Below are 111,931 nucleotides of genomic sequence, written 5' to 3'. Positions count from 1 at the left end.
GCAGAGGGCGAGGACACCGGGCGTGCCCTCGATACGGAGTTCGGCGTCGAGGCGCCCGTCGACACAGAGCCGGTCGGCCAACGCGGCCCGTCGCGATGCCGGATCGGTACCGCGCTTGGCGCGCTGTACCGGCAGCACCTTCTCCCCCAGCTCACCACCGAGCCGTAGACACACCTGCCGGACCAGCCGTTCCCAGCTCTCTACGACCTCCACCGCGCGCGGGTCGCCCTGGCACAGGGTCTCCGCGTCGATCGCGTTGCGCACCGGGACCCAGGAGCGGCCCATGTTCTGGAAGCCGTGGCAGCCGGAGTTCTCGTGCTGGAGGTAGTGGAGGAGTTCCTGGAGCAGCCAGGCGTGCGCCGCGTTGCCGACGCCCTCGTGGCGGATCAACAGCTGTGCCTGGTGGGCGACTTCGGCCCAGGACAGATGCCAGAGCGCCACCTTGTGCTTGCGCCGCCCGTCGAGCTTGACCTCCACCAGCGGGCTGCCCTCCAGCTCCACGTCGTTGGAGAGGGTGATGACGGCCTCGTATCCGCGCCGGGCCGCTATGTCGGCGTAGGCCTGCACCTGGTCCGGCTTGAGCGGGTTGCCGTTCGTCTTGGTCTCGACGAGCGCGGTCCACAGCTTGCCCGCGCGCTCGACCCGGATCACCCCGTCGGGCCGCCTAGGCGACTCGCCGTTGGGCAGCGTGACCTCGGTGAACGTCTCCATCCGCCCGACCGGCGCACCGAACGCGGCCGTCAACCGCCGCCCGAACTCCGGCACTTGGGCCATCACCGACAGCAGCACGGAGGTCGCCCGGGTCTCCCGCTCGTGGTCGCTCTTGAGCGCGGACGCCGGGAAGAGCCGGGCACCCCGCCAGGAGTCGTTCTCCGCGAGGGACTTCTTGGCCACCTTCGGCAGGGTGACCTTCTTCTTCGCCGTACGAGGACGGGCGGGACGCGGCGCGGCCTCAACCCCGGCCCCGGGTACCGACTCGACCGCCGGGCTCGACGGCTGCGCGGGAATCACGGAGACGGCTTCGGACGTACGGACCGGGGATTCCGACTCCGGCCCGGCGTCGGCATCGGAAGCGCCCTCTACTTCGTCTACGTCTTCGTCCACGTCCGTGCCCGCGTCGTCGTCGATGTCGACGCCGAAGTCCGTTGCCACGCCCGCCAGTCCGGACTCGTAGCCCTGTCCGATCGCCCGGAACTTCCAGTCGCCGCCCCGCCGGTAGAACTCGCCGAAGAGCAGCGCGCTGACCTCGCCGGGATCGTCGATCGCGAAGCGCAGCAGGCTTTCGCCGGAGCCGTCGGCCAACGTCAGCCGCAGGTCCTGGAGTTCGGAGAAACGGGCGCTCTCATAGCGGCTCGCCGCCACCACGATCTGGTCAACTCCCGCCGGAATAGCGGTCAGATCGAACGTGATCCGGTCCTCGCTGCCGTCCGCCGTCGGTGCCTTGCCGAGCAGTTGGACGCTTCCGTCGGCGGCGACGGGGTTGTTGTAGAAGTAGAAGTCCCCGTCGCTGCGCACTTTTCCGTCCGCGGTGAGCAGCAGGACGGAGACGTCCGCGTCGCCCTCTCCCGTCGGACTGCCCCAGCTCAGGCTCATCATCACCGAGCCGACGTCCTCGCTCAGCGACGCCAGACCGACGTTCCCACCCTTGACCATCTCGTGCATGAGGCCCCCCAGATGCACGGCCGCACAGCAGTCCCGGCGGCCCTGTTTCGTAGCGATGTGTGACGCGCTCCACACCCAGCGCATCAGAGGCACCATAACGCCCTTACTGCGCGGGAATCACCGGAAGCATCAGAACAAGTCACCGCTTGTCGTACGGATCCGCCGGTTCCTTGACCTGCTCGACCTGAGCCGCCTTGAGTACCGGCGGCCACGCCCCGTCCGTACCGAGCCTGCCCTTGGGGACCCACGTGCCGGTGACCGTGACCCAACTGTCCGTCTGGGGAGCGCCGTCGGCTTCGTCGCCCCGGATCTCGACCTTGCTGATCGTCGCGTCGGCCGCGCAGCAGGTGACCAGGAGGCGGGTGACGTACCAGGTGCCGTCGGAGCCGTGGGTCACGAAGCCGGTCATGCGGAGGGTGCGGCCCTTGAGGGAGTGGCCGGTGTCGTAGATCGCCCGCGAGCTGTACTGGGCCACCGAGATGTCCAGCACCTTCCCGGCGGGGAGGGCGGAGAAGGTGCCCACGCCTTGCGCCGCCCGCTGCGCCTCCTCGCGCGACGCGCTGTACGAGCCGAGTGCCGGGGGCGGGAAGAGGAGCAGGGCGAGGGCGGGAAGGGTCAACAGCCAGGCGATGCGGGGGCCGCCGTGGGAGTGGGAGTGCCCATGGTCGTGCTCCGCTTCCTCCCCCTCTTCCTCTTCCCCGTGCTCCCCGTGCTCCTCGTGGTCGTCGTGCTCCTCGTGGTCCCGCTGCCGCATGCCCCTGACCGCCGCCACCAGGCCCAGCAGGATCAACAGCGAACCCGATATCACCAGATACGGCCGCAACGCCGCCTGCACGTACCGCAGATACAGCTCGCTGAAGAGCGAGATCCGCAGCACCGCCCCGCCCACCAACAACAGCAGGACCGCCGAGCCGTAGCGCCTCACAACAACCACCAACCCACCAGCGTGCTGCTGACCACCGCCACCAGCCATGTCGCCGAAGAGAAGCGGAACGCGAAGGCGCGGCCGAACGTGCCCGCCTGCAAGGCGATCAGCTTCAGGTCGACCATCGGGCCCACCACCATGAACGCCAGCTTCGCCGCCGGCGAGAAGCCGCTCAGCGAAGCCGCGACGAACGCGTCCGCCTCGCTGCACACGCACAGCACCACCGCCAGGAAGGCCAGCAGCAGGAGCGACAGCCAGGACGAACCCGTGAAGATGTCCAGGATCGAGCGCGGTACGGCGATGTTGAAGGTCGCCGCCGCTGCCGCGCCCAGCACCAGGAAGCCGCCCGCGTGCAGGAAGTCGTGCTGCAACCCGGCGACGAAGGCCTTCACGCCCGTGGGCGAGGACGCGGCGGTGTGTGTGCGCTTCGGGAGGCGTAGCCACTCCTCGCGGCCGAATCTCGCCCAGAGCCAGCCCATCACCACGGCCGTCGCGAGGGACGCGATCAGGCGGCCCAGCACCATCTTCGGCTGACCCGGGAACGCGATCGAAGTCGCCACCAGGACAACCGGGTTGATCGCCGGGGCCGACAGGAGGAAGGCGAGGGCCGCCGCCGGAGCGACCCCCCGCCGCATCAGGCTGCTGGCCACCGGTACCGACGCGCATTCACAGCCGGGGAGGACCACTCCCGCCGCGCCCGCGATGGGGACCGCGAGGGCCTGGTTGCGAGGGAGGAGCTTGGTGAACACCCGCTCGGGGACGAACGCGCCGATCGCCGCCGACACCACCGTGCCCAACAGCAGGAACGGCACGCCCTGCACCGCCACCGCCGTGAAGACGGTCCACCAGGCGGCCACGGCCGGGGTGTAGAGGTCGAGCGCGAGCATCGGGCCGAGGACGGAGACGACCGTGGCGATGGCCAGGAGCGCCGCGCCGCCAACGACCGCGTAGACCATGGCGCGTACGGCCAGGCGCAGGCCGTCGACCACGGTCCGTTCGTTCTGCACGCGCACGCGCCTGTCTCATCCCGTTTCGCACTACTACGCCTCGGCTCTTCCGTCGCACGGTAACCGTCGGCGCTGTGCGGTATCCCCGATTTGTCAAAGAGGAGGCTGTGCGGGGGCCGGGCCCAGGGTCGTCGTGCCGGGGGCGGTGCGGTGGCCGAGGCCGGTGCGGTAGGCGTCCAGGGCCGCTTCCACCCGGCCGGTGCGGCGGAGCAGGTCGCCGAGCATGCGGCACAGGTCGGCCAGGTCGCCGGCCGCGCCCGCGCGTTCCAGCAGGCTGAGGGCGCGGACGTAGTGCTCCTCGGCCGCGTCGGTGTCGCGGGCGTCCTCGGCGATGATGCCGAGGAGGCGGTGCGCGGCGGCGGAGTGCAGGGCGCCGCGTTCGGAGCTGAGGTCGCTGAGGACGTCGTGGAGGAGGGCGGCGGCCTCGTCGGACTTGCCGCGTTTGTGCAGTACGTCGGCGAGTTCGACGGCGACCTGGCTGCTGTAGAGGGCCGCGCGCTTCGCCGTCAGCATGGCCAGCGCCTGTCTCAACTCGACCTCGGCGCGCTCCAGTTCGCCGTCCTGGGCGTAGACGTAGCCGCGCATCCAGTGGCAGTTGGCGAGTTCGGTGCGGAACTGGAGCTGCCGGTACAGATCGGCGGCCTTCACGAGCGAGGCGTCCGCCTCCGCGACCTTGCCCTCGGCGATCAGCGTACGCGCCACCGAGCGGTGCATCCGCGCGAGCAGCGCCGGGTCCGCGACCTGCGGCGCGAGGGCCAGCGCCAACTCGGCTGCCTGGGCCGCCCTCGCGTGCGCGCCCATGTCCATGTACGGCCCTATCGCGCTCGCGTAGAGGAGGAGCAGGGCGTCGGGGTCGTGCAGGCCGCCGCGGTTCAGTTCGTCGAGGGTGGACTCCAACAGGTAGACGGCATAACGGAGTTCACCGGTGAGGTAGTGGGCGACCGCACGGCCCCGGATGGCGGGCACGCGGGAGGGGAGCGGCTCGTCGGCCAGGCGTTGCTCGGCGCGCTCGAAGTGCAGGCGGGCGGCGGTGAGGTCACCGGTGTCGAGGCCGCACTCGCCGAGCCCGAGCAGTGCCACGGCCTCCTCGTCGGCCAGCCCGAGCGACTCCGCTTCCGCAAGGAGATCGGCGTACTGCTCGGCGGCCTCCTCCGACTCCCCTGTGGCCAGGGTGCGTTGGGCCTCGGTCAGGCGCAGCCGCAGTTCGGTGGCGAGATGGGCGGGGCGGCCGGTCGCCAACTCGTCGTAGGCGACGCCGAGTCGGTCGGCGAGGTGCCGCAGCGCGTCGTCGGAGGGGCGGACCCGGCCGGCCTCCAGCGTGGAGATGTACGCGGGTGTGTAGGCGGGCTCGGCCAACTGCCGCTGGGTTAGCCCGCGTTCGTGCCGCAACTGCTGGACCCTGCGCCCGATGACTTCCGGGTCGTCCCGTCTCACCATGCGATTAATCATGCCAGTAAGCCGAGTTACGGACTGGCCGGTAACTCAGTTACACGGGAAGTGAGTTGATGAAGGTCCGCGATCAGGTCGTACGACTCCTCCACCGGGAGGGCGTCGGCCTGCAGGCGGGCGTATTTGACCGAACGCTCCCTGATGACCTCGGGGTCGGCGGTCATGTGCGCCCGGTCGTAGCTCTCGGAGTAGTAGATGTCGGGGTCGGCGTCGAAGCGTAAGAGGTTGAAGGAGCCGACCATCCCGGTGTGGACGCCCGCGGTGAACGGCAGCACCTGGATGTTCACCCAGGGGTGGTCCCGGTAGGTCAGCAGCCGGGCGAGCTGGCCGCGCATGACCTCACGGCCGCCGACCTCGCGGAGCAGCACGGCCTCGTCGAGGATCACCCACACCGCGGGCGGCCGGGTCCGCTCCAGGATGCGCTGGCGCTCCATGCGCGCCGCGACCAGTTCCTCGACCTTGTCCGGGTGGTCGACGGCCACCAGCGCCGCCGCGTACTCCGGGGTCTGGAGCAGGCCGTAGACCACCTGGCACTGGTATGTGGAGATGAAGGCGGCCTTCGCCTCCATCTCGGCGTAGGGCTGGAACCAGTTCGGCAGCTGGCTGCGCAGCACCAGGCCGAGCAGGCGGCTGAAGAAGCCGTCCGTCATGAACGCCGCGTCGAGGGCCTCGGCGAAGACCCGGCTCGGGACCTTCGAGGCCGTCTCGACCTGTCCGATCAGCGAGCCCGTGCAATAGATCACCTTGCCGAGCTGCTCCAGCGTCATCCCCGCCGCCTCGCGCAGGCGGCGCGCCTCGAAGCCGAAGTAGTCCAACGGGGACGCGCTCGGGTCGAGTTGGCGAACGTGGACCATGCGACAGCCACCTCCGAGTAGTTACGGCCTGTCGCCGAGCGTAATCACTCCGTGGTATTCCGGTGACTGGAATCACGTAACCCACCCGCACCCGCCTGCCGTACGGTGAAGAAATGTCCCCTTTGGCCAAGATCAGCAGCGCGTACGGGCCCCGCTTCGCGGAGTTCGCCTTCGAGCCTGCCTTCACGGCCGCGGTGGACCAGCACGTGGCTGAACTGCGCGAACGCCTGTCGGCGGCCGGCCCCGACCTCGTACCGCCGCCCCCGGACCACGCCGACCTCACGGACTACGCGCTCGGCTTCCTGGACGCGCTCGCAGAGCTGGACTGGCGGGAGCCGGTCGGGCACGACTACGCGGTGTGCAGACTGACCGCCATCAGCTGGCTGATCCACCGGCACGGCCTGCTGCCGGAGCAGCGCCGGGGTGACTGAAAAAGGGTTTCCGATGGCTCAACTCCCCTTGAAACCCTTCCCGTTGCCCACTCCCACCCTCTAAGTTAGGCACGCATTAAGCGTGCTTAACTCGTTGCTGTCACCGTTGCTCTCACTGTCGCTGTCACTGTCGTTGCGAGGTTGGTATGTCCGCGCGTTACGTCAGAGGATTCTGCGCCGCCGTCATCGCTGTCGCCGCCCTGATCGGAGCGGCCGCCGCGAGCCCGGCCAAAGCGGCCGAGACCCGTCCGGCCCACCAGGCCACGCGGGTGCTGCATCTCCACGTGGCCCGGTAGAGCTACCCGCTCCGGTCACATGCCCGACGACCCCGGCATGTCCCGTCGTCCGTCGGTCCCCATGTCCGTGCCCATGTCCGTCCGCTCGCGCACCGGCTGGTTGGCCATCGCGTCGTCGCGGCCCGCCTGGTAGGCCGTGAGGCTGCCCTTGGCGTTGGTGGTCTCGCGTTCCGCCGCCGTCAGCATGCGTTCCATGCGCTGGCGCATCGGGCCGATCATGCCGCCGCCGACGCCGACGATCAGGATGCCGGCCGCGGTCGCGAGGGCCGCGTAGAGCACCGGCTGGGTGACCGAGGTCGCGATGCCCGCCTGGCCGAGGGCCGCGATCACACCGAGCGCCACGATGCAGGCCCAGACGAGGGTCGCGAGCATCCTGCCGTACGCCATCGAGGAGAGGGCGCTGCCGACGATCCCGCGGACCGCGTTGGCGATGGCCATCGCGACGACGACCAGGACGACCGCGACGATGCCGCGCGGGAGCCAGGCGACGATGCCGTTGATCATCGTGCTGACCGGGTTGGCGCCGAAGACGCCGAGCGCGAGCTGCAAGGTGATCAGCATCAGCGCGTAGTACACGATCTTGCAGACGATGCCGGTCATGTCGTACTTGGAGTCCCGCAACATCCGTGCCGTACCGGCCCGTTCGGAGAGTTTCTCCGAGCCGACCTTGCGCAGCACCCGGTCCAGGACGCGGGCGATCATCTTCGACACGAACCAGCCGATGGCCAGGACGACCAGGAAACCGACGAGTTTGGGCACGAACTGCGCGACCTTCGACCAGGCGTCGTTCAGTCCCTGGGTGAAGTTGATGGCCAGGTTGGATGCAGGGACAGCCATGAGCGGCACTTCCTTCGGTGGGTCCTAGTGGGTCTACCGGCCCCCTTTGTTGTTCATCAGTGGATCAGCGGCGTGGCGGAGCGGCCGCGTGGACTGGGCCGTACGGGTGAGAAGCATCCTGAGGAGAGGCATCCGGCTCGGCAGACGCGGCGGTACGGCGCGTCCGGCGCGTCCGGCACGTACGTCCGCTGGAGCGGGACATGGGCGCTGCCCGCGTACACCGTGCTGCCGCCCGGGCTGAAGGCCAGCGAGGTGATCGCCTTGCCCGGGGTCGTCAACGGGGCGCTGCTGAGCGGCTGTTGGGTGGCCACGGCCCAGAGCTGCAGGCTGTCGCCCGCACCGCCGACCGCGAGGGTGGAGCCGTCGGCGCCGAAGGCGAGCGCGCCGATCTGGCCGCCCTGCACCAGGTCGTGCCCGGTGGACCGGCCCGAGGGCAGCGCGGCCACCCGCCCCTCGCCGACCAGCAGCCCCCGTCCGGGCGGACGGCGAGGTGGCTGCCGGTGACGCCGTTGACGCCGGTGAGGACCGCGGTCCGGTGCCCGCGCGCGAAGTCCCAGGTCTCGTCGGCGAGTTCGCCGAGGGCGGTGGTGCGGACGGCGTGGAGGGCGTGTCCGCCGTCCGGCCCGAGCGTGACCGCGACGACCGCTCAGCCGGGCAGGTCGAGCGCAGCCAGGGCCCGCCGGTGCGTCACGTCCCACACCCCGAACGGCTGCGCCACCACGCTGCGGCCCGGCGCCGAGACGCCGTACGGGAACCGGGTGCCGGCCGGGCCGAACGCCATCAGGGGCAGGGTGTCGGCGGGGACGGTCGGTCGGGCGAGGTCGGCGGTGAAGTGGATGTCACCGGGGTCGTGCGGGGTGGAGCCGGCGGTCCAGCGCCGGGTGGCCGTGTTCCACAGCCGCAGCGCGCCGTCGTCCTCGGTGACTTCGAGGACGTGCGCGGAGGGGTCGGCGTCGGTGACCGTGCCACCGGGTGCCCGGGTGCCCGGGTGCCCGTGCCACCGGGCACCCGGCCCGAGCCGATGGCGCGGTGGGTGGTCACGTCCCAGGTACGCCAGGTACGGCCGGACGCGCCGAGCAGCGTGCGGCCGCCGTCGGCGAGCACCCGCCGGGGGTTGCCCCGAGATGAAGGATGGGTGACGCCGAACGGCTCCCCCGCCCCATTCGGGATCGATCGCCCTGGTCAGAAGGGTGTACCGAGCAGTACTCCGGTCTCACGTCCCGGTCGTGGCATCTCCCACACCGGACGACTGGAACCCGATCGTGAGCGGTCCCGTCCCCGCACCACGCCCCCGGCCGCCCGGGCTCCTTCACACCCGCCCCGCATACGCTGCCCCCGTGACCTCATCCCCCGCCGCGCGCACCGCACTTGACCTCACCGCCGACCTCCCGGTCCCCGACCTGGAGGACTTCTACCGGGACCTGCACCGCCACCCCGAGCTGTCCGGTGGCGAACACCGCACCGCCGCGAAGCTCGCCGAGCGCCTCGCCAAGGCGGGCTACGACACCGTCGAGGGCATCGGCGGCACCGGCGTCGCCGGAGTGCTGCGCAACGGCGACGGCCCGACCGTGCTGCTGCGCGCCGACATGGACGCGCTGCCGGTGCGGGAGGAGACCGGGCTGTCGTACTCCTCCTCGGTCCCCGGTGTGATGCACGCCTGCGGGCACGACCTGCACGTGACCTGGCTGACCGGTGCCGCGCAGGCGCTGGCCGCCGGGCGGGACACCTGGTCGGGGACGCTGGTGCTGGTGGGCCAGCCCGCGGAGGAGACGGGTTCGGGCGCGGCGGCGATGGTGGCCGACGGCCTGTACGAGCGCGTCCCGCGCCCGGACGTGCTGCTCGCCCAGCACGCGGCGCCGGGTCCCGCCGGGTTCTACCCGCACGTGCCCGGCCTGATCATGTCGGCCTCGACGGACATCGACATCGTCGTCCACGGCCTCGGCGGCCACGGTTCCCGCCCCGAGGCGACGGTCGACCCGGTCGTCACCGCCGCGTACCTGGTCACCCGCCTTCAGACGGTCGTCTCCCGGGAGATCGCCGCCCGTGACTCCGCGGTCCTGACCGTGGGCCGTATCGAGGCGGGCACCCGGCACAACATCATCCCGACCGAGGCCCGGATCTCCCTCAACCTGCGCACCCAGTCCGACGACGTGCGGGAGCGGATGATCGCCGCGATCCGCCGTATCGCGTCCGGCGAGTGCCTCGCCGCGGGCTGCCCGCGCGAGCCCGAGGTGACCATCGGCACCAGCCTGCCCACGATGGTCAACGACGCGGACACCGACCGCCGGATCGGCGCCGTGCACACCGAGGTCCTCGGCGCGGGCACGGTCTTCGACCCCGGCCCGGCGACGGGCAGCGAGGACTTCCCCCGCCTCGTCCCGGACGGGGTGCCGTACTCCTACTGGTTCGTGACGAGCACCCCGGCGGAGGTGTGGGACGCGGCGCCCGGCACGGACCTGATGGAGAAGTTCCACGCGGTCCCCAGCAACCACAGCCCCAACTTCGCACCCGACCTGGTGACGGTCGTACCGGGGGTACGGACCCTGGTGTCGGGCGCGTTGGAGATCCTGACGGTGAACTAGCCGGAGTGGTGAACCAGCCAGAGTCCAGAGTCCGCCGGGGTGGCTCCGCGTCAGGCGATGACCGCGTAGCCGTCGACCTCTATGAGCCATTCCGGCAGGCCGAGCGCCTCGACGCCGAGGTACGTGCTGGCCGGGAGCGGCCACTCGCCGTCGAAGGCCTTGCTGCCGGCCGTGAAGACCGTGTCGATCATCTCGGGGCGGTGGCCCACGACATGGATCGTCATCTTGATCAGGTCCGCCGGGGTGGCGCCGGCCGCTTCGAGGGCGGCCCTGAGGTTGCGGAAGACCTGTTCGGCCTGGGCCGCGAAGTCGCCGGGGCCGACGAGCTGCCCCTCGGTGTCGATGGCGACCTGCCCGGCGATGGCCACGAACCGGGTGCCGGTCGCGGCGACGACCTGCGTGTAGAGGTTCATCACGGGCGGGGCGAGCGTCGGGGGGTTGATCATTTCCGCGGACATGTGTACTCCCAAGGGCGTTGAGGAGAGGGCGAGTTGAGCCGGTGCGGTCGGGACCGTCGGTGGTCGCGACCGCTGGTGGTCGGGACCATTAGCAGTCGGCGCCGGTGAGCGCGGCCCGGTCGAGGGCCCCGCGGGTGACGGCCGCGAGCTTTCCGGGGTCGTCCTCCTCGGTCGCCCAGGCCACATGCCCGTCGGGGCGGATGAGCGCGGCGCTGACGTGCGCCCATGGGGCGTGGTCCCCGGTGAGCGTGCCGGTGCGGGTGACGAAGGGACCGGCCAAGGAGCCGACCAAGGTGCCGTCCTCGGCGGTGGCCAGGGACGTTCCCCGGTCGTCGCGGTCGTCGCGGAGGCCGCGCAGGTCGAGCAGGACGTAGCGACCGGTCCGCAGCAGGGCGAACACGGTGTCGCCGCCGTCGGTGAAGGTGAGGTTCGGCGCCCGTCGGCCGGTGAGCGGGTGGGCGTCGGCGGTGGGGGCGTCGTAGGCGACGTGCAGCCCGGACAGGCGCTCGCCCAGGGTCCGACTCAGCTCCGGCTGCTCGGCGACGAGTTTGCTGAGCAGTGAACGCAGTCGCTGGCCGTCGGGGGTGAACGCGGAGAGCAGGGCCGTCTGGGCGGCGGTGTGTTCCAGCAGGTCGGCGCCGACCGGGTGGCGCTCGTCGTGGTACGTGTCGAGCAGGCCGGCCGGCGCCCGGCCCTGGATGGTGGCCGCGAGTTTCCAGCCGAGGTTGGTGGCGTCCTGGACGCCGACGTTGAGCCCCACCCCGCCCGCGGGCATGTGCTGGTGGGCGGCGTCACCGGCGAGCACCACCCGGCCCTTGACGTAACTCTCCGCCTGGCGGCTGGTGTTGCTGTAGCGGGACAGCCAGGTAGGCGAGTGCAGACCGAAGTCGGTACCGGTGACCTGCCGGACGTTCGCCCGCAGTTCCTCCAGGGTGAGGTCGCCGGGCCAGTCGGTGCGGACGTCGGAGGGCACGGTGCCCACGATGCGGTGCAGGCCGCCCGGCAGCGCGACGATCATCAGGAGGCCGTCGATGCCGGTCCTGCTGAACGCCACACCGGGCGGGGGCTCGTCCAGGACGACGTCACCGAGGAAGCCCAGCACGGTGAAGTCATCGCCCGGGTACGGGATTTGGGCGCTCGTGCGGACCGTGCTGCGGGTGCCGTCGCAGCCGGCGACGTAGAGCGCTTCCTCGTCGTACGGGCCGTCGGGGCCCTCGATGTGCACGGTGACCGAGTCGGGGGTCTCGGTCAGACCGGTGACGCGGTGGCCGCGGCGGATGTCCGCGCCGGCCGCCCGGGCCTGGATCTCGAACAGTTCCTCGGTACGGCTCTGGAGCAGCGCCAGGGTGAACGGGAAGTCGGTCTCCAGCAGGCCGAAGTCGAGCCGGCTGTCGAGGACCGCGAAGTGCCCGCTGGGGATGTGCAGGCCCTCTTCGAGGAAGGGCTGCTCCAGGCCGCGGGAGGCGAGCAGCTCGATGGTGCGGGGGTGGACGGTGAGCGCCTTGGAGTTCGGATCGCGCTCCGGGCGCGGCTCCAGGACGGTGACCGTGATGCCGGCGAGCCGCAGCTCCGCGGCCAGCCAGAGCCCGACGGGCCCTGCTCCCGCGATGACGACCTGCTGATTCATCGTCATCGTGACGCTCCGATCCCGTGGGCGAACGCGGAAGTCCAGGCCGCTACGGCCCGGCGGCTGGCGCGGATGCCCGGGGCCAGGACGTCGAACATGTGCGGTACGCCGGGTACGAGGTGGAGTTCGACGGAGTTGCCGGCCGCGCTCAGCCGGGCGGCGAACTCCAGCGCCTCGTCCCGTGCCGGATCGACCCCGTCGACCAGGATGTAGCTGGCCGGCAGATCCCTCAGGTCCTTCGCCCGGCCCGGCACGGCGTAACCGGCCTCCGGATCGCTCCCCTGGAGGTAGAACTCCCAACCGGCCGCCGCCCCTTGCCGGTTGAAGAGTTTCGGATCGGTGACGGCCCGGGCCGATTCGGTCTCCAGACGGTCGTCGAGAACCGGATATCCGAGGTGGAGGTACCTGATGCGCGGCCCCTGCCGATCACGGGCGGCAAGCGCCACAGCCGCCACCAGGGCGGCACCGGCGGAGTGCCCGCCCAATGCCAGCCTCGCTACGTCGACTCCCAGGGCGTCCGCTTCGTCGACGACCCAGCGCAGCGCGGCGTAGCAGTCGTCGAACGCGGCGGGGTAGGGATGCTCCGGGGCGAGCCGGTAGTCCGGGGCGACGATGGCGATACCCAGCTCCGCGACCAGCCGCCGACAGGTGGCGTCCTCCGCGTTGGGCCCGCCGAGGACGAACCCGCCCCCGTGGATCCAGACCGCGACGGGCAGCGGGGCGTCGCTCCTGGAAACGGGGGTGTAGACCCGCAGGCCCAGCGTGTGCCCCTCCGCGCCCTCCGCGCCCTCCACGCCCTCCACGACGACCTCACGGTCCTCGACGTTCACCTCGCCGTCCGACTTGCCATCACCGCTGGCCGCGAGCAGCGCCACGCGGGCCCCCGGCACATCGGCGAAAACGTCCATCTCCGGCAGGGACTCATAAACAGGAAGAAACTCAGGATCCAGGAACACAGCCCACTCCTCACCTCTCGGGCACTGAACGGTATCGCCCACTTGTCCAGTGGACAAGAGCGTTCGCCGATATTGTTGGCCACCGGACAAGAGCAGTCACGGAGGATGGAGGAAGGCACCATGGGCATCAGCCGTGCGGAGGTCGTCGATGCGGCAGTCGACGTGCTCGACGAGCAGGGCCTGGACAAGGTGACCATGCGGGCCGTCGCGGACCGGCTGGGCGTGCAGCACAACACCGTCCGATGGCACGTGGAGAACAAGCAGCGACTGCTCGTCCTCATGTCGGACGCCATCCTCGCGGGACTGGACGTCACCGACCTCCCCACGCAGTGGGACGACCGCTTCCGCGCCCTCGCCCACTGGAGCCGGCGAGCCCTCCTGGCCCACCGCGACGGAGCACGCCTGCTCTCAGGAATCGCGACCACGGAGATCAACACGTACCGCCTGGGCGACACGATGATCCAGACCCTGCTGGACGCGGGTTTCCCACCCCGGACAGCGGCCTGGGCGAACTGGACCGTGTTCTACCTGATCCTGGGCATCACCCAGGAACAGCAGGCCCAGTCCGCCGACGCCCCCGACCCCGTACTGGCCTTCGACGACGACGCGTTCCCGGCCCTGCGCAAGGCCTCCGCCTACGTCATCGCCGGCACCTTCGACGAACGCTTCGAGTTCGCACTGGACATGCAAATGACGGCCCTGCGGGTGGAGTTGGCCCGAACGGACACCGAGTGAGCGCTGCCAGGCGGTAGATGGGCCCAGCCCTACGACTGAAGTTCGAGCAGCTGCTTCCGCACATGATCCAGCGCACCCGCCCGCGCGAGTCCCCGGTGAGCGTTGGCCAGGCGGTAGATGGGCCCAGCCCTACGACTGAAGTTCGAGCAGCTGCTTCCGTACATGATCCAGCGCACCCGCACGGCGACCTGGCACCCGGCTCCTCAACTCGGCGAGTGTGAGGCCGAGTTCACGGGCGGGAGCGGGGTCGTGGATCTGCCCCCACTGATGATGAGCCCGGTCCACAGCCGCCTCGACGGCCGCCGTACCCGGCGCCTGCCCCACCGCCAGCCGCGCGACCGCCACCGCGAGCCAGGCCCGGCAACTGCGCACCGGATCCCCGGCCAACATCGCCAGATCGGCCCGCACTTCGATCCAGTGCAGCGCTTCTTCGGAACCCCGCCCGTGCGCCCGTACGGCGGCCTGCTCGTGCTCGGCGGCAAGGGCATCGGCATCGAGATGACGCCCGGCTTGCGCGGCGGAGGCGACGGCGATGTGCGGGTCGTTGTCGGGGTTTGGCGGGGCGCTGTCGGGGTTTGGCGGGGCGCTGTCGGGGTTTGGCGCGGCATTGTCGTGGCTTGTGGGGGCGTTGTGGGGTTTTGACGGGGCGCCATATTGGCTTGTCGGGGCGTTGTCGGCGCTCGGCGGGGCGCCATATTGGCTTCGCCGCGCACCTACCTGGGTTGGTGGCGCACCTTCCTGGCTTGGCGCTGCGTCCTCCTGGCCTGGCGCCGCGCTGTTCCGGCTTCGCCCTGCACCCTCCGGGGCTTGCGGCACGCCGTCTTGGCTTCGCCGTGCATCCTCCGGGCCCCGCGGCGCACTGCCCTGGCTCCGCAGCTCACTGACCTCGCCCTGAGCGGCACTTTTCCCACTCAGGCCCGCACCCTCCTGCCCTCGCGGCACGCTCTTTCCACTCACGCCGGCAAAATCCAGCCCGTCCGGCGTTTGAGGACGAGGCCCCTTCAGGGCCGATGGGGGTCTGGGGGCGGAGCCCCCAGGGACGCCCGCACCAACACCCGGCGCGGCAAAAGCCGGTACGGCAACACCCGACGCACCAACGCCCGACGCACCCACACCCGGTACGGCAACACCCAGCGCACCAACACCCGGCACACCGACACCCTGTACGGCAACAACTGGCGCGGCACCCCCCGGCGCGGACAACAGCACATCCGCGTACCCCTCCGCCCCCAGCCGCCCCAACGCCTGCTGATGCAACTCCTCAACCGGCGGACGCCACCCGCTGCGCAGAATCGTCGCGACCGCCTTCATGTACGACGGCACAGCCACCCCCCGCCGAGCAGGCGGCGGTGCGATGCGACCGTAAACCGCGTTCGTGCGGCCCGAGTCGAGTGGATGGACGCGCAGCCACTGCCAGGTCTCCGCGTCGGCATGGAGGTCGAGCAGCAACGTCGTCGTCCCCGGTGCCCGCAACCGCAACTCCTCCCGGACCCAGGCCCACGGAAACCCGGTGTACCGGACGGTCGCCGGAGTCGTACGCGCCAGCGCCAGGTGCGGAAGGTGCTGTTTCCGGTCGAGTTGGAGTTGCCCGGTGATGAACACGGTCAACGGACCCGGCGCTGTCGCGGCGGCCCGCAGCCGGGTCAGGACAGCCTGCGGCTCCAACGGGTCGGCGAGTTCGACAACGTTGGCGGTCTCCGTGCCGGACAGCACACCGGGGGCGACGGCCGCGAGGACGGGCAGCACGGACGCCGCGTCCACCAGGCGCCCCCTGCCCACCGGCGAGGCCGCGAGCAGCAGCACCGTTCCAGGCATACGCCCTCCCCCGAACCGTCGAACACAGCGAACACAACAACCACGTCATTCACTTCATACCTGAGCACCGTAACCTCTGCTCAACCTCTGCTGCTGCAAAGGGTGATGTCACATCCGCCGTACCGCGAAGATCGTGGTGTCGTCGGCGAGATGTCCGCCGCTGTGGCGCAGCGTGCCGTCGCGGACGTAGGCGACGAGGCGGGACGGTTCGGCGAGCCGCGGATCGGCCGAAACGCCTTCCGTCACGCGGGACTTGAGCGGGTAGAAGACGCCCGCCCCGTCCCGCGCCTCCGTCACGCCGTCCGTGACGACGAGGAGGGTCTCACCGGGCGCGAGCGTGATCCGGAGTGTCGGCGGCGGCCCGTCCATGTGGGCCAACTCGCCCAGCCCGAGCGGAAGTCCGTGCCCGGGCGGCAGCGACCGTACGCCGAACGGACCGACCACCAACGGGGGTTCGTGACCGAAGTTGACGACCTCGACGGTGTCCGGTTCGGCGGTGGGGAAGCTCAACAGGACGGCGGTCGCGAACCGGTCGATACGGTCGTCGTCCTCGGGGTCGAGGGCCGCGAGATGCAGCCCGTGCCGGTGGATCCGGGTCTCCAGCCGCGCGGCGACCGTCGCGAGCTCCCGCTCGTGGTACCCCGCCTCACGGAACGTACCGAGCAGCGCGGCCGCCGCCTCCACCGCGCCGAGCCCCTTGCCCTGGACGTCACCGACGAGGGCGCGGGTGCCGTGCGGGCCGGGCTGGATGTCGTAGAAGTCGCCGCCGACACGGGCCACGGCGTCCGCGGCAAGGTAGACGGCCGCGTGGTCGAGGCCGCCCCAGCCCGGCGGCAGCGGGCGCAGCAGCGTGCGCCGGGTGGTCTCGGCGACATCCCGCATGTGCAGCATGCGACGCTCGCCGCGCACCCGGACCGCGCAGGCCAGCACGGCGAGCGCGCCGCCGACCCCGACGAGGATGAAGTCGGGCAGCCCGGTCTGGTACTGGCGCGGCCAGGCGTGGTCGGCGAGGACGTAGGTCGCCAGTCCCAGCACCGCGAACACGGCTGTGCCGCGCACCCCGCAGATCGCCGCGGCGATCCCGGGCACGAGCACGATCCACGAGACGGTCCGGAACTCACCGCCGGTGTACCAGTCGACGAGCAGGATGCTGACGAGCACCAGCAGCGGCGGCACCCAGGCGACGCTGCGCCCGCGCACCCGCAGGAGGTGCTGACGGCGGATCGCGTCGGAGTCCCCGGCGCGCGGCAGCCCGGCGCCGAGCGGGGAGCGCCCGAGGTCGCCATGGCGCACCGGTCTGTGTCCGCGGCCGCTCACAGCCGTCAGTCTGCGCCGGACATCAGTACGCGACCGACATCCGGGCGCGCGGGTGGGCGTCCTGCTCCAGTTCGTCGACGAACGCGACCGCGTAGTCCTCGGCGCTGATGAGGCTGCGGCCCTGGTCATCGGTCATGAACTGGTCCCCGCCCACGCGGAAGCGGCCGGTACGGGTGCCCGGGGCGATCTCGGCGGCGGGGGAGACGTAGGTCCAGTCGAGGAGGTCGAGGGTGCGGTAGTAGGCGAGGACGTCGCGGTGCGCGTGGGCTTCCGGGAGGTAGGCCTCGGGGAAACCGGGCTGGTCGCTGAGGGCCTGCCCTGGGGCGACCTCCAGACCGCCGGCGCCGCCCACGACCAGCAGCCGCCCGACACCGGCCGCACGGACACCCGCCACGAGCGCCTCGTTCAGGGCGAGGAACGGTCCGCGCGGATCGCTGCCGTCGCGCGGCGGTACGCACGCCGAGGCCACCGCGTCGGCGCCGCGCGCCAGCTGGGCCACCTTCTCCGGGTCCGTCGCGTCGGCCGCCGTGGCGGTGACCCCGGGGACCGGCGACTGGCCGGAGCGGCTGACCGCCAGGACCTGGTGGCCGCGGGCCGACGCCTCCGTCGCGATCCGGCTGCCGACCATGCCGGTGGCGCCGAAGAGTACGAGCTTCATGCGCCCCAGCGAAACACGGGGCAACCCGGGCCGCACGCCGACTTGCCACCGCCTCCGCCGGGGTGTGCATTGGTAGTACGGGGAGAGAGAGGAGTGCTCTCATGGCTCATGCGGCACCCACGCCCGGCGGAATGACCGGCCCGGGCAACACCACCGGCCGGGGCGGATTCACCAGCAATCTGCCCGACATCTTCGACGCCCGCGTCCACCGCGTGGCGAAGGTCGGCATCCCGGTCGTCCTGGGACTCGTCTACGGCTACTGGGCGGCGGCCAACCGTCGCGGCGGCGGCCCCATCACCGGCTGGAACCTCCTGTTCGGCTTCGTCACGGCGCTCGCGTTCATCGTGCTGTGCCTGGCGGTGGCGCGGTTCGCCCCGCTGCTGAAGCGCGAACTGCACTCGCTGGTCAAGTCCGGCTTCGCGGGCGCGGCACTCGGCTTCCTCTACAGCCAGACCGGCGAGAGCGTGCTGCGCTCCGCGGCCCTCGGTCTCGCGACCACGGCGGCCGTCTTCCTCGTCTTCTTCTACCGCTACTACACACGCGAGGACGGAGAGGGCAACCGCATCCGCTGACCAGACACGGACAGCAACACGTGGGCCCCGGCACCGAGTTGGTGCCGGGGCCCACGCCGTTCCCCACGATCCCTTCGCTACGACCGCTCTACGGCGCCCAGTTCCAGATGCCGCCGCCGCTCGACGAACCGGAGGAGCTCCAGCTCCACGAGCCCGAGGCGCTCCACGACCCGGAGGCCGAGGTGCTCCACGAGGAGTTGTTGTCGTTCCAGTTCGGGTCGTTGTTCCAGTTGGAGTTGCCCGAGTTGTTGCCGCCGCCGTCGCGCCACCCCGGACACGGGTCCGAGCAGGACGGCACGCCCTGGCCGCCGGTGTCGACGAACGCGGCGCTGGCCCAGGCCTGCGCGCCGACGAGCCAGTACCAGTCGGGATTTCCGTTGACGCTCTGTCCCCTGACCACGCATTGGACGCGGTCCTGACTGCCCGGTGAGAGCGAGTCGACGACAGGGGAACGGGTGGTGGGCGACTCCCGCACGTTCAGATCCGTGCGGGACACGATGGTGCCCCAGATCGGACTGCCGCCACCGCCGCCACCGCCATGTCCTTCGGCGTACGTAGACGGTGCGGCCGGTGCTGACGGTGCTGCCACCGCCGTGGTGCCCGCCGCCGCGACGGCGAGGGTGCCACCGGTGAACAGGGCCGCGGCCAGAGTCCGCAGGGCCGGAGTGGTGCGCATGTTCGGCCTCCTTCTCCCCAGCTCCAGGAAACACCCGTTCGGGTGAAGCCTCCACCGGAGAGCGGACTCCCCGGTTCCGCCAAGGGTTCCGGGACCACCCCCACCCATCAGGTTTGACATTTGACCCATATGCAGTCAAAAAACCTCGACCCGCTCGCATACGACGCCCCCCGGCCGTGTCCTGAGGAGGTGCCCCCACGTCTCCGGAGCGCCCTGTCGGCCGTACTCGTCGCCCTCTCCTGCTTCCTCACGCCCTTCGGCGCGCTGGCGGCCTGGGCGGCGTACGGCCTGACCGACTCCGGCCGCTACGTCACGACGATGGCGCCCCTCGCCGCGAACCCGGACGTACGGAACGTGATCGCGGACACCGTCGGCGCGGGCATCCTGCGCGAGATCCAGGTGGGCGGGGTCCAGATCGGCGGGGCCAGGGTCGGCGGGGTCCGGATGAGCGCGACCCAGGGCGTGATGGCGCCGTTCGTACACGACGCGGTCCGCTCGTTCACCAAGACCGAGGCCTTCCGCGTGGCCTGGGACGAGGGCAACCGGGTCACCCACGAAGCCGTCCTGCACGCCCTCCAGGACGAGGGACAGCCCGGCACGGTCACCGTCGACCTCGCCCCCGTCACCGCCAGCGTCAAACACCAACTCGCCCACGAGAACGTCTCGTTGGCGAACAACATCCCCGTCCAGCACACCCGGGTCGAGCTTCTCCCGGCCGGTGAACTGGGCCCGCTCCGGAGGGAGTTCCACGTGCTCGAGGTCGCCGGTTTCTGGCTTCCCGTGGCCGCCGCCGTCTTCGCCGTCACCGGTATCGCCGTCGCCGTGCGCCGCCGCCGCGCGATCACCGCGACCGCGCTCGGCACGGCCCTCGGCGGCGCGCTGCTCGGCCTCGCGCTCGCGATCGGCCGCCACTTCACCGTCGCCGACCTGCCGGCCGAGCTCTCCGGCGCGGCGGGCGGCGCGATCTACGACGCCCTGACCGCGACCCTGCGCAAGGTCGCCTGGCTCCTGCTGGGCGTGGGCCTCACCGTGGCCGCGCTGGCCTGGCTCACCCGATACGCCCGCCCCGTACGGGAGTTCCTGCTCCTACGCCTCCTGCGAGAGAGGCGAGCGTCCGCAACGCCCGCCGCAGATCGGGCACAGCAGCCGACGCGAGCCCAAGTCTGACCGCGTCCGGGGTCACCTTCGGATCGACGCTGAAGGCGGTTCCCGGCGTGACGGCGATCCCGTGCGCCGCCGCGGCGGCCGTGAAGGTGTCGGCCCGCCAGGGCGCGGGCAACTCCCACCAGGCGTAGTAGGTGAGCGGATCGGCCCGTACGGAGAAACCGCCCAACTCCTCACCCACCAGCCGCTGTCGGGCCGCCGCGTCCGCCCGCTTGGCGGCGACCAGCCGCCCCACGGTCCCGTCCCCCATCCACCGCACCCCCGCCTCCAACGCGAACCGCCCCGCACTCCACCCACCCGACCGGACGGCAGCCCCCACGGCCTCGACCCGCCCCTCCGGCACGACGAGAAACCCGACGGTGAGCCCCGGCGCGACCCGCTTCGACAGCCCGTCGACGACATGCACGAGACCGGGCGCATAGGCGGCGAGCGGCGCGGGGGAGTCCGGATGAAGGAAGGACCAGATCCGGTCCTCGACGACGGGCAGCCCCAACTCCCGCACCACATCGGCGATTTCCCGCTTCCGCGCCTCACTCGTCGTCACGGAGGTCGGATTGTGGAGCGTCGGCTGGAGATAGAGCGCGGAGAGGGGAGCGGTGCGATGCGCGGCCCGCACCGACTCCGGACGCAGCCCGCCCCCGTCCGCCGCCAACGCGACCAGCGTCACCCCGAGCCGCCCCGCGATCTCCCTGACCAGCGGATACGTCAACGGCTCGACCCCGACCCGCCCGCCCGGCCGGACGAGGGAGGCGAGGGTCGCGGCGATGGCCTGCCGGGCATTGCCGCTGAAGAGGATGCGCTCGGGGTGGGGACGCCAGGCGGGCGTGGCCAGCAGCTCGGCCACCGCTTCCCGAGCGACCGCCGTACCCGTCGCCGGGGCCGGCCGCAGCGCCTCGGCCAGCACATCGGGACGGAGCAGCGGCGCGAGAGCCGGGGCCAGCAACTCCGACTGACCCGGCGCGGAAGGGTAGTTGAGCTCCAGGTTCACCGGCGCCGAGGTCGCCGCCTCGACGATCGCCTGCCCGTACGGCCCCGCCGCCGCGGCCCGCACGAAGGTCCCGCGCCCGACCTCCCCCACCACCAGCCCCCGGCGCACGAGTTCGGCGTAGACCCGCCCGGCGGTCGACCCGGCGATCCCGCGCTGCCGGGCGAACACCCGCTGCGGGGGCAGCTGTTGACCAGGCCGGAGCCGTCCCGAGGCGATATCACCCGCGACACGGTCGGCGATGCGCCGATAGTCGCCCACTCACCCTCCCCCTCTCCACATTGCACCGAGGGCAAAGATCTTATTGCACCGAGGAGTTGAGCGGATCTAGGGTCGATCACATGCCACCCCATACGCCCTCCAATACACCCCTTGCCCCTCTTGTTCTGATCCACGGCCACCCCTTCGACCACACGATGTGGGCCCCGCAGATCGAGGCGTTCTCCCCCGCCCGCCGGGTCCTCGCCCCCGACCTGCGCGGCTACGGCGGCTCCCCCTCGACCCCCGGTGTCACCGGCTTCTCGGACTTCGCCACCGACATCGAGGCCCTGCTGGACAAGGAGCGGGTGGAGACGTTCGTGCTGGCCGGCCTGTCGATGGGCGGCCAGATCGCGATGGACTGCTACGCCCGGTTCCCCGACCGCGTCCGGGGTCTGGTCCTCGCCGACACCTTCCCGGCGGCGGACACTCCGGAGGCCGCCCGCACCCGGAACACGACGGCCGACCGCCTCCTGCGGGAGGGCATGCGCGGCTACGCCGACGAGGTCCTGGAGCGGATGGTGGCGCCGTACGCGGACCCTCGGGTCAAGGCGCATGTCCACCGCATGATGACGGACACGCGCCCCGAGGGCGCGGCGGCGGCCCTGCGCGCCCGTGCCCAACGCCCCGACCACCGTGACCTGTTGACCCGGGTGACGGTCCCGGCCCTGGTGGTCGTGGGCGCCGACGACACCTACACCCCGGTCTCCGACGCGGAGGCGATGCACGCGGCGCTCCCCGACTCCACGCTCCGTGTGATCGAGGGCGCGGCCCATCTGCCGAACCTCGAACGCCCCGAGGAGTTCAACGAGATCCTGGGGGAGTTCCTGGCACACGTGGGATGATTCGGGCATCTGCGTCCACCGGCGGAAGGTAACCCCTTGGGCACCGCGACCACCGAGTGGACCGCCGCCGACTTCGTACCCGAGCGCCACCGCGCGCGCCGTTTCTGGCGATGGTGCGCGGGGCTCCTCTTCACCGCGGTGAGCGTGGTCGTAGGCTGCCGCACGGCGGACACGGACGCCATCACTCCCGTCCCCCAACTCCTCGCGTTCTTCCCCTGGTTGCTGGCCCCGACCGGCATCGGACTGCTCCTCTCCCTCGCCACCCGCTGGCGGCTGGGCCTGGTGTGGGGCGTCGCGCTGCTGGGCCTGCTGGCGTGGTTCATCGAGCCGTACGGGAAGAGCGGGGACCCGAGCGGCCCGGTGATCGCCGAGTTCCGCGTGCTGACCTCGAACGTGGAGTTCGGGCGGGGGACGGGCTCCCTGGTGCCGGTGATCCGGCGGGAGCGGCCGGACGTGGTGTTCGTGGAGGAGTGCGAGTACACCTGCCAGGCCACGCTGCGACGGGACTTCGGCACCGAGTTCCCGTACCGGCAGGCGGTGGCGGCGGCCGGTTCGCACGGGTCGGTCATCCTGAGCCGCTTCCCGCTCAAGGGCACGAAGGGCGTCACGGGCACGATGGGCATGCCGGGCGCGGTGGCCGACGTGGACGGCCACGCCGTACGGCTCCAACTGGCGCACCCCATGCCCCCGTTGCCGAACCAGGTCGGTCTCTGGCGCCGCGAACTGGGCAGGCTCCGAACCTTCGCCGCCGCGGATTCGACCACCCCCACGATCCTGGCCGGAGACTTCAACTCCTCCCAGGACCACGCGGCCTTCCGCCACATCCTGGACACCGGCGTGCGCGACGCGGCCCGCATGGCCGGTCACCCTCGCACTCCCAGCTGGCCCGAGCGGTTCGCCCCCACCTTCGGCACCCAGATCGACCACGTCCTCCTCTCCCCGGACTTCACCGCGAACAGCGCCCGCTTCCTCGACCTGGCCGACACCGACCACCGCGCGCTACTGGTCGACGTCACGCTCCACCAGCACGAATAACCCGGGGGCTGCCCATAATGGGCGCATGTCCCGCGAGTTCCCCATCGGCCTCACACCCCCCGACTGGCTGGTGAGGAACCTCCAACCCCAGCAGGCCCCCCTCAACCGCCCGGCCATCGCCCGCGCCGCCGTGGCGATGGCCCTCCCCCTCGCCATCGGCCTGGCCACCGGGCACACGGCCTACGGCGCCCTCGCCTCCATGGGCGCCCTCTCCGGCGTCATCGGCGACACCGCCGACGCCTACCGCATGCGGATCCTGAACATCGCGATCCCCCAGTTCTTCGGCGCCGTCGGTGTCACGCTCGGCGCGGCGGTCTACGGCCACGGCTGGTACGCCGTCGCCACGCTCACCGGCATCGCGCTGGTCTCCGGGATGATCTCGACGATCGGCGCGGTGGCCTCCGTATCGGGCCTGCTGCTGCTCCTCAACTCGGTGATCGGCGCGGGACTCCCACTCCCCGGCGCATGGTGGCTGGCCCCCCTGCTGATGTCGGGCGGCGGCCTCCTGGTCCTCCTCCTCGCCCTCCTCGCCTGGCCGTTGCGCTCCGGAATCCCGGAACGATCGGCGGTCGCGAAGACCTACCGCACCGTCGCCGACCTCCTCGCGACCTGCGGCGACGACCCGACTGCGGCCTACGACGCGGCCCGCCAGGCAGTCACCCAGTCCCTGAACCAGTCGTACGACCTGGTCCTGGCCCGCCGAGCCCGCCACCACGGCCGCAGCCCCGAACTCACCCGCCTGCTGGCCCAGTTGAACGCGATCACCCCGGTGGTGGAGGCAGCCCCGGCCGTCCACCAGTCCGGCCAACCGCTACCGCCCCAGATCCGCGAGACGGTCCGCCACCTCGCCCAGGCCGTGGAAACCGGCTACACCGGCCCGATAGGCCTCGCCCTCCCCGCCCCCACCGGCGAGACGACCCGCGCGATCGACCACGCCCTGCGCCACGCGGCGGAGGTGGTCACGGCCCCGGACCTGGACCCGAGGGGCATCGACGACCGCCTGGGCCGCCCGGCGGCACTCCGCATCAGGGCGGCGAGAGCGGCGCGCAACGTCCTCCTCTCCTCCGGTTCCTGGCGCTACGGCCTACGCCTGGCGGTCTGCATCGGCCTGGCGCAGATCCTGGTCTCGACGGTCCCCGTAGCGCGCTCGTACTGGGTCGCGCTGACGATCACCTTCGTCCTGAAGCCCGACTTCGGCTCGGTCTTCTCCCGGGCACTGCTGCGCGCGCTGGGCACGGTGGCGGGGCTGGTGATCGCGGCGGCGGTGCTGTCGGCGGTCCCGAGGGGCTGGTGGGACGTCCTGGTCCTGCTCCTCCTGGCCCCCCTGATCCCGGCCCTCACCCCCCGCGGCTACGGCTACCAGACCATGGCGATCACCCCGGTGATCCTGCTCCTCTCCGACGTCCTGAACCACCAGGGCACGGCACTGCTGCTCCCCCGCCTGGTGGACTCGCTGATCGGCTGCGGGATCGCGCTGGTGGCCGGTTATCTCCTCTGGCCGGAGAGCTGGCACACGAGGGTGGGGGACCGGTTGGCGGAGGCGGTGGCGGACACGGCGACGTATGTGGAGTCGGCGTTCGGTAGGTCGGACGCTGGCACTGTCGCTGTCGGTGCTGGTGCTGGTGCTGGTGCGGAGGTGGACCCGGCGGCCCGTGCCCGCATGCGCCGCCGCCTCTACCGCGACCTGTCCGTCATCCGTACGGAGTTCCAGCGCGCCCTCACCGAACCCCCGCCCACCGGCCGCCTCGCCGCCGGCTGGCTCCCGCTCGTCGTGGCCGTGGAACGCATCGTCGACGCGACGACGGCGGCGAGGGTACGCGTGAAACACGGAGCACCCTCACCATCACCGGCCGAGGTGACCCAAGTGGCACTCCAACTGCGGGAGTTGTCGAAGGGCGTACGCGAGTCGGAGGTGCTGGTCGAGGTCCGTACGGATCTCACGGGCCCGGCGGAGAGTGTGCTGGAGCCGCTGCGGCAGGAGGTGGCGGCGGCCCGGGCGATCGCGTCACCGCACTGAGATCACATCGTGGCGTCCACCACGAACGGGCAGGTGAACGGGTGAGCGAAGTGGTGGCTGAAACAGGGGGTGTTGACGAGACGCGTCTCATGCGCCTTGCCCATGCCTAAGATCGCCGTCCGAGGCCGCTAACCTTACGTGTCCGTCCTGGCCAGGGATTGACGGCTTCAACTCACGCGAAGGGTTGCGCACATGGGCATTCTCACTCTCCTGCGGAATGCGTTCGGCAGGTCACGCAAGGAGCGTGCCGCCGAGACAGAGAGTGCGGAACGCACTCCTTCGCAAGAGCAGCCGACCACGGCAGTGACGGTGGAACCGGACGCGAAGGTCCCGTCCCCCTCCACAGAACCCGACCTCACCTCGACCCCGAAGCCGTCACCCTCGGCAACGGCCACGGTCCCGGAGCCCCGCCCGTCCTCCACCCTGGAGGACGACGAGCACGATCTCGTGGCGTTGGCCTTCGACAACGTGACGGTCCCGAAGCCGGCGACGTCGGTGGAGGGGGCGGAGGGCACGGGGGCTGCGGCCGAGCGGGAGCCGGCGCCGGTGGCTGCCGCCGAGGTGACTGCCGAGGCGGTTGCCGAGCCGACGACTGAGGCTGTTGCTGAGCCGGTTGTTGAGGCGAAGACGGAGGCAGAGCCTGAGCCTGCGGCCGAGGTGACGCCGGAGGCCGAGGCGGAGCCGGTCGCGGAAGCCGAGCCTGTTGCCGAGGCAGAGGCGGAAGTCGCGCCTACGGCTGACGTAACGCCGGAGGCTGACGCCAAGCCGGTCGCTGAGCCTGAGGCAGAAGCCGAGCCTGCCGCTGAGGTGACGCCGGAAGCGGAAGCTGAGCCCGTCGCGGAGATCGAGCCCGAGGTGGAGCCGGTCACGGAAGCGGCCCCGGAGGAAGAGCCGGCCGCCGAGGCAACGCCGGAGACCGAGCCGGAAGCGGTCGTCGAGCCCGTCGCGGAAGCTGAGCCTGAGGCCGAGGTGACGCCGGAGGCGGAGGCTGAGCCCGTCGCGGAGATCGAGCCCGAGGTGGAGCCGGTCGCCGAGGTCACCCCCGAGCCGCAGCCAGTGACTGCCGAGGCAGCGGAGCCGTCGGCTCCCGAGGCGGCTGAGCCGGTGGCCGAAGAAGCCACCGCCCCCGAGCCCACTCCCGAACCTGTCCTCGCAGCCGCAGCGGCAGCCACCACAGGCTCAGCCGCAGGCACAGCCACAACCGTGGCCGCAGCCGCCGACGGCGAGGACGCCCCACAGGGGCCACCCGCACCCGACGACGAAAGCATCGCGGGCGGTGCGGGTGGGGAAACCATCGGGGCCGAGGGCGTAGCCGAGGCCGTAGGGACCGGTTCCGCCGCGCTCGCCCTCGCCAAGGCCAACCTCACCGGTACCCGAGCGAAGCTCTACCTCGTCCTCGACCGCTCCGCGAGCATGCGCCCGTACTACAAGGACGGCTCCGCTCAAGCCCTCGCCGACCAGGCCCTCGCCCTCGCGACCCACCTGGACCCCGAACCCACCCCCACCGTCCACGTCGTCTTCTTCTCCACGGAGGTCGACGGCACCACCGACCTCACCAACACCTCCCCCGAGAACGCCGTCGACGAGGCCCACGCCGGCCTCGGCCGCATGGGCCGCACCAGCTACCACGCCGCCGTAGAAGCCGTACTCACGCACTACGACAAGAACGCCACCCCCGGCACCCCCGCCCTCGTCGTCTTCCAGACGGACGGCGCCCCGGACGCGAAGACCCCGGCCACCCAGTCCCTCACGGACGCCGCGAAGTCCCACGCCTCCGTGTTCTTCTCGTTCGTCGCGTTCGGCGACCACGAGAACAAGGCCTTCGACTACCTCCGCAAGCTGAAGACCGACAACACGGCCTTCTTCCACGCAGGCCCGACCCCCTTGGAGCTCACGGACGCGGAGCTCTACGACGGCGTACTGATCGACTGGCGCCCGTAACCACAGAGCAGTAGCCACGGAGCAGTACCCGCAGGACCATGTGCCGCCCGCTTCCACCCCGTAAAACGGGAGGCGGGCGGCACACCCGTGTCGGCTACGATTTCAAGGTTCGCAAGACGCGTTCGCAAGACCCGGAACGCACCAGCCAGACCGACCTGGGAGCAGCCCCCCGATGGCTCGACACCTCATCACCAGCGCCCTTCCGTACATCAACGGAATCAAGCACCTGGGCAACATGGTGGGGTCCATGCTCCCGGCGGACGTGTACTCCCGCTACCTCCGCCAGCGCGGCCACGACGTCCTCTACATCTGCGCGACGGACGAACACGGCACCCCGGCCGAGCTGGCCGCGAAGGAGCAGGGCCTCCCCGTAGCGGAGTTCTGCGCCCAGGCGCACGACGCGCAGAAGGCGGTCTACGACGGCTTCGCGCTCGCCTTCGACTACTTCGGCCGCAGCTCCTCCCCCCAGAACAGGGAGATCACCCAGCACTTCGCCCGCCGCCTGAACGAGAACGGCTTCATCGAAGAGCGCGCCATCCGCCAGGTGTACTCGCCCACCGACGGCCGCTTCCTCCCGGACCGCTACGTCGAGGGCACCTGCCCCCACTGCGGCTACGACAAGGCCCGCGGCGACCAGTGCGAGAACTGCACCCGAGTCCTGGACCCCACGGACCTCATCAACCCCAGGTCCGCGATCTCGGGATCCACGGACCTGGAGGTCAGGGAGACCAAGCACCTCTTCCTCCTCCAGTCGAAGCTCCAGCACGAGGTCGAGGAGTGGGTCGCCGCCCACGAGGAGGAGTGGCCGCAGCTCGCCTCCTCCATCGCCCGCAAGTGGCTGACCGAGGGCCTGCACGACCGCGCGATCACCCGCGACCTGGACTGGGGCATCCCGGTCCCCGCCGACACCTGGCCGGAGCTGGCCGCGGAGGGCAAGGTCTTCTACGTCTGGTTCGACGCCCCGATCGAGTACATCGGCGCGACAAAGGAATGGTCGGACGCGGACCCGGAGAACAGGAACTGGAAGTCCTGGTGGTACGAGTCGGACCTCGGCGAAAACCCCGTCCGCTACACGGAGTTCATGGCGAAGGACAACGTCCCGTTCCACACGGTGATGTTCCCGGCCACACAACTCGGCATCCGCGAGCCCTGGAAGAAGGTCGACTACGTCAAGGCCTTCAACTGGCTGACGTACTACGGCGGTAAGTTCTCCACGTCCCAGAAGCGCGGCGTCTTCACCGACCAGGCCCTGGACATCCTCCCGGCGGACTACTGGCGCTACTTCCTGATCGCCAACGCCCCCGAGTCGGACGACTCGTCCTTCACCTGGGAGCACTTCACCGCCACGGTGAACAAGGACCTGGCCGACACCCTGGGCAACTTCGTCAACCGCGTCCTCTCCTTCTCGAAGAAGCGCTTCGGCGACGAGGTCCCGGCAGGCAAGGCGGCGGGCGCCCCGGAGACGAAGCTGGGCGAGGAGATCGCGGGACTCCTCGCCGAGTACGAGACCCAGATGGAGTCCCTCCAGTTCCGCAAGGCCGCGGCGGCGCTGCGCGCCCTGTGGTCGGCGGGCAACTCCTACCTGGAGGAGAAGGCCCCCTGGCTGGAGATCAAGACCGACCCGGAGGCCGCGGCCCTCACCCTGCGCACCGCGATGAACCTGATCCACCTCTACGCGGTGGTCTCGGAACCCTTCATCCCGTCGTCGGCCGCGGCCATGCGCGCCGCCTTCTCTCTTACGTCCGACACGGCGACCTGGGTCTCCGCCGACGAGGCCCGCGCCCTGACCGCCGTCCCCGCCGGCACCCCCTTCACCGTCCCCCCGGTCCTCTTCGCGAAGCTCACGGACGAGGACCTGGAGACGTACAAGGAGCGCTTCGGCGGAGACCAGGCCTGACCCGATGGCAAAAGGGGCGCCGCCGCGCAGACCGGAGATGACCCGATGACGTACTACTACGTCACCACCCCCATCTACTACGTCAACGACGCCCCCCACCTGGGCCACGCCTACACCACCGTCGCCGCCGACGTCCTCGCCCGCTGGCACCGCCGGCGCGGTGAGGAGGTCTGGTTCCTCACCGGCACGGACGAGCACGGCCAGAAGATCCTGCGCACGGCGGAGGCGAACGGCGTGCCCCCGCAGGAGTGGGCGGACCGCCTGGTCGAGGAGTCCTGGAAACCCCTCTGGGCCCATCTCGCCATCTCCCACGACGACTTCATCCGCACCACCGAGCGCCGCCACACCGACCGCGTCCAGGAGTTCGTGCAGGACCTGTACGACAAGGGCGAGATCTACAAGGGCGGTTACGAGGGCCCGTACTGCGTGTACTGCGAGGAGTACAAACTCCCGGGCGAGCTGATCGAGGCGGAGGACGGCAGCGGGACCCCGCTGTGCGCCATCCACCGACGCCCGGTGGAACTCCTCAAGGAGGAGAACTACTTCTTCAAGCTGAGCGAGTACGGCGACCGTCTCCTCGCCCACTACGACGCCCACCCCGACTTCATCCAGCCCGCCTCGGCCCGCAACGAGGTCGTGAACTTCGTCCGCCAGGGCCTCCAGGACCTGTCGATCTCCCGCTCGACCTTCGACTGGGGCGTCAAGGTCCCCTGGGACACCTCGCATGTCATCTACGTCTGGGTCGACGCGCTTCTCAACTACGCGACCGCCGTGGGCTACAACGAGAACCCCGAGAAGTTCGAGGCGACCTTCCCCGCCGACGTCCACCTGGTCGGCAAGGACATTCTCCGCTTCCATGCCGTCATCTGGCCGGCGATGCTCATGGCCAACGGCCTGCCGCTGCCGGGCCGGATCGCCGCCAACGGCTGGCTGTTGGTCGGCGGCGAGAAGATGTCCAAGTCGAACCTGACCGGCATCAGCCCCGAGACCCTCACCGCGCACTTCGGCGTCGACGCCTACCGCTGGTACTTCCTGCGCGCGATCGCCTTCGGCCAGGACGGTTCCTTCTCCTGGGAGGACTTCACCGCCCGCTACACCAGCGAACTCGCCAACGGCTACGGCAACTTGGCCTCCCGGGTGACCGCGATGACGGCCAGGTACTTCGAGGGCTGCCTGCCCGCGCCGGGGGAGGAGACCGAGGCCGAGCGCTCACTCAAGTCAGCCCTTCTCAGGGCGGCTTCGGAGGCGGACCACCGTATCGGCGACCAACTCGACTTCCAGGGCGGCATCCTGGCCGTCTTCGACTTCGTCCGGCAGGTCAACGGCTATCTGACCGACCAGGAACCCTGGAAGGTCGCCAAGTCGGACTCCCCCGAGGCCCGCACCCGCCTGGCGACGATCCTCTACACGGCCGCGGACTCCCTCCGCGCGATCGCGATCCTCCTGGAACCGGTCATGCCGGAGACGTCGCACCGTCTGTGGGACTCCCTCGGCGCCTCGACGTCCCTGGGCCCGCTGCGGGACCAGCGGGTCCGGGACGCCTCCGCGTGGGGTGCGCTTCCGCCCGGCTCCCCGGTGACGAAGGGCGCGGTGCTCTTCCCGCGCCTCGACGACCGTACGGACTCCTAACCGACTCCTGGCCGACTCCTAGCCGAGCACGCTGAACGTGTCCTCCGCCCGGTCCCGCCGTGCCACCAACTCCCAGGCGCCGTCGGCGATTTCGTCCGGGTCGAGGGTCCGGTCGCCGACGTTCCCGAACTGCCCGGGGTTCGACGTGATCAGCTGGTGGATGTCACCCCGCTCGATGAGTCCGCCGATGACCAGGTTGCCGGCGTAGACCCCGGTGTCTGCCAGCGCGGCGTTGAGGGTCAGGGCGTAGTTGCGCAGGGCGGCCGACGAGACGGCGAGCGCGCCGAGCGTGGGCATCGGCACCACGGCACTGAGCCCGCCCGCGAACACGAACGCGCCGCCACCGCGCTCGACCATGCCGGGCAGCACCCTGCCCACCACGTCGACGGCGGGATACATCCAGCTCATCGCCTCCTGGACGCCGGCGGAGTCGGTCTCGGTGATCGACTTGGGGCGGCTCTCGTCGAGGTCGAGGGCGCCCGGGCCGTAGTAGACGAGGTCGATACGGCCGTACCGCTCGGCGACGGTGTCGAGTACCGAGCCGAGCTGCTTGGTGTCGCGCACATCGGCGACGTAGGACACGGCCTCGACGCCCGCCGCGGCGAGTGACGCGACGTAGTCGGTGTGCCGGGTGTCGCTGCGGGACACCACGGCCACCGTGTATCCCTCGCGGCCGAAGCGGTGGGCGACGGACATGCCGAGGCCGGGGCCTACCCCGAGGACGACGGCGATCTTGGGCTGCTGCGCTGCGGGCATGACGGAGCCTTCCGGGGCGGTTTCACGGACACGGCTGACCTGAGGCATTGACCTGAGGCGTTAAATTGAGGCATGCCTCAACTTACTTCTCCGACCGTAGCACGGAACCTGAGGCCCATCTCAAGTTCCGTATGATGACGTCATGCACCAGCCCGATCCCCCGCCCGCTCCCAAACCCCTGCGGGCCGACGCCGCGCGCAACCGCGCCAAACTGCTCGCCGCCGCAACGGAGTTGTTCGGTGAGCGCGGTCTGGACGCGCCGCTGGAGGAGATCGCCCGGCGGGCCGGGGTCAGCATCGGCACGCTGTACAACCACTTCCCGAGCCGGGAGGCGTTCTGGGAGGCGATCTTCCCGGCGCGGCTGGCGGCGTTGGAGCAGCTCACCGAGACGGCGCTGGCGGCCCCGGACGCCTGGGACGGTTTCGTCGCGTACCTGGAGGGGCTGTTCGCGCTCCAGGCCGAGGACCAGGGTCTCAACGACGCGGTGGCGCAACGGTTCCGGGCGGCGGGTGAGGTCGAACAGGCCTGCAACCGGGGTTTCCGGCACGCGGAGCTGCTCATCCAACGGGCCCGGGACAGCGGGCAGTTGCGCCCCGATTTCGAGGCGGCGGACCTCGTCACCCTGAGCTGGGCGATGTCCCAGGTGATCCGGGAGTCGATGGAGACCGCGCCCGACGCCTGGCGCCGCTGCCTGGCGTTCTTCCTCGACGGACTGCGGACCGGCGCCGCCCACCCGATCGAGGTGCCACCCTTGCCTCAGGGGCAACCCGGCGAGGTCACGCGGTCTCGCTGACCGACCCCGTCGTAGACGTGTTCGCGCCAACCCGTAAGGTTCCGCCATGGCAGTCCCCGAGGTCATTCCGATCGCCTACGAGCCGAATCAACGCAGCGGCGCCGTCGGCCGCTACGCGGACGGCCAGTTCCTGGCGTCGGTCACCTACGCGTTCCCCCAAGGCTTCCGTCCCGACGACGGCTGGGAAGAGCAGAAACGTCTCTACACGGTGCTGCACACCTTCGATGCCGCGGGCCGCTACCGCGACTCGGAGATCTGGTGCGCCGGCACCTGGGCCGAGCAGCAACGCGCCCCGCACGGCGACGGTTCGGTCCTCTCGCAGGCCCGCATCCACCTGGCGAAACTGCTCCGCGCCCTCCCCCGCCGCAGCTACACCGACATCGCGATCCGCCCCTTCCAACGCACCGTCGACGGCGTCCTGTTCGGCCTGCTGATCGAGCAGGACGAGGACGGCAGCTGGGCGGAGCTGTACCCGGACCGGCACGCTTTCGGCCCGCCGTGGGACGGCACGTACGACAGCTGAGCACCTGCTCCTGAGTACCTACCGTTGAGTGTCCAACTCCCGCACAGCCAGGGCCTTTACACTGCGCGTCAGTTGTCGGCGCACAGGGGATGCGCCCGGGGTGGGAGGGGACTCGCATGCTCAAGTCACGGACGTCCAGGGGCAGATGGAGAGCCGTCGCGACGGTGGCCGCGGTGCTGGCCGGCGGCTCGCTGCTGCCCGCGGCGCCCGCGTTCGCGGTCCACGGAGCGGTGCCTGGCGACTTCAACGGCGACGGGTACCGCGACGCCGTCCTGCCCGCGCCCGGCGCGAACGTGGCCGGCAAGGAAGGGGCGGGCGCGGTCGTCGTCCTGTACGGCTCGAAGTCGGGGATCTCGGCCGCCCACCGCAAGACGATCACCCAGAACACCGCCGGAGTACCGGGCACCGCCGAGGCGGGTGACGGGTTCGGCTCCGCCACCGCGACGGCCGACCTCAACCGGGACGGCTACGCGGACCTCGTGGTCTCCGCACCGTACGAGGACACGACCCGCGGCACGGACGCGGGCCTGGTCACCGTGTTGTGGGGCGGCAGGAGCGGGCTGACGACGGGCACCGACCTGCCGGCGCCGTCGGACTACCTGGAGCGGTACGGCACCGACCTGGCCGCTCTGAGCATCGGCGCGGGCAGCAGGACGCAGGTCGCGGTCGCCGGATCGGACTCCCTGGTCTTCAAGGGACCGTTCAGCCGCACCGGCACCTACGGTTCGGCCGTACCCGACCAGAACACCGCCTCTCCGGCGAGCGTCGCGCTCGGCGACTTCGACGGCGACACCGTGCTCGACCTGGCCGTCGCCACCCAGGGCCTCAGCGACCTGAGCGGTGGCGAGGTCTACGTCGACCCGGCCACCACCGTCATGAAGCCGAAGCGGGGCAACGGTCTCATCGCCGCCTCGGGCGACGTCAACGGCGACGGGTACGCCGACCTCGTCGTCGGCGACCCCTGGGAGCCCGATGTCGCAGGTGTGGACGGCGCGTTGGGCGGACGCGTCCTGGTCTACTACGGCACGGCGAAGGGCATCGCGGCGAGCACCGAGCCCGTACAAGTCACCCAGGACACCGCCGGGGTGCCCGGCGCGAGCGAGAAGGAGGACGAGTTCGGCGGTGCCCTGGCCGTGGCGGACCTCAACCGGGACGGGCTCGCCGACATCGTCGTAGGCGCCCCCTCCGAAAGTCTCGCCGGCAAGAGCCGGGCCGGAAACGTGACGGTGATCCCGGGCCGTCGCACGGGCGCCCTCGGCAGCGGCTCGTACTCCTTCTCCCAGGACACGGCCGGCGTCCCCGGCGCCTCCGAGACCGACGACTTCTTCGGTACGACGGTCTCGGTCGGGGACGTCGACAAGGACGGAAAGCCCGAGCTGTTCGTGAGCGCGGCCTACGAGAACAACGCCACCGGCGCCGTCTGGGTCTTCCCCGGCGGCACCTCCCGTCCGACGGCCACGGGCACCAAGCTGTTCACCGGACCTGCGGTCGGCCTCACCCAGAAGAGCGACACGGCCCTGGGCGGGGACGGGCTGCTCTGGCTGATCTGAGGCAACTTCCGTTCGCCTCGGGCTAGTTGAGCACCCCGCCCCCGGTCGTGGTGGCGAGTTCCGTCGGCAGGTTCTTGGCGGAGGTCTCCAGACCGGCCGTGAGGGTCGGGGTCCAGTTCACGGTGGTCTTCAGCTTCTTGGAGTTGGCGGCGTTGTAGGCGGCGACGAGGTCGGTGGCGGTGCCGTTGACGAGGTTGCCGCCGCCGGCGATGGACCCGGTCCCGTCACCGCTGAACAGCTTGCCGAGCTTCTGGCTCGCGGACACCTTCCAGTAGTTGTTCTGGACGACGACCTGGGCCTTGGCACGGGAGTTGACGCTGTAGAGGAGCGTGTAACCGTTGAGGGCGGTCGTGTCGTAGTAGTTGTTGTAGATGTGAATCTGCCCGATCCGGGCCAGCGGAGCCCGCTGCACGATGCCCTTCCACACGTTGTGGTGGATGGAGACGCGCAGCTTGCCGACGCTGTCGGTGTCGCTGCTGCCGATGAGCATCGTCTTGTCGTGGTTGGTGAACTGGTTGCGCTCGACGGTCACCAGGTCCGAGCCCCTGGTGATGTCTAGGTCGCCGTCGTGGATCTGGTACTGGCGCCCGTAGTAGGTCGGGTCGGAGGTGTCGAGGCCGGGCGCGTCGGTGAACGTGTTGTGGTCCGCCCAGACATGCGTGGCACCGCGCAGGGTCACGGCGTCGTACTGCGAGTTCCAGTTGCCGCTGTCCCCGTCCGTCGGGTCCCACTGCGGGAAGCAGTCCTGGGTGGCGGCGAAGGTCAGGTTCCGCACGATGACGTTGTCCACGCCCTGCACCTGGAGCATGCCGCCGGTGATCCCGGCCTTGGTGCCGGGCACGCCCACGACGGTCGTGTTGGCCGGCACCTTGAACACGATGTTCTTCGCCTGCTTGACCTGCGCGGCGGCCCGCGCCTTCTCCTGTGTACCGGAGGGCAGCTTGGAGCGGCCGTAGGTGGAGGGGCCGAAGGCCTTGAGGTACGCGGCCAGCGAATACCCGGTCCCCGCCGAGTAGTCGGCGCAGGTCAGCTTCTTCCCCGAGTCATCGGTGTTGGCGTCGATCGTGCCCTTGATCTTGACGATCCGCGGGGTGGTGTCACTGGCGGACCCGAGCGCCTTCACGAGCTGGGCGCGGGTGCTGACGGTGAAGGTGTGCGCGGCATCGGCCTTCGCGCCGCCGGTGGTACCGGTCCCGGAGGACGCCCAACCGTCCTTGGCGGCAAGCGCCTGGTGGTACAGGTCGACGGTCGCGGTGGTACTGGCGGCGTTCGCGTTCAGCACGAGAAAGCCCGCACCGACGCCCGCGGCGGCTACGGCGGCCGTGACGACGATCGTGCGGCGCTTGCGGAGGGAGCGGCGGTGGGAGGGGACGGGGGCAGGTGAAGCGGTGGCGGCCACGGGGGAGTCCTTCGGTGCGATGAGGGGGTTACGACTCCTCAGTGGCCGTCAGGATCAAGAAGGTTGCCGCGAGCCGCCAACTTTCTTGATCCTGCGCACAGTTACTGCCTACGGCCGATCGCTCACGAGGACGCGGATGCCGACGCCGACGCGCTCGGCTGGGTGTCCGTGCTGTCGTTGGTCTCGTCCGGGGCGACGCCCATCGTCAGGTGGGCGCGAACCCCCTTGGCGATGCGCTTCTTGTCGTACTCGATGTAGAGCAGGCCGCCTTCGTGGCCGTTCTGCGGGTAGATCGTGTCCTCGGTGAGGGTGGTGCGGGTGGTGGTGTTGGTGGAGTACGGCTCGACCGTCGCCGACGCGAGCACGGACTTCTCGTCGAAGAAGAGCTGGCCCGTGTGGCAGGTATGGCCGCCCTCGTAACCCGCGTCCGTCCACTCTCCGTCCACGTGCACCTTGACGTGGATGTGGACGCAACGGCCCTGGTACCACCCCGGGAACACCGTCTTGAAGGTGACGTAGCCGCGCTTGTCGGTCTTCCAGGTGCCGCGCAGATACCGCTCGTCGTCGGTCGGTTCGGAGTGACCACCACCGGTTCCGCCGGAGGGGGCGCCGGACGGAGGTTCGCCGGTGGGGGTGCCGGACGGTGTGTCGGTCGGCGTGCCCGAGGGCGCGTCGGTGGGAGCGCCGCCGCCTCCGGCCCCGCCGCTGCCCATCGCCTCGTAGCCGGAGTAGATGCCGAGCGCGCTGCAGTGCCAGATGTCGACGGCCGCGTTCCTGAGCGGCTTGCAGGTCTCCGCGTCGATCACCTTGAGGGTGAGGGTCATGGGAATGCCCTCCTCGTCCTCGGTGATGTCCTGCCGGATCTTGTCGGCGTCGATGTAGTACGGCCCCTCGGTGGTCTCCGAGGTGAGCGTGTAACACGCCTCGCCGGCACTCGCCGTGCTCTTCCCGGCCACGGTGGGGGTCGCCCCGTCCGCGAACGCACTCGCGGCGAGCCCTCCGCCCACACCCACCGCGGCGACGGCGGCTCCACCCGCGACGACGACCTTGCGCCGGGTCAAGTCCCGTTTGTGCGCGGGGGATTGGCTACGCGGTTGTTCCGGCGACTCGTTGGTTGTTTCGTTTCCCGTCATGCCCGGACGGTAGGTAAGAGGCCTGTAAGAAGCATGGGTGTGGACTGTGGGTTCCCATGAATTCTGAAGTCGCCGTCCGTCTGGGCGGTCGCCGGTCAGAGGGTGCGCTGCTCGCGTATGCGGTGGAGTAGGGCGGCGAGGGTGGTGGGGGTGAGGGGGAGTGTTCGGGTGGGGGCCTCGCTTTCCCGGAGGAGCAACTCGGTTCGCGTGCAGGCGAGTTCGATGCAGTTGGCTCCGTCGTTCCCGTTGGAGAAGCCGGATTTCTGCCACTGGACCACGGCGCAAAGCTCCTTCCGCTACCGCGGGTTGGCTCCGAGATGACGCAGAAGTCCGGCAAGCCCGATGGAGGTCACGGGGAGTATCCGGGCAGGGTCGTCACTCTCCCTGAGAAGCAACTCACCTTCACTGTGGGCAAGTTCCACACACTCGTTGCCCGCCGCGCCACCGGAATATGTGGACTTCTGCCACTGGATCACGTCTACAGCTCCTTCGACAGACGGTGGATGAAGTCCCGCGATCTGATGGGGTCAAGGGACGCTTCTTCAACCTTACGGAAGAGCGTTCGCATGTCGTGGAGCTGGGCGGCGGCATCCAGGAAGGCGGAGCCATACGGGGTGTCCCGCTGCACAGTGTCCAACATCGGCACCCGGCCACCCGCATACACCAACGACGAGCTTGCCCCGGCGAAGCCGTCTACATCAAAGGGAATCACCCTCACCGAGACACTGGGACGCTCCGACTGACGTACCAACTCGTCGAGTTGGGCGCGAGCCACCCGCCGGTCCGCGACACGAGTACGCAGTACGGACTCATGTAGCACCGCCTCGTACGGAACCGCGCTGTCTCGCGAGAGGAGCTGTTGGCGACGCATGCGATACGCGACCCAAAGCTCCAGCTCGCTGTCCGGGAGCGGCGGAACCCAGTACCCGAACACAGCTCGTGCGTACTCTTCGGTCTGCAGCAGCCCCGGCACATGGGCGGTCGCGATCACCTGGATGAAACGCGCGTGGTTCTCCAGCTCCGCCAGATCGAGGAACTCGGGCGGGAGTACGTCCCGGTACTCCTCCCACCAGCCACGCGTACGATCCGTCGCCATCTCCACCAGCGCTTCGATCAGCGCCTCGTCTCCACATCCGTAGATTGCCGCGAGCCTGCGTAGACGCTCTTCGCTGACTCCCGACAGGCCGGCCTCCACCTGGCTCATCTGCGCCGAGGTCGACGACAGGATCCCCACCACCTCGCGGGCCGACATCCCTGCGGAGACCCGCAACTTGCGCAGCTCAGTCCCCAGTCGCACCTGTCGAGCGGTGGGCTGACTTCTCGGCGCCATCCTGCTCATCCCCTCAACCGCACTGCTCACAGGCCCTGTTGGAGCCCTCGTTCGGGTGCCAGGTTACGCGAACAGCTTGCGTGAGGAGAAAACTCTCCTCTACCGTCAGTGACGCGACGCACACCCTGCGGAACACCGGGACCCCGGAAGCGCACCGCCCCGCCCTGCCATGCCGGCCGCGACAAGCCACCGCCCGCCAACCCGCAGCACACGCCAACTCCCCCTCCCTGACCAGGAGTCACGCATGCCCGAAACCGAAAAACAGCCGCCCCGGCCACCCCCTGGGAATACACCCTCACCATCCCCCACGACCTCCGCGCCGTCACTGTCTGCCGCCGCACCCTCCGCCTGATCCTGACGATGCACGGACTGATCGGCCTCGTCGACACCGCCGAACTCCTCGCAACGGAGCTGGTGGGCAACGCCGTACGCCACACGAAAGGCCCCGTGATCCTGCGGGTCTCCTGGAAACCCGGCACCCTCCGCATCGGAGCCTGGGACGCGAACCCCGAACCCCCGGAACCCCCAAGGGAGTTGGCCAAGCACCTGGACCTGGAGGAGGGCCGAGGTCTGGGCCTGGTCAGGGCCTGCGCGGATCTGTGGGGCTGGCAGCCGCTGTCCAGAAACGGCAGCAAGGGCAAGTACGTCTGGTGCGAACTGACCACGGCCGCCTGAATGTTCACACGCCGAACGTCCCCGAACCAGCCGGAAATCCGGAGTGGAATCATGGAGAAGGCCTACCTCGAAGGCCACGCCGAGGGCAGAATCGAGAATCGCGCCGCGTTCACCCTGCGTGTGCTGGAGAAGCGCGGCATCGACGTCCCCGACGACATCCGGGAACGCGTCACCTCCTGCACCGACCTCGACACCCTCACCCTCTGGTTCGACCGTTCCCTGACCGCCTCCACGGCGGAAGACCTGTTCGTCGAGAGCCCCGAGGCACCCCAGCCCCAGTCCGGCACCGACCAGGCCTGACGCCTCAAGGCCGACCGGGCGGGCCGTACGTAAGACACCGCTGGTGGCAGCGCCGTAGCAACTCGCTGGACTCTTACGCCGCTACGGCGGCCACGCCCAGCGCCGCCCGCGCCGTAGCGATATGGGCGAGGCCCTCCTTGGCCACCCGGGTCGCCTCGGCGTACTCGTCCGCCGTGTGGGCCGCGGCGAGCTGAGCGCCGGCCGCGCGGTGGCACTCGGCGGCATCCGTCAGCGCTCGGGTCGCCGTTTCGCCGGCCCCCGCCCAGATCCTCGCCTCGGGGACCGACAGGCTCGCGCCGAGTCGCAGTACCCAGCCGCTGGCCTCGACCTCCGCGTCCAGGTCGGACAGGTCGGACTGGCCCCGCGCCCCCTGCGAGCGCCGCAGGAGGGCGACGGCGAACGCCGCCCCGACGATCAACAGCAGTGCGAGCACGATGTATCCCATCGCTTCCTCCCGGCGTTCCCATGGTCCACGGGGCCGGGCGGTCCGACCTCGTACGTCCATGACACGCCCTGCCTCTGTGCAGGCACATCGATATTCCTGTGTGTCCGCTGCGAGGTTTCCATGGCGGGGGGCCGGTGGGACGTACGAGGTCGGCGCGAGTCGGTGTCAGTCAGTGTCAATCCGAGCGCGTCGGTGCGTCCGTCAGCTTGCCGTCGCCGACGGCGAAGCCGAAGCCGACGGGCCCGGACCGCCCCCGCCCTCCCCGTCGTTCGTCTCGTCCGGCGCCACCCCCAGCGTCAGATGCCCGTGCACGCCCCGCCCGATGTGCCGCCGGTCGTACTTGAGGTAGAGCAGGCCGCCCTCGTGGCCGTTCTGGGGGTAGATACCGTCCTCGGTGAGCGTCGTGCGGGTCGCCGTGTTGGAGACGTACGGCTCCAGGACCGCCGACGCCAGGACCGACTTCTCGTCGAAGAACAGCTGGCCCGTGAAGCAGGTGTGGCCGCCCTCGTAGCCCGCGTCCGTCCACTCGCCGTCGACGTGGACCTTGACGTGGATGTGGACACAACGGCCCTGGTACCAGCCGGGGAAGACCGTCTTGAAGGTGACGTGGCCGCGTCGGTCGGTGTGCCAGGTGCCGCGCAGGAAGCGGTCGTCGTCGGTCGGTCCCTGGTGGCCTCCGCCGCCTCCGGGCGGGCCGTCCGTCGGGGTGCCGGTCGGGGTGCCTGACGGCGGCGGGCCCGTGGGGGCCGGGCCGCCACCGCCTCCGCCGCTCGACTCGTAGCCCGAGTAGATACCCGCCGCGTTGCAGTGCCAGATGTCCACGGCCGCGTTGCGCAGCGGTCTGCAGGTGTCCGCGTCGATCACCTTGAGGTCGAGGGTGAGCGGGATGCCCTCCTGGTCCTCGGTCACATCGCGGCGGATCTTGTCGGCGTCGATGTAGTACGGGCCCTCGGTCAGCTCCGAGGTGAGCGTGTAGCACGCCTCCCCCGAGGCGGTCGGTTTCGGCGGGTGCGGACGCGGAGCGTTCTCCTGCGCCGAGGCGCTCGCCGACAGCGCTCCGGCGACGCCCACCGCCGTCACGGCGACACCGCCGGCCACCAGGACCGTACGGCGTGCCAACTGTCCCTTGTCCTCGGGGACTTCGGAGTCCGTGGGGGGCTGAGAATCCATGGGGGGCTGAGAATCCATGGGGGGTACTCGGGAATCCGTCATGCCCGGGACGCTAGGGGCGCTCAACGTGACATGAACATGAGAATGCGCTGTGAATCCTGTGCGCGTACGAAAGGGGCTCGAAACCGTCGTCGGTTTCGAGCCCCTTCCACAGGAAAACCTGCGGCCGGAACAGAACGAACTACTTCGGCTGCGGCTTCCGCACCGACAGGTGCAGCTCGCGCAGCCGCGTCTCGTCCAGCTCCGTCGGCGCGCCCATCATCAGGTCCTGCGCGTTGCCGTTGAGCGGGAACGCGATCGTCTCGCGGATGTTCGGCTCCTCCGCGAGCAGCATGACGATGCGGTCGACGCCGGGGGCGATCCCCCCGTGCGGCGGGGCGCCGAAGCGGAACGCGCGCAGCATGCCCGCGAACTGCTCCTCGACGGTGTCACGGTCGTAGCCCGCGATCTCGAAGGCCTTGAGCATGATCTCGGGCTCGTGGTTCCGGATCGCGCCGGAGGACAGCTCGACGCCGTTGCAGACGATGTCGTACTGCCAGCCCAGGATGTCCAGCGGGTCCTGGGTCTCCAGGGCCTCCAGACCGCCCTGCGGCATCGAGAACGGGTTGTGCGAGAAGTCGATCTTCCCGGTCTCCTCGTCCTTCTCGTACATCGGGAAGTCGACGATCCAGCAGAAGCGGAAGACGCCCTCTTCGAAGTGGCCTGCGCGCTTCGCGGCTTCCACCCGCACCGCGCCCATGATCTTCGAGACCTCTTCGAACTCGCCCGCGCCGAAGAACACCGCGTGACCGGGCGCCAGCGACAGGCGCTTGGTCAGCTCCGCGATGTTCTCCTCGGTGAGGAACTTCGCGATCGGGCCCGTCAGCGAGCCGTCCTCGGTCACGCGGACCCAGGCCAGGCCCTTCGCGCCGAGGGTGACCGCGAAGTCGCCGAGCTGGTCGAAGAACTTGCGGGACTGCCCCGCCACGTCCGGCACCGGCAGCGCGCGCACGTGCTGGCCGGCGAACGCCTTGAACTCCGAGCCCTCGAACACGTCGGTGATGTCGGTGAGTTCGAGCTTGGCGCGCAGGTCCGGCTTGTCGGAGCCGTACTTCACCATCGACTCGCGGAACGGGATGCGGGGGAACGGGGAGGTGACCGGCTGGCCGCCGCCGAACTCCTCGAACAGCTCCGTCATCAGCTTCTCGATCGGCTGGAAGACGTCTTCCTGCTCCACGAAGCTCATCTCGACGTCGAGCTGGTAGAACTCGCCCGGCGAGCGGTCCGCGCGGGCGTCCTCGTCGCGGAAGCAGGGCGCGATCTGGAAGTAGCGGTCGAAGCCGGAGATCATCAGCAGCTGCTTGAACTGCTGCGGCGCCTGCGGCAGGGCGTAGAACTTGCCCGGGTTCAGGCGGGACGGCACCACGAAGTCGCGCGCGCCCTCGGGGGAGGTCGCGGAGAGGATCGGGGTGGCCATCTCGTTGAAGCCGAGGGCGACCATCTTCGAGCGGATCGAGGCGATCACCGAGGACCGCAGCATGATGTTGCGGTGCATGCGCTCGCGGCGCAGGTCCAGGAAGCGGTACTCCAGGCGCCGCTCCTCGTTGACCCCGTCCTCGGTGTTGATCGTGAAGGGCAGCGGGGCGGCGGCACCGAGCAGCTCGACCTCGCCGACCTCGACCTCGACCTCGCCGGTCGGCAGATCCGGGTTCACGTTGTCCGTGCCGCGGGAGACGACCTTGCCGTCGACACGGACCGTCGACTCCTTGGTCACCTTGTCGAGGGCCTCGTACGCGGGCGTGCCGGGGCGGGCGACGAGCTGCGTGATGCCGTAGTGATCGCGCAGATCGATGAAGAGGATGCCGCCCAGGTCTCGGCGATTGTGCAGCCAGCCGCTCAGCCGGACGTCGGTGCCGACGTCAGAGGCGCGGAGCTCGCCGCAGGTGTGGGACCTGTACCGATGCATCGTCGTTCATCCAGCCTTCGCGGATCGGGGAGTGTTTCACGTGAAACGTCCGGGGCCGGAGCCCGGACGTCCCAAGGGTACCGGCCACCCATAGATCGCCTCCCCACCATTAACTCCGGGCTCCCTCGGTGGCAGGTTTCGATCTCCTCTTCTTAGAGTGGGTCAATGCGCACTGGTGAGCCCCTGCCCGCCGTGGGGGAGGTACTCGCCGCCCTCGCGACCGGTCTGTGGCACTGGGACACCGCCTCGGGACTGGTCACAGTGGACGCCGAGGCCGCACGGCTGCTCGGGCTGCCCCCCGAACAGACCACCATCACGGAGGCCCAGACCCGGGCCCGGCTCCACCCCGTGGACTGGAACGAGATCACGGGGGTCATCGGGCTGGCCGTCGCCGAGGGCACCCTCGCCGAGGTCCGCATCCGGATCATGGACGAGCGCGGCCGGGTGATCCGCGTCGTCCGCAGCCGCTCCAAGCCGTCCTACGACGCCGAGAAGCGGTCGTTCGAGCTGATCGGCACCCTCCAGGAGGTCGCCGAACCCACGCCGGGCACACCGGCCGGGCGAACGGCGGTCACCGGTGACTGGCGGCGCTCCCGCGAGGCGTTCCTGCTGGACGCGGGCCGGGCGCTCGCGGAGGCGCGGTCCACGGCGGAGGTGCTGCGGGTCGCGGCGGGCCTGTCGATGCCGGGCTTCTCACCGGACGGCCTCGCCGTGTTCGGCGTATCGGGCGACCGTCTGACGATCGTCGGCCACCACGGGCACCAGCCGGGCGACGAGGACCCGTTCTCGCACATGTCGATGGTGACCGACTATCCGGCGGCCGAGGTCGTACGGACGGGCCGTGCCGTCTATCTGTCCACGCCCGAGCAGTACAAGGAGCGCTACCCGGTCACCTGGCCGCTGGCCCAGCACTTCCACCGGCAGTCGTGGGCGTTCCTGCCGCTGACGGTCGCCGGGCGGACGATGGGCGCCTGGATGGCCGCCTTCACCTACCCGGTCGCCTTCACACCGGACGAGCGGTCCGTCCTCACCACAGTCGCCCGGATGCTCGCGCAGGCCCTGTCCCGCGCCGGTGTCGCCGAGTCCGAGCGTGAGCTGACCGACGGGCTCCAGCGCTCCATGCTGCCCACGCTGGGCCCGGAGATCCCGGGCATGAGCGTCGCCGCCCGCTACATCCCGACCGGCGGCGGGCTCCAGGTCGGCGGCGACTGGTACGACATGATCCCGCTGCCTGGGGGCACCCCCTCGGGGGGAGGCCGTATCGCCCTCGTCATCGGTGACGTACAGGGCCATGACGTGCGCGCCGCCGGGCTGATGGGCCAGCTCCGCATCGCCCTGCGCGCCTACGCCTCCGAGGGCCACCGGCCGGACGCCGTCCTCTCCCGCGCCTCCCGTTTCCTGCACGGCATCACCAACGGCGATGCGGAGAAGGCCGACCCGCGCTTCGCGACCTGCCTGTACGTCGAGGCCGACCCGGCGACCGGCGTCCTGGAGATCGCCCGGGCCGGCCATCCCGACCCGGCGATACGCATGGCGGACGGGACGGTGCTGATGCGGCCCACGGCGGGCGGACTGCCGCTCGGCATCGACCCGGACGCCGACTACCCGACGACCACCCTCGCCCTGGAGCCCGGCGAGACCATGCTGATGTGCACCGACGGGCTGATCGAGACCGGCGGCCACGACCTGGAGACGGGCTGGCAGCGGATCCGGACGATCCTGGAGGCACACAAGGGCGACCTGGAGGAACTCGCCGACGCGCTCGTCCAGGCCGTCCACGGCCCTTCCTCGCACCACACCACCGGCCCGCTCGCGGACCGCCGTGAGGACGACATAGCCGTACTCCTGCTGTCCCGCGAGGGCGAGGCCTGCGGCTGCGGCGACACGACGACCGTCCCGCCGAAGATCCGCCGTACGGTGCTCACGGTCGCGCAGGCCGAACCCGAGCGGATCGCGGTGGCCCGGCAGCAGCTGCGCGAACTCCTCCACGACTGGACCGGCGCCGACCAGGTCGACTCGGCGGTGCTGCTCGTCTCCGAGATGCTCACCAACGTCCTCGTCCACACCGACGCCGACGCCCTGCTGACCGCCGAGGTGACCGGCGACGCGGGTGAGCGGCGGATGCGGGTCGAGGTGACGGACGCCGGCGACGACCTCCCGCACAAACGGCACCCCGGTGAACTGGCGTCCTCCGGGCGGGGGTTGCTCCTCATCGAACTCCTCGCCGAGACCTGGGGCGTGGACCCGAGGGGCGAGGGCAAGAGCATCTGGTTCGAGCTCTACGAGTCCGACGGCGCCGGGGACACGGCCGGTGACGACCCGGGCGGCGTCACGGAGTTCGGGTCCTGGGACGCGTAACGCTCCCGCAGTTCGTGGACGACCCCGAAGGCGGCGGCGGTCAACGGCACCGCGAGCAGCATGCCGAGGATCCCGGCCACGGAGGCTCCCGCGGTGATCGCGATCATCACCACCGCTGGGTGCATCTGCACGGTCCGGCTCTGGATCATCGGCTGGAGGACGTGTCCCTCCAACACCTGCACGGCGAGTACGACCCCGAGGGCCCACAGCCCGATGACGACACCCCGGTCGGCGAGCGCGACCAGCACGGCGACGGCACCGGAGAGGAAGGCGCCGAGGTAGGGGATGTAGGCGCCGACGAAGACGAGCGCGGCCAGCCCGAACGCCCCCGGCACGTCCAGCACGAGCAGCCCGATGCCGATGCAGAGGGCGTCGATGAGCGCGATGACGGTGGTCCCCCGCATGAAGCCCTCGACGCCCTCGAAGGCACGGCGGGCCATGGCCTCGACGAGATCGGCGTTGCCGTGCGGGGAGAGCGAGCGCAGCAGTCCCGTGGCCAGGTGGGAGTCGCGCAGGAAGAAGAAGACGAGCAGCAGCGCCAGTACGGCCATGGCGATGGACTCGCCGACGACACTGACCCCGCTGATGACGTTGGACGCGGCCGTCCCGCCGAACTTGGTGAGCAGTTCCTTGGCGTTGGAGGCGAGGTCGTCCAGCGAGGTGCCGGCGGCCCCGAAGTGGTCGGAGAGGGAGTTCGCCGCGTCCTTGAGCGAGGACACGATCTGGTCCCCGGTGTCGATCAGCGCGGCCACGACGATGTACACCGCCCCGCCGACCACGGCGACGACCGCGACACAGGTGATCCCGGCGGCCACCGACCGGTTCACGTGCGCCTTCACCAGCCGCCGGTACAACGGCCCGAGCAGCGCGGTGCCGAGCAGCGCGAGCAGCACGGGCGTCACGGCGGTCCGCAACTCGGAGCAGAGTCGGATCCCGACGTAGCCGACCCCTGACACGAGCAGCAGGACGGCACACCAGGCGGCGAGCCGCCGTACCGGAACGGGGAGTAGCTGCACGGTCCCAGCCGATCACGCATCGGGCGGGCCGTCCTGTGGGGACGGCCCGCCCGAGTGACGGAAGGTCAGTACGTCAGCAGGTGGGGCCCACCGCGTCGATCCTCTTGCCGAAGTTGGTGTCGTAGGCCTTGGCGTAGTCGCCGGAGACGACCGGCCGCTTCTCCTGCGGGCTCCAGTCGATGAAGCAGGCGTTGGCGTTGGCCTTGAAGGAGTACACGTGGTCGTGCAGGTTCGACGGCATGTCGCGGTACCCGGAGGCGGGGCTCCACCGCCAGGGGGTGCCCAAGTAGTTCCGGTCGTGCCAGAAGCAGATCTCCCCCGCCCCGCAGTTCTCGTCCGCGCGCTGCAGCGCTGTGCTCGCGGCCTGTTCGGTGGAGGTGGAGGTGGAGGTCGAGGTGCCGGGGGTACGGGCCTGGGAGGGGCTGGCCGCGCCGGTCAGGGCGAGACAGGTGGCTGCCATGGCGACGGCCAGACTCATGCGGATACGCACGGGTGACTTCCTTGCGGTCGGTGTCCACTTTCAGCCGGTCTCTTTCCGTGCGCGGGGCCTTCATGCCCCGGCCGGTCCCAGGTCACCCGGACGAAGGACCCACTATGTCCGCTGCCGCGGTCCGTCCATGCCCGCGCGGTAGGTGCCGGGAGTGATGCCCGCCGTCTGGGCGAAGGTCTGGACGAAGGCGCTGGTCGTCGCCCAGCCGCAGGCGTGGGCGGTGTCGGTGACGGTGGCGCCCTCGGCGAGCATGGCCATCGCGGTGAAGATCCGGACCCGGGTGCGCCACTGCGGGAAGGTCAGGCCGAACTCGTCGCGGTAGAGGCGGGAGAGGGTGCGCTCGCTGGTGTGCACGCGGGCGGCGAGCTGGGCGAGGGTGCACGGCTGGTGCAGATCCCCTTCTACGAGGCGGCAGGCGTCGGCCAGTCGTCGGTCGCGGGCGGCGGGCAGGGCGACGGGCTCGGCCGTCACGCGGCGCAGCCGGTCGCGCAGCACCGCCTCGATGTGCCGGGTCTCGGTCCCCGTGAGGGCGGTGCCGGTGCGGGTGGTGCCGGTGAGCGCGATGAGCAGTTCGCGCACCAGAGGGTCCACGGCGACGACCGTGGGACGTTCGGCGTCGAGCAGGGGCGTCCTGCCGGAGGCGGGGAAGCCGACGGTGTGGAAGTGACTCCGGCCGTAGAAGCGGTGCTCGTGCCAGGTGTGCGCCGGGATCCACACGGCGCGGTCGTTCGAGGCGATCCAGGAGCCGTGTTCCGTGGTGATGGCGAGCACGCCCGAGCTGACGTAGATCAGCTGGTGGTCGTCGTGGCGGTGCCGGTCGATGGTCTCGCCGCCGCCGAGGAACCGGGTGGTGGTCGGCGCGACGGACTCATGGCGGATCTGCGACATGGATAGGCAGAATACGGGAAGCGCGCCCGGGTTGTTCCCGCCCATCGTGGAGTGCGTGACAACCATCCAGGAACAGGAAACAGACACGCCCCGTGAGGCGGGTGGTCCGCCCGGACCCTGGCGTCGGATGCGGATCTGGGCGAGCGCCCACGCCGTCGACGACTTCTACCAGGGCCTCGTACCCGCCGCGGTCCCCTACTTCGTGCTCCAGCGCGACTTCAGTTACGTGCAGGCTTCGGGGCTGGCCCTGGCGGCGACGCTCGGCAGCGCGCTGCCGCAGGTGCCGATCGGACTGCTCGCCGACCGGTTCCGGCTGCACTGGATGTCGCCGCTCGGGGTCAGCCTGGCGGGTCTCGGGGCGGGCCTGTCCGGACTGACGCCCTCCTACCCACTCGTCTTCGCCCTCCTGCTGATGGCGGGCGTCGGTGTCGCGATGTTCCACCCGCCCGCCGGCCGCGACGCGCGCCGTGCGGCCGGGGGCAGCGCCACCGCGATGAGCTACTTCGCCGCGGGCGGCAGCGTCGGCTTCTTCATCGCCCCGGCACTGGTCACCCCGGCCCTGGACACCCTCGGGATGAGCGCCACGGCCCTCTTCATCCCACCCGCCGTCCTCATGGGCTTCGTCCTGCTGCGCCACCACAACCGCACATCCGATACGGCGGTCACGAGGGTCCGGCGCCAGGGCAGGGACCGGCCGGGCCGGTTCGCGGCCCTGACCGCGGTCGAGATCGTCCGGTCCACCATCTCGACCGGACTGAACACCTTCATCGCGCTGTACTGGATCCGCCACCTGGACGCGAGCAGCAGCCTCGGCGGGCTCGCCCTGACCCTCGAACTCGGCGGCGGTGTGGCCGGCACGCTGCTCGGCGGACGGCTGGCGGACCGCATCGGCATGGTGCGCACCGTCCAGATCGGCAACGCGGCGATGCTGCCCGCCCTGTGGCTCATGCTGATCTGCGACGACAAATACGCCGCGCTGCCCCTCGCGCTGCTGGTCGGCCTGATCTCGAACATCCCGTTCGCCGTCCTCATCAAACTCGGCCAGGACTACCTGCCCAGCCGCCCCGGCACCGCCGCCGGCGTCACCCTCGGCCTCGCGATGAGCGCGGGCGGACTGTTCATGCCGCTGCTGGGCCTCATCGCGACGCACTACGGTCCCCGAGGCGCCCTCGCGGTACTGGCCACGGTGCCGGTGCTCGCGATCCTGCTCTCCACGTTCCTGCGCGAACCGGTCCAGGAGGAAGTGGCGCCCGCGGAGGACACGTCCCTCGCCACTTGACGTTCCGATCAGACGCGTGAGCCTCACCCCAGTTGCTCGGCCAGGCCGACGATGATGCCCTCCGGGCCGCGGACGTAGCAGAGCAGATAGCTGTCCTCGAACCGGGCGATCCCGCCGAGGAGTTCGGCGCCGTGCGGGCGCAGGCGGGCGACTGTGTCCTCGATGTCGTCGACGGCGAACATGACGCGGTGGGTGCCCAGGATGTTGTGCGGCCGGTCGCGCGGCCCGGCGCCGGTCGCCTCGGGGCTGCGGTACTTCGCCAGTTCCAGGCGGCTGTGGCCGTCCGGCGTCCGGACCATCGCGATGTCGCACCGGACGCCGTCGAGTCCGGTGCACCGGTCGGCGACGAGGCCCTCGACCTGCGCCCTGCCCTCCAGTTCCATACCGAGCTCCACGAAGAACGCGACGGCGGCGTCCAGGTCGTCGACGACGATGCCCACGTTGTCCATCCGCTGAATCGCCATGGTGATCTCTCCTTCTTCCCCGTACGGCTTCCCGTACGGCCGGTGGTGGCCGCCGATGCCCCTGGGACGGAGCCGGTGGGACGTTCTCGACAACCGGCGACCTGCGCCTGAGGCAAGTCCCTGGCTGGCAGCCCCCGTTGGCGACGCGAGACCACTCCGTGCGCGAACGCCCCCTGCCCGCACCGGCGAACCGAGTTGGGACACCGCCGAGGAACACCTGGCGTTCTACACCGAGGGCCCGCCGTCCAGTGGCAGAAGGCGTCCGCCGGCGAGCGGGCCGCCTACGCCGCCGACGTCAACCGCCGGACGTCTGCGGAGCGAGCTTGATCTAGCGCAGGGCGATGAGCCCTGCGTCCGTCGGTCTGAAGCCGCACGCTCCAAAGTAGAAGGGACGCAGATGCTCTTCAAAGTCAACGTGGAGCCATTCACAGTCCGCTGCCCGGGCGCCTTGCGCCGCGGTCGTCACGAGTTCGCTCCCGACACCGGTCTTGCGCATGTCCTGAGCGACCATCGTGTCGAGAACGAAGGCATGGACGCCACCGTCCCAGGCGACGTTGACAAACCCTACGAGCCTGCCGTCTTCTCGGGCACAGACCCAGCCGAGGCTGTGACGGTGCACTTGTGTCTGCCAATCGATGGGCAGCTGGGCGTGACCGAACGCCTCCGCGTGGAGCGCGTTGACGACGGCGTTGTCGAAGTCGCCGCGCCACTCATACGTGATGGTCATGGGCCGCATCGTAGGTCGGGAGACGTCCGGCTCAGCCCTCTTTTTCCGGGGCCCATGCCCTTTTCGGCCAGGGGCATTCCGGGAGTTGAGAGCCGACCCACCACGCACGAAGCCCCGTCCACACAAGGACGGGGCTTCGGACTTACCGCTCTACTGCTCTACAGGGCGCTACGGCTTACAGCCCGCCCTCACCCATCCCGTGCACCGCCGGAATCGTCCCCAGCCGCCCCTTCTGGAAGTCCTCGAACGCCTGCTGCAGCTCCTCGCGGGTGTTCATGACGAACGGGCCGTAGTGCGCCATCGGCTCGCGGATCGGCTGGCCGCCGAGGATCGCGACCTCCAGGTCCGGGGTGTTCCCGTCCTGCTGCTCGTCCGCGCGGACCGTCAGGGACGAACCCGCGCCGAAGACCGCGGTCTGGCCCATGTGGATCGCGCGCCGCTCCGCACCGACGGAGCCCTTGCCCGCCAGGACGTACGCGACACCGTTGAAGTCCTCACGCCAGGGCAGCGTGACCTCCGCACCCGGCGCCACCGTCGCGTGGATCATCGTGATCGGCGTGTGCGTGATACCGGGACCCTGGTGACCGTCCAGCTCACCGGCGATGACCCGCAGGAGCGCGCCGCCGTCGGGGGTGGTGAGCAGCTGGACCTGGCCACCGCGGATGTCCTGGTAGCGCGGGGGCATCATCTTGTCCTTGGCCGGGAGGTTCACCCACAGCTGGAGGCCGTGGAAGAGCCCGCCGGACACGACCAGCGACTCCGGCGGCGCCTCGATGTGCAGCAGGCCCGCGCCCGCCGTCATCCACTGGGTGTCGCCGTTGGTGATGGTGCCGCCACCGCCGTTGGAGTCCTGGTGGTCGAAGACGCCGTCGATGATGTAGGTGACGGTCTCGAAGCCGCGGTGCGGGTGCCAGGGGGTGCCCTTGGGCTCTCCCGGCGCGTACTCCACCTCGCCCATCTGGTCCATCATGATGAACGGGTCGAGGTGGCGGTAGTTGATCCCGGCGAACGCGCGGCGCACCGGGAAGCCCTCACCCTCGAAACCGCTCGGCGCGGTCGAGACGGCGAGCACGGGACGTGCCACGGCGTCGGCCGGCGCGGCCACGCGGGGCAGGGTCAGCGGGTTCTCTACGGTCACTGCAGGCATGTCGGGACCTCCTTGTGCGTCGAGTTTAGTTGAGCGTTGAACTTTCTGCTACCCCACAACAGAAGAAGCCCGGAGGGCATTCCCTCCGGGCGTTCCGTGACACAGGGTGATGGACGTCAGCCGTACATAGTGAGTGCTCGGCCGTACACAGTGAGTGCTCAGCCGTACATCGCGAGTGTTCAGCCGTACATCCTCCGCATCGCGAACTCCACCATCTGCTCGACCGCCTTCGCGTCGAACACCATCCGGTGCTCGCCCTCCATGTCGACGACGAAGCCGTAGCCCGTCGGCAGCAGGTCGATGACCTCGGCGCCGGTGATCACGAAGTACTTGGACTCCTTGCCGGCGTAACGGCGCAGTTCCTTGAGCGAGGTGAACATCGGGATCACCGGCTGCTGGGTGTTGTGGAGCGCGAGAAAGCCCGGGTTGTCGCCGCGCGGGCAGTACACCTTGGAGGTCGCGAAGACCTGCTGGAAGTCCTCGGCCGCCATCTGCCCGGTGGTGAACGCGCGCACCGCGTCCGCGAGCGAGGGCGGGGACGGCTCGGGGTAGAGCGGTGGCTGCTGGCCGTAGCCGCCCACGCCACCGGCTGCCTGCTGCTGGGGCGGGACGTACCCCTGCTGAGCGCCCACGTTCTGGTCGTAGCCGTACATGCCCGCAAGAGTAACGAGTCACAGATGGACGGCTTGGGGTTGCGTCTTATTACCGGCGGGTAGCATCATCGTAGCTACTGCTTAGTACACGTCTCGTCGTAACAAGTCTCGTCCAAGTCTCGTCGTACATATCTCTCTACGGATCTTTCTACGGAGTCGTCGCCATGGGGCACTACAAGTCGAATCTCCGCGACATCGAGTTCAACCTCTTCGAGGTCCTCGGGCGCGACAAGCTGTACGGAACGGGTCCGTTCGCGGAGATGGACACGGACACCGCGAAGAGCGTCCTGGAGGAGCTGACCCGGCTCGCGGAGAACGAGCTGGCGGAGTCCTTCGCCGACGCCGACCGCAACCCGCCGGTCTTCGACCCGGAGACGAACACCGCGCCCGTGCCGGCGTCCTTCAAGAAGAGCTACAAGGCCTTCATGGACTCCGAGTACTGGCGGCTGGGGGTTCCCGAGGCCATCGGCGGTACGACGGCTCCCCCGTCGCTGATCTGGTCGTGCGCGGAGATGGTCCTCGGCGCCAACCCGGCCGTGTGGATGTACTGCTCCGGTCCGGCCTTCGCCGGGATCCTCTACGAAGAGGGCAACGACGCACAGAAGAAGATCGCGCAGCTCGCGGTGGACCGGACCTGGGGGTCCACCATGGTGCTGACCGAGCCCGACGCGGGTTCCGATGTCGGCGCGGGCCGTACCAAGGCGATCCAGCAGGACGACGGCTCCTGGCACATCGAGGGCGTCAAGCGCTTCATCACCTCCGGTGAGCACGACATGGAGGAGAACATCCTTCACTACGTGCTCGCGCGGCCGGAGGGCCACGGGCCGGGCACCAAGGGGCTCTCCCTCTTCCTCGTGCCGAAGTTCCTCTTCGACGTCGAGACCGGCGAGCTGGGCGAGCGCAACGGCGTCTACGCCACGAACGTCGAGCACAAGATGGGCCTCAAGGCGTCCAACACCTGCGAGATGACCTTCGGCGACCGGCACCCGGCCAAGGGCTGGCTGATCGGTGACAAGCACGACGGCATCCGGCAGATGTTCCGGATCATCGAGTTCGCTCGCATGATGGTCGGCACGAAGGCCATCTCGACGCTGTCGACGGGCTACCTCAACGCCCTCGAGTATGCCAAGGAGCGCGTCCAGGGTTCCGACCTCGCGGCCTTCGGCGACAAGGCCGCGCCCAAGGTCACCATCACGCACCACCCGGACGTGCGCCGCTCGCTGATGACGCAGAAGGCGTATGCCGAGGGCATGCGCGCCCTGGTGCTGTACACCGCGTCGATCCAGGACGCGATCGCCGTCAAGGAGGCCGAGGGCGAGGACACGGCCACCGAGCACGCGCTCAACGACCTGCTCCTGCCGATCGTCAAGGGCTACGGCTCCGAGAAGGGCTACGAGCAGCTCGCGCAGTCGCTGCAGACCTTCGGCGGCTCCGGGTTCCTCCAGGAGTACCCGATCGAGCAGTACATCCGGGACGCCAAGATCGACACCCTGTACGAGGGCACCACGGCGATCCAGGGCCAGGACTTCTTCTTCCGGAAGATCGTCCGCAACCAGGGCGCGGCCCTCAACTCCCTCGCCGAGGACATCAAGAAGTTCCTCGCGCTGGGCACCGGCGGCGAGGACCTGGCGGGCGCCCGCGAGCACCTCGCCAAGGCGGCCGTCGAGCTGGAGGCCATCGTCGGTCTGATGCTCACCGACCTCGCGGCGACCGAGCAGGACGTCAAGAACATCTACAAGGTGGGCCTCAACACCACCCGCCTGCTGCTCGCCTCCGGTGACGTGGTCGTCGGCTACCTGCTCCTCAAGGGCGCCGCGATCGCCACCGAGAAGCTGGAGACCGCTTCGGCGAAGGACAAGGCCTTCTACACGGGCAAGATCGCGGCGGCGAAGTTCTTCGCGGCCAACGTTCTGCCGGGCCTCACCCTGGCCCGCAAGGTCGCCGAGGGCGTAGAACTGGACCTGATGGAGCTGGACGAGGCAGCCTTCTAGCCGACCGCGGAACGCCTTCCGGCCGACCGCGGACGCCTGCGGGGCAGCCGCGGAACACGTTCCAGGACAACACCGGTACAGCTTCGCGAAACCCCACATCGCCCTTGTGAGGGCCCGTTCCCGACGTCGGGAACGGGCCCTCGTACGTCGTTAAGGTGAACCCCATGAGCGAACCCTCCCGCTTCGACCGCGGCCACACCGACGACCTGTTGTCCTTCCTGGCGGCGAGTCCCACGCCGTACCACGCCGTGGCGAACACCGCCGAGCGGCTGGAGAAGGCAGGCTTCAGGCAGGTCGCCGAGACGGACGCCTGGGACGGGACGAGTGGCGGCAAGTACGTGCTGCGCGGTGGCGCGATCGTGGCCTGGTTCGTCCCCGAAGGTGCGGACCCCCACACGCCCTTCCGCATCGTCGGCGCGCACACCGACTCCCCGAACCTGCGGGTCAAGCCGCGCCCCGACACCGGCGGGCACGGCTTCCGCCAGGTCGCCGTCGAGATCTACGGCGGGCCGCTGCTCAACTCCTGGCTGGACCGCGATCTCGGTCTCGCCGGCCGGCTGACCCTGCGGGACGGTTCGACCCGCCTGGTGAACGTGGACCGGCCGCTGCTGAGGGTGCCCCAACTCGCCATCCACCTGGACCGTTCCGTGTCGGCGGACGGACTCAAGCTCGACAAGCAGCGCCACCTCCAGCCGATCTGGGGCCTCGGCGACGACGTCCGCGACGGCGACCTGATCGCCTTCCTGGAGGAGGAGTCGGGGCTCGCCCCGGGCGGGGTCACCGGCTGGGACCTGATGACCCACTCCGTGGAGGCGCCCTCCTACCTGGGCCGTGACCAGGAGCTGGTCGCCGGTCCGCGCATGGACAACCTGCTGTCGGTGCACGCCGGCCTCGCGGCCCTCACCCTGGCCGCCGCCCGCGAGAACCTGCCGTACATCCCCGTGCTCGCCGGTTTCGACCACGAGGAGAACGGCTCGCAGTCCGACACGGGCGCGGACGGGCCGCTGCTCGGCGGGGTCCTGGAGCGCTCGGTGTTCGCGCGCGGCGGGTCGTACGAGGACCGGGCGCGGGCCTTCGCCGGGACCGTCTGCCTGTCCTCCGACACGGGCCACGCGGTGCACCCGAACTACGCGGAGCGGCACGACCCGACGCACCACCCGCGGGTCAACGGAGGGCCGATCCTCAAGGTCAACGTCAACAACCGCTACGCCACGGACGGTTCGGGCCGCGCGGTGTTCGCCGCCTCCTGCGAGAAGGCCGGCGTGCCCTTCCAGACCTTCGTCTCCAACAACTCCATGCCCTGCGGCACGACCATCGGCCCGATCACCGCGGCCCGGCACGGCATCAAGACCGTCGACATCGGCGTGGCCATCCTCTCGATGCACAGCGCCCGCGAACTCTGCGGCGACCGCGACCCGTACCTGCTGGCCAACGCGCTGGCGGCGTTCCTGGAAGGCTAGTCAACCCGCCTGTGGCGCATGGGTGTTGCCGTCCCGGGTACCCGGAGGCGGACCGGGCCGACCGGACCGGACAGGGAGGCGACACTCATGGGCCTGGGCGGATGCATCATCCTGATAGCCGTCGGCGCGATCCTCACGTTCGCGACCGACTGGCACATGCAGGGGGTCAATCTCGACCTGGTCGGCGTCATTCTCATGGCCGTCGGACTGATCGGGGTCGTGACGTTCAGCAGCATCGCGCGGCGTCGACGGGTCCTGCTACCGGGTCAGTCGACGGTCGTCGAGGACGACGAGACGCGCGGCTACCGCGGTGGCTACGGCGCCTGAGCCGAGGCAGATTCAGGGCGTAGTCCACACTCGGGCCGAATCGCCCGCACAGGACATACACAGCCAACCGTGAGCAATCCGTGACGCGGTGCGCATTGTGCGATTGTGTGAACCTCGTGAAGACTCTGTGCAGTTGAGGGCCCGGGGAGAGGCAGCCCCGGGCCCGTCTCACGATCTTCACGGGGGAGGCCGCTGCCGTGCTCGAACCACGGCTGGTGGTCCTGATCCCGGCCCACAACGAAGCGGACCGCATCGGCGCCGCGATCGAGGGCCTGTGGCGCCAGACCCGCAAGCCCGACCTGATCGTCGTCGTCACGGACAACTGCACCGACGACACCGCCGCCGTAGCCGCATCGCACGGAGCGGAAGTCTTCGCCACGCAGGGCAACCTGCACAAAAAGGCCGGCGCCCTCAACCAGGCCATCGACTGGGTCCTGCCCCACCTCGACGAACGCGACCTCCTCCTCGTCCAGGACGCGGACACCGTCCTCAACCCCTGGTTCAGCGAGACCGCGACGGCCACCTTCAACCGCAAGGTCGGCGCCGTCGGCGGAGTCTTCTACGGCGAACAGGGCGGCGGACTCCTCGGCCTGCTCCAGCGCATGGAGTTCCAGCGCTACGCCTGGGAGCTGGACCGCACCGGCGGCAAGGCCCAGGTCCTCACCGGCACCGGCACGATGTTCCGCGCCCGCGTCCTGCGCGAGGTGCGGCAGGCCCGCCACGACGGTCTCATCGGCGGCGGCGACGGCTACTACAGCCTCGCCTCCCTCACCGAGGACGACGAGATGACCAAGGCGGTCAAGACCCTCGGCTACCGCGCCATGTCCCCGGCGGGCTGCGCGGTCACCACCGAGGTCATGACCAGCCTCCCCAAACTCTGGCACCAACGCCTCCGCTGGCAACGCGGCGCCCTGGAGAACCTCCGCGACTACGGCTGGACCAAGGTCACCGCCCGCTACTTCCTCCAGCAGTTCCTGATGGGCTTCGGCGCCCTGTCCTTCCTGGTCTACCTGACCTTCATGGCCACCTACACGACGATCTACGGCTTCCCGGGCATCTCCCCGTTCTGGACCGCGATCGGCCTGATCTTCGTGGTCGAGAAAACCGTCTCCGTCCGCCGCGCAGGCCCCCTCGCCGTCCTGGTCGCCGCGCTGATGATCCCCGAGATGCTCTACGACCTCTTCCAGCACGCCGTCTACTTCACCTCCCTGTGGGGCCTGGCCCGCCGCAGCGAGGAGAAGTGGGTGGCGACCTAGCCCACCCCCCGCACACCGGAACGCTTCACCGGAGCCCTTCGGCTCTGTCGGAACCCTTTAGGAGAAACGTTTATGTACGGAAGAGTTGTCGGCGCCGGCACGACCGGCGCCGGTGGGGCCACGCTGGCCGCGACGGGCCTGTGGCTGAACAGCATGGCGATGATGGTGGCGGCGACGACGCTGGTGGCGGCGGGGATGGCGCTCTACAAGCTGGCACCGCGAGCGCGTCGGCGATAGGTCGTTGCCGGTGGTCCCCCGTTTCAGGCGTCCTGGTCGTCTCGGCCGTCTCGGTCGTCCATGCCGGCCAGGACGAGGGGGAGACGGTCCGCCCCGCCGCTGGTGAGGCGGACCGGGACACCCCAGTCCTGCTGGTGGACATGGCAGGCCGGGTATTCGTTGGCCGGGTCGTCGTCACAGGAGGCCGCCATGGCCGACACGTGCAACACGCCTTCCGCCACGGCCGAGTTGAGGGTCAGGGCGCGGTTCAGGTCCGTGCCCGCGCCCTCGCCGCCGACGAGCAGCTCGGGTGGGGTGGCGGAGACGAGCAGTCGGGTCGAGGGGCCGTAGCGCGTGTCGAGCTTCTGCCCGGCCGGGGCCTGGAAGATGACGTCCAACTTCAGCTCGCCGGGGGCGACTTCGGTGGCCGCGCGCTGGGTGCGATGGGCGACGGACTCGACCCGCACGGCCTCTTCCGGCAGGCGCAGCCGGGTCAGCCGGTGCCGCGCCGACTCGACGACCAGGATCTCGTCACCGACCAGCACGGCGTCGCTCGGCTCCCTCAAGTCCGTGGCCAGCGTGGTGACTTGACCGGTCGCGGGGTCGTAACGGCGCAGGGCGTGGTTGTACGTGTCGCTGATCGCGACCGAGCCGTCCGGGAGCGCGGTGACACCCAACGGGTGCTGGAGCAACGCCTGTTCGGCCGCTCCGTCACGGTGCCCGAAGTCGAAGAGTCCGGTGCCTACGGCGGTGTGGACGGCCCCGTCGAGGTCCACCCAGCGCAGGGCGGACGTCTCGGAGTCGGCCACCCAGAGCCGGTCGGCGGTCGCGGCGAGCCCGGAGGGCTGGGCGAACCAGGCCTCGGGACCGGGTCCGTCGACGAGGCCCTCGTTGGTGGTGCCGGCGGTGACGGCGACGGTGTTGTCGTTCGGGTCGTAGGCCCAGAGCTGGTGCACGCCGGCCATGGCGATCCAGAGCTTGCCGTTCCACCAGGCCACGTCCCAGGGGGACGAGAGGCTGACCTCGCGGGCGGTGCCCGAGGTGGGTTCGCCCTGCATCCACTGGTGTCCGGTGCCGGCGAGGGTCGTGAACCGGCCCGTCTCCGGGTCGAAGCGCCGGATCATGTGGTTCACGGTGTCGGCGACGGCCACGGAGCCGTCCGGCAGCAGCGCCAGGCCCTGCGGCTCGTTGAACCGCGAGCGGACCCAGGTGCTGTCGGTGTGCCCGCGATCGCCCTGACCGATCCGCCGTACGACCGTCTCCCCGTCCGCCGCCAGCTCGACCAGTTGGTGCCGGGTGGTGTCGCTGACCAGGAAGTTCCCGGATGGCAGGGCGATCGCCCTGCCGGGGAACCGCAGGACAGTCGGCTCCGGCTCCGGTGCCACATACGGACCGTCCCCGCGCCGAAGCGTCCCCTTCGCGGCATGCTCGGTCTCCAGCTCCTCCACCAGCCGCTCGATGGCGTGCGCGTGCCCCTCGCCCGCGTGCTGCGCGACGACGTACCCCTCCGGGTCGATGACGACGAGCGTCGGCCACGCGCGCACGGCGTACTGCTTCCAGGTCGCCAACTCCGGGTCGTCGAGCACCGGATGCTCCACGCCGTACCGCTCGACCGCGTCCGCGACCGCCTGGTGCTCGGCCTCGTGCACGAACTTCGGCGAGTGCACGCCGATGATCACCACCGTGTCCCGGTGCTTCCGCTCCAACTCCCGCAGCTCGTCCAGAACATGCAGGCAGTTGATGCAGCAGAAGGTCCAGAAATCCAGGATGACGATGCGTCCCCGCAGGTCGGCGAGGGTGTACTGCTTGTCACCCGTGTTCAGCCAGCCGCCCTTGCCGGTGAGCTGGGGGGCGCGGACGCGGGCGCGTCGGGAGGTGCGGGGCGAGGATGCGTCGGTCATGGATCAAGAGTGCCACCGGCCACTGACAGTCACGCCAGCGCGTGCCCCGTCGTAGCGTCCACATGGTCCGGTACGGCCTCGTGGTGGTCGCCGACCGTGAGGGTGCCGGTCGGTTCGAGGACGAGGATCTCCGTGGGGACGGGGGCGTACGGCTTGTGTTCCGTGCCGCGCGGGACCGTGAAGACGGAGCCCTTGGGGAGAACGACCGTGCGCTCCCCCGAACCCGAGCCCGCCGACTCCCGTAGGGCGATGTGCAGTTCGCCGTCCAGGACCAGGAAGAACTCGTCGGTGTGGTCGTGGGTGTGCCAGAGATGTTCGCCCTCGACCTTCGCGACGCGTACGTCGTAGTCGTTGACGGTGGTGACGATGCGGGGGCTCCAGCGGTCGGTGAAGGAGGCGAGGGCGGCGGGGAGGGAGATGGGTTCGGTGGTGGTCATGCCAGTCATCGTCGGGGGTGGTCGGGCCGCCGTACGAGTGCTAGGAATCGCACATGCCGCAAGGATCCTCGCAGCGCCCTCCGTCGCAGCCCCACCGTGTCGCCGTCATCGTCGACGAGGGCACCAACCCCTTCGAGGTCGGCGTCGCCACCGAACTGTTCGGGCTGCCCCGGCCCGAACTCGGGCTGTCCGGGCCGCTGTACGAGGTGCTGGTGTGCGCGCCCGCGCCTGAGGTGCGGATGAACCACGGGTTCTTCACCCTCACCGGGGCGCACGGTCTCGACGCGGTGGACTCGGCGGACACCCTCGTCGTGCCGGGGCGGCCCGACAACGTCGTACCGCGCGGTGGTGACGTCCTCGACGCCATCCGGCGCACCCACGCGCGCGGGGCCCGTGTCATGAGCCTGTGCACCGGGAGCTTCGCGCTCGCCGAGGCCGGACTGCTGGACGGCCGCCGGGCGACCACGCACTGGATGTGGGCCGACCGTTTCCGCGCCCTGCACCCGCGCGTGCGGCTCGAACCGGACGTTCTCTTCGTGGACGACGGGGACATCCTCACCGCCTCCGGCAGCGCCGCCGCGCTCGACCTCGGGCTGCATGTCGTACGGCGGGACCATGGCGCCGAGATCGCCAACGCGGTGTCCAGGAGGCTGGTCTTCGCGGCCCATCGGGACGGCGGGCAACGGCAGTTCGTGGAGCGGCCGTTGCCCGATGTGCCCGACGAGTCGCTCGCGCCGCTGCTCGCGTGGGCGCAGGAGCGGCTGGGGGAGCCGTTGACGGTGGCCGAACTTGCCGCCCGCGCGGCCGTCTCCCCCGCGACCCTGCACCGGCGCTTCCGGGCGCAGCTCGGGACGACGCCGTTGGCATGGCTGACCGGGGAGCGGGTGGCGCTGGCGTGCCGGCTGATCGAACGCGGGGAGGAACGGCTCGACGTGGTCGCCGCGCGGTGTGGTCTCGGGACCGGGGCGAACCTCCGAGTACGGCTGCGGAAGGAGACCGGATTGAGCCCGTCGGCCTATCGGCGGCGTTTCGGACCGGCTGCCGGGGAAGCCGTAATGTCATGAGATTCCTCGTACGCGATCGGATCCTCGGCTTCGGTGAGGATTACTGGATCGAGGACCAGAACGGCAACAAGGTGTTCCTGGTCGACGGCAAGGCCATGCGCATCAGGGACACGTTCGAGCTGAAGGACACGCACGGGCGCGTGCTCATCGACATCCACAAGAAGATGCTCGCCCTGCGCGACACGATGGTCATCGAACGGGACGGTGAGCCCCTGGCGACCATCAGGCGGAAGCGCTTCTCCCTGCTGCGCAACCACTACAAGGTGTCCCTGGTCGACGGCACCGAACTCGACGTCAGCGGCAAGATCCTGGACCGCGAGTTCGGCGTCGACTACGACGGCGAGCTGCTCGCGCAGATCTCCCGGCGCTGGCTGCACATCCGGGAGACGTACGGCGTCGACATCGTCCGGGAGGACGCGGACGCGGCACTGCTGATCGCGGTGGCGGTGTGCGTGATCCACCTGGCGGAGAAGGAGCGGGAGGACTAACGCACTTCCTGGTCGGCGGCCGTACGGGCACGAGCGCGTGCCCGGCGGCGCTCCTTCAGGCGGTCCCCGAGGTAGCCGCCTACGACGAACAGCGCGCCGAAAACCGCGCTGGCCGTCCAGCTGGGAGGGTCGTCGGCCATCCTGCCCACGAGCCAGACGAACACCGTCACGGGGCCCCACTCGACGAGCATGGTGGCCAGTACGGTGCGGGGGCGGGCGGCCGACCAGGAATCGCGTGGCGCGGTGTCGTAGCGGTCCGGGGCCTGGAAGGCGCGTCCGAGTGCGGCCAGAGGCCGCCCGGCTCTGCCGCTCAACTCGCGCCCCGCGGACGCTCCAGCCCCAGCACCCGGTCCTTCAGCGCCGGGAACTGTTCCCTCGTCACCGCCACCTTCGCCGGGTCGAACTCCACCGTGAGGATCTCCTCGCCCGCGCCCGCCTCCGCGAGGACCTCGCCCCAGGGATCGACCACGATCGAGTGACCCGCCTGGGGAACTCCGGCGTGCGTACCGGCCGTTCCACAGGCGAGGACGAAGGACTGGTTCTCGACGGCGCGGGCCTGGGCCAGCAGGGTCCAGTGGGAGCGGCGGCGCTCGGGCCAGCCCGCGGGGAGGACGAGGGTCTCGGCGCCGGCGTCGACGAGGCCGCGGAAGAGTTCGGGGAAACGGAGGTCGTAGCAGGTGGCAAGACCGAGGGTCGTCTCGGGCAGCCGGACCGTCACCAGCTCGCTGCCCGCGCCCATCAGCACGGCCTCGCCCTTGTCGAAGCCGAAGCGGTGGATCTTGCGGTAGGCGGCGGCCAGTTCACCGGAGGGGGAGAAGACGAGAGACGTGTTGTAGAGGGGGCCGTCTGGGTCCCGTTCAGGGATCGAGCCCGCGTGCAGCCACACGCCCGCGTCGCTCGCCGCCTTGGCCATCGCCTCGTAGGTCGGGCCTTCCAACGGCTCCGCCTCCTCGGCGAACCGCTCGTAGGCGAACGCACCCGTCGTCCACAACTCCGGCAGGACGACGAGGTCGGTACCGGCCTGCTCGCGGACGAGGGACGCCACTCGAACCCGGCGAGATTCGACCGATTCGCCCTCGTCTACGGCGATTTGGAGGAGAGAGGCGCGCACACTACCACCGTCCTGGCATTCGAGCCGTTCACACGGGCCTACGATCGTCACACGAAAGCACTGCCGGGGTGCCTCACAGCAGCGTAACTTAGCGTTTCAAGACACCCGCCGACAGCCACCTCCCGCTGGCAACGCCGCCCGCCACCCGACCTGTACCGACCGCCGAGGGGTCCCGTTCCGTGAGTCTGCATCCCACTCTCCAGCCCTACGCCGACGCCTGGACCCACTCCATCGACGCGATATCCGAGCTGGTGACCCCGCTCGCGGAGGGAGAGTGGAACCGGCGAACGCCGTGCCCGGGCTGGTCGGTGCGTGACGTGGTCTCGCACGTCATCGGGCTGGACAACGAGATGCTCGGCGACCCGCGCCCCATCCACACCCTCCCGCGCGACCTCTACCACGTCACCAACGAGCACCAGCGGTACATGGAGATGCAGGTCGACGTACGCCGCCACCACACGGCGCCGGAGATGACGTCGGAGCTGGAGTACACGATCATCCGCCGCAACAGGCAGCTGCGGAACGAGTCGCGGGATCCCGGCACGAAGGTGCGCGGCCACGTCAGCACCGAGGTCACGCTCGAACAGTCCATGCGGAACCACGCGTTCAACGTGTGGGTGCACGAGCAGGACCTGCGCGCCGCCCTCGGCCGCCCCGGCAACCTCGACTCACCCGGGGCGCACATCGCCCGTGACGTGCTGCTCGACGCACTCCCGAAGGTGGTCGCCGACGACTCGGGCGCCCCGCGCAGTTCGGCGGTCGTCTTCGACGTGCACGGCCCGATCGAGTTCCTCCGTACGATCCGCGTCGACATCCAGGGCCGCGGCACCCTGGAGACGGCGCCCGCGCTCGGCCCCGCCGCGACCCTGATCCTCGACTGGGAGACGTACGTCCGGCTGGCCTGCGGACGGGTCACCGTCGACTCGGCGTCGGACAAGGTCAAGGCGGACGGCGACCCGGAGCTGTCGGCGTCGATACTGCGGAACTTCACGGTCACCAAGTAACCGTCACCAAGCAACCTCCATCGAGCAACGGTCACCAAGTAGCAGCGGCGGCGCGGAAATTCGTTGTCGCCGGTCGACCGTCTGTCGTTAGCCTCCGCCGCATGTCTGACATGACGTCCGAAACCGAGAAGACCCAGAAGACCGAGCCTGACGACGGGCCTCCCCGGCTCACCCGGCTCGCCTTTCACAGCCCGCTCTCCGAGGCGCGCGCCGACGGGATCGTGCGGCGACTGGCCGGTGCGGGGCCGCGCACGGTGCTCGACCTCGGCTGCGGCTGGGGCGAGTTGATGCTCCGGGTCCTGACCGCCGTACCGGAAGCGCGGGGTGTCGGGGTCGATGTGAACGCGCGGGATCTGGCGCGTGGGCGGCGCGATGCCGAGGCGCTGGGGCTCGCGGCGCGGGTCGAGTTCGTCGAGGAGTCGGCCGTGGGGACGGTGCGCGGGCCGGCCGATCTCGTGCTGTGTGTGGGATCGAGCCATGTCCTCAGTACCGAGGAACCTCCCCGGCACACCGCTGAAGCCCTGCGGGAGTTGCGGCGGCTCGTCGCCGACGGCGGACGCGTGCTGTTGGGCGAGGGGTTCTGGCAACGCCCGCCCACGACGGCCGAGTTGGCCGGGATGTGGCCGGAGGCGCGTGCCGACGAGCACTACGACCTGGGGGCGCTCCTCGACCTCGCCGTGGCGGCCGGGTTCCGGCCCGAGTGGACCGAGACGGCGAACGCGGACGAGTGGGAGGAGTTCGAGTCCGGGTACCAGGCGGACGCGGAGGTGTGGCTCGCCGGGCACGGTGACCATCCCCTGGCCGCCGAGACGCGTGAACGTCTCGACCGGCACCGGGCCCAATGGATGAGCTACCGGGGCGTGTTGGGGCTCGCCTATCTCACGCTCGTCCCCATCGCCCCCTTCGTACCGGCGTAAGAAGGTCGTGTGAGAGCGGTGTGAGAAAGCGTGGGGCTACGCCGGCACGTGCACCGTCTCCACCCGGCTCGCCACGAGCCGTTCGCGCTCGCGGCGGGCCGCCCGGCTGCGCAGCCGGAGGATCTGGCTGATGCCGATCGCCTGGAGCACGAAGATCACCGAGAAGGCGATCGAGTAGTTGTCGTCGGTCGCGTCGAGGAGCACGCCGACCGCGAACAGGGTCGTCATCGAGGCCACGAAACCACCCATGTTGGTGATTCCGGAGGCGGTGCCCTGACGCTCCGGCGGGTTGGCCGGGCGGGCGAAGTCGAAGCCCAGCATCGAGGCGGGCCCGCACGAGCCGAGCACCGTGCACAGCACGATCAGCAGCCACATCGGCGCGTGCTCACCGGGGTAGACGAGCACGACCGCCCAGGTGAACGCCGTGACACCGACCGTGCCGAGCGCCAGCGGCAGCCGCGCGGTGTGGTGCCGGGCGACGATCTGGCCGTAGATCAGGCCGACCAGCATGTTCGACAGGACGACGAGGGTGAGGAGTTCGCCGGCGGTGGCCCGGGACAGTCCCTGCGCCTGGACCAGGAACGGCAGGCCCCACAGGAGCAGGAACACCATCGCCGGGAACTGGGTGGTGAAGTGCACCCAGAGGCCGAGGCGGGTGCCCGGTTCGCGCCAGGACGCGGCGATCTGACGGCGGACGTAGGCGGCGCCGCGGTGCGGGAAGGGGGCCGGTTCGTGGCCCTCCGGGTGGTCCTTCAGGAACAGAAGGAGCAGGACGAGGACCACGACGCCCGCGAGCGCGCTGCCCGCGAAGGCGGCCGTCCAGCCGATGCCGTGCAGCAGGCGGGCGATCACCAGGGTGGAGACGAGATTTCCGGCCATTCCCGCGAGGCCCGCGAGTTGGGCGACCATCGGGCCGCGCCGCGCCGGGAACCAGCGGGTGCCGAGCCGCAGCACGCTGATGAAGGTCATCGCGTCACCGCAGCCGAGCAGCGCGCGGGAGGCGAGGGCGGTGCCGTAGGAGGGGGAGAAGGCGAAGCCGAGTTGCCCGGCGGTGAAGAGAACCACCCCGATGGTCAGCACCTTCTTGGTGCCGAGGCTGTCGACGAGGAGGCCGACGGGTATCTGCATGCCCGCGTAGACGAGCAGTTGGAGGATCGAGAAGGTGGAGAGGGCCGAGGCGTTGACGTGGAAACGCTCGGCGGCGTCGAGCCCGGCGACACCGAGGGACGTACGGAAGATGACGGCGACGAAGTACACGGAGACGCCGATGCCCCACACGGCGAGGGCGCGGCGGCCACCGGGCGGATCACCGGGCAGGGACATCGAAGAAGCGGAACTCGAACTGCTACTGCTGCTCATCGGACCTCGCCCCGGGCCAGGTGGGAGAACCAGTCGACGTGCTGGTGGACGATCCCGGCGGCCGCCTCGGCGTCGCCGGTGCGCAGGGCGTCGAGGATCGCCGCGTGCTCGGTGAGCGTCTTGGCGATGCGGTCGGGGTGCGAGTGCATGATGGCGACGCCCATCCGCAGCTGCCGGTCGCGAAGTTGGTCGTAGAGGCGGGAGAGGATCTCGTTGCCGCCGCTGCGGACGATCTCGGCGTGGAAGCAGCGGTCGGTGACGGCGGCGCCGGCCAGGTCGCCCGCGGCGGCCTGCTCCTTCTGCCGGTCGAGGAGTTCTTCGAGCCGCGCGATGAGGGTCGGCGACGCCGGTACGACCTTGCGGACCGCGTGCTGCTCGACCAGCATCCGGGTCTCCACCACGTCCGCGATCTCCTGCGAGGAGACGGGCAGGACCAGGGCGCCCTTCTTCGGATAGAGCCTGATCAGCCCCTCGACCTCCAGCCGCAGCAGCGCCTCCCGCACGGGTGTCCGTGACACTCCGACGGCCTCGGCCAACTCGCCCTCGGTGAGCAGGGTTCCGCCTTCGTAACGCCGGTCCAGGACACCCTGTTTGACGTGGGTGTAGACGCGGTCGGCGGCGGGGGGTTGCTTGACGGCGGGTGGTGAGGCGACGGACGGAGCGGGGGACAGGGACGGCATGGGGACAGCATAGATACAACACGTACGCATGAGGATGGGCGTCCAGGATGCGGACGGAACCAAGGGGAGCCGGGCTCGCGTCTACGGGGATGCGTGTACGGCGTGAGTTTCCGTAGTTTCCGCGGCCGGTTCTCGGGGGCGTTTCACACATTCGGGGAACCCGGCGCAGCAACCGCACAACCTTCTGTGCTACTTACGTGTCACACACGTGCGGCCCTTTCTTTCCCCCCTCCAACTGGGCCGCTCCTCAGGGGCATTCAACGTATTCGGGGTACCTCAGTTGATTACTGCCATTACCGGCATCAAGGGCAGCCGTTTCCGCAGAGCCGCCGCGGTCACCGTGACCGCAGGCGCCGTGCTCGCGACCGGCGCCCTGACCGCGGCACCCGCGCAGGCTGTTACGACGCCCACCATCACCGCCAAGGGCGGGTTCCTGATGAACAGCGCGAACGGCAAGACCCTCTTCGCCAAGGCGGCCGACACCAAGCGGCTCACGGCCTCCACCACGAAGGTCATGACGGCGAAGGTCGTGCTCTCCCAGTCGAGCCTGAACCTGAACGCCAAGGTCACGATCAAGAAGGCGTACAGCGACTACATCGTTGCCAAGGGCGCCTCGTCCGCGCACCTGATCGTCGGTGACAAGGTCACTGTCCGTCAGCTGCTGTACGGGATGATGTTGGAGTCCGGCTGCGACGCCGCGATGGCCCTGGCCGACAAGTACGGCTCCGGTTCGACGGTCTCCGCCCGCACCAAGAACTTCATCGCCAAGATGAACACCACGGCCAAGAGCCTGGGCATGACGAAGACGCACTTCGACTCGTTCGACGGCAACAGCAACGGCAACAACTACTCGACGCCGCGCGACCTGACGAAGGTCGCGGTCAGCGCGATGAAGCTCTCCACCTTCAAGACCGTCGTGAAGACCAAGTCGTACACGGCGAAGACGACCACCAAGACCGGTTCGACCCGGAGCACGACCTGGGCCAACACCAACACGCTGCTCGGCTGGAACGGCACCCTCGGCGTCAAGACCGGCTCGGGCACCCAGGCCAAGTACTGCCTCATCTTCGCCGCCACGAAGAACGGCGAATCGATGATCGGCGCTGTCATGACCGCCGCCAACGCGACCAACCGCACGGCGGACGTGAAGAAGCTCATCAACTACGGCTACGCGAAGATCAGCTGACGTTCAGATCCACATTGGGGCCTGCCGCATGTCAGCGGCGGGTCCCTTTGTCGTACGGCGGCTCGCGTACGACATTCCAATACGGCTTCTCGTACGACCGTCCCGTGAGGAGTTGAGTCGGCGATGTCGGCGAACGACCGAGAACTGGCCCAGTACTTCGCTCTCGAGGGCGCCCGAACTCTGCTCAGCCAGTACAGGGACTACGGCAATCCCGTCCCCGACGACGCCGAGGCGTGGCGGCGGGACCTGTTCCCGGTGATCCGGGGACTGTGGAACGCGGGGGAGGACGGCGGCCGGAACCTGTACGAGATCGCGGCGCAACTCCGCCTGGCGGCCGACCTGTTCGCGCACGACCCGGCCGGCGGACACCCCTCCCTCACGAACTTCCCGGGGGCCGAGTCGGCGGCCCGCACACCCGAGGTCTACCGGGAGGTGGCCGCGTATGTGGAGCGCTGGAAGGCACCGTTCGACCGGGAAACGCTCTTCGGAACACCCCTGGCCACCCGTGAACTCGCCCTGCGTTTCCCCCGGTTGAACCAGTTCCTGGTGAGCTACTTCGGCCAGGACGGACTCGCCGTCGACGACGACATGCAGGACGCCACGTTGGAGGAGGGCCTCCACCTGGTCATCTCGGACACCCACCCGTGGTGCCCCTGGCAACTGCCGGGCCTGATCGCCGAGTGCGCGGAGGCACGCGCGGTGTTCCACACCGAGGAGCAGTTGGACGCGTTCTTCGGCGGGGGCGGGATGGGAGGGGGGTCGGCGGGCGAACGGTTCACCGACTTCTTCCCGATCGTCGTCGACGCGTTCACGGAGCACCTGCGGGAAGCGCACTCGCCGATGTGGGAGCGGGGCTAGACGACACCCACGACCACCACCTGGGGACACCCCTCACCGTCGGCAAGACCGTCTGGGCGGAGTTGGACATCCCGAAAAAACCAACGGAGCTCGCCCCACGCCGAATTGAAGGCTTCCGAAATCCCGGTCGACCGTAGGATCATTGCAACCGCAAGTGCCATGTGATGCCGACGTGACAGGGACGGGGACGGGGGTACGGCATGACAGTGCCTGGAATCGGGGCGGGCGGAGGTGGGGGCCGAGGTGGAGGCGGCAGCCCCGACCTGCACGTCACCTCCACCGACCTCACCAAACTCGCCGGCGACCTCGACGACATGCAGGACCACCTCGACAAGCAGATCAAGCGGATGGACGCGATCGTCGACCGCATCGAAGCCGGCTGGCACGGCCCCGCGGCGACGGCGTACCGCGAGTTCCACCGCGCTGCGACCGAGGACGCCGTACGCATCCGCGAAGTGATGAAGCTGCTGGAACAGGCCGTACGGATGAGCCGCGACGGCTTCTCCTCGAACGACATCGAGGTGCTGGAGCACATGCGGACGATCCAGGTCGACATCGGCAGCGAGGTCGACAAGCTGTCCACGCCGAACGCGGAGGCGACAGGAGATACGCCGACGCCGCCGCCACCGACCCGCAGCAGCCTCGACTCCTTCTGATCCTTCCGACCCTTCCGACCCTTCCGACCCTTCCGACCGCGAGCCTTCAAGTGCCCGTCGCCCAGCCGTAGTTATCGACCGATATCCAGGGGGATCATGTCGACCGGGGCTTCCGCCGACGACGATCACATAGCCGTCTCCTTCGCCACACTCCACGACCTCGCCGCCGAGCTGGAGGACATCCTCAAGCAGCTCAACGGCAGAATCGACGACCTTTACGACCGTGCCGAACCGGTCGTCCTGTCATGGAAGGGCGAGGCCCGCGAGGTCTTCGTCCAGAAGCTCGACGAGTGGGACCACTCCGCGCAGGATCTGCAGGCCGCGCAGAAGTGGCTGCACGCGTACGTCACGACGGGGCACGCGAACTACTCGGCCGCTCATCGGGCGGTGCTGCGCGGCTGGGGAGCGGCCTGATGGCGGACCGGCCCAGCGACGCGGAACGCCAGGCGGAACGGGACCAGTTGAGAACGGCCGCGCCCGACGCGGGTGGTGGGTTCGACGTGCGGCCCGCGCACCTGTACTACACGTCGACGGTCGTACGGGACGGGCAGTTCGACTACGACAAGGGCGCGACCACACTCGTCGACGCCCTCAACGCGTACAGCCAGTCGGCGGGCACCGGGTGGGGCCCGGACTCCTTCGCCAACGTCTATATGCAGATCGCCGAGAAGTTCACCAAGGTCTGGGCGGCCAGCGTGGTGAGCGTCGGCGGTGTCGCGGTCGGTCTGACCATGACCGCCAACAACTACCAGGCGGCGGACTGGTCCTCGCGCGGAATGTACGGCCCGTCGCCCCGCCGCACCCCACCCGTCGTCATCGACAGAGTGCCCGACTACGGGAAGATCAACGACGTCAAGTGGAGCGGAACCGGCGAGGACGCCGACTCGTGGGCGATCTCCGGCGCGCTCGGCGAGATCCCCGACTTCCTCGCGGAGGTCATGAAACCCGCCATCGAGTACGGGCTCAACCTCGGCAAGACCACCGAGATCACACCGGGCGCCCGCGACGACGATCTCAAGGGAATGGCCACCGCGTGGCGGGCGGCGGCGAGCGCCGCGTCGAAAGCCGGGGACAACTTCACGTCCGCGATCACCTACATGACGGACCCTCAGGGCAACAGCGACTGGCAGAAGGCGATGAAGGCGTTCTGCCAGTCGATCTGGGGGACCACCGCCTGGGGCCGCAGCCGGAACGCGCAGGGGCAGATCGCACAGCAGGGCGCCCGCGCCTGGAAGACGTCGGGCAACGTGGCGCCCGCGCAGCGCCAACCGATCCTTCAGGTGCTGCACAACACCGCCGACACCCTCCAGAAGACCTGCGACGAGCTGGCCCAGGTCGTGAAGACCTGTCGGGACACCACCAGCGACCTCGCCAAGCAGGCGGCCAAGGGGATGGTGCAGGACCTGACGACCGGGCTCGACCTCATGGACCTGCTCGAACTCGCCGCCACCGACATGTTCGGCAAGCTGGTCATGAGCTTCCGCGAGCACATGGACCGGGAGGCCGCGGACAGGGCCGTCGACATCTACCAGCAGGCGTTCAGCGATGCCGCCTCCACACTTCTCCAACTGGACTGGGAACTGGACGAAGCGCTCCGGAGCGCACCCACGTTCATCGCGGAGGAGGCCAGGGCCGAGGCCTTCGGCGGCCGGTCGTTGAACGAGTTCAAGAAGGAGCACAAGCTGCTGAACGGGGAGAACCCGATCCCCTACAAGTACACGATCGACCTGGCGATGGAGGAGGACCTCGGCGGCGGCCACACCATCGACAAGCACGTCGGCAAGACCGACGCCCAGCTCCTGCAGCGGCTGCGCGACCAGGCCAACGCCTCCGGCGCCCCCTCGATCCCGGCGGCCTCCACCTTCACGGACCTGGCCTCGGCGCAGAAGTACACCCAGGACTGCATCCGGCAGAAGAGCGGCGACATCGACAGGTGGCTGCAGACCGGGCCCCCGCCCCAACCGTCCAGCCCGGTCTTCGAGGTCACCTCGGTGAGTTCCGACCCCAACAACCCGCTGGCCGTCAGCCCGGTGACCGGGCGCACCTCAAGGGTCGTCAACGGCCAGGCGACCCCGGTGACCGACGCGCACGGCGTCGCCACCCGCCTCAAATACGATCCCAACCTCGACCCGCCCTTCGTCGTGGTCACCTCCATGCCCAAATAGGCTGAACCCTTCCCTCACAGAACACGACCACAGAACACGACCACAGAACACGACCGTCAAAGGAGCCACGATGTCGACGCCGGACGCCGAGACCTGGGCCGAGGCGCTCACCATGTTCGAGTGGCGGTATTCGTACATCCTCGTGGGGGCCCGCACACACCAGGACTGGGTGCGGGATGTGGCGGCGATCATGCGCCGGGGGACGGCGGATCCCCGGTCCTGGGAATGGATCGACTCCGACGAAGGCGGGGAGGAACGTCTGGAGGACCCGAACTTCCCCTTCGTCCTGCCGCCTTCCGACCCCGAAGGCGCGGCGGCATGGCGGGCCGCACTGTGGGAGGTGCCCCGGACGTCGGTGGAAAGGCTGCTCGTCATGCTGGCCACCACATGGCTGGACGTCCCCAGCGAACGCGCCCGCAATCACTTCGACACCCGCCGACCAGAACTCGAACGCAGGGCCCGGGTGATCCTCTCCCGCTTCCCGGAGGGGACGTCCTTCTACACGAACAGCGGCTACCCGGGCTCGCACGGCGTCCGCGGCGGCGACCCCGACGCCCCGGACTTCTATGAGGCGACCACTGGCTGCACCCCCTTCTCCCAGTACGACTGGGATCTCGGCCTGATCGCGGTGTCCGAGGCCGAAGTCGGCATCTTCTGGTCCTTCGACGCCACCTGAGTGCACGACTTCTTCATTCGATTTCTTCATTCGATGCCATCGGAAGGGACTCCATGAACAACATCGGCAACACCGCCGACAGCGCCGCTTCCGGTCCCGAACCCCCTGCGCTCACGGCCACCCGCAGCGCCACCTACCCCGACCGCGAAACCGCCCAATGGGCCACCCAACAGACCGTCACCGCCAACGAGCAGCTCATCCACCGCTGGCTGGCCCGGTCCACCCGCCCCCGCCTGACCATCGAGGCGTCCTGGCCCTCCCGCCCCGAACCGGTCGGCCGGGTCCTGCTCCAGGCGATGATGCTGGCCGGGCGAGACCCGGTGGACGTCCGTGCGGCCCGCGTGATCCTGAAGCGGGACGCGTCCCGACCGCACGGCTTCGCCGTCCACGCCACGTTTCCGATGTACCTGTGACGACGACCCGTAGAGGCTGATCCCGTGCCCCTGAGCCCCCTCGAACACGACCGCCGCTACGGCGAGTTGGACCAGGTGATCCGCGCCTACGCCGGACAGCCGGCCGACGACACCCCGGACAAGCCGAGCGAGGCACTGGTCGCCTACCTGCGCCACACCTGGCACAGCCGGCCGTGGGCCCTCGCTGTCGCGGAGCGGCAGCTACGGGAGTACGCCGACAATCCCCCGGGCCGACTCCGCCTGCGCCTCGGCGAGTTCTACGCGATCCCGGACGTGGGACTCCCCGAGGGCGAGATCCAGCAGTGGCTGTACTGCCTCGCGGACCACATCAAACACAGCGTCGAGGAGGGCGAGGTCCCACCCCCGGCCACCCCCGCCACCCACTGGGAATGGCACGCCCGCTTCCCGGAGTTGGGCCAGTTCCTCGGCGGCTGGTTCTCCCAGGACATGCCGGACGAGTTCGACGACCACGACGCGGCGACCGACGACTACCGGACCTCGACCGACCCACACCTCGTCGCCCGCCTCACCGGCGAGCTGCACGAACTCCTCGCCCTGGACCTCGACGAGTCCGACTACGCCCTCGCCGTCGCCGAGTTGGGCATGGAGGTCGACCCGCCGCCACCGCACTCACCGAGCGGCTGGCTCACCCTCGTCGCCGACCGGTTGACCGTGCCGCGCGCCGACTACGGGCCCCCGTCGGGCAGCGCCGCGAAGTGACCCAGTGGGCCGATGAGTTGACGCTTTACACGCTTCGGCGGTCCCGTGCAGTGGATTCGGGTGATCTTCCCCCGCAATCATGAACATCCTTGTAACAGCTGGCATATTCATTCGCCTCCGCCTTACGTTCCCCGGCGGAGGTGGTTCACATGAACGAACCCAGCAAACAACCCGACTCGACCGAGCAGCACGAGGCGATCGACGTCAACGACTTCGTCTACGCGGCTACCGGGGCCCGCGTCCGTAGGCTGACCATGCCGGACGGAAGCCACTGGTTTCCGGCGGTGGACGTCTGCAAGGAGTTGGGGTACACCACGCCCCGGAAGGCGCTGATCGACCACGTTCCGGAGGAGCACCGAGACAATCTCGAGACAGTGACTGGAAGTCACTGTCTCAGCATTCCCGCAGGTAGGACCTGGCGCCGAGACTTGCAGCTCATCGATCTCCAAGGCCTGATCCTGCTCGTCAACGCCTGTACGAAACCCGCCTGCGCTCCCTTCAAGCAGTGGGTCGCCGAGGTGATCGAGACGGTTCAGCGGGAGGGGTCCTACACCTTGGAGGAGGCGGAGGTTCAGCCCGTCGACCCCGGAGCCCCCATCGCGTACGCGATGCCCGAGCAGGTCGCCGAGGCCATCGTCCGGCTGGAGGCGCACAACCTTCAGGTGGACGGGGAGCTTGCGGTCGCGCAGCGTGAATCGCTGGCGTTGCAAAGGGAGATGCTCGCCGCCCAGCGTGCGACGCTCGTCGCGCAGGAGGCCATCGCCCAGGCCATGGGACGCATCGCGGACCGGCTCGATGTGCTCACTCTCGACCGTCCTGCGGGCGTCGACGCCCCCACCCTCCAGCCCACCACGGAATCCGTACTGGCCGACTGGCGGCAACGGCTGTCCGTCACGGAGGACGTGTGGACGGTGGCCGTGGTGATCGCACCGGTGCTGGTCGAGGAGGGGGAACTGCGTGAGCCGCTCGAATCGATCGCGTCGCGTACGGGGCTGACCGTACGCCGCGTCAACGAGTGTCTCCGCCTGCTGCGCCAGCACGCCTGCATCCGCTCGCGCGGCGGAGCGGAGGACGGGGCGCCGGTGTACGTGCTCAACGGGTCCTGAGACCGGCCTGAACACTCCGGAACAGCGGAGGGGGCGGTCGCAAATCCAAGTTGCGGCCGTCCCCTCCAGACGTCCTAGGCTACCGAATGGGCGGACGTCACGCCCAGGTGATCAGTCGCTTCGGCTGCTCAAGGATCGCCGCCACGTCCGCCAGCACCTTCGACCCCAACTCCCCGTCCACCAACCGGTGATCGAAGGACAACGCCAGGGTGGTGACCTGGCGGGGCTTCACCTTGCCCTTGTGGACCCAGGGTTGGAGCTTGATGGTGCCGACCGCGAGGATCGCGGACTCGCCGGGGTTGAGGATCGGTGTGCCGGTGTCGATGCCGAAGACGCCGACGTTGGTGATGGTGACCGTGCCGCCCTGCATCGCCGCCGGGGACGTCTTGCCGTCCCGCGCCGTGGACACCAACTCGCCCAGCGACTGGGCCAGTTGGGGCAGTGTCTTCGCGTGGGCGTCCTTGATGTTCGGCACGATCAGGCCCCGCGGGGTCGCCGCCGCGATACCGAGGTTGACGTAGTGCTTGAGGACGATCTCCTGCGCCGCCTCGTCCCAGGACGCGTTGATGTCCGGGTTGCGCTTGATGGCGACCAGCAGCGCCTTGGCGATCAGCAGGAGCGGGTTGACCCGTAGGCCCTCCATGTCCTTGGCCTGCTTGAGCTCCTCCACCAGCTTCATCGTCCGGGTCACGTCCACCGTCACGAACTCCGTGACATGCGGTGCCGTGAACGCCGAACCGACCATCGCCGCCGCCGTCGCCTTGCGCACACCCTTCACCGGGATGCGGGTCTCCCGGGCCGTGTCGTACGTCGCCGGGGCGCTGGGCGCGGCCACCTGGACCTGAGCCTGCGGCGCCGCCACCGGCACGGGCACTGCCGCCGGTGCCGTTGCCACCGCCGCGTGCACGTCCTCGCGCGTGATGACGCCGTCCGGGCCCGACGGCGTCACCGTCGCCAGGTCGACACCCAGGTCCTTCGCCAGCTTCCGCACCGGCGGCTTCGCCAGCGGGCGGGATTCCACAACCGCGGCGGTCGCGTGGCCGTTCAGCTCCGCCTGGACCGCCACCGCCGCCGACACCGCCTCCTGGGCCGGGATCTCCACGCCCTTGCGGGGACGGCGCTTCGTCGCGGACGTGGAGACGCCGTAGCCCACCAGCACCGGTGTGCGGGCCGGAGCCGCCGGCTTCGCCTCCTGCGCCGGGGGTTCGACAGCAGCCTCAGTCACAGCCTCGACCGGGGTCTCCGCAGGAGCGGCACCGCCGCCCGACACGTCCACCGCGATGATGGACGTACCCACGTCCACCGTCGTGCCCTCGGGGAAGCGGAGTTCGCGCACCACCCCGTCGTACGGGATGGGCAGTTCCACCGCCGCCTTCGCCGTCTCCACCTCACAGACGACCTGCCCGTCGGTGACGGTGTCGCCGACCTGGACATACCACTTGAGGATCTCCGCCTCGGTGAGACCCTCGCCCACGTCCGGCATCTTGAACTCGCGTACGGACGCCTCAACTTCAGTCATCGTCGTCACGACCCCTCTCCTCAATACGCCAGAGCGCGATCGACGGCATCGAGCACCCGGTCCAGACCCGGCAGGTACTCCTCCTCCAGACGCGCCGGCGGATACGGCGCGTGATAGCCGCCCACACGCAGCACCGGGGCCTCCAGGTGGTAGAAGCAACGCTCCGTGATGCGCGCCGCGATCTCGGCGCCGGAGCCGAAGAACACCGGCGCCTCGTGGACCACGACCAGGCGGCGGGTCCTCTCCACCGAGGTCTGGATCGCGTCGAAGTCCAGCGGGGACACCGAGCGCAGGTCCAGGATCTCCAGCGACCTGCCCTCCTCGGCGGCCGCGTCGGCGACCTCCTGGCAGAGCTTCACCATCGGGCCGTAGGCGGCGAGGGTGAGGTCCGTGCCCTCGCGGACCACGCGGGCCTTGTGAAGGGGGTCGGGGATCGACTCCGTGTTGACCTCGCCCTTGTCCCAGTAGCGGCGTTTCGGCTCGAAGAAGATCACCGGGTCGTCGCTCTGGATGGCCTGCCGCATCATCCAGTAGGCGTCCGACGAGTTCGACGGGCTGACGATCTTCAGGCCCGGCACGTGCGCGAACAGGGCCTCGGGAGACTCCGAGTGATGTTCCACCGCACCGATGCCGCCGCCGTACGGGATACGGACGACGACCGGGAGCTTGACCTTGCCCAGGGAGCGCGCATGCATCTTGGCCAGCTGGGTGACGATCTGGTCGTAGGCCGGGAAGACGAAACCGTCGAACTGGATCTCCACCACCGGACGGTAGCCACGGAGAGCCAGACCGATGGCCGTGCCCACGATGCCCGACTCCGCGAGCGGGGTGTCCACCACCCGGCGCTCGCCGAAATCCTTCTGGAGGCCGTCCGTGACACGGAAGACACCGCCGAGCTTGCCGACGTCCTCCCCCATGATCAGAACCTTGGGGTCGGACTCCAAGGCAGCACGCAACGATTCGTTGATCGCCTTGGCCAACGGCAGGTTCTTGAACGTCGTGGTCTGTGCCGCAGTCTGTCCCGCCATGTCACTTACCCCCCTCTTCATCCGCGAACGACGCCTGATAGGCGGCGAACTGGGCCCTCTCCTCGTCGACGAGCGCATGCCCGTCCGCGTACACATGCTCGAAGATGGCGAACCGGTCCGGGTCCGGCATGGCACGGACCGCTTCGCGCACTCGCCTGCCCAACGCTTCGCTCTCCGTCTCCAGTTCCGCGAAAAATCCCTCATCCGCGTGGTTTGCGGCTTCCAGATACCGGCGCAGGCGCAGGATCGGGTCCTTCGCCTCCCACGACTCGCGCTCCTCGTCGGCCCGGTACTTGGTCGGGTCGTCGGAGGTGGTGTGGGCGCCCATGCGGTAGGTGTACGCCTCCACGAGCGTCGGGCCCTCGCCGTTGCGGGCCCGCTCCAGCGCCCACTTGGTGACCGCGAGGCAGGCCAGGACGTCGTTGCCGTCGACGCGGACGCCCGGGAAGCCGTAGCCCTGTGCGCGCTGGTAGAGCGGGACGCGGGTCTGCTTCTCGGTGGGCTCGGAGATGGCCCACTGGTTGTTCTGGCAGAAGAACACCACCGGCGCGTTGTAGACCGCGGAGAAGGTGAAGGACTCGGCGACGTCGCCCTGGCTGGAGGCGCCGTCCCCGAAGTACGCGATCACGGCGCTGTCGGCGCCGTCCATGGTCACGCCCATCGCGTACCCGGTGGCGTGCAGGGTCTGCGAGCCGATGACGATCGTGTACAGGTGGAAGTTGTTCGTGTTCGGGTCCCAGCCGCCGTGGTTGACGCCCCGGAACATGCCCAGCAGGTTGGTCGGGTCGACCCCGCGGCACCAGGCGACGCCGTGCTCACGGTAGGTCGGGAAGACGTAGTCGTCCTCGCGGGTGGCCCGCCCGGAGCCGATCTGGGCGGCCTCCTGGCCGAGCAGCGAGGCCCACAGGCCCAGTTCGCCCTGGCGCTGCAGGGCGGTGGCCTCGGCGTCGAAGCGGCGGGTGAGCACCATGTCGCGGTACAGGCCGCGGAGCTCTTCGGGGGTGATGCCGGCGACGTACTTGTCGTACGGGGCGGTCTTGCTGTTCTTGACTCGCTTGCCCTCGGGCGTCAGCAGCTGGACGAGGTCCGGGTCGGCGCCCTTGGCCTTGCTTCCGGCGCTGCGTCGCGGCTTGCGCGGGGCAGTGCTCTCCACGGTCACGTGTGCTCCTCCGTCGGTCCGGCTCCCCGGGTTCGCCGGGTGCCAGTGCGGCTCACCTGCGCCCCACGGACGCACAGGGTGGGTGCGGTTCGTCGGGAACAGGCGTGACAGGTGCCCCGGCGAGCGCCCTGCAACAGGCACGTTACCCAGTGCTCCACAATTCTGTGAAACCCCTCCTGACCTGCGATTTTGCTTGGATTTCCAAGTAAATCGCGAAAGTCGGGAACAAGTCCTGGTCACAGCCTTGCAGGGGGCCGGAACAACGGCACGTTATCCCGCTCACCTCGGGCACGGGAAGAGCCCGTATGTGAGACTTACCGCGTGCCCGGAGACGGAAAAATCAGCGTATTTCTCCTCGACGACCATGAAGTGGTCCGGCGTGGCGTCCACGAGATGCTCTCGGTCGAGGACGACATCGAGGTGGTCGGCGAGGCCGGTACGGCGGCCGAGGCACTGGTGCGGATCCCGGCCACGCACCCCGACGTGGCGATCCTCGACGTACGGCTCCCGGACGGCAGCGGGGTCGAGGTGTGCCGTGAGATCCGCGCCCTGGACGACTCCGTGAAGTGCCTGATGCTGACCTCCTTCTCGGACGACGAGGCTCTCTTCGACGCGATCATGGCGGGTGCCTCCGGGTACGTCCTGAAGGCCATCCGGGGCACCGAACTGCTGTCCGCCGTACGGGACGTGGCCGCCGGCAAGTCGCTGCTCGACCCGGTGGCGACCGCCCGGGTGCTGGAGCGGCTGCGCAACGGCGGCCCGCAACAGGACGAGAAGTTCGACTCCCTCACCGACCAGGAGCGCAGGATCCTCGATCTGATCGGGGAGGGGCTCACCAACCGGGCGATCGGCGAGCGGCTGCACCTCGCGGAGAAGACCATCAAGAACTACGTGTCGAGTCTGCTTTCCAAACTCGGTATGGAGCGGCGCTCCCAGGCGGCGGCCTATGTGGCGCGGAAACAAGCACAGAAACAGGCACAGAGACAGGTCGAGCAGCAGCGTTATTAGGGACCAAAGACCCCTCCCCTGGGCATGCGGTCCGGCCGACAGTGTTCCTATGCCCCTCGACGCACAGCCCGGCGACGAACAACTCGCCGTCGATCTGCTCGCGCGTACCGACCACGGCCGGGTCGCCACCACCCTCCGGGCGCTGCCCTTCCTGGCCTTCGCCAGCCACATCGTCCAGGACGGTCGGCTGCTGCTGCGCATGCCCCGGAGCCACGGCTACCACCACGCGTGCGTGGGCAGCGTCGTCGCCTACGGGGCCGACAATCTGGGCTCGGCCGGGCCGGGCGAGGGACTGTGGTCCGTGCAGGTCGTGGGCGCGTGCGAGAGCTACGATCCGACGGCCGACCAGGTCGAACGTTTCGGCCCCGCTCCGGGCACAGTGGACGATGAGCCGTACGAGCCGGTCTATCTGCGCATCGAGCCGCAGTTGAGCACCGTGCACACGACGGACGGCGGCCTGGAACGCCACTTCGGGCCCACCCTGTGACCGAAAGCGACCATCACAGACCGATCGGTGACTTTCTGTGACAAACCGCAGCTCACGGGCCCATCCCGTGCCCTAGCATCGGCCGCGTGCCGCCCTTACGTGTACCACCCCCCGTGCCCCACGCGCCCCCGCTGGGCGCCCTCCTCCGCCAGTACGCCGCCGGGTCCGCCGTCACCTGCGAACCCGTCGAGCAGGGCCTGCTGAACCGCGGCTACCGGCTCCGCACGACCCAGGGCCGCTACTTCCTCAAGCACCACTTCGACCCCGAGACCGCGGACCCGGCGGCGATCGCCCGCCAGCACACCGCGACCCGGCGGCTGGCCGACCTCGGCGTCCCCGTGGCACCCCCGCTGCCCGCCCGAGACGGCCGTACGGTCGCCGTCGTCGGCGGTCACGCCTACGCCCTGCACCCCTGGATCGACGGCAGGCACCGCCACGGCGGCCAGTTGACCACCGTCCAGTGCGGGCGCCTCGGCGCGCTCCTGGGGGTCGTCCACGCGAGCCTGGAGCGGGTCATGCCGGGGCGCCGGGAGGAGTGCGCGCCAGGGGCCGACCCCGCCGACACCTTCGCCCTCATCGACGACCTCCTCGGGCACGTCCGCCGGCACCGGCCCGCCGACGCCTTCGACGAGCTGGCCCGCCACCGGCTGCTGGAACGCCGGGAGTTGCTGGAACGGCACGCGGACCGACGGCCGCCGCGCGGTGCCTCCGTGGGGTGGACGCACGGGGACTTCCACCCGTTCAACCTGCTCTACAAGGGCGACGCCCCCGCCGCGATCGTCGACTGGGACCGGCTCGGCGTACAGCCCCGCGCGGAGGAGGCCGTACGCGCCGCCGCGATCTTCTTCGTACGGCCGGACGGGGCCCTGGACCTGCCGAAGGTGCGGGCGTACGCGCACGCGTACCGGCGTTCCGCGGGCGCCGGCCCCTCCGAACTCGCCGCCGCCGTGCACCGGGTGTGGTGGGAGCGGCTCAACGACTTCTGGATGCTGCGCTGGCACTACGAACGCGGCGACACCCGCGCGGACCCCCAGTTCCCGGCCGCGTCGGCACTCGCCGTGTGGTGGACGCGGGAGTACGACGCGGTGCGCGAGGCGTTCGCGGAGGGCGCCCCCTAGAGACACCGGGACACCGATAAACGGCACGCGCGCGTCGACCCCTGTTTACGGGGTGCACGCGCGCGTGAGCGCTTCGGTGCCTGCCGGTGATCCGGGCCGGGTCAGCCGCTGCCCAAGGCGCCCGCGACGGTGCCGCCGTCGTCGCCACCGTCGTCACCGGTGTCGCCCGTGCCCGTCGGGTCCGCCGAGGTCGTCGCGGTCGGGGTGTCCGACGGCTCCTCGGAGGCCGTCGCGGACGGGGTGCTCGAAGGCTTCTCCGAGGCCGTCTCCGACGGGGTGTACGAAGGCGTGTACGACGGCGTGTAGTCCGAACCGGAGCTCGTGCCGCTGTCGTCCGTGTTCGTGTCGGACGGCGACGCGGTCGTGTCGTCGCTCGGCGTCTCGGTGGCCGTGTCGTCGGTCGCGGTCTGCGAGGTGGTCGGCGACTGGGTGGTGCCCGAACCGCCGCTGCCGTTGCCGGTGGTGTTCAACGCCAGCGCGACGCCCGCCGCGATGGCGATCACCGCGAGCACGGCGAGGATCCACAGCTTGCCGCGGCCGTTGCCGTGGTTGCCGTGCCCCTCGAAGCCGCCGTCGTCGCCGTTGCCGTAACCGCCGGGCAGGATCGGCTGCGGGATCTGCGTGGTGCCGGAGGCGTCCTGATGCATCACGGTCGTGCCGGCGAAGCCCCCGGGCGGGGTCCCCTGCCCGTTGGCCACCGTCACCGGCCCGGTGTTCCAGGTGCCGGTGTGGCCGCCCTGGTCGTAGAGCATCTGGAGCCCGTACTGGACGAGCCCGCGCATCTCCTCGGCCGTCTGGAAACGGTCGTCCGGGTCCTTCGCGAGGGAGCGCATGACGAGGCCGTCGAGCTCGGGCGGGCAGACGCCGTTCGAGGTGTGGGACGGCGGGACCGGGATGTCCTGGACGTGCTGGTAGACCACCGACAGCGGCGTCTCGCCGGTGAACGGGGGCCGCAGCGCGAGGAGTTCGTAGAGGAGGCAGCCCGTCGCGTACAGGTCGGAGCGGTGGTCGACGGCCTTGCCGAGCGCCTGCTCCGGGGAGAGGTACTGGGGCGTGCCCATGACCATGCCGGTCTGCGTCATCGTCGTGGAGGCCCCGTGCAGGGCGCGCGCGATGCCGAAGTCCATGACCTTGACCGCGCCGTTGTGCGTGATGATCACGTTCGCGGGCTTGATGTCGCGGTGCACGATGCCGTGCTGGTGCGAGTAGGCGAGCGCCTCCAGGACACCGGAGACGATGATCAGGGCCTGCTCGGGCCCGGGCGCCTCGGCGTTGAGGAGGAGGTCGCGGATCGTGCGGCCCTCGACGATCTCCATGACGATGTACGGCACCGACATGCCGCCCACGTAGTCCTCGCCGGAGTCGTACACGGCGACGATCGAGTGGTGGTTGAGCCCGGCCACCGACTGGGCCTCGCGTGTGAAGCGGGCCTTCGAGGTCGGGTCCTCGGCCAGGTCGGAGCGGAGCAGCTTGACGGCGACCGTGCGCCCGAGCCGTACGTCCTCGGCCGCGAAAACCTCGGCCATGCCGCCCCGGCCCAGTCTGTGGGTGAGCCGGTACCGGCCGTCGCCGACCAGTCCGCCGTTACCCCACAGCTCCGGTGCGTCCGACATTCCGCCGCCAGCCGCCTCGGGGTCGGACGGGCCCTGAGCGTGCTGCTGTGCCATCAGTCCTCGCCGTCGTTTCTGCCCGCGGTGCGCGCGGTGTTGTTACGGTCTCCGTCGGCCACGCTACAGGCTCGGCGCAAGCCGCCGTTCCGGGATCAGTGCCGGAATCGTCCGTAGACGGACCGGCCATCAAATCGGTATCACGGGCCGTCGTGCAAATTCTGTGTACCGCCGGTACAGCACCTGTAACGCTTCCACGACTCTTCTTTCGCGTACGGTCACGGATCGGGCACCGCGCTTGACGTGTCAGTGCCCTCCGGCAGACTTGGCCGGGAATGACGCATTCGATCACTGAGCCGGCGCCGATGGGGGACACGGGACATGAGCCAGGACGGCGCACAGGGCCGGTATGCGGGGCGCGCGCTCGCAGGTGGCCGCTACCAACTGCGCGACCTGCTCGGCGAGGGCGGCATGGCCTCGGTGCACCTGGCGTACGACTCGGTGCTCGACCGTCAGGTCGCGATCAAGACACTGCACACCGAACTCGGCCGGGAACAGGCCTTCCGCGAGCGCTTCCGCCGCGAGGCCCAGGCCGTGGCCAAGCTCACCCACACCAACATCGTCTCGGTCTTCGACACCGGCGAGGACGCTCTCGACGGCACGACGATGCCGTACATCGTCATGGAGTACGTCGAGGGCCGCCCGCTCGGCTCCGTGCTCGACGAGGACGTACGGCAGTTCGGCGCGATGCCCGCCGACAAGGCGCTGAAGATCACCGCGGACGTGCTGGCCGCCCTCGACATCAGCCACGAGATGGGCCTGGTCCATCGGGACATCAAGCCGGGCAACGTGATGATGACCAAGCGCGCGGTCGTCAAGGTCATGGACTTCGGCATCGCCCGCGCCATGCAGTCCGGTGTCACCTCGATGACGCAGACCGGCATGGTCGTCGGCACCCCGCAGTACCTCTCGCCGGAGCAGGCGCTCGGCCGGGGCGTGGACGCCCGCTCCGACCTGTACTCGGTCGGCATCATGCTGTTCCAACTGGTCACCGGGCGGCTGCCGTTCGACGCGGACTCGCCGCTGGCCATCGCGTACGCGCATGTGCAGGAGGAGCCGGTCGCGGCCTCCTCGATCAACCGTTCCCTGCCGCCGGCCGTGGACGCGCTGATCGCCCGCGCGCTGAAGAAGAACCCGAACGAGCGTTTTCCCAGCGCCGAGACCATGCGCGACGAGTGCCTGCGGGTCGCGGCCTCGCTGCACGCGGCGGCCCCGAGCATCGTGCCGGGCACGCCCTCGCAGAGCGGCGCGGGCGTCGGCTCCGCGGTCTTCCCGCCGGTCGACCAGGCGACCCCGGCCCCCACCGGCCCCGTACACACGCCGTACCAGCCGAACCCCTACGGCGGCACGCCCGCGCCCGCCCCGGCCTACGGCTATCCGCAGCAGGCGGGCTACCAGCCGCAGCACTCGGTCGGGTTCGGGCAGCAGGGCATCTCGACCCCACCGCCGTACAACCTGACCCCGCAGCATCCGACGCCGGCTTCCGGGGGAGGCGGCGGGAAGAACAACAAGCCGGTGATCATCGGCTCCGTGGTCGTCGCCGTCGTCGCGGTCGGCGCGCTGATCGTCGCCCTGTCGATGAACAACGGCGGCGATGACGACGCGAAGGGCAGCGACAGCAGCGCGAGCGCGAGCACCTCGGTGACCGCGGTCGAGGGGCACCGCGACGGCGACCAGACGAAGACCGTCGAGACGACCGCGTGCAAGGAGCCCCAGGAGTCGTACAACGACCCCGCCAAGATCCAGATCCCGGACTTCCAGTTCAAGTACATCAGCTCGGTCAAGGCCTGCCTGCAGGCCGCGGGCTGGAAGGTGAAGGTCAGGTCCGAGGACGAGAACACCTACGGGCAGGGCACGGTCATGGAGCAGTTCCCGGCGGCCGGCACGGACGTGGACCCCAAGAACATGCCCCAGATCCAGCTGAACGTGTCGACGGGCAACCCGTCCTGACGCCGGAGAGCACTCCCTGGTGATGTGGAAGGGCCCGGCAGCATCGGCTGCCGGGCCCCTTTGTCGTGTCGGTACGGACTCGTGTGCGGGTCGGGGTTCCTACAGGTACGGGCCGCCCACGCGCCCGCCGCCCGGCTGACCCTCCTCGGCGCCGTCGCCGACGCCCGGCGGCAGGGCCCGGCGCATCTGCTCCAGCTGCGCCCGCGCGGCCATCTGCTGGGCGAACAGCGTGGTCTGGATCCCGTGGAAGAGCCCCTCCAGCCAGCCCACCAACTGGGCCTGCGAGATGCGCAGTTCCGCGTCGCTCGGCGTCACGTCGTCCGTGAACGGCAGCGACAGCCGCTCCAGCTCCTCCACCAGCTCGGGCGCAAGACCGTCCTCCAGCTCCTTCACGGAGCTGCGGTGGATCTGCTTGAGCCGAGCCCGGCTGGCTTCGTCGAGGGGAGCCGCACGCACCTCCTCGAGAAGCTGCTTGATCATGCTGCCGATCCGCATGACCTTGGCCGGCTGTTCCACCATCTCCGTCACCGGGATCTCGCGGGAGTCCTCGTCCCCGGTGCCACCGAGCGCCATTCCGTCCTGTCCCACGACCAGGATCTGAGGCTTCTCCGGTGACCTTTCGTTCCTCGGCATCTCCATGCCGCCATTCTCTCGCACTCGTACACCTCACCACCCGGGTGCCCCCCTCGAAGGGTGATCCACCGTTTCCGGTTGGCCGAACCCGGAGTGCCGGAGCGTCCACCCGGTGTGACGCTGAGTACGTCGATCTTGCCGCCTCGGCTCGGGAGGGGGTCACGGACGTGACTCCATGGCTGCGTACAACCGGACTGCTGCTTGTGCTGGGCACGGGCACGGTGGTGAATCCGTGCGGGGGTGTTCCGGCGTACGGGGCTGTTCCGGCGCACGGGGTGGAGGCGGGGAGCGGTGCGGGCGCCGGTGGTGCCGGGGGTGGTCGGGTCGCGGTCGCAGGGCCCGCATCCCCATCCGCCTCGGCTACGGCCTCCGCTTCCGACTCCGCCTCCGCGTCCGCGTCCGCCTTGAGACCTGCCGCGGGCCCCGACGCCGCCCATGCCTCCCCCGATCCCTCCAGGGCCGGAAACCTCGCGGGCGAAGGGCGGGAACGGCCGGGACGTACCGCGGAGCCGACCACCGACGAGGACGAGAGCGGAGGTGCGGGCGAGGGCGATGACACAGCCGGGCCGACAGCGGACGGTGACGACGACGGGAGCCGGTCGGATAGCCCCGCCAGCCCTACGCCCGCCGACTCCCCGTCCTCCCAGGAGGCCGCCCCCGTGCCGACCTCCTCGCCCCTCCGCCCCCTCCACCACACCGTCACCCACGCCGAGGACCCCACCGAGCCCGTGCTGCGGATTCTGCCGCTGGGCAGCGGCCTGATCCTCATCGGGCTCGGCCTGGGCCTCGCCTTCATCGCACTCCGGGTACGCCGTAGCTGACCGACGTCGGGCCTACGGCGCGACGAGCAGCACCTTTCCGATGTGCCCGCTGTCCTCCAGCACCTGGTGCGCGGTGCCGGCCTCACTCATCGGCAGTTCCCGGTCGACGACCGGCCGGATGCGACCGCCCTCGATCAGCGGCCACACGTGTTCGCGTACGGCGGCGACGATGGCCGCCTTCTCACCGAGCGGACGGGCCCGGAGCGAGGTCGCGCTGATCGCGGCCCGCTTGCCGAGAAGCGCGGCGATGTTGAGCTCGGCCTTGATGCCGCCCTGCATGCCGATGATCGCGAGCCGCCCGTTGACGGCGAGGGCCTGGACGTTGCGGTCCAGGTACTTGGCGCCCATGTTGTCGAGGATGACGTCGGCACCCGCGCCGTCAGTGGCCCGCTCGATCTCCGCGACGAAGTCCTGCTCGCGGTAGTTGATGAGGATGTCGGCGCCCAACTCGGCGCAGTAGTCCAGCTTTCCCTTCGTGCCTGCCGTGACGGCGACCTTCGCGCCGACGGCCTTGGCGAGCTGGATCGCCATGGTGCCGATGCCGCTGGAACCGCCGTGCACGAGGAGCGTCTCGGTGGGGCGGAGGTGGGCGACCATGAAGACGTTCGACCAGACCGTGCAGACCACCTCGGGCAGCGCGGCGGCCTGCTTCAGGTCGAGGCCGGCGGGCACCGGCAGCAGCTGCCCGGCCGGAACGGCGACCTTCTCGGCGTAACCGCCACCCGCGAGCAGCGCGCACGCCTCGTCGCCGACCGACCAGCCGGAGACCCCGGGGCCGATCTCGGTGATCCGGCCGGAGCATTCGAGGCCGGGGTAGGGGGAGGCGCCGGGCGGCGGGTTGTAGAAGCCCTGGCGCTGCATGATGTCGGCCCGGTTGACCGCGCTGGCCACCACCTCGACCAGTACCTCGCCCTCACCGGCGATCGGATCGGGGACCTCGTCCCACACCAGCACCTCGGGCCCACCAGGTTCGGAAATCGTGATCGCATGCATGAGCCCGACGCTACTCCTCGTCATACGACCGACCGCCGAGGTGGGTCACTGCGACAACGCGAGAAGGTCGGTCACTCCAGCAGCGGTCGACGGTGCGTCACTGCGGCAACGGCCGGGTGTCCGGCGCGACCTGCGAGCCCGGCGACACCCGCACGATCGTGATGAGCCGGTCCGTCAGCTGAAGCGTCCCGATGGCCGGATCGTCGTAGCCGAGCACCCGGTGTCCGCGGACGACGCTCACCACCAGGTCGTCCGTGTCGCGCGGCGACTTGCCGACCTCGGCCTTTATGACCGGGCGTTCGGTCATGTCGAGCCCGCTGCCCTGCTGGATGAGGTCCTCCATGACCATGCCTGCGGCGGGGCTGAGCACGGACAGGCCGAGGAGGCGGCCGGCCGCGCTGGCGCTGGTGATGACCGCGTCGGCGCCGGACTGTTTGAGCAGCGGCGCGTTCTCCTCCTCGCGGACCGCGGCGACGATCTTCGCGCCCCGGTTGAGCTGCCGGGCCGTGAGGGTCACCAGCACGGCCGTGTCGTCGCGCTGGGTGGCGATGATGATCTGCCGGGCCTTGTGCACCTCGGCGCGCTTCAGGACCTCGCTGCGGGTGGCGTCCCCGACGACACCGACGTATCCCTCGCTGCTCGCCGCCTCGATCGCCTTCCCGCTGGGGTCGACCACGACGACCTGTTCCTTCTTCAGCCCGGTCGCGCACACGGTCTGGATCGCGGACCGCCCCTTCGTCCCGAAGCCGATGACGACGGTGTGATCCCGCAAGGTGGACCTCCAGCGGTTCAAGCGCCATTCCTCCCGGGTGCGTTCGGTGAGGACCTCAAGGGTGGTGCCGACGAGGACGATCAGGAAGAACACGCGCAGGGGCGTGACGACGAGGATGTTGGTGAGCCGGGCGCCGTCGCTGACCGGGGTGATGTCGCCGTAGCCGGTGGTCGAGAGGGTGACCGTCGCGTAGTAGAAGGCGTCGAGGAAGTCGACCGAGCCGTCCGAGTTGTCGTTGTAGCCCTCGCGATCGGCATAGACGATCAACGCGGTCGCGACAAGCAGGAACAGTGCGATGGAGAGCCGTTTCGCGACCTGCTGGAAGGGGTGCTCGACCACTTTCTTCGGGAGTTCCACCCGATGGGTCACGAGATGTTCGTCCGCCTGGCGGGCGATCGCATCATGGCCCGATTGTTTCACGTGAAACACACCCCGATCCCGGCGGCCGCCCAGGGCAGATCGATGAGTTCCGCCTGCTGCCCCTGCCGCGCACCACCCGGCGGTACGACCGCGAGCGCGTCGGCGCCCGCGATCCCGCGCAGCATGGCCGGGCCGTTGTAGTGCAGCGGCACGGCAGAGTCGCCGCGCAGCACGGCGGGGATGAGCCGGGTGTCATACGGATGCCCGTGCACCGCGTCCTGGAGGGGCAGCGCGTACGGCTCCGGGGCGGGGTGTTCCGACAGGGTCCGCAGCAGCGGTTCGGCAAGGGTGAGCAGGCCGGAGATCGCTGCGAGGGGGTTGCCGGGCAGACCGACGAGGTGCTGGTCGTCCTTGATACGGGCCAGCAGCATGGGGTGGCCGGGGCGGACCTTGACGCCGTCCACGAGGAGTTCGGCGCCGATACGGCGCAGGGTGGGGTGGACGTGGTCGACCGGGCCGGAGGCGGTGCCGCCGGTGGTGACGATGAGGTCGGCGGTGCTGCCCGTGATGGCCTTGTGCAGCGCCTTCTCGTCGTCCCGGAGTCGGCGGACGGCGGTGACTTCGGCGCCGAGCGCGCGCAGCCAGGACGGCAGCATCGGCCCGAGCGCGTCCCGGAGGAACCCGTCCCGGGGCAGCCCCTCGGTGAGCAACTCGTCGCCCAGGATGAGGACTTCGACCCGGGGGCGGGGCACGACGGTGAGTGTGTCGTACCCGGCGGCCGCGGCGAGGCCGAGCACCGCCGGGGTCACCAGCGTGCCGCCGGGCAACAGCTGGTCGCCGCTGCGGCACTCCTGGCCGCGCGGGCGGATGTCCTGGCCGTGCCCGACGTCCCGGGCCGCGTGGAGGCGGCCCTTGTCGTCGCTACGGCCGTGCTCGCTGCGGATGACGGCGGTGGCGTCGGCGGGGACCCGGGCACCGGTCGCGATCCGCACGGCCTCGCCGTCGCTGAGCGGCTCCGACTCCGCGTGCCCGGCGAGCACCCCGTCCTCCCGTACGGCCCAGGGGCCGGGGCCCGCGACCGCCCAGCCGTCCATCGCCGAGGTGTCGAACGAGGGCAGGTCGCTCAGCGCGACGAGCGGCGCGGCCAGGACCAGGCCGAGCGCGGAGTCGAGGGTCACGGAGACGGGGGCGCGGCGGGGGCCGGTGCGGGCGGCTCGGCCGGCGATGGCGCGGGCCTCGGGCCAGGGGGTGGCCTTGTGCTGGTCGGTGTCGGGCTTGCGGGGGTTGCCCTGCGGTGCGTGTGAGGGGGAGGCCGAGGGTGAGGGCACGGCGGGGTCGCCGGAGCCGGTGCTGCCTTCGTTCACGAGGGCGAGCACCTCCTCGACGTCGAGATCCTCGGCGTCGTGGGCGTGCTCGCCGGCGTGAATACCGCGCGCGGTCATCCGGCGGTGTCCGGACCCGGGGCGGACGCGGGGGCGTCGGCATCGGCCTTGGCAGTGGCCTTGGCAGTGGCCTTGGCATCGGATGCGGCGTCGGACGGGGCATCGGCCTTTGTGTCGCCCTTGGCGTCGGACCCGGCTTCCGGGGTGTCCTCGTCCGCCCAGCGCAGCGCGAGGGCCACCGCCTTGCGGGCCGCCTCGGCAACCGCCTCCGGGCCGCCCTTGCCCTGCGCCGCCGCGTAACCGACCAGGAAGGTGGTCAGCGGTGCGGCGGGCCTGGCCACCCCGTGGGCGGCATCACGGGCGAGGTCGAGCAGGATGCCGGTGTCGACGTCCAGGTCGATGCCCAGTTCGTCCTTGACTGCGGAAATCCATTCATCCAACACGTGCCCATGCTCCCTGATGCGTGCCCTGGCGGTGGCGAGGTCGTCCCAGGTGTCGCAGTCGAAGGACGCGACGGGGTCGGGGACGCGGGTGAGTTCGAGCGCGGCGGTCAGCCGGCGCAGGGGCAGCCCGGTGAGGCCGCCGTGCTCTTTGGTGAGTGCGGTCAGCTCTCGGCGGAGCGCCGAGGTGCGGTACGCGGCCACGAGCGGCTGGTCGCGTCCGTCGGCGTCGGTGAGCAGCACCCCTTCGGCGCCGCTGCTCCACAGGGCGGTCAACAGCCGCCGCACGGTGGCCACTTCGAGGAACGGGAGGTCGGCGGAGAGGACCACGACGACCTCGGCGGTGGTGTGCAGCAGGCCTGCGTCGAGCGCGGCGACCGGACCAGCCCCGGGCGGTTCCTCACGGGCCCAGCGCACCGGCCGGGCGGTGGGCCTCGGGTCGGCCACGACGACCGTGGTCCCGGCGTCGGCACAGGCGCCGAGCACCCGGTCGAGCAGGGCGCGACCGCCCACTCGTAGGCCGGGCTTGTCGGCACCGCCGAGCCGCCGCGCGGCGCCTCCGGCGAGGACGATGGCGTCGTGGGGGATGTCGGGGGAGGTCCCGGGCGGGATGTGGGGGTCGGTACCGGGCAGCGCGTCGGCGTCGGCACTGGGTGCGGCGCCGAGGTCGGCTTCGGGCAGCGTGTCGAGGTCGGCGTTGGGTGCGACGTCGGGGGCGGCGCTGGGCAGCGTGTCGGCGTCGGCACTGGGTGCGGCGCCAAGGTCGGCTTCGGGCGCAACGTCGAGGCCGGCACCCGGCAGCGTGTCGGGGTCGATGCTGGGTGTGGCGCCAGGGTGGGCCCCGGACGGGACGTCGAGGCCGGCACCCGGCAGCGCGTCAGGGTCGGCTCCGGACGGGACGTCGAGGCCGGCGCTGGGTGCGACGCCAGGGTCGGCTCCGGACAGGACGGCGAGGCCGGCACCGGGCTGGGCGGCTGGCGCCGCGTCGGGCAGCGCGCTTTGTGCGGACCCGGAAACGGCGTCCGGCACGGCGGTGGGCAGGGCATCAAGTGCGGCGCCGGGCAAGCCGTCGGCGGCAGTCTCGGGCAGAGCGGGCGGCACCACGCCGAGCAGGACGGCGGGCGTGACCGCGGGCGGGGCTTCCCGTACCGCGTCGGCCAGGCCTACATGGGCTACCGAAGGCGTGGCTTCCCGCACCGTGCCGGGCAGGGCGACATGGGTGACCGAAGGCATGGCTTCCGGCATAGTGCCGGGCATCTCACCGGGTACGGCATCGGCGGCACCCGGCGCGAAGCCGGTGACACTCGCCTCGCCCACACCACCACCGAGCACGGCCACGGCGGCGTCCGAGGCGGAGCCGCCGGCACCCCGCGCGGAGCCGGTGGCAGCGCCGGGGGCGTCGGGGGGCTCGTACGCGGTCACCCCCCGAGTATGCGTCCCGCCCTGATCACAGGGAACTTGTCCGCGCCGCCGTGATCACAGGTTGCGCAGCAGCACCGCCGGCTGTTCCACGCAGTCCGCCACATACCGCAGGAAACCGCCCGCCGTACCGCCGTCGCACACCCGGTGGTCGAAGGTGAGCGAGAGCTGCACGACCTGGCGCACCGCCAACTCGCCCTCGTGCACCCAGGGTTTGGGCACGATACGGCCGACGCCGAGCATGGCCGCCTCGGGGTGGTTGATGATCGGCGTGGAACCGTCGACGCCGAACACCCCGTAGTTGTTGAGCGTGAAGGTGCCGCCGGTGAGATCGGCGGGCGTGAGTGCCCCGGTTCGGGCAGCCTCGGTGAGCCGGGCGAACTCCGCGCTCAGCGCTTCCGTGTTGCGCACGTGCGCGTCCCTCACGACGGGCACGACCAGCCCGCGCTCGGTCTGCGCGGCGAAGCCGAGGTGGACCCGGTCGAACCGGACGACCTCCCTCGCGTCCATGTCCACACTGGAGTTGAGCTCGGGGAACCGGGTCAGCGCGGCCGTGCAGATCCTGGCGAGGAGCGCCAGTACGGAGATCTTGGGGCCACCGGCGGCGTTCATGGCCGCGCGGGTGCGCATCAGCTCCGTCGCGTCGGCGTCCACCCAGCAGGTCGCGTCGGGGATCTCCCGGCGACTGCGCGAGAGCTTGTCGGCCACGGCGCCGCGGATGCCGCGGAGGGGGGTGCGGGTGACTCCGTCGATGTCAGTCGTGGTCGTGGTCGTGGGGAACGTGGCCGGGGGAAGGAGGGTCGCTTCCTGTGTGGTCGCCTCCAGGGTCGCCGCCGCGCGGAGCGCCTGCTCGACGTCCGCCCGCAGGATCAGGCCGTCCCGTCCGGAACCCGTCAACTCCCGCAGTTCCAGGCCGTTCTCGCGCGCGAGCCGTCGTACGAGGGGTGAGATCACGGGTACGGGACCGTCGTCGCGACCGCGGGTCTCAGCGGCGGGGGCAGGAGCCGGGGCAGGAGCAGCGGCGGGGGCGTCCGCCACCGACGTCACGACATCGGCTGCCATCCGCCGTACTCTCCGCCGCCGTGCCGGAGGCGCCCCCGTGCCGTAGCCCACCAGCACGTTCCCCGAGCCCTCGGTCTCGGCGCCGGTGTCGGCGGTGGGTGAGCCCACCGCGACCGTCAACAGCGGGGAGCCCACGGGCAGTTCCGTGCCCTCCTCACCGAAGCGGGCGGTGACGACACCGCCGTAGGGGCACGGCACCTCGACCATCGCCTTGGCCGTCTCGACCTCGACGACCGGCTGGTCGATGGCGACGACATCGCCGACCTCGACCAGCCAGCGCACGATCTCCGCCTCGGTGAGGCCCTCGCCGAGGTCGGGGAGCTTGAACTCCAGTACCTGAGCCATCAGTTGTCCGCCTCCCACTGGAGCCGGCCCACGGCGTCCAGGATCCGGTCGACGCCCGGCAGATGGTGCCGCTCCAGCATCGGCGGCGGATACGGGATGTCGAACCCGGCGACGCGCAGCACCGGCGCCTCCAGGTGGTGGAAGCAGCGCTCGGTGACGCGGGCCGCGATCTCGCCGCCCGGGCCGCCGTAGCCGCCCGACTCGTGCACGACGAGGGCGCGGCCGGTGCGCCGTACGGACGCGCAGACCGTCTCGTCGTCGAACGGGACGAGGGAGCGCAGGTCGACGACTTCGAGGTCCCAGCCCTCGGCCTGGGCCGCCTCGGCGGCTTCGAGGCAGACGGGCAGGGACGGGCCGTAGGTGATGAGCGTGGCGCTGCGGCCCGGGCGGCGGACGACCGCGCGGCCGATCGGGTCGACGGGGGTGGGCTCGTCGGGGTTCCAGGTGTCCTTCGACCAGTACAGGCGCTTGGGCTCCAGGAAGACGACGGGGTCGTCGGAGGCGATGGAGGCGCGCAGCAGGCCGTAGGCGTCGGCGACCGTCGCGGGGGTGACGACGTGCAGGCCCGGGGTCGCCATGTAGTACGCCTCGGAGGAGTCGCTGTGGTGCTCGACGCCGCCGATGCCGCCGCCGTAGGGGACGCGGATGGTGATCGGGAGGGGCATGGCGCCGCGGGTGCGGTTGCGCATGCGGGAGACGTGGCTGATCAGTTGCTCGAACGCCGGGTAGGCGAAGGCGTCGAACTGCATCTCCACGACCGGGCGCAGGCCGTACATCGCCATGCCGACGGCAGAGCCGAGGATGCCGGCCTCGGCGAGGGGGGTGTCCGTGCAGCGGTCCTCGCCGAACTCCTTGGCGAGGCCGTCGGTGATCCGGAAGACTCCGCCCAGGGTGCCGACGTCCTCGCCCATGACGTGCACCGCGGGGTCGGCGGCCATGGCGTCGCGCAACGCGCGCGTGAGGGCCTGCGCCATGGTGGCGGGCTTGAGGGCGACGGTGGTCATCAGTGCGTCCCCTCCCGCTCGGCCGCCAGCTCCGCCGCCAACTGTTCGCGCTGTTCGCGCAGTTGGGGGGTGGGCTCGGCGTACACGTCGGCGAACAGGTCCATGGGGTCGAGCACCGGGTCCTGGTTCATGTGCGCGCGCAGCTCGGCGGCCATGGTCTCGGCGGCGTCGCGCGCGGCCTGGATGCCGTCCTCGTCGATGAGTCCGCGCTCGGTGAGTTCGTGCTCCAGGAGGGCGATCGGGTCGTGGGCGCGCCAGGCCTCGACCTCGGCGTCGCCCCGGTAGCGGGTCGCGTCGTCGGCGTTGGTGTGGGCGTCGATGCGGTAGGTGATGGCCTCGACGAGCGTGGGACCGCCGCCCTCGCGCGCGTGCCGTACGGCGTCGGCGAGGACCTCGTGCACGGCGACCGCGTCGTTGCCGTCGACCAGCCGGCCGGGCATGCCGTAGCCGACGGCCTTGTGGGCCAGGGAGGGTGCCGCGGTCTGCTTGGCGAGGGGGACGGAGATCGCGAAGCCGTTGTTCTGGACGAGGAAGACGACCGGGGCCTGCCAGACGGCGGCGAAGTTCAGCGCCTCGTGGAAGTCGCCCTCGCTGGTGCCGCCGTCGCCGACCAGGGCGAGCGCGACCACGTCGTCGCCCTTGAGGCGAGCCGCGTGGGCGAGGCCGACGGCGTGCGGGAGTTGGGTGGCGAGGGGGGTGGTGAGCGGGGCGATGCGGTGCTCGCGCGGGTCGTAGCCGGTGTGCCAGTCGCCGCGCAGCAGGGTGAGGGCCTGCACGGGGTCGAGGCCGCGGGCGACGGCGGCGAGCGTGTCGCGGTAACTGGGGAAGAGCCAGTCCTGCTCCTGGAGGACCAGCGCGGCGGCGACCTCGCAGGCCTCCTGACCGGTGGTGGAGGGATACACGGCGAGCCGGCCCTGCTTGGTGAGGGCGGTGGCCTGCGCGTTGAACCGGCGCCCCCGCACCAGCTCGGCGTACAGCCGGCGCAGCAGCACGGGGTCGGCCTGCGCGGCCGCCTCGGTGCCGAGCACGCGATACGGCGCGGCGTCGGGCAGCAGCGGCGCGGGGTCCGTGCGCGGCTGCCAGGCGGGCGGCGGTGTGGGCCGGTACGCGCCCCGCTGCTCCATGACCGTCATGACGGCACCTCCTCGTCGGAGTGGCTCGGAGAGGCGCGTCGGACGTGCCGCACCTCCCTACCGATTGTTCGGTCGTCGGCACATTTTGGCTACAGGCACCTCCAGGCTGTGGACAAACGGTTCTCCACAACCTGAAATGAACGCAGTACGTCCATGGTAGGGAGGCGGGGGGACATGGCACCTGAACAAATGGCCGAAGGCCCGGAGGCGGGCAACACCCTGCCGCCCCCGCGCCCGCTCGACGCCATCGATCAGGACATCCTGCGGATGCTCCAGGCGGACGGCCGCGCGTCGATAAGGTCGGTCGCCGAACGGGTGCACGTCTCGCGCGCCAACGCCTACGCGCGTATCAACCGGCTCATCGAGGACGGCGTCATCCGCGGCTTCGGCGCCCGGGTCGACCACGAACGCGCGGGTCAGGGCACGTCGGCGTACATCACCCTGAAGATCGTGCAGAACTCCTGGCGCACGGTCCGCGAACAGCTGCGACTGCTCCCGGGGGCCTCGCACATCGCACAGGTGGGCGGGGACTTCGACGTCCTGCTGCTGGTGCACACCCTGGACAACCGGTCGCTGCGCGAGCTGGTCCTCGACCGGCTCCAGGCGATCCCCGAGGTGCTCAGCACGCGCACCCTGCTGGTCTTCGAGGAGGAGGACCTGGAGCCCCAGAGCTGACCCGCCAGGTCGGGTCCGCGGCCTAGGCCTGGTTGCGCAGTCCGGAGAAGACCAACTGGGCCACCGCGTCGGTCACTTCGCGCTCGCCCATGCCCCGCCCGTCGGGCCGGTACCACTCCACGATGGAGTTGATCATCCCGAAGACGAGCCGGGTCGCGAGCCGTACCTCCACGTCACCGCGCAGATCGCCGTCGGCCGCCGCGGCCTTCAGCAGATCGGCCACCCGGTGGTCGAAGTCACGCCGCCGCTCCAGGGCCCACCGCTCGGCATCGGTGTTGCCCCGCACCCGCAGCAGCAGCGTCACGTACGGCAGCTCGGAGGTCAGCACCTCGACCATCCGCCGCACGACGTACTCCAGCCGCTCGACGGCACGCCCCACGCGCGCGTGCTCCTCGTCGAGGATCCCGAAGAGGCCGTCCAGGGCGCGGCTGACCGCACGGCGGAGCAGTTCCTCCTTGCCGGTGACGTGGTGGTAGATCGACGACTTGGAGATACCGGCCGCCTTGGCGAGGTGCTCCATGGAGGTGCCGTCGTAGCCGCGCTCGATGAAGACCTGGACGGCTACGGAGAGCAGGGTCTCCGGGGTGTACGTGTCGCGCTTGGCGGTGGTCATGGGGTGCCCTCCCGCTTCTCGGTGGCGTACGCGTGGCGGTAGAGCGCCAGGGACGGCGCGTACCGTCCCGACGGATCACGCAGGTGCAGGTCGTCCAGGAGGTCGTAGGCCCAGCTGCGGCCGAGCCTGCGGCTCCATTCGAACGGACCCAGAGGGTAGTTGACACCCAGGCGCATCGCGGTGTCGATGTCCTCCTCGGTGGCGACGCCCTTGGCGACGGCGTCGTGCGCCAGGTCGACGATCCGGGCCACCGTGCGGGCGACGATCATCCCGGGGGCGTCTCCTACGACGCTGACGTTCTTGCCGAGCGCCTGGAAGAGGCCGGTCGCCTCGGAGAGGGTCCCCGACGCGGTGTCCTGGGAGACGGACAGGGCGATGCGGCCGGCCCTGCGGTAGTCGAGAGCGAGGTCGAAGTAGACGACGTCCCGGAACTCCACGGAGGTCTGTCCGTCGGCGAGCGCCAACTGGCCGCCGCCGGGCAGCACCATGCGCGTGCCGTGGTCCTCTTCCTCCTCGCGGACGACGATGCCCGCCTCGCGGATCAGCGCGACCAGCTCGGCCGCGGGGCCCAGATCGCCCTCCACGACGACGTACGCGGGCGCCTGGGCCGGTTCCGCGGTGTGCGGCTCGGGCAGCTCGGCGTCGTCCCCGTGGTCGTACCAGCCCTGCCCGGTCTTGCGGCCGAGGCGGCCGGACTCGACCAGGCGGCGCTGGGCCAGCGAGGGCGTGAAGCGCACGTCCTGGAAGAAGGACTGCCACACGGAGTGGGTGACCGACTCGTTGACGTCCTGCCCGATGAGGTCGGTCAGTTCGAAGGCGCCCATCTTGAAGCCGCCGGACTCGCGCAGGACGGCGTCGATGGTGGCCGGATCGGCGGCCTGCGCCTCGTAGACCGCGAAGGCCTCGGCGTAGAAGGGCCGAGCGATGCGGTTGACGATGAAGCCGGGAGTGTCGGCGCAGGCGACGGGTGTCTTGCCCCAGGCGCGGGACATCTCGTACGCGCGCGTGGCCGACGTGACGTCGGTGGCGAACCCGGAGACGACCTCGACGAGCGGCAGCAGCGGGGCCGGGTTGAAGAAGTGCAGGCCCACGAAGCGGCCCGGGTTGCGCAGGGCGGCGCCGATGGCCGTCACCGACAGGGACGAGGTGTTGGTGGCGAGCAGACAGTCCTCGCCGACGATGTCCTCCAGGTCGCGCATCAGCTGCTGCTTGACGTCCAGCCGCTCCAGGACGGCCTCGACGACCAGGGTGCAGTCCGCGAGGTCGGTCAGCGCCTCGGCGGGCAGGAGACGGGCGCGTGCGGCGTCCCGGTCGGCGGCGGTGAGCCGGTTCTTCTCGACGAGCCGGTCGAGCCGGGCGCCGATCGCGTCGGTCGCTTCCCGGGCCCGTCCCGGGACGGCGTCGTACAGCCGTACGACATGGCCCGCGGTCAGCGCGACCTGGGCGATGCCCTGACCCATGGTGCCGGTGCCGACGACGGCCACGGGGGTGCTGAGGTCGAGTGCTGTCATGTGCGCGATCCTCCCGCACGGGGTTTTCCACAGATGCGGCGGACCCCCTTGTCCCGACCGATCGTTCGGTTACTCTAACTCTGACCGCCTGTTTCCGCCCCTGATCCTTTCCCTGTTCCCGCCCAGGTCATGAGCTCGCAGACGAGTTCTTGAAACGAGGAGTTGGTCCCGCATGGCCGCCGAACCGTCCGCGCACGAGCTGATCGCCCGGCACCGGCCCACACTCGACCAGGCGCTCGAAGCGATCCGCACGCGCGCGTACTGGTCCCCCCACCCCGAACACCCGAAGGCCTACGGCGAGCACGGCAGCCTGGACGCGGCGGCGGGCAAGGCCGCCTTCGACGCCCTCCTGGGCACCCGCCTCGCCCTCGGCCAGCCCGGCACGGACGACTGGGTGGGCGGCGAAGTGTCGCCGTACGGCGTCGAGTTGGGCGTGACGTACCCGCACGCGGACCTCGACGTCCTGCTGCCGGCCATGCGCGCCGGGCAGCGGGCGTGGCGGGACGCTGGCGCGGAGACGCGTGCCGTGGTCTCCATCGAGATCCTCAAGCGGATCAGCGACCGGACGCACGAGTTCGCGCACGCGGTCATGCACACCAGCGGCCAGGCCTTCATGATGGCGTTCCAGGCGGGCGGCCCGCACGCCCAGGACCGCGGCCTGGAGGCGGTGGCGTACGCGTACGCCGAGCAGGTCCGCACCCCCGCCGTCGCGGAGTGGACCAAGCCCCAGGGCAAGCGCGATCCCCTGGTGATGAACAAGGAGTTCACGCCGGTGCCGCGCGGGACCGCCCTGGTCATCGGCTGCAACACCTTCCCTACGTGGAACGGCTATCCGGGCCTGTTCGCCTCCCTCGCCACCGGCAACGCGGTCCTGGTGAAGCCCCACCCGCGCGCGGTGCTGCCGCTCGCGCTCACCGTGCAGATCGCGCGCGAGGTGCTCACCGAGGCGGGCTTCGACCCGAACCTGGTGGCGCTGGCCGCCGAGCGTCCCGGTGAGGGCATCGCCAAGACGCTCGCCACCCGCCCCGAGATCCGGATCATCGACTACACGGGCTCGACGGGCTTCGGCGACTGGCTGGAGACCAACGCCCGCCAGGCGCAGGTCTACACGGAGAAGGCCGGCGTCAACACGGTCGTCGTCGAGTCCACCGACGACTACAAGGGGATGCTGTCCAACCTGGCGTTCTCGCTGTCCCTGTACAGCGGGCAGATGTGCACGACCCCGCAGAACCTGCTGATCCCCCGGGACGGCATCACCACCGACCAGGGCCCCAAGTCCTACGACGAGGTCGTCGCCGACCTCGCGCGGTCCGTGGACGGTCTCCTCGGTGACGACGCGCGCGCGAACGGTCTGCTGGGCGCGCTGGTCAACCCGGACGTGAAGGCTCGCCTCGAAGCTGCGGCCGGCCTGGGTGAAGTCGCCCTCGCCTCACGGGAGATCAGCAACCCGGAGTTCCCGGACGCGGTCGTCCGTACGCCGGTCATCGTGAAGCTGGACGGGGCCAAGCCGGACGACGAGGCCGCCTACATGAGCGAGTGCTTCGGGCCGGTTTCCTTCGCCGTCGCGGTCGACTCGGCGTCCGACGCGGTGGAGTTGCTGCGGCGGACGGTGCGGGAGAAGGGGGCGATGACGGTTGGGGCGTACACGACTGACGCCGGGGTTGAAGCTGCGGTTGAGGAGGTCTGCCTGGAGGAGGCGGCGCAGTTGTCGCTGAACCTGACGGGTGGGGTGTTCGTCAATCAGACCGCCGCGTTCTCTGACTTCCACGGGTCTGGTGGCAACCCGGCTGCCAACGCTGCTCTGTGTGATGGGGCGTTTGTCGCCAACCGGTTCCGGGTTGTTGAGGTTCGTCGGGACGCCTAGGAGCTCGGGAGGTTCGGTATCTGCGCGACTGGCGGTCCGATGTGGCTTGTCGCGCAGTTCCTCGCGCCCCTAAAGGGGCGCTGCTGTGGACGTGCTCCAGTGGTACAGGGTCATCGCCACGCTCGTCGCCAGGTTGTAGCTGGAGACCTGGGGGCGCATCGGCAAGGACACCAAGTGGTCGGTGCGGGCGCGCAGTTCGGTGGACAGGCCGCTGCGCTCGGAGCCGAAGGCGAGGACGGCGTCGTCCGGGAGCTTCAGACCCCGGATGTCGTCGCCCTCCGGGTCGAGGGCGAATACCGGGCCGGACGGCAGCTCGTCGATCGTCAGGCGCTCCACGGCGGTCGCGTAGTGCAGGCCCGCCCCGGCGCGCACGACCGTCGGATGCCAGGGGTCCAGCGTCCCGGTGGTGACCACACCGGTCGCCCCGAAACCGGCGGCGAGGCGGATCACGGCGCCCGCGTTGCCCAGGTTGCGCGGGTTGTCGAGGACGATCACGGGTGCGCTGCGGGGCGTGTGCGCGAGCTTCCGGAGATTGGCCTCGCGCGCGGGGCGTACGGCCAGGGCGGCCACCGCCGTGGGGTGGGGGCGCGGCACGAAGGACCGGTACGTGTCGTCCGGGACCTCTGTCAGGAGCGCGTCCAGGGTGTCCCGTACGTCGGGGGCCAGTTCGGTGGCGAGGGCGAGGGCCGCCTCCCGGTCCGTGGTGACCGCCAGCGGGACCTCGGCCCCGAAGCGCAGCGCGTGCTTGAGGGCGTGGAATCCGTCGAGCAGCACGGAGGTCTCGGCGAGCCGGTGCCAGGCGGCTGCGGCGGGGTCGGTCATGCCGGGAAGCCTACGTGGCTGTGCTCGGGGTTCTCCGGGGCGCGCGGCTCCCCCGGATCCCCGTCCGGCACCGTAGGGCCGCCCCGCGCGAACAGCCGCCCACGCGCGCGTGCCACCCACCCGCCCAGCCTCCGCAGGAACGACGTCGGCAGGAAGACCGCGTCCGTCGCGATCATCGCCAGGGAGAAGAACGGCAGCCCCAGGAGCACGGCGATCACGGCGTGCTCGGTCATCATCAGGGCCAGCAGGACGTTCTTGACGCGCCGGTTGAAGAGCGTGAACGGGAAGGCGACCTGCACGATCACGGTCCCGTAGGTCACGAGCATCACCATCGTGCCGCTGCCGGCCAGCAGGTCGGCGAGGGCGGGCCAGGGGGAGAAGTAGTCGAGGTGGAGCGGGTAGTAGACGGCGGTGCCGTCCTGCCAGCGGGAGCCCTGGATCTTGTACCAGCCGGCCGTCGCGTAGATCAGACAGGCCTCGCTCGCGATCACGAACAGCGCGCCGTTGTGGATCACGTTCGCGACGATGTCGAGGAGCACCCGGGGCTCGTACGACTTCGCGTACCGCCCGATCACCCACCACAGGGCCTGCGTCAGCCAGACGCCCCACAGGAGCGCGGGCACGAACCAGTCGCTGTCGAACCGGTCCCCCGCAGTCACCGCGACGAGCGCCGCGCCGAGCACGGCCCACAGGACGGGCCCGGCCCGGTCGGGAATCCGCTCCCCACGCGCGCGTGCGTCCCGTGTACGGGCGGCCCGGCGCGCGTCGAGGGACCAGACCTGGCCGCAACGGGTGAACACCAGGTACAGGGACATCAGGTGCAGGACGTTGTCGCCGCCGTCGCCCATGAAGACGCTGCGGTTCTGCAGCGAGAGCACGCCGACCATGAAGAGCACGGACATCGTGCGGGTGCGCCAGCCCAGCAGCAGCAGGACGCTCGCCAGCACGGCCAGCGCGTACACCGTCTCGAACCAGAACTGCCCGTCCCACCACATCAGGGCGGTGAACGCGCCGTTGTCCGCGATCAGTTGGCGGGCCAGGCCCCAGCTCCACGGTCCGTCGGGGCCGTAGAGCTCCTGGCGGTGGGGCAGTTCGCGGAGCAGGAACAGCAGCCAGGTGCCGGCGAAGCCGATGCGGATGACGGCGCTCTGGTACGGGCCGAGGGCCGACTCGGTGACGCGGGCGATGCCTCGGGAGACCGAGGCTCCGAAATCGTTCACCGGACGCCTCCCGCGGCCTCGTCCGCCGGGACCGGCCACCAGGGCAGCAGACGGTACTGAGGGGTGGTCGACACCTGCTCGTCACTCCACTCGGGCGGGGGCACGTTGGTCGTACGGGAGCGGACCTGGACGCGCTGGACGACGCCGCCCTGTCCGCCCGCCGCGTCGTCCCGGTCCAGGCGCAGCACGACGATGCGCCGCAGATACGTCTCCGCGAGCGTGCCGCGCAGACCGATCGGGCGGTTGGAGCTGTCGTGCGTGGCGGTGAGGAAGTCCCAGGCCCGGCGCAGCTCGTTCTGCTCGGTGTGGCTCGGCAGCAGATTGCCGTCGATGGCGGCGCCGTCCTCGGCCGACAGGTCGTACCAGCCGGTCGTACGGGTCGTGCCGTCCGCGGTGCGGACATCGGCGCGCACCTGGACCTCGATGTTCTGCTGCAACGGGTTCGGCGCGAACAGCTTCCAGTTCTGCTCGAACTCCGGGTAGATCCACTCGTCGATCGCCTTGCCGTGCTGCTTCGTCACCGTGTTCGACGGCGCGACGTGCAGGAACACCATCCCGAGATGGACGAGCGCGGCCACCGCTACGACGGCGACCGCCAGCGCGGCGCCGACCTGATAGCGCAGGGACAGCGCGCCGACTCCGATACGGGCGTCGGGGTGCGCAGGGTCGGCGGTGGGCGCGTCCGCGGGATCGTAGGGCGGCTGCGGCTGCGGCTGCGGTGGTGCCTGCGGCTCGGGCGGAGGCGGGGGTGGGGACAGCTGCGGGGGCTGCTGGGCGGGCACGTGCGGCCCCTCGGGGGCGGCAGGCTCCCGCGGCCTCTCCTCGGAGGCGTTCGAGCGTCCGTCGTTCGCGTCCATTCCTCCCCGTTCCCGCTTCCCGTCCGGCTTCGGCCGCCCCGCGTCGCACGGAACGGTACTCAGGCACACGCCCTCGGCACAGTCCTGTGCCGCACCGCCACGCATGTTGTCCACAACGGCTGCTCGCAGGTTATCCACAGCCGTTGACGTCCCGCCTCGGTGCATATCACCATCAAGCAGGCAGACGGAACGATCAGTGGGCAGGGAGCGGCCGACCGACCGTTCCCTTCTTCTAGAACCTGTTCTATCTTGACGCTCCGTCAGATCAGATCAGGTCGTGCGGGTGCGGGGAGGGCAGGGACCGTGGACTTCACCTTCAGCGAGGAGCAGCAGGCGGCGGCCGAGGCCGCGGCGGGGGTGTTCGCCGATGTCGCGCCGGACGGTGTGCCCAGTCCGGCCGACACCACGGGCGCCGTGGCCGACGACTTCGACCGCGCGCTGTGGGCCAGGCTCGCCGAGGCGGACCTGCTGAGCCTGCTGCTCGACGAGGCGTACGGCGGCGCGGGGCTGGACGCGATCGCCCTGTGCCTGGTGCTGCGGGAGTCCGCGAAGGTGCTGGCCAGGGTGCCACTCCTGGAGAGCAGCGCGGCCGCGGCGACCGTACAGGCCTACGGCGGCGAGGAGTTGAGGTCCGCCCTGCTCACCCGGGCCGGCCGCGGCGACCTCGTGCTGACCGTCGCCGCGCACGGCCGCACCGGTCACGACCCGGCCGAACTCGCCGTGACGGCACGGCGGGACGGTGACCGCTGGGTGCTGGACGGGGTGCAGACCGCGGTGCCGTGGGCGCACAACGCGGACCTGGTCGTCGTACCGGCGCACACGGACGCCGACCGGACCGTCCTCGCGCTGGTCGCCCCGGACCGCGAAGGGGTCGTCCTCGCCGAGCAGATATCCACCACGGGCGAGCGGCTCGCCGAACTGCGCCTGGATTCCGTGCCGATCGCGCGGGTCGACGTCATCGACGCCGACGGAGCCTGGGAGTGGCTGCGCGATCTGCTGACCGCCGGCACCTGCGCGCTGGCCCTCGGACTCGGCACCGCCGTCCTGCGCATGACCAGCGAATACACCGGCAAGCGCGAGCAGTTCGGATTCCCCGTCGCGACCTTCCAGGCCGTCGCCGTGCAGACCGCCGACCGCTACATCGACCTGCGCGCGATGGAGGCTACCCTGTGGCAGGCCGCGTGGCGGATCTCCTCGGGAGCATCGGGCACCCTGCCCGCCGCCGCGGACCTGGCCGTGGCCAAGATCTGGGCCTCGGAGGGGGTACGACGCGTCGTGCAGACCGCGCAGCATCTGCACGGTGGGTTCGGCGCCGACACCGAATACCCCCTGCACCGGTACCACGCCTGGGCCAAACACCTGGAACTGTCGCTGGGCCCGGCGGCGGCCCACGAGGAGGCGTTGGGGGATCTGCTGGCGGCCCATCCGCTGAGCTAGATCCCGCTGACTACAAGTACGGCTACAGCACGAAGCCCGGCTGGCCCTCGTCCGTGACGACAGGGCGGCCCGCCGCCGCCCATACCTGCATGCCGCCGTCGACGTTCACGGCGTCGATACCCTGCTGGGCCAGGTACGTCGTGACCTGGGCCGAACGCCCGCCGGAGCGGCAGATCACATGGACCCTGCCGTCCTGCGGCGCCGCCTCGGTCAACTCGCCGTACCGGGCCACGAATTCACTGATGGGGATGTGCAACGCCCCCGTGGCGTGACCCGCCTGCCACTCGTCGTCCTCGCGGACGTCCAGCAGGAAGTCGCCGTCCTTGAGGTCGCCGACCTCGACCGTGGGCACACCAGCTCCGAAACTCATGCCCCGACGCTACCCGACGGGCCTTCCGACGCGTGCGGCTGCGAGAGCAGGTTCGCCAGCTCCGCCTCCCGCTCGGCGACCTGGGCGAGCAACTGCTCGGCGATCTCGTCGAGCAGGCGGTCGGGGTCGTCCGGGGCCATCCGGAGCATGGAGCCGATGGCGCCCTCCTCCAACTCCCGGGCGACGAGCGTGAGGAGCTCCTTGCGGTGGGCGAGCCATTCGAGGCGGGCGTAGAGCTCCTCGCTGGGGCTCGGGCCGCGCTCCGCCGGGGCCGGTCCGGCGGCCCACTCCTCGGCCAGCTCGCGCAGCAGCGGGGCGTCGCCGCGGCTGTAGGCGGCGTTGACCCGGGTGATGAACTCCTCACGCCGCTTGCGCTCGTCGTCGTCCTGCGCCAGGTCGGGGTGGGCCTTGCGGGCCAGCTCGCGGTAGAGCTTGCGGGCCTCGTCGCTGGGGCGCACCCGCTGCGGCGGCCGGACCGGCTGGTCCGTGAGCATCGCCTCGGCCTCCGGGAACAGGCCGCTGCCGTCCATCCAGCCGTGGAACAGTTCCTCGACCGCGGGCATCGGCATCACCCGGGCCCGCGCCTCGTCCGCCTTGCGGATGTCCTCAGGGTTGCCGGTGCGTGCGGCCAGGGCCTCGGCGATCTGCGCGTCCAGCTCGTCGAGGCGGGTGTACATCGGGCCGAGTTTCTGGTGGTGCAGCCGGGAGAAGTTCTCGACCTCGATGCGGAAGGTGTCCACCGCGATCTCGTACTCGATCAACGCCTGCTCGGCAGCCCGTACGGCCCGGTCCAACCGCTCCTCGGGCCGGGGCGCGGCACCGTCCGCCGGGTGGGAGTCGGCCGCGCTGTCCGCCGGGTGAGAGTCGGCCGCACCTCCACCGATGATGCCCTCGGGTCCGGGGGCGCTGGCGTCCGCACCCTCGCCGGTGCCCTCGCTCGCGGAAGTGTCACCCGCCGCGGCTCCGGCGGCGGACGGCACCTCGGCACCCGCCTGCTCCGGCGCCGGTTCACCAACGGGCACGGACTGGGACTGCTCAGCTTCCGGGGTCGTCACCCGACCAGCGTAGGCCACGGCCCGACGGGCTACGGGGCATCGGTTGGGCTGGGACCTTGTGGACCACGGGTGACCTCGCCGACGGTGGAGCATCGGCTGTGCCGGCAGTGCCTTATGAACTGCGGGTCATGTCGCCGCCGGTGCCGTTCACGCCCTGCGGACGGGCGGTTCGGGGGCCTCGGTCGGCGGAGGGCACCTGTCTTACCCCGGAGAACCCGCCCCGGGCGCCGATCGACAACCCTCCTCGGAGGTCTCCGGAGGATCGCCGGAGAAACCCCCGAGCGCCTACACCCCCATCTCCGCCGCGATCCGCCCCGCCCGCACCGCCCCCACCAACTCCGCGTGGTCCGCCTCGGTCCGGTCGGCGTAGGCCACGGCGAACGTCGCTATCGCCTCGTCCAGTTCGTCCTTCTTGCCGCAATAACCGGCGACCAGGCGCGGGTCGGCGCTGTGGGCGTGGGCGCGGGCCAGGAGGGCGCCGGTCATCCGGCCGTAGTCGTCGATCTGGTCGGCGGCGAGGGCGGCCGGGTCGACGCTGCCCTTGCGGTTGCGGAACTGCCGTACCTGGAACGGCAGTCCGTCGACCGTCGTCCAGCCCAGCAGGATGTCGCTGACGACCTGCATCCGCTTCTGCCCGAGCACCACGCGCCGGCCCTCGTGCGCGACGGACGGCGCGTCGAACCCGGCACTCTGCAGATGCGGCACCAGCGCCGAGGCGCGGGCCTCCTTCACCTGGAGGACGAGCGGTTCGCCGCGATGGTCCAGGAGCAGCACGACGTACGACCGCGTACCCACGCTGCCCGTGCCGACGACGCGGAAGGCGACGTCGTGCACCGTGTGCCGGGCGAGCAGCGGGAGGCGGTCCTCGGAGAGCGTGCCGAGATACTCCTCCAGCGACGCCGCCACCGCCGCGGCCTCCGCGTCCGGGATCCGCCGCAGCACCGGCGAGGCGTCGACGAAACGGCGCCCGCCGTCCTCCGCGAGCTCGGTCGACTTGGCCGCGAACCGCCCGCTGGTGTTGCCCCGCGCCTTCTCGGAGACCCGCTCCAGCGTGCCGAGCAGGTCACGGGCGTCGGCGTGGGAGACCAACTCCTCGTCCGCGATGGCGTTCCACGCGTCCAGCACCGGGAGCTTGGCCAGCAGTCGCATGGTGCGGCGGTAGGAACCCACCGCGCCGTGCGCCGCCGTACGGCAGGTGTCCTCGTCGGCGCCGGCCTCCCGGCCCGCGAGCACCAGCGAGGCGGCGAGCCGCTTGAGGTCCCACTCCCAGGGGCCGTGCACGGTCTCGTCGAAGTCGTTGAGGTCGATGACCAGGCCGCCGCGGGCGTCGCCGTACAGGCCGAAGTTGGCCGCGTGGGCGTCACCGCAGATCTGGGCGCCGATCCCGGTCATGGGGGTGCGGGCGAGGTCGTAGGCCATGAGTCCTGCCGAACCGCGCAGGAACGCGAACGGCGTGGCCGCCATCCTGCCCACCCGTATCGGCGTGAGCCCGGGGATACGGCCGCGACCGGACTCCTCGACGGCGGTCACCGCGTCGGGCCGGGAACCGTCCAGGTCGAAAGCGGCGTGCGCGCTGCGCGGGACGCTCTCCCGCAGCGCCTTCCCCTCTTCCTTGGGCGACCCCTCCACGGGCCACGTGGCGAAGCCCCGCACTCCGGGCAGCCTGCGCCCCGCACCGATACCGGCCTCGGTCATACCGACCGCCTCCCCCGTACACACCCACGCTCACACGTGCGTTCGTCCGAACATCAACTCGCGACGACCGTACAGCCGGTGGCGAAAACACGTCAGGCCCTGTGGACAACTCCGCGGCTGTGGAAAACCGGTACTGATCGAAGCCTCACCGGCGCCGAACGATGCCTCACCGACGCTGAACGATGCCTCACCGGCGCCGATCCAGGCCTCACCGATGCCGTCGAAGCCTCAGCGATCGGCACGCGTGCCCAACCCGACAGCCCGACCCGGCGGCAACCCGACCTACCCCAACCCGACTTACCTACCCCGACCTACCTACCTCGGCCTAGCACGGGCCCGACTGCCACCCCTCGCGCAGATGCACCTGGGCCCACGCGCCGAGTTCCCGAAGTGCCGGTCCCAGCGCCTTCCCCGACTCCGTCAGCCGGTACGAGACGCGCAGCGGCGGGCCTTCGTCGACCTCGCGGACGAGCAGCCCGGCGGCGCCGAGTTCGGTGAGCCGGTCGGAGAGCATGCGTTCGCTGATGCCCGGGATCGCCCGGCGCAGGTCGGCGAAGTGGACGGGCTGCGCCATCAGGACGGCCACGATCGGCCCGGTCCAGCGCTTTCCGAACAGCTGGAAGACACGGGTGATGCCGTCGTCCACCTTCTTGCACGCATCCGTGCCGTGACTCTGTTCGACCGCCATGCCCCCAGGGTACTGCCCTCCCGTATGGGGATGAAAAAAAGTAAGTACCTGTGTTATTCATAGTCGAGTACGAAAACATAGCTACTGAACAACGCGACGGGACTGTTGCGCCAGGACCCGCTCGACCCCTCGTTCAACACCTCGATCGGCACCTCACTCGACACCTCTTGGAGACCCCCATGGCCACGCTCCTGCACATCGACTCGTCCGTGTTCCCCGCCGGCGCCAGCGCCTCCCGTGCCGTAGCCGACGCGTTCCGCACGTCCTGGGAGGAACAGCACCCGGAGGGCACGGTGATCCACCGCGACCTCGCCGCGAACCCCGTTCCGCACATCACCGTCGACGCCCACACCGCCGGCTTCGCCGACCCGGCCACGCACACGCCCGCGCAGGCGGCGGCCTTCGCCGAGCGCGTGCAGCTCATAGAGGAGCTGGAGCAGGCGGACGCGGTGCTGATCGGCGCCCCGATGTACAACGCCACGATCCCCTCGACCCTGAAGGCCTGGCTGGACAACGTGATCCTGATGGGCCGCACCGCGGGCACCGAGGACTCGAAGGTGAAGGGCATCCCGACCGTCGTGATCGCCAGCCGCGGCGGCGCCTACGGGCCGGGCACCCCGCGCGAGGGCTACGACTACGTCCAGAACTACCTGAAGGCGATCCTCGTCGACGCCCTCGGCCTGGACGCCGAGTTCATCGTCCCGGAGCTCACCATGGCGCCGCAGAACCCGGCGATGGCCGACCTGGTCCCGCTCTACGAGGCGTCGCGTGAGCGCGCCCTCGGCGACGCGGCCACCAAGGCGAAGGACCTGGCGGAACGCCTCGCGGCCTGATCCGGCCTCCGACCTCCGACCTCCGACCTCCGACCTCCGCTTCAGGTGAGAACAGCGTGTGATTGTCCTCACCTGAGGCGGGGATCACGGAAGCATCACCGAAGCCGGCGCCTGGCTGGTTCCCCGTACTGCGGCCGCCCCAGCGGCAGCACCGTGCCCGAGCTCACTCGCCCTCTTCGCGCCGCTTCCCCATCCAGGACTGACAGATCCATCGGGCAAGCGCTCCTACCAGGACAGCGACGACGATCGCCCCCCAGTCGATGACATGCGGAAGCCCAGGAAAGAAGCCGAAGAAGGCAAGCGTCACCACAAGGCCCGCCACAAACGCGGCGATCCCGACCGACCGCCGTCGCGCCTCCCCGGACTGTTCCCGACCTTGCTGCTGATCGATCATGAACGGCTCACTTCGTGATGTGGTGGCACTGACTCACCCGCCGCATCCCATTGACGTAGAGATGCGCACACGCTTTTCCATAACGAGGCAACGTCCGGGGAGAGTTGTTCCTCATCGGATCGATCTTGCACTCGGGGTGCGTTCGCCCGCGGGATGTCCGATAGGTCTTGTTGTTGGTATCGGCGTACGTGAAGTCGATGCGCCAGTTGCAGAACCCGCTGCTCAGCGCACCGACGAAGGCGCAGTCGACGCCCGCGTTCTGGTAGGTGATCCGCTTCCCGCCACCTCGGACGATGTGCGTGAACAGGCAGCCGGTCGGAATCTTCACCGTCATGCCGCCGACGCTGTACTCGAAGGTCCGGACAGGAGTCGACCCGACAGCACCGGCCTGAGCCGCGGAGGAAGCCGTCAGCACGAGAGCGAATGCCGCGGCTAAAGCCGCGAAAAGCTTGGACCGATACAGCGCGACCATCAAACGATTCCCTTCCGGCGGAGCACCTCTTACGACCGGAAAGAACTCCGTCGCCGCGATCATGTTTCTGGCCGACGGAATGGTTCACCGACTTGAGTGATCAAGAGTTAGTGCGCTGACCAGGTGATTCGTTTCCGCGCCCCAACCCGTCGAGCTGCATGTCGGTCGCCTCAGGAAGAACCCGCCGCACACGGCTCAGACGTGGATCCAGGGCCGGATCGCCCACAACTCCCAGGCGAAGCGGCGCAGTCGCGCCTGCTCGACGTACGTGGCCGTGTCGCCGTAGTCGATGTTGAGGTGCCGCCCGAGGACAACGACAGCCACGCTCCCCGCTCCGGCGACCTTCAGTGCCGTGGACGCGGACTGAGCGTGGTTGCCTGTGGTCCAGGTGCCGTCGATGAGCAGCACGTTTTCGCCCCAGAGTGCCGACGACGTGTAACGCTCCGTTGAAGCGGAGCGGCCGAGCGCCGATGCGCCGGGCGTCGGCGTGAGCAGGTCGCGGTACCGGTCGCGGGTGACGTCGACCACACCGGCGACCATGTCGCGAAGGGGATGATCTTCACGACCACTGGTGCTGGGCACCGTCGTGACGACGTCGAAGCCGGATATGGCGCAATGGTCCGCGATGCAGTCTTCATGCAGGGCGAGGAAACGCCACGGGACAGCCGCCAATCCCGTACGAAAGTACTGCTGTTGAGGGCCGGTGGCGTTTTTGTAACGCCACAACTCGTTGGCGTACTGCTCTCCCTTGACAGCCGGCCGGGTAGCAGGGGAGGGCCGAGGAAGTTGGCATAGCGGGCGGCCAGCCCGACGACGGTTGCCACCCGGGTCCGCCGGCTACGCCCAGGTGAGCTCGCCCGTGGCGGGGACGAGAGAGTCGAGTTAGCCAAAGACGTCGTCAGGGCCGTCGATGACGGTGGTGTTGGGCCTGGTCGCGTACTCCCGTGCCCATTCGTGGGTCATCAGAGAGCGCATGAGGAAGACCCGTCGACCGTGCTCCAAGGCGAGGCGGGCCTGCATACGGGCGCCACTGCGATACGCCGCCTCGACCACGACAGTGGCGAGACTGTAACCACTCATCACGGCGTTACACAGGGGGAACGAGATCTTCGAGGGCGGGGCGTCGGGCCAGAACTGGGAGATCAGCGGCCCCCGCTCGGCGATCTCCTGCTGGAGCCCTGCGTTCTGCGCCGGGTAGGAGCGCCGCAGGCCGGTGCGATGACGGCGACGGTCCGGCCGCCGACGGCGAGAGCGGTGCCGTGCGCGGCGCTGTCGATCCCGGCGGCAAGGCCACTGACCACCGTCACGCCGCGCTCGGCGAGCCCTCCCGCGATGGCGCGGGCATGCGCGATGCCCTCCGGAGTGGGGGCACGGGTGCCCACGACAGCCACCCGGAGATCGTTGCTGACGGGCGTACCGCGCAGGAACAGGAAAGGCGGACGTTGGTGGACCAGCCGCAGATCAAGCGGATAGTCATCCTCCAGGATCGTCACCAGTCGCATGCCCTCGCGCTCCCAGGCAGCGATCTCGGCGGCGACGGACTCCAGGTCCGAGGCAGGCTCGGTGTCGAAGAGAGCGCCCTGCCCAGAGGCGTCGAGCGTGTCCTCAAGCACGTCGCGTGCGCTTCCGACCGTCTCGATCTGGTCGGTGAGTTCGGGCCAAGGGCGGTCACCGCGTCGTAGAAATGCGACGAGGGCGGCTCGCTCCAGCTCCTGGTCCATGTCGCCAAGTGCAGGAAAAGCGTCCGGACCCAGCAGCGGAAGATGCGCGGCGGAATCGAGGAAAGCCCGTCAAGACACCGCCGACTGCCATCGGAGCCCGACGCGAATGGAAACACCGGGCGTCGGTGGTCGGACAGTGACGAGCGATAGAGCTGCTCAGCGGCCACCCACCCGCCCCTCGGCGACCTTGCGTCAGGCCGAACTGGACCCAGCCCGAAGAGTGAGACAGCCCACACTTCAGCCACTGAAGATCAACAGCCACAGAGACAGCGGCTCGCCGGTCACACCGAAGTCGTCCATGTAATGACCATCACACCGAGCCCCGGGCTGCCCCGGCACAGCGAAACGGACTGATCGTGATCACGAAGAAGCCCCCCAGGTCCAAGACCTGAGGGGCTTCTGTCTGTGCGCGAGGGGGGAGTTGAACCCCCACGCCCTTTCGGGCACTGGAACCTGAATCCAGCGCGTCTGCCTATTCCGCCACCCGCGCATTGGGTGTGTCCTCAGGCCCTTCCCCCAGGGGGCTGGCGCCTTCCGACATGCAGAAGATTAGCACGGTGCACGGGGTGGATTCACATCCCTTTCCCCTGGGCAGGACCCCCCGTTCCCCTGAGCGGGACGCCCCTCGCAAGGCCCCCCATCAGCACCCTTCAGCGTCCCGCCGGCACCACGCCGGCACCACATCGGCGCTCATCAGCACCCCATATCGCCCCTCACCAGCGCCCACCCACCCTCACCCACCCCCGCCGACTCCCACCGGAACCCCCATCCACCCCAGCCACCTCCCGCCGAACGCCCAAACGCCCAGAGCGCCACGCCCCCCACCACGCCCACCGCCCCCAACACCTCCCGCCCCACCCTCGTCGAACACCCCGCACCCCCCACCACGTACCAACGTGGACCGGTTCACGTATCAACCTCGTACCGGTAACCGCCATCTCCCCAGGAGGCGGCCAAGGTCCACAGTCAGGTGCGGGACACTTGTCTGCGGCCCCCTCTACGATCCTGGGCAGGAGTAGTGCACAGGCAGTAGTGCAGAAGGAGTTCGACGGGCCGACAAGGGGGAACCAGCCGATTTACCGGCGCGTGGATACGATCAGTAAGCAGTACCAAGGCAGTCGGCACGACAATCACCACTACAGGCACGACGACAGACACCACGGCAGCCGGCACGGCGGTCGGTACGACAGCCAGTGCGGCGACGACGGAGGAGGTGCCCCATGGGAGTCCTGAAGAAGTTCGAGCAACGCCTCGAAGGTCTGGTCAACGGCACCTTCGCCAAGGTGTTCAAGTCCGAGGTCCAGCCGGTCGAGATCGCCGGCGCGCTCCAGCGGGAGTGCGACAACAACGCGACGATCTGGAACCGCGACCGGACCGTCGTACCCAACGACTTCATCGTGGAGCTGAGCACGCCGGACTTCGAGCGGCTCAGCCCCTACTCCGGACAGCTCGGTGACGAGCTCGCCGGGATGGTGCGCGACTACGCCAAGCAGCAGCGCTACACCTTCATGGGACCCATCAAGGTCCACCTGGAGAAGGCGGACGACCTCGACACCGGTCTGTACCGGGTGCGCAGCCGTACGCTCGCCTCCTCCACCAACCAGCAGGCTCCCGGGACCCCCGCTCCGGCGGCACCCCCGGCAGCGGGACGGCCCGGCGGGTACGGCTATCCGCCCGCCGCCGCGCCCGCGAGCGCCCCACCGCCCATGCCGGCCTCGCCGCCGCCCGGCGGTCGGGGCTCGGC

General features: G+C 70.2%; 109 protein-coding genes, 1 tRNA gene and 1 pseudogene (1 of these 111 cut by a window edge). 47 read left to right on the top strand and 64 right to left on the bottom strand.

Features of this window, described 5'->3' with window-relative positions:
- From SPR02S_RS02190 to SPR02S_RS02170, 5 genes are all read right to left on the bottom strand, one after another.
- On the bottom strand, positions 1–1,653 hold the 5' portion of the coding sequence (locus tag SPR02S_RS02190; RefSeq protein WP_043258017.1) for a TerD family protein. Its footprint begins 390 nt before the window's first position; the window shows 1,653 of its 2,043 coding nt (coding positions 1–1,653); the start codon lies at positions 1,651–1,653; its stop codon lies beyond the left edge, outside the window.
- A gap of 148 nt (positions 1,654–1,801) precedes the next feature.
- Complete coding sequence (locus SPR02S_RS02185) at positions 1,802–2,587, bottom strand: TIGR03943 family putative permease subunit (protein ID WP_019055291.1); 786 nt, start codon at positions 2,585–2,587, stop codon at positions 1,802–1,804.
- On the bottom strand, positions 2,584–3,543 hold the full coding sequence (locus SPR02S_RS02180) for a permease (protein WP_245607479.1): 960 nt from the start codon (positions 3,541–3,543) through the stop codon (positions 2,584–2,586). Before SPR02S_RS02180 ends, SPR02S_RS02185 begins: the two co-directional genes overlap by 4 nt.
- 144 nt (positions 3,544–3,687) lie before the next feature.
- Positions 3,688–5,031: a helix-turn-helix domain-containing protein gene (locus SPR02S_RS02175; protein WP_019055289.1), complete on the bottom strand. Its 1,344-nt coding sequence runs from the start codon at positions 5,029–5,031 to the stop codon at positions 3,688–3,690.
- 26 nt (positions 5,032–5,057) lie between these two features.
- Positions 5,058–5,897 carry a helix-turn-helix domain-containing protein gene (locus SPR02S_RS02170; protein ID WP_019055288.1) on the bottom strand — a complete coding sequence of 280 codons (840 nt, stop codon included), beginning with the start codon at positions 5,895–5,897 and terminating at the stop codon, positions 5,058–5,060.
- A gap of 113 nt (positions 5,898–6,010) precedes the next feature.
- Between SPR02S_RS02170 and SPR02S_RS02165 the strand changes: the two genes are divergently transcribed.
- Complete coding sequence (locus SPR02S_RS02165) at positions 6,011–6,328, top strand: DUF6401 family natural product biosynthesis protein (protein ID WP_019055287.1); 318 nt, start codon at positions 6,011–6,013, stop codon at positions 6,326–6,328.
- A gap of 146 nt (positions 6,329–6,474) precedes the next feature.
- Positions 6,475–6,624 (top strand): hypothetical protein, encoded by a 150-nt coding sequence (locus SPR02S_RS63910; RefSeq protein WP_019055286.1) that lies wholly within the window; start codon positions 6,475–6,477, stop codon positions 6,622–6,624.
- Positions 6,625–6,639: 15 nt separating this feature from the next.
- Here SPR02S_RS63910 and SPR02S_RS02155 read toward each other — a convergent pair whose 3' ends face one another.
- The 3 genes from SPR02S_RS02155 to SPR02S_RS65630 form a co-directional block, all read right to left on the bottom strand.
- Positions 6,640–7,461, bottom strand: a complete 822-nt coding sequence (locus tag SPR02S_RS02155) for a mechanosensitive ion channel family protein (RefSeq protein ID WP_019055285.1) — start codon at positions 7,459–7,461, stop codon at positions 6,640–6,642.
- A gap of 56 nt (positions 7,462–7,517) precedes the next feature.
- Positions 7,518–7,907 carry a WD40 repeat domain-containing protein gene (locus tag SPR02S_RS02150; protein WP_019055284.1) on the bottom strand — a complete coding sequence of 130 codons (390 nt, stop codon included), beginning with the start codon at positions 7,905–7,907 and terminating at the stop codon, positions 7,518–7,520.
- 200 nt (positions 7,908–8,107) lie between these two features.
- Positions 8,108–8,242 carry a hypothetical protein gene (locus SPR02S_RS65630; protein ID WP_019055283.1) on the bottom strand — a complete coding sequence of 45 codons (135 nt, stop codon included), beginning with the start codon at positions 8,240–8,242 and terminating at the stop codon, positions 8,108–8,110.
- 556 nt (positions 8,243–8,798) lie between these two features.
- Here SPR02S_RS65630 and SPR02S_RS02140 point away from each other — a divergent pair.
- Positions 8,799–10,043, top strand: coding sequence for an amidohydrolase (locus tag SPR02S_RS02140; RefSeq protein ID WP_019055282.1), 1,245 nt, complete (start codon positions 8,799–8,801; stop codon positions 10,041–10,043).
- A gap of 50 nt (positions 10,044–10,093) precedes the next feature.
- Here the strand turns inward: SPR02S_RS02140 and SPR02S_RS02135 are convergent, their stop codons facing one another.
- From SPR02S_RS02135 to SPR02S_RS02125, 3 genes are all read right to left on the bottom strand, one after another.
- Complete coding sequence (locus tag SPR02S_RS02135) at positions 10,094–10,501, bottom strand: RidA family protein (protein WP_019055281.1); 408 nt, start codon at positions 10,499–10,501, stop codon at positions 10,094–10,096.
- A gap of 88 nt (positions 10,502–10,589) precedes the next feature.
- On the bottom strand, positions 10,590–12,134 hold the full coding sequence (locus SPR02S_RS02130; RefSeq protein WP_019055280.1) for an FAD-dependent monooxygenase: 1,545 nt from the start codon (positions 12,132–12,134) through the stop codon (positions 10,590–10,592).
- Positions 12,131–13,036, bottom strand: coding sequence for an alpha/beta hydrolase (locus SPR02S_RS02125; protein ID WP_019055279.1), 906 nt, complete (start codon positions 13,034–13,036; stop codon positions 12,131–12,133). The genes SPR02S_RS02130 and SPR02S_RS02125 overlap by 4 nt, the downstream gene beginning before the upstream one ends.
- Positions 13,037–13,204: 168 nt before the next feature.
- Here SPR02S_RS02125 and SPR02S_RS02120 point away from each other — a divergent pair, with 168 nt between their 5' ends.
- The gene (locus SPR02S_RS02120; RefSeq protein WP_106436879.1) at positions 13,205–13,819 is read left to right on the top strand and encodes a TetR/AcrR family transcriptional regulator C-terminal domain-containing protein; all 615 of its coding nucleotides are present in this window, start codon (positions 13,205–13,207) and stop codon (positions 13,817–13,819) included.
- A gap of 129 nt (positions 13,820–13,948) precedes the next feature.
- On the opposite strand, the gene SPR02S_RS66055 is transcribed toward SPR02S_RS02120, so the two are convergent.
- The 3 genes from SPR02S_RS66055 to SPR02S_RS02105 form a co-directional block, all read right to left on the bottom strand.
- Positions 13,949–15,634, bottom strand: a complete 1,686-nt coding sequence (locus SPR02S_RS66055) for a hypothetical protein (protein ID WP_245607474.1) — start codon at positions 15,632–15,634, stop codon at positions 13,949–13,951.
- A gap of 108 nt (positions 15,635–15,742) precedes the next feature.
- Entirely contained in the window at positions 15,743–16,927 is a 1,185-nt protein-coding gene (locus SPR02S_RS02110; RefSeq protein ID WP_019055276.1) for a PP2C family protein-serine/threonine phosphatase, read from the bottom strand.
- Positions 16,928–16,973: 46 nt separating this feature from the next.
- A complete protein-coding gene (locus SPR02S_RS02105) occupies positions 16,974–17,609 on the bottom strand; it encodes an NAD(P)-dependent oxidoreductase (protein ID WP_019055275.1) in 636 nt (211 codons plus the stop codon).
- Positions 17,610–17,710: 101 nt separating this feature from the next.
- On the opposite strand from SPR02S_RS02105, the gene SPR02S_RS02100 reads away from it, so the two are divergent.
- On the top strand, positions 17,711–18,181 hold the full coding sequence (locus tag SPR02S_RS02100; protein WP_019055274.1) for a hypothetical protein: 471 nt from the start codon (positions 17,711–17,713) through the stop codon (positions 18,179–18,181).
- Between the two features lie 88 nt (positions 18,182–18,269).
- Here the strand turns inward: SPR02S_RS02100 and SPR02S_RS02095 are convergent, their stop codons facing one another.
- Positions 18,270–18,857 carry an SH3 domain-containing protein gene (locus tag SPR02S_RS02095; RefSeq protein WP_019055273.1) on the bottom strand — a complete coding sequence of 196 codons (588 nt, stop codon included), beginning with the start codon at positions 18,855–18,857 and terminating at the stop codon, positions 18,270–18,272.
- Positions 18,858–19,046: 189 nt separating this feature from the next.
- On the opposite strand from SPR02S_RS02095, the gene SPR02S_RS62795 reads away from it, so the two are divergent.
- On the top strand, positions 19,047–20,024 hold the full coding sequence (locus SPR02S_RS62795; protein WP_019055272.1) for a hypothetical protein: 978 nt from the start codon (positions 19,047–19,049) through the stop codon (positions 20,022–20,024).
- On the opposite strand, the gene SPR02S_RS02085 is transcribed toward SPR02S_RS62795, so the two are convergent.
- Complete coding sequence (locus SPR02S_RS02085) at positions 19,906–21,267, bottom strand: aminotransferase-like domain-containing protein (protein WP_019055271.1); 1,362 nt, start codon at positions 21,265–21,267, stop codon at positions 19,906–19,908. The two genes, SPR02S_RS62795 and SPR02S_RS02085, sit on opposite strands and share 119 nt — an antisense overlap.
- An 80-nt stretch (positions 21,268–21,347) precedes the next feature.
- Between SPR02S_RS02085 and SPR02S_RS02080 the strand changes: the two genes are divergently transcribed.
- The 6 genes from SPR02S_RS02080 to metG (SPR02S_RS02050) all read left to right on the top strand — a co-directional run bounded on the left by SPR02S_RS02080 (position 21,348) and on the right by metG (SPR02S_RS02050) (position 30,628).
- Positions 21,348–22,109 carry an alpha/beta fold hydrolase gene (locus SPR02S_RS02080; protein WP_026150130.1) on the top strand — a complete coding sequence of 254 codons (762 nt, stop codon included), beginning with the start codon at positions 21,348–21,350 and terminating at the stop codon, positions 22,107–22,109.
- Between the two features lie 36 nt (positions 22,110–22,145).
- Positions 22,146–23,144, top strand: coding sequence for an endonuclease/exonuclease/phosphatase family protein (locus tag SPR02S_RS02075; RefSeq protein WP_019055269.1), 999 nt, complete (start codon positions 22,146–22,148; stop codon positions 23,142–23,144).
- Positions 23,145–23,169: 25 nt separating this feature from the next.
- Positions 23,170–25,161, top strand: a complete 1,992-nt coding sequence (locus SPR02S_RS02070; protein ID WP_019055268.1) for an FUSC family protein — start codon at positions 23,170–23,172, stop codon at positions 25,159–25,161.
- Between the two features lie 192 nt (positions 25,162–25,353).
- A complete protein-coding gene (locus SPR02S_RS02060; RefSeq protein ID WP_026150129.1) occupies positions 25,354–27,102 on the top strand; it encodes a VWA domain-containing protein in 1,749 nt (582 codons plus the stop codon).
- Positions 27,103–27,274: 172 nt separating this feature from the next.
- Positions 27,275–28,999 carry a methionine--tRNA ligase gene (metG, locus tag SPR02S_RS02055; RefSeq protein ID WP_019055265.1) on the top strand — a complete coding sequence of 575 codons (1,725 nt, stop codon included), beginning with the start codon at positions 27,275–27,277 and terminating at the stop codon, positions 28,997–28,999.
- A gap of 45 nt (positions 29,000–29,044) precedes the next feature.
- On the top strand, positions 29,045–30,628 hold the full coding sequence (gene metG / locus SPR02S_RS02050; protein WP_019055264.1) for a methionine--tRNA ligase: 1,584 nt from the start codon (positions 29,045–29,047) through the stop codon (positions 30,626–30,628).
- Between the two features lie 18 nt (positions 30,629–30,646).
- Here metG (SPR02S_RS02050) and SPR02S_RS02045 read toward each other — a convergent pair whose 3' ends face one another.
- On the bottom strand, positions 30,647–31,384 hold the full coding sequence (locus tag SPR02S_RS02045; RefSeq protein ID WP_019055263.1) for an SDR family NAD(P)-dependent oxidoreductase: 738 nt from the start codon (positions 31,382–31,384) through the stop codon (positions 30,647–30,649).
- Between the two features lie 142 nt (positions 31,385–31,526).
- Here SPR02S_RS02045 and SPR02S_RS02040 point away from each other — a divergent pair, with 142 nt between their 5' ends.
- The 3 genes from SPR02S_RS02040 (at position 31,527) to SPR02S_RS02030 (ending at position 34,250) form a co-directional block, all read left to right on the top strand.
- Positions 31,527–32,177 (top strand): TetR/AcrR family transcriptional regulator, encoded by a 651-nt coding sequence (locus tag SPR02S_RS02040; RefSeq protein ID WP_019055262.1) that lies wholly within the window; start codon positions 31,527–31,529, stop codon positions 32,175–32,177.
- A 46-nt stretch (positions 32,178–32,223) separates the two neighbouring features.
- Entirely contained in the window at positions 32,224–32,700 is a 477-nt protein-coding gene (locus SPR02S_RS02035) for a hypothetical protein (RefSeq protein WP_019055261.1), read from the top strand.
- Between the two features lie 116 nt (positions 32,701–32,816).
- Positions 32,817–34,250 (top strand): FG-GAP-like repeat-containing protein, encoded by a 1,434-nt coding sequence (locus tag SPR02S_RS02030; protein ID WP_043258003.1) that lies wholly within the window; start codon positions 32,817–32,819, stop codon positions 34,248–34,250.
- Between the two features lie 22 nt (positions 34,251–34,272).
- Here SPR02S_RS02030 and SPR02S_RS02025 read toward each other — a convergent pair whose 3' ends face one another.
- From SPR02S_RS02025 to SPR02S_RS02005, 5 genes are all read right to left on the bottom strand, one after another.
- The gene (locus tag SPR02S_RS02025; RefSeq protein ID WP_019055259.1) at positions 34,273–35,649 is read right to left on the bottom strand and encodes a pectate lyase family protein; all 1,377 of its coding nucleotides are present in this window, start codon (positions 35,647–35,649) and stop codon (positions 34,273–34,275) included.
- Positions 35,650–35,771: 122 nt separating this feature from the next.
- The gene (locus tag SPR02S_RS02020) at positions 35,772–36,782 is read right to left on the bottom strand and encodes an intradiol ring-cleavage dioxygenase (protein WP_078622786.1); all 1,011 of its coding nucleotides are present in this window, start codon (positions 36,780–36,782) and stop codon (positions 35,772–35,774) included.
- Positions 36,783–36,877: 95 nt separating this feature from the next.
- Positions 36,878–37,060 carry a DUF397 domain-containing protein gene (locus SPR02S_RS02015; protein WP_019055257.1) on the bottom strand — a complete coding sequence of 61 codons (183 nt, stop codon included), beginning with the start codon at positions 37,058–37,060 and terminating at the stop codon, positions 36,878–36,880.
- A gap of 18 nt (positions 37,061–37,078) precedes the next feature.
- Positions 37,079–37,258, bottom strand: coding sequence for a DUF397 domain-containing protein (locus SPR02S_RS59780; RefSeq protein WP_026150127.1), 180 nt, complete (start codon positions 37,256–37,258; stop codon positions 37,079–37,081).
- Positions 37,259–37,260: 2 nt separating this feature from the next.
- Positions 37,261–38,112, bottom strand: coding sequence for a helix-turn-helix domain-containing protein (locus SPR02S_RS02005; RefSeq protein ID WP_026150126.1), 852 nt, complete (start codon positions 38,110–38,112; stop codon positions 37,261–37,263).
- A 300-nt stretch (positions 38,113–38,412) separates the two neighbouring features.
- Here SPR02S_RS02005 and SPR02S_RS02000 point away from each other — a divergent pair, with 300 nt between their 5' ends.
- Positions 38,413–38,787 (top strand): ATP-binding protein, encoded by a 375-nt coding sequence (locus SPR02S_RS02000; RefSeq protein WP_026150125.1) that lies wholly within the window; start codon positions 38,413–38,415, stop codon positions 38,785–38,787.
- Between the two features lie 51 nt (positions 38,788–38,838).
- A complete protein-coding gene (locus tag SPR02S_RS01995) occupies positions 38,839–39,087 on the top strand; it encodes a hypothetical protein (protein WP_019055254.1) in 249 nt (82 codons plus the stop codon).
- A gap of 73 nt (positions 39,088–39,160) precedes the next feature.
- Here the strand turns inward: SPR02S_RS01995 and SPR02S_RS01990 are convergent, their stop codons facing one another.
- The 3 genes from SPR02S_RS01990 to aspS all read right to left on the bottom strand — a co-directional run bounded on the left by SPR02S_RS01990 (position 39,161) and on the right by aspS (position 42,647).
- Complete coding sequence (locus SPR02S_RS01990; protein WP_019055253.1) at positions 39,161–39,532, bottom strand: hypothetical protein; 372 nt, start codon at positions 39,530–39,532, stop codon at positions 39,161–39,163.
- Between the two features lie 201 nt (positions 39,533–39,733).
- Complete coding sequence (locus tag SPR02S_RS01985) at positions 39,734–40,702, bottom strand: intradiol ring-cleavage dioxygenase (protein WP_019055252.1); 969 nt, start codon at positions 40,700–40,702, stop codon at positions 39,734–39,736.
- Between the two features lie 181 nt (positions 40,703–40,883).
- Entirely contained in the window at positions 40,884–42,647 is a 1,764-nt protein-coding gene (gene aspS, locus SPR02S_RS01980; protein WP_019055251.1) for an aspartate--tRNA ligase, read from the bottom strand.
- Between the two features lie 165 nt (positions 42,648–42,812).
- Here aspS and SPR02S_RS01975 point away from each other — a divergent pair, with 165 nt between their 5' ends.
- Entirely contained in the window at positions 42,813–45,005 is a 2,193-nt protein-coding gene (locus SPR02S_RS01975) for an ATP-binding SpoIIE family protein phosphatase (protein ID WP_020684152.1), read from the top strand.
- Here SPR02S_RS01975 and SPR02S_RS54960 read toward each other — a convergent pair.
- The 3 genes from SPR02S_RS54960 to SPR02S_RS01960 all read right to left on the bottom strand — a co-directional run bounded on the left by SPR02S_RS54960 (position 44,927) and on the right by SPR02S_RS01960 (position 47,399).
- A complete protein-coding gene (locus SPR02S_RS54960; protein WP_019055249.1) occupies positions 44,927–46,021 on the bottom strand; it encodes an AI-2E family transporter in 1,095 nt (364 codons plus the stop codon). The genes SPR02S_RS01975 and SPR02S_RS54960 overlap by 79 nt on opposite strands.
- Positions 46,022–46,094: 73 nt before the next feature.
- The gene (locus SPR02S_RS01965; protein ID WP_019055248.1) at positions 46,095–46,511 is read right to left on the bottom strand and encodes a peptidase inhibitor family I36 protein; all 417 of its coding nucleotides are present in this window, start codon (positions 46,509–46,511) and stop codon (positions 46,095–46,097) included.
- 102 nt (positions 46,512–46,613) lie between these two features.
- Positions 46,614–47,399 (bottom strand): AraC family transcriptional regulator, encoded by a 786-nt coding sequence (locus tag SPR02S_RS01960; protein WP_019055247.1) that lies wholly within the window; start codon positions 47,397–47,399, stop codon positions 46,614–46,616.
- Positions 47,400–47,526: 127 nt separating this feature from the next.
- On the opposite strand from SPR02S_RS01960, the gene SPR02S_RS01955 reads away from it, so the two are divergent.
- Positions 47,527–48,678: an MFS transporter gene (locus SPR02S_RS01955; RefSeq protein WP_019055246.1), complete on the top strand. Its 1,152-nt coding sequence runs from the start codon at positions 47,527–47,529 to the stop codon at positions 48,676–48,678.
- Between the two features lie 23 nt (positions 48,679–48,701).
- On the opposite strand, the gene SPR02S_RS01950 is transcribed toward SPR02S_RS01955, so the two are convergent.
- The 4 genes from SPR02S_RS01950 to SPR02S_RS01935 all read right to left on the bottom strand — a co-directional run bounded on the left by SPR02S_RS01950 (position 48,702) and on the right by SPR02S_RS01935 (position 51,669).
- Positions 48,702–49,142, bottom strand: a complete 441-nt coding sequence (locus SPR02S_RS01950) for a VOC family protein (RefSeq protein ID WP_019055245.1) — start codon at positions 49,140–49,142, stop codon at positions 48,702–48,704.
- Between the two features lie 328 nt (positions 49,143–49,470).
- On the bottom strand, positions 49,471–49,869 hold the full coding sequence (locus tag SPR02S_RS01945; RefSeq protein WP_019055244.1) for a GNAT family N-acetyltransferase: 399 nt from the start codon (positions 49,867–49,869) through the stop codon (positions 49,471–49,473).
- A 175-nt stretch (positions 49,870–50,044) separates the two neighbouring features.
- Positions 50,045–51,016: a pirin family protein gene (locus tag SPR02S_RS01940; protein ID WP_078622785.1), complete on the bottom strand. Its 972-nt coding sequence runs from the start codon at positions 51,014–51,016 to the stop codon at positions 50,045–50,047.
- A gap of 179 nt (positions 51,017–51,195) precedes the next feature.
- Positions 51,196–51,669: an SseB family protein gene (locus tag SPR02S_RS01935; RefSeq protein WP_019055242.1), complete on the bottom strand. Its 474-nt coding sequence runs from the start codon at positions 51,667–51,669 to the stop codon at positions 51,196–51,198.
- A gap of 164 nt (positions 51,670–51,833) precedes the next feature.
- On the opposite strand from SPR02S_RS01935, the gene SPR02S_RS01930 reads away from it, so the two are divergent.
- The 5 genes from SPR02S_RS01930 (at position 51,834) to SPR02S_RS63905 (ending at position 56,940) form a co-directional block, all read left to right on the top strand.
- The gene (locus SPR02S_RS01930) at positions 51,834–53,660 is read left to right on the top strand and encodes an acyl-CoA dehydrogenase (protein ID WP_019055241.1); all 1,827 of its coding nucleotides are present in this window, start codon (positions 51,834–51,836) and stop codon (positions 53,658–53,660) included.
- Between the two features lie 164 nt (positions 53,661–53,824).
- A complete protein-coding gene (locus SPR02S_RS01925; protein WP_019055240.1) occupies positions 53,825–55,120 on the top strand; it encodes a M18 family aminopeptidase in 1,296 nt (431 codons plus the stop codon).
- An 87-nt stretch (positions 55,121–55,207) separates the two neighbouring features.
- Positions 55,208–55,447 (top strand): DUF6458 family protein, encoded by a 240-nt coding sequence (locus SPR02S_RS01920; protein ID WP_019055239.1) that lies wholly within the window; start codon positions 55,208–55,210, stop codon positions 55,445–55,447.
- Between the two features lie 197 nt (positions 55,448–55,644).
- Positions 55,645–56,703: a glycosyltransferase family 2 protein gene (locus SPR02S_RS01915; RefSeq protein ID WP_019055238.1), complete on the top strand. Its 1,059-nt coding sequence runs from the start codon at positions 55,645–55,647 to the stop codon at positions 56,701–56,703.
- Positions 56,704–56,775: 72 nt separating this feature from the next.
- Positions 56,776–56,940, top strand: coding sequence for a hypothetical protein (locus SPR02S_RS63905; protein ID WP_019055237.1), 165 nt, complete (start codon positions 56,776–56,778; stop codon positions 56,938–56,940).
- 23 nt (positions 56,941–56,963) lie between these two features.
- Here the strand turns inward: SPR02S_RS63905 and SPR02S_RS01905 are convergent, their stop codons facing one another.
- Both SPR02S_RS01905 and SPR02S_RS01900 read right to left on the bottom strand, forming a co-directional pair.
- Positions 56,964–58,820, bottom strand: coding sequence for a thioredoxin-like domain-containing protein (locus SPR02S_RS01905; RefSeq protein WP_019055236.1), 1,857 nt, complete (start codon positions 58,818–58,820; stop codon positions 56,964–56,966).
- 29 nt (positions 58,821–58,849) lie between these two features.
- A complete protein-coding gene (locus tag SPR02S_RS01900; protein WP_019055235.1) occupies positions 58,850–59,257 on the bottom strand; it encodes a cupin domain-containing protein in 408 nt (135 codons plus the stop codon).
- A gap of 53 nt (positions 59,258–59,310) precedes the next feature.
- Here SPR02S_RS01900 and SPR02S_RS01895 point away from each other — a divergent pair, with 53 nt between their 5' ends.
- Together SPR02S_RS01895 and SPR02S_RS01890 are read left to right on the top strand one after the other, a co-directional pair.
- Positions 59,311–60,321 carry a GlxA family transcriptional regulator gene (locus tag SPR02S_RS01895; protein WP_019055234.1) on the top strand — a complete coding sequence of 337 codons (1,011 nt, stop codon included), beginning with the start codon at positions 59,311–59,313 and terminating at the stop codon, positions 60,319–60,321.
- Positions 60,318–60,809 carry an LURP-one-related/scramblase family protein gene (locus SPR02S_RS01890; RefSeq protein ID WP_019055233.1) on the top strand — a complete coding sequence of 164 codons (492 nt, stop codon included), beginning with the start codon at positions 60,318–60,320 and terminating at the stop codon, positions 60,807–60,809. Before SPR02S_RS01895 ends, SPR02S_RS01890 begins: the two co-directional genes overlap by 4 nt.
- Here the strand turns inward: SPR02S_RS01890 and SPR02S_RS01885 are convergent.
- Positions 60,806–61,123, bottom strand: a complete 318-nt coding sequence (locus tag SPR02S_RS01885; RefSeq protein WP_019055232.1) for a hypothetical protein — start codon at positions 61,121–61,123, stop codon at positions 60,806–60,808. The genes SPR02S_RS01890 and SPR02S_RS01885 overlap by 4 nt on opposite strands.
- The gene (locus SPR02S_RS01880; protein ID WP_026150123.1) at positions 61,120–61,920 is read right to left on the bottom strand and encodes a carbon-nitrogen family hydrolase; all 801 of its coding nucleotides are present in this window, start codon (positions 61,918–61,920) and stop codon (positions 61,120–61,122) included. Before SPR02S_RS01880 ends, SPR02S_RS01885 begins: the two co-directional genes overlap by 4 nt.
- Positions 61,921–62,099: 179 nt before the next feature.
- On the opposite strand from SPR02S_RS01880, the gene SPR02S_RS01875 reads away from it, so the two are divergent.
- Complete coding sequence (locus SPR02S_RS01875; protein WP_019055230.1) at positions 62,100–62,924, top strand: maleylpyruvate isomerase family mycothiol-dependent enzyme; 825 nt, start codon at positions 62,100–62,102, stop codon at positions 62,922–62,924.
- A 110-nt stretch (positions 62,925–63,034) separates the two neighbouring features.
- On the top strand, positions 63,035–63,841 hold the full coding sequence (locus SPR02S_RS01870; protein WP_019055229.1) for an SAM-dependent methyltransferase: 807 nt from the start codon (positions 63,035–63,037) through the stop codon (positions 63,839–63,841).
- Positions 63,842–63,877: 36 nt separating this feature from the next.
- Here the strand turns inward: SPR02S_RS01870 and SPR02S_RS01865 are convergent, their stop codons facing one another.
- Positions 63,878–65,200: an MFS transporter gene (locus SPR02S_RS01865; RefSeq protein ID WP_052346895.1), complete on the bottom strand. Its 1,323-nt coding sequence runs from the start codon at positions 65,198–65,200 to the stop codon at positions 63,878–63,880.
- Positions 65,197–65,880 carry a GntR family transcriptional regulator gene (locus SPR02S_RS01860; RefSeq protein WP_019055227.1) on the bottom strand — a complete coding sequence of 228 codons (684 nt, stop codon included), beginning with the start codon at positions 65,878–65,880 and terminating at the stop codon, positions 65,197–65,199. The genes SPR02S_RS01865 and SPR02S_RS01860 overlap by 4 nt, the downstream gene beginning before the upstream one ends.
- A gap of 280 nt (positions 65,881–66,160) precedes the next feature.
- On the opposite strand from SPR02S_RS01860, the gene SPR02S_RS01855 reads away from it, so the two are divergent.
- The 9 genes from SPR02S_RS01855 to SPR02S_RS01815 all read left to right on the top strand — a co-directional run bounded on the left by SPR02S_RS01855 (position 66,161) and on the right by SPR02S_RS01815 (position 73,660).
- A complete protein-coding gene (locus SPR02S_RS01855) occupies positions 66,161–67,066 on the top strand; it encodes a D-alanyl-D-alanine carboxypeptidase family protein (RefSeq protein ID WP_245607471.1) in 906 nt (301 codons plus the stop codon).
- A 123-nt stretch (positions 67,067–67,189) separates the two neighbouring features.
- A complete protein-coding gene (locus tag SPR02S_RS01850; protein ID WP_019055225.1) occupies positions 67,190–67,924 on the top strand; it encodes a hypothetical protein in 735 nt (244 codons plus the stop codon).
- Positions 67,925–68,124: 200 nt separating this feature from the next.
- On the top strand, positions 68,125–68,580 hold the full coding sequence (locus SPR02S_RS01845; RefSeq protein ID WP_019055224.1) for a WXG100 family type VII secretion target: 456 nt from the start codon (positions 68,125–68,127) through the stop codon (positions 68,578–68,580).
- Positions 68,581–68,676: 96 nt separating this feature from the next.
- Positions 68,677–68,994: a WXG100 family type VII secretion target gene (locus SPR02S_RS01840; protein ID WP_019055223.1), complete on the top strand. Its 318-nt coding sequence runs from the start codon at positions 68,677–68,679 to the stop codon at positions 68,992–68,994.
- The gene (locus SPR02S_RS58820) at positions 68,994–70,745 is read left to right on the top strand and encodes an RNase A-like domain-containing protein (protein ID WP_026150121.1); all 1,752 of its coding nucleotides are present in this window, start codon (positions 68,994–68,996) and stop codon (positions 70,743–70,745) included. The genes SPR02S_RS01840 and SPR02S_RS58820 overlap by 1 nt, the downstream gene beginning before the upstream one ends.
- Before the next feature lie 70 nt (positions 70,746–70,815).
- Positions 70,816–71,421, top strand: coding sequence for a hypothetical protein (locus SPR02S_RS01830; protein ID WP_019055222.1), 606 nt, complete (start codon positions 70,816–70,818; stop codon positions 71,419–71,421).
- Positions 71,422–71,474: 53 nt separating this feature from the next.
- Positions 71,475–71,834: an RNase A-like domain-containing protein gene (locus tag SPR02S_RS01825; protein ID WP_019055221.1), complete on the top strand. Its 360-nt coding sequence runs from the start codon at positions 71,475–71,477 to the stop codon at positions 71,832–71,834.
- 24 nt (positions 71,835–71,858) lie between these two features.
- Positions 71,859–72,554 carry a contact-dependent growth inhibition system immunity protein gene (locus SPR02S_RS01820; RefSeq protein WP_019055220.1) on the top strand — a complete coding sequence of 232 codons (696 nt, stop codon included), beginning with the start codon at positions 71,859–71,861 and terminating at the stop codon, positions 72,552–72,554.
- Between the two features lie 149 nt (positions 72,555–72,703).
- Positions 72,704–73,660 (top strand): BRO-N domain-containing protein, encoded by a 957-nt coding sequence (locus SPR02S_RS01815; protein ID WP_019055219.1) that lies wholly within the window; start codon positions 72,704–72,706, stop codon positions 73,658–73,660.
- 97 nt (positions 73,661–73,757) lie between these two features.
- On the opposite strand, the gene SPR02S_RS01810 is transcribed toward SPR02S_RS01815, so the two are convergent.
- Genes SPR02S_RS01810 through pdhA (SPR02S_RS01800) form a run of 3 tightly spaced genes read right to left on the bottom strand, consistent with a single transcriptional unit; the run spans position 73,758 to position 77,366 of the window.
- Positions 73,758–75,188 carry a dihydrolipoamide acetyltransferase family protein gene (locus SPR02S_RS01810; RefSeq protein WP_019055218.1) on the bottom strand — a complete coding sequence of 477 codons (1,431 nt, stop codon included), beginning with the start codon at positions 75,186–75,188 and terminating at the stop codon, positions 73,758–73,760.
- A gap of 11 nt (positions 75,189–75,199) precedes the next feature.
- On the bottom strand, positions 75,200–76,207 hold the full coding sequence (locus SPR02S_RS01805) for an alpha-ketoacid dehydrogenase subunit beta (RefSeq protein WP_019055217.1): 1,008 nt from the start codon (positions 76,205–76,207) through the stop codon (positions 75,200–75,202).
- A 1-nt stretch (position 76,208) separates the two neighbouring features.
- Positions 76,209–77,366: a pyruvate dehydrogenase (acetyl-transferring) E1 component subunit alpha gene (pdhA, locus tag SPR02S_RS01800; protein ID WP_019055216.1), complete on the bottom strand. Its 1,158-nt coding sequence runs from the start codon at positions 77,364–77,366 to the stop codon at positions 76,209–76,211.
- A 321-nt stretch (positions 77,367–77,687) separates the two neighbouring features.
- Between pdhA (SPR02S_RS01800) and SPR02S_RS01795 the strand changes: the two genes are divergently transcribed.
- From SPR02S_RS01795 to SPR02S_RS01785, 3 genes are all read left to right on the top strand, one after another.
- Positions 77,688–78,374, top strand: coding sequence for a response regulator (locus tag SPR02S_RS01795; protein WP_043258002.1), 687 nt, complete (start codon positions 77,688–77,690; stop codon positions 78,372–78,374).
- A 49-nt stretch (positions 78,375–78,423) separates the two neighbouring features.
- Positions 78,424–78,861, top strand: a complete 438-nt coding sequence (locus SPR02S_RS01790) for a pyridoxamine 5'-phosphate oxidase family protein (RefSeq protein WP_019055214.1) — start codon at positions 78,424–78,426, stop codon at positions 78,859–78,861.
- A gap of 113 nt (positions 78,862–78,974) precedes the next feature.
- On the top strand, positions 78,975–79,979 hold the full coding sequence (locus SPR02S_RS01785) for a phosphotransferase (RefSeq protein ID WP_019055213.1): 1,005 nt from the start codon (positions 78,975–78,977) through the stop codon (positions 79,977–79,979).
- Positions 79,980–80,080: 101 nt separating this feature from the next.
- On the opposite strand, the gene SPR02S_RS54950 is transcribed toward SPR02S_RS01785, so the two are convergent.
- Positions 80,081–81,646 carry a protein kinase domain-containing protein gene (locus SPR02S_RS54950; RefSeq protein ID WP_043258000.1) on the bottom strand — a complete coding sequence of 522 codons (1,566 nt, stop codon included), beginning with the start codon at positions 81,644–81,646 and terminating at the stop codon, positions 80,081–80,083.
- A 321-nt stretch (positions 81,647–81,967) separates the two neighbouring features.
- Here SPR02S_RS54950 and SPR02S_RS01775 point away from each other — a divergent pair, with 321 nt between their 5' ends.
- Positions 81,968–83,596, top strand: coding sequence for a Stk1 family PASTA domain-containing Ser/Thr kinase (locus tag SPR02S_RS01775; protein WP_019055211.1), 1,629 nt, complete (start codon positions 81,968–81,970; stop codon positions 83,594–83,596).
- Positions 83,597–83,695: 99 nt separating this feature from the next.
- Here the strand turns inward: SPR02S_RS01775 and SPR02S_RS01770 are convergent, their stop codons facing one another.
- On the bottom strand, positions 83,696–84,235 hold the full coding sequence (locus SPR02S_RS01770; RefSeq protein ID WP_019055210.1) for a bacterial proteasome activator family protein: 540 nt from the start codon (positions 84,233–84,235) through the stop codon (positions 83,696–83,698).
- Between the two features lie 161 nt (positions 84,236–84,396).
- On the opposite strand from SPR02S_RS01770, the gene SPR02S_RS64450 reads away from it, so the two are divergent.
- Entirely contained in the window at positions 84,397–85,050 is a 654-nt protein-coding gene (locus SPR02S_RS64450; protein ID WP_176573058.1) for a hypothetical protein, read from the top strand.
- Between the two features lie 12 nt (positions 85,051–85,062).
- Here the strand turns inward: SPR02S_RS64450 and SPR02S_RS01760 are convergent, their stop codons facing one another.
- The 7 genes from SPR02S_RS01760 to pdhA (SPR02S_RS01730) all read right to left on the bottom strand — a co-directional run bounded on the left by SPR02S_RS01760 (position 85,063) and on the right by pdhA (SPR02S_RS01730) (position 93,960).
- Positions 85,063–86,043 (bottom strand): NAD(P)H-quinone oxidoreductase, encoded by a 981-nt coding sequence (locus tag SPR02S_RS01760; RefSeq protein WP_019055208.1) that lies wholly within the window; start codon positions 86,041–86,043, stop codon positions 85,063–85,065.
- 97 nt (positions 86,044–86,140) lie between these two features.
- Positions 86,141–87,235: a potassium channel family protein gene (locus SPR02S_RS01755; protein WP_019055207.1), complete on the bottom strand. Its 1,095-nt coding sequence runs from the start codon at positions 87,233–87,235 to the stop codon at positions 86,141–86,143.
- Complete coding sequence (locus SPR02S_RS01750) at positions 87,232–88,617, bottom strand: molybdopterin molybdotransferase MoeA (RefSeq protein WP_019055206.1); 1,386 nt, start codon at positions 88,615–88,617, stop codon at positions 87,232–87,234. Before SPR02S_RS01750 ends, SPR02S_RS01755 begins: the two co-directional genes overlap by 4 nt.
- Positions 88,614–89,630, bottom strand: a complete 1,017-nt coding sequence (locus SPR02S_RS54945) for an NTP transferase domain-containing protein (RefSeq protein WP_052346897.1) — start codon at positions 89,628–89,630, stop codon at positions 88,614–88,616. The genes SPR02S_RS01750 and SPR02S_RS54945 overlap by 4 nt, the downstream gene beginning before the upstream one ends.
- Positions 89,631–90,473: 843 nt before the next feature.
- Positions 90,474–91,823 carry a dihydrolipoamide acetyltransferase family protein gene (locus tag SPR02S_RS01740; RefSeq protein WP_019055204.1) on the bottom strand — a complete coding sequence of 450 codons (1,350 nt, stop codon included), beginning with the start codon at positions 91,821–91,823 and terminating at the stop codon, positions 90,474–90,476.
- Positions 91,823–92,827 (bottom strand): alpha-ketoacid dehydrogenase subunit beta, encoded by a 1,005-nt coding sequence (locus SPR02S_RS01735; protein WP_019055203.1) that lies wholly within the window; start codon positions 92,825–92,827, stop codon positions 91,823–91,825. Before SPR02S_RS01735 ends, SPR02S_RS01740 begins: the two co-directional genes overlap by 1 nt.
- Positions 92,827–93,960: a pyruvate dehydrogenase (acetyl-transferring) E1 component subunit alpha gene (gene pdhA / locus SPR02S_RS01730; protein WP_019055202.1), complete on the bottom strand. Its 1,134-nt coding sequence runs from the start codon at positions 93,958–93,960 to the stop codon at positions 92,827–92,829. Before pdhA (SPR02S_RS01730) ends, SPR02S_RS01735 begins: the two co-directional genes overlap by 1 nt.
- Positions 93,961–94,134: 174 nt before the next feature.
- On the opposite strand from pdhA (SPR02S_RS01730), the gene SPR02S_RS01725 reads away from it, so the two are divergent.
- Positions 94,135–94,635, top strand: coding sequence for an Lrp/AsnC family transcriptional regulator (locus tag SPR02S_RS01725; RefSeq protein WP_373283246.1), 501 nt, complete (start codon positions 94,135–94,137; stop codon positions 94,633–94,635).
- Positions 94,636–94,657: 22 nt separating this feature from the next.
- On the opposite strand, the gene SPR02S_RS01720 is transcribed toward SPR02S_RS01725, so the two are convergent.
- Positions 94,658–95,248: a TetR/AcrR family transcriptional regulator gene (locus tag SPR02S_RS01720; RefSeq protein ID WP_019055200.1), complete on the bottom strand. Its 591-nt coding sequence runs from the start codon at positions 95,246–95,248 to the stop codon at positions 94,658–94,660.
- Positions 95,245–96,759: a 3-hydroxyacyl-CoA dehydrogenase gene (locus tag SPR02S_RS01715; RefSeq protein ID WP_019055199.1), complete on the bottom strand. Its 1,515-nt coding sequence runs from the start codon at positions 96,757–96,759 to the stop codon at positions 95,245–95,247. Before SPR02S_RS01715 ends, SPR02S_RS01720 begins: the two co-directional genes overlap by 4 nt.
- A gap of 172 nt (positions 96,760–96,931) precedes the next feature.
- Between SPR02S_RS01715 and paaN the strand changes: the two genes are divergently transcribed.
- Positions 96,932–98,623, top strand: a complete 1,692-nt coding sequence (gene paaN, locus SPR02S_RS01710) for a phenylacetic acid degradation protein PaaN (RefSeq protein WP_019055198.1) — start codon at positions 96,932–96,934, stop codon at positions 98,621–98,623.
- 69 nt (positions 98,624–98,692) lie between these two features.
- On the opposite strand, the gene SPR02S_RS01705 is transcribed toward paaN, so the two are convergent.
- The 3 genes from SPR02S_RS01705 to SPR02S_RS01695 are packed head-to-tail and all read right to left on the bottom strand — an operon-like array spanning position 98,693 to position 101,522.
- Positions 98,693–99,445 carry a TrmH family RNA methyltransferase gene (locus SPR02S_RS01705; RefSeq protein ID WP_019055197.1) on the bottom strand — a complete coding sequence of 251 codons (753 nt, stop codon included), beginning with the start codon at positions 99,443–99,445 and terminating at the stop codon, positions 98,693–98,695.
- Positions 99,442–100,665 carry an HTTM domain-containing protein gene (locus SPR02S_RS01700; RefSeq protein ID WP_019055196.1) on the bottom strand — a complete coding sequence of 408 codons (1,224 nt, stop codon included), beginning with the start codon at positions 100,663–100,665 and terminating at the stop codon, positions 99,442–99,444. Before SPR02S_RS01700 ends, SPR02S_RS01705 begins: the two co-directional genes overlap by 4 nt.
- Positions 100,662–101,522 carry a DUF5819 family protein gene (locus SPR02S_RS01695; RefSeq protein WP_019055195.1) on the bottom strand — a complete coding sequence of 287 codons (861 nt, stop codon included), beginning with the start codon at positions 101,520–101,522 and terminating at the stop codon, positions 100,662–100,664. The genes SPR02S_RS01700 and SPR02S_RS01695 overlap by 4 nt, the downstream gene beginning before the upstream one ends.
- Before the next feature lie 303 nt (positions 101,523–101,825).
- On the opposite strand from SPR02S_RS01695, the gene SPR02S_RS01690 reads away from it, so the two are divergent.
- Entirely contained in the window at positions 101,826–102,959 is a 1,134-nt protein-coding gene (locus SPR02S_RS01690) for an acyl-CoA dehydrogenase family protein (RefSeq protein ID WP_019055194.1), read from the top strand.
- A 22-nt stretch (positions 102,960–102,981) separates the two neighbouring features.
- Here SPR02S_RS01690 and SPR02S_RS01685 read toward each other — a convergent pair whose 3' ends face one another.
- From SPR02S_RS01685 to SPR02S_RS01670, 4 genes are all read right to left on the bottom strand, one after another.
- Positions 102,982–103,311, bottom strand: a complete 330-nt coding sequence (locus SPR02S_RS01685; RefSeq protein WP_019055193.1) for a rhodanese-like domain-containing protein — start codon at positions 103,309–103,311, stop codon at positions 102,982–102,984.
- A gap of 14 nt (positions 103,312–103,325) precedes the next feature.
- On the bottom strand, positions 103,326–104,384 hold the full coding sequence (locus tag SPR02S_RS54940) for a J domain-containing protein (RefSeq protein WP_078622784.1): 1,059 nt from the start codon (positions 104,382–104,384) through the stop codon (positions 103,326–103,328).
- Between the two features lie 285 nt (positions 104,385–104,669).
- The gene (locus tag SPR02S_RS01675) at positions 104,670–106,079 is read right to left on the bottom strand and encodes a DUF2252 domain-containing protein (protein WP_019055191.1); all 1,410 of its coding nucleotides are present in this window, start codon (positions 106,077–106,079) and stop codon (positions 104,670–104,672) included.
- 325 nt (positions 106,080–106,404) lie between these two features.
- Complete coding sequence (locus SPR02S_RS01670) at positions 106,405–106,767, bottom strand: winged helix-turn-helix transcriptional regulator (protein ID WP_019055190.1); 363 nt, start codon at positions 106,765–106,767, stop codon at positions 106,405–106,407.
- Positions 106,768–106,946: 179 nt separating this feature from the next.
- On the opposite strand from SPR02S_RS01670, the gene SPR02S_RS01660 reads away from it, so the two are divergent.
- A complete protein-coding gene (locus SPR02S_RS01660) occupies positions 106,947–107,600 on the top strand; it encodes an FMN-dependent NADH-azoreductase (RefSeq protein ID WP_019055188.1) in 654 nt (217 codons plus the stop codon).
- Positions 107,601–107,763: 163 nt separating this feature from the next.
- Here the strand turns inward: SPR02S_RS01660 and SPR02S_RS01655 are convergent, their stop codons facing one another.
- From SPR02S_RS01655 to SPR02S_RS01635, 5 genes and pseudogenes are all read right to left on the bottom strand, one after another.
- Positions 107,764–107,994 carry a hypothetical protein gene (locus SPR02S_RS01655; RefSeq protein ID WP_019055187.1) on the bottom strand — a complete coding sequence of 77 codons (231 nt, stop codon included), beginning with the start codon at positions 107,992–107,994 and terminating at the stop codon, positions 107,764–107,766.
- Positions 107,995–108,001: 7 nt separating this feature from the next.
- Positions 108,002–108,466, bottom strand: a complete 465-nt coding sequence (locus SPR02S_RS64625; RefSeq protein ID WP_019055186.1) for a hypothetical protein — start codon at positions 108,464–108,466, stop codon at positions 108,002–108,004.
- Between the two features lie 195 nt (positions 108,467–108,661).
- Positions 108,662–109,006 (bottom strand): hypothetical protein, encoded by a 345-nt coding sequence (locus SPR02S_RS64620; RefSeq protein WP_019055185.1) that lies wholly within the window; start codon positions 109,004–109,006, stop codon positions 108,662–108,664.
- Between the two features lie 342 nt (positions 109,007–109,348).
- Positions 109,349–109,968 (bottom strand): annotated as a pseudogene (locus SPR02S_RS54930) (DNA-processing protein DprA).
- 625 nt (positions 109,969–110,593) lie between these two features.
- Positions 110,594–110,677: transfer RNA gene (locus SPR02S_RS01635), tRNA-Leu, on the bottom strand.
- A gap of 730 nt (positions 110,678–111,407) precedes the next feature.
- Here SPR02S_RS01635 and SPR02S_RS01630 point away from each other — a divergent pair.
- The coding region (locus SPR02S_RS01630; RefSeq protein WP_019055184.1) for a DUF3662 domain-containing protein at positions 111,408–111,931 on the top strand (524 nt) is incomplete at its 3' end.

It is taken from the genome of Streptomyces prunicolor NBRC 13075, assembly GCF_000367365.1.
GTDB lineage: Bacteria > Actinomycetota > Actinomycetes > Streptomycetales > Streptomycetaceae > Streptomyces > Streptomyces prunicolor.
The sequence above is the reverse complement of the archived record's forward strand: the minus strand, read 5'-3'. Positions and strand labels throughout refer to the sequence as shown.

Excerpts from the sequence above, each read along its gene's own strand:
- SPR02S_RS01950 (WP_019055245.1), bottom strand. The coding sequence starts at position 49,142 with ATGGCGATTCAGCGGATGGACAACGTGGGCATCGTCGTCGACGACCTG.
- SPR02S_RS01735 (WP_019055203.1), bottom strand. The coding sequence starts at position 92,827 with ATGACCACCGTCGCCCTCAAGCCCGCCACCATGGCGCAGGCCCTCACG.
- SPR02S_RS01750 (WP_019055206.1), bottom strand. The coding sequence starts at position 88,617 with ATGACCGCGCGCGGTATTCACGCCGGCGAGCACGCCCACGACGCCGAG.
- SPR02S_RS02080 (WP_026150130.1), top strand. The coding sequence starts at position 21,348 with ATGCCACCCCATACGCCCTCCAATACACCCCTTGCCCCTCTTGTTCTG.
- SPR02S_RS02155 (WP_019055285.1), bottom strand. The coding sequence starts at position 7,461 with ATGGCTGTCCCTGCATCCAACCTGGCCATCAACTTCACCCAGGGACTG.
- SPR02S_RS01770 (WP_019055210.1), bottom strand. The coding sequence starts at position 84,235 with ATGGAGATGCCGAGGAACGAAAGGTCACCGGAGAAGCCTCAGATCCTG.
- SPR02S_RS01975 (WP_020684152.1), top strand. The coding sequence starts at position 42,813 with ATGCGCACTGGTGAGCCCCTGCCCGCCGTGGGGGAGGTACTCGCCGCC.
- SPR02S_RS01940 (WP_078622785.1), bottom strand. The coding sequence starts at position 51,016 with ATGCCTGCAGTGACCGTAGAGAACCCGCTGACCCTGCCCCGCGTGGCC.
- SPR02S_RS01760 (WP_019055208.1), bottom strand. The coding sequence starts at position 86,043 with ATGCATGCGATCACGATTTCCGAACCTGGTGGGCCCGAGGTGCTGGTG.
- SPR02S_RS02005 (WP_026150126.1), bottom strand. The coding sequence starts at position 38,112 with ATGGCGCCGAGAAGTCAGCCCACCGCTCGACAGGTGCGACTGGGGACT.
- SPR02S_RS01845 (WP_019055224.1), top strand. The coding sequence starts at position 68,125 with ATGACAGTGCCTGGAATCGGGGCGGGCGGAGGTGGGGGCCGAGGTGGA.
- SPR02S_RS01925 (WP_019055240.1), top strand. The coding sequence starts at position 53,825 with ATGAGCGAACCCTCCCGCTTCGACCGCGGCCACACCGACGACCTGTTG.
- SPR02S_RS54950 (WP_043258000.1), bottom strand. The coding sequence starts at position 81,646 with ATGGCACAGCAGCACGCTCAGGGCCCGTCCGACCCCGAGGCGGCTGGC.
- SPR02S_RS02180 (WP_245607479.1), bottom strand. The coding sequence starts at position 3,543 with ATGGTCTACGCGGTCGTTGGCGGCGCGGCGCTCCTGGCCATCGCCACG.
- SPR02S_RS01945 (WP_019055244.1), bottom strand. The coding sequence starts at position 49,869 with ATGACCATCACGTATGAGTGGCGCGGCGACTTCGACAACGCCGTCGTC.
- SPR02S_RS01790 (WP_019055214.1), top strand. The coding sequence starts at position 78,424 with ATGCCCCTCGACGCACAGCCCGGCGACGAACAACTCGCCGTCGATCTG.
- metG (WP_019055264.1), top strand. The coding sequence starts at position 29,045 with ATGACGTACTACTACGTCACCACCCCCATCTACTACGTCAACGACGCC.
- SPR02S_RS01840 (WP_019055223.1), top strand. The coding sequence starts at position 68,677 with ATGTCGACCGGGGCTTCCGCCGACGACGATCACATAGCCGTCTCCTTC.
- SPR02S_RS02095 (WP_019055273.1), bottom strand. The coding sequence starts at position 18,857 with ATGCGCACCACTCCGGCCCTGCGGACTCTGGCCGCGGCCCTGTTCACC.
- aspS (WP_019055251.1), bottom strand. The coding sequence starts at position 42,647 with ATGCATCGGTACAGGTCCCACACCTGCGGCGAGCTCCGCGCCTCTGAC.
- SPR02S_RS01870 (WP_019055229.1), top strand. The coding sequence starts at position 63,035 with ATGACGTCCGAAACCGAGAAGACCCAGAAGACCGAGCCTGACGACGGG.
- SPR02S_RS02125 (WP_019055279.1), bottom strand. The coding sequence starts at position 13,036 with ATGGACGTTTTCGCCGATGTGCCGGGGGCCCGCGTGGCGCTGCTCGCG.
- SPR02S_RS02130 (WP_019055280.1), bottom strand. The coding sequence starts at position 12,134 with ATGACGATGAATCAGCAGGTCGTCATCGCGGGAGCAGGGCCCGTCGGG.
- SPR02S_RS01895 (WP_019055234.1), top strand. The coding sequence starts at position 59,311 with ATGCCGCAAGGATCCTCGCAGCGCCCTCCGTCGCAGCCCCACCGTGTC.
- SPR02S_RS01720 (WP_019055200.1), bottom strand. The coding sequence starts at position 95,248 with ATGACCACCGCCAAGCGCGACACGTACACCCCGGAGACCCTGCTCTCC.
- SPR02S_RS63905 (WP_019055237.1), top strand. The coding sequence starts at position 56,776 with ATGTACGGAAGAGTTGTCGGCGCCGGCACGACCGGCGCCGGTGGGGCC.
- SPR02S_RS02040 (WP_019055262.1), top strand. The coding sequence starts at position 31,527 with ATGCACCAGCCCGATCCCCCGCCCGCTCCCAAACCCCTGCGGGCCGAC.
- SPR02S_RS01725 (WP_373283246.1), top strand. The coding sequence starts at position 94,135 with ATGGCACCTGAACAAATGGCCGAAGGCCCGGAGGCGGGCAACACCCTG.
- SPR02S_RS01985 (WP_019055252.1), bottom strand. The coding sequence starts at position 40,702 with ATGGATTCTCAGCCCCCCACGGACTCCGAAGTCCCCGAGGACAAGGGA.
- SPR02S_RS02135 (WP_019055281.1), bottom strand. The coding sequence starts at position 10,501 with ATGTCCGCGGAAATGATCAACCCCCCGACGCTCGCCCCGCCCGTGATG.
- SPR02S_RS01740 (WP_019055204.1), bottom strand. The coding sequence starts at position 91,823 with ATGGCTCAGGTACTGGAGTTCAAGCTCCCCGACCTCGGCGAGGGCCTC.
- SPR02S_RS02045 (WP_019055263.1), bottom strand. The coding sequence starts at position 31,384 with ATGCCCGCAGCGCAGCAGCCCAAGATCGCCGTCGTCCTCGGGGTAGGC.
- SPR02S_RS02035 (WP_019055261.1), top strand. The coding sequence starts at position 32,224 with ATGGCAGTCCCCGAGGTCATTCCGATCGCCTACGAGCCGAATCAACGC.
- paaN (WP_019055198.1), top strand. The coding sequence starts at position 96,932 with ATGGCCGCCGAACCGTCCGCGCACGAGCTGATCGCCCGGCACCGGCCC.
- SPR02S_RS58820 (WP_026150121.1), top strand. The coding sequence starts at position 68,994 with ATGGCGGACCGGCCCAGCGACGCGGAACGCCAGGCGGAACGGGACCAG.
- SPR02S_RS65630 (WP_019055283.1), bottom strand. The coding sequence starts at position 8,242 with ATGGCGTTCGGCCCGGCCGGCACCCGGTTCCCGTACGGCGTCTCGGCG.
- SPR02S_RS02175 (WP_019055289.1), bottom strand. The coding sequence starts at position 5,031 with ATGGTGAGACGGGACGACCCGGAAGTCATCGGGCGCAGGGTCCAGCAG.
- SPR02S_RS01960 (WP_019055247.1), bottom strand. The coding sequence starts at position 47,399 with ATGTCGCAGATCCGCCATGAGTCCGTCGCGCCGACCACCACCCGGTTC.
- SPR02S_RS01905 (WP_019055236.1), bottom strand. The coding sequence starts at position 58,820 with ATGACCGACGCATCCTCGCCCCGCACCTCCCGACGCGCCCGCGTCCGC.
- SPR02S_RS01660 (WP_019055188.1), top strand. The coding sequence starts at position 106,947 with ATGGCCACGCTCCTGCACATCGACTCGTCCGTGTTCCCCGCCGGCGCC.
- pdhA (WP_019055202.1), bottom strand. The coding sequence starts at position 93,960 with ATGACGGTCATGGAGCAGCGGGGCGCGTACCGGCCCACACCGCCGCCC.
- SPR02S_RS64620 (WP_019055185.1), bottom strand. The coding sequence starts at position 109,006 with ATGGTCGCCGGTGTGGTCGACGTCACCCGCGACCGGTACCGCGACCTG.
- SPR02S_RS01930 (WP_019055241.1), top strand. The coding sequence starts at position 51,834 with ATGGGGCACTACAAGTCGAATCTCCGCGACATCGAGTTCAACCTCTTC.
- SPR02S_RS01715 (WP_019055199.1), bottom strand. The coding sequence starts at position 96,759 with ATGACAGCACTCGACCTCAGCACCCCCGTGGCCGTCGTCGGCACCGGC.
- SPR02S_RS63910 (WP_019055286.1), top strand. The coding sequence starts at position 6,475 with ATGTCCGCGCGTTACGTCAGAGGATTCTGCGCCGCCGTCATCGCTGTC.
- SPR02S_RS01705 (WP_019055197.1), bottom strand. The coding sequence starts at position 99,445 with ATGACCGACCCCGCCGCAGCCGCCTGGCACCGGCTCGCCGAGACCTCC.
- SPR02S_RS01695 (WP_019055195.1), bottom strand. The coding sequence starts at position 101,522 with ATGGACGCGAACGACGGACGCTCGAACGCCTCCGAGGAGAGGCCGCGG.
- SPR02S_RS01850 (WP_019055225.1), top strand. The coding sequence starts at position 67,190 with ATGTCGGCGAACGACCGAGAACTGGCCCAGTACTTCGCTCTCGAGGGC.
- SPR02S_RS01675 (WP_019055191.1), bottom strand. The coding sequence starts at position 106,079 with ATGACCGAGGCCGGTATCGGTGCGGGGCGCAGGCTGCCCGGAGTGCGG.
- SPR02S_RS01990 (WP_019055253.1), bottom strand. The coding sequence starts at position 39,532 with ATGGGATACATCGTGCTCGCACTGCTGTTGATCGTCGGGGCGGCGTTC.
- SPR02S_RS66055 (WP_245607474.1), bottom strand. The coding sequence starts at position 15,634 with ATGCCTGGAACGGTGCTGCTGCTCGCGGCCTCGCCGGTGGGCAGGGGG.
- SPR02S_RS01825 (WP_019055221.1), top strand. The coding sequence starts at position 71,475 with ATGAACAACATCGGCAACACCGCCGACAGCGCCGCTTCCGGTCCCGAA.
- SPR02S_RS02070 (WP_019055268.1), top strand. The coding sequence starts at position 23,170 with ATGTCCCGCGAGTTCCCCATCGGCCTCACACCCCCCGACTGGCTGGTG.
- SPR02S_RS01935 (WP_019055242.1), bottom strand. The coding sequence starts at position 51,669 with ATGTACGGCTACGACCAGAACGTGGGCGCTCAGCAGGGGTACGTCCCG.
- SPR02S_RS01890 (WP_019055233.1), top strand. The coding sequence starts at position 60,318 with ATGAGATTCCTCGTACGCGATCGGATCCTCGGCTTCGGTGAGGATTAC.
- SPR02S_RS01920 (WP_019055239.1), top strand. The coding sequence starts at position 55,208 with ATGGGCCTGGGCGGATGCATCATCCTGATAGCCGTCGGCGCGATCCTC.
- SPR02S_RS02030 (WP_043258003.1), top strand. The coding sequence starts at position 32,817 with ATGCTCAAGTCACGGACGTCCAGGGGCAGATGGAGAGCCGTCGCGACG.
- SPR02S_RS01865 (WP_052346895.1), bottom strand. The coding sequence starts at position 65,200 with ATGAGCAGCAGTAGCAGTTCGAGTTCCGCTTCTTCGATGTCCCTGCCC.
- SPR02S_RS01815 (WP_019055219.1), top strand. The coding sequence starts at position 72,704 with ATGAACGAACCCAGCAAACAACCCGACTCGACCGAGCAGCACGAGGCG.
- SPR02S_RS01805 (WP_019055217.1), bottom strand. The coding sequence starts at position 76,207 with ATGGCGGGACAGACTGCGGCACAGACCACGACGTTCAAGAACCTGCCG.
- SPR02S_RS02060 (WP_026150129.1), top strand. The coding sequence starts at position 25,354 with ATGGGCATTCTCACTCTCCTGCGGAATGCGTTCGGCAGGTCACGCAAG.
- SPR02S_RS02120 (WP_106436879.1), top strand. The coding sequence starts at position 13,205 with ATGGGCATCAGCCGTGCGGAGGTCGTCGATGCGGCAGTCGACGTGCTC.
- SPR02S_RS01670 (WP_019055190.1), bottom strand. The coding sequence starts at position 106,767 with ATGGCGGTCGAACAGAGTCACGGCACGGATGCGTGCAAGAAGGTGGAC.
- SPR02S_RS64625 (WP_019055186.1), bottom strand. The coding sequence starts at position 108,466 with ATGGTCGCGCTGTATCGGTCCAAGCTTTTCGCGGCTTTAGCCGCGGCA.
- SPR02S_RS02105 (WP_019055275.1), bottom strand. The coding sequence starts at position 17,609 with ATGAAGCTCGTACTCTTCGGCGCCACCGGCATGGTCGGCAGCCGGATC.
- SPR02S_RS01830 (WP_019055222.1), top strand. The coding sequence starts at position 70,816 with ATGTCGACGCCGGACGCCGAGACCTGGGCCGAGGCGCTCACCATGTTC.
- SPR02S_RS01775 (WP_019055211.1), top strand. The coding sequence starts at position 81,968 with ATGAGCCAGGACGGCGCACAGGGCCGGTATGCGGGGCGCGCGCTCGCA.
- SPR02S_RS01955 (WP_019055246.1), top strand. The coding sequence starts at position 47,527 with ATGCGGATCTGGGCGAGCGCCCACGCCGTCGACGACTTCTACCAGGGC.
- SPR02S_RS02020 (WP_078622786.1), bottom strand. The coding sequence starts at position 36,782 with ATGACGGGAAACGAAACAACCAACGAGTCGCCGGAACAACCGCGTAGC.
- SPR02S_RS02165 (WP_019055287.1), top strand. The coding sequence starts at position 6,011 with ATGTCCCCTTTGGCCAAGATCAGCAGCGCGTACGGGCCCCGCTTCGCG.
- SPR02S_RS01900 (WP_019055235.1), bottom strand. The coding sequence starts at position 59,257 with ATGACCACCACCGAACCCATCTCCCTCCCCGCCGCCCTCGCCTCCTTC.
- SPR02S_RS02170 (WP_019055288.1), bottom strand. The coding sequence starts at position 5,897 with ATGGTCCACGTTCGCCAACTCGACCCGAGCGCGTCCCCGTTGGACTAC.
- SPR02S_RS02100 (WP_019055274.1), top strand. The coding sequence starts at position 17,711 with ATGGCTCATGCGGCACCCACGCCCGGCGGAATGACCGGCCCGGGCAAC.
- SPR02S_RS01860 (WP_019055227.1), bottom strand. The coding sequence starts at position 65,880 with ATGCCGTCCCTGTCCCCCGCTCCGTCCGTCGCCTCACCACCCGCCGTC.
- metG (WP_019055265.1), top strand. The coding sequence starts at position 27,275 with ATGGCTCGACACCTCATCACCAGCGCCCTTCCGTACATCAACGGAATC.
- SPR02S_RS01655 (WP_019055187.1), bottom strand. The coding sequence starts at position 107,994 with ATGATCGATCAGCAGCAAGGTCGGGAACAGTCCGGGGAGGCGCGACGG.
- SPR02S_RS01995 (WP_019055254.1), top strand. The coding sequence starts at position 38,839 with ATGGAGAAGGCCTACCTCGAAGGCCACGCCGAGGGCAGAATCGAGAAT.